Here is a 115,343-nt window from a genome sequence, read left to right on the forward strand (position 1 = left end):
GGAAACACTCGCTCCACACGTCTATAAGGGGCTGACCGGCGTGGTCGTCGACACGACCGCGGTCTCCAAGGTCAACCCGGAGACCAACTCGCTGCTCTACCGTGGCTACCCGGTGCAGGAACTCGCGGCGAAGAAGAGCTTCGAGGAGGTCGCCTACCTGCTCTGGCACGGTGAACTGCCCACAGACCAGCAGCTCGCGGACTTCGAGGCCCTCGAGCGTTCGCTGCGCCACCTCAACCCGGTCGTCAAGCGCATCATCGACGAGCTGCCGTTGACCGCGCACCCGATGGATGTCGTGCGCACCGCGGTGAGCGTTATCGGAGCGAGCGATCCGGAAGCCGAGAACCCGTCGCCGGAATCCGACCTGGCCAAGTCGATTCGGCTGTTCGCCCAGCTGCCCGCGATCGTGTCGTACGACCAGCGGCGTCGGCATGGGCTCGACCTGGTCGAGCCGCGCGACGACCTCGGCTACTCGGCGAACTTTTTGCACATGGCCTTCGGGGAGGTGCCTGAGCTCGTCGTCGTCAACGCTTTCGACGTGTCGATGATTCTCTACGCCGAGCACTCCTTCAACGCATCGACGTTCACCGCGCGGGTGATCACCTCGACCCTGTCCGACCTCTATTCGGCCGTGACCGGCGCGGTCGGGGCGCTCAAGGGAGCATTGCACGGCGGCGCGAACGAAGCCGTCATGCATACCTTCACCGAGATCGGCCTCGGCGCCGGCTCGGCCGCCCGGGCCGAGCCCTGGCTCGCGCAGGCGCTCGCCGAGAAGCGCAAGATCATGGGCTTCGGGCACCGCGTCTACAAGAGCGGCGACTCGCGCGTACCGACCATGCGGGCGGCGCTCGTCACCCTGGCCCTGCACTACGAGAAGCCGGAGCTGCTCGAACTCTACGAAGCCCTCGAGACGGCGATGACGACGCGCAAGGCGATCCTGCCCAACCTCGACTACCCCTCGGGCCCGGCCTACCACCTGATGGGGTTTGACACCCTCACCTTCACGCCGCTGTTCGTTGCGGCGCGCATCACCGGGTGGACCGCGCACATCATGGAGCAAAAGACCAGCAACGCACTGATTCGCCCGCTGTCGGCCTACAACGGGCTCGACCAGCGCCAGGTTCCGTAGCGCTTCTTCTTCGCGCCGGATATACCGCAACGAGCGGATGCCGTGCTGCCGGTCGGCAGCGCGGCATCCGCTTTATTGTGCCTGCGGTCACGGCGCTTGCGTCTTTCGTTAGCATTGTCGAATGACACTTGACGCGCCTCTTTCGAGCAACGACACAGCCACGACCGAAACGAAGGTCACCGCGTGAGCGTGCACCTGGTCGGCGGCGGAGGAGACCCGGCCCACAATGCCCAGGTGTTCGGAACGTTCCTGTCCGAGGTTGTGGCTCACGCCGCACTGGCTGGCCGTGACGAACCGATCGTGGCGATCATCACCGTCGGCCCGGGCAGCGCCCACGCCGAGGAACTGGCTGCCTCGCTCGGCGACAGTGTGCAGACCCGCCGCACCGTGCTCGCGCCCGGCGATACCGGCGACCTCACCGCTCTGGGCGCCGTCGACGGCATTCTCATCGGCGGCGGCGTGACCCCCGATTACCTGGCCGCACTGCTTCCAATCGCCGGCGAGATTCGCCGCCAGGTATCGGCCGGCGTGCCCTACCTCGGCTTCTCGGCCGGTGCCATGATCGCCGCCGAACGAGCCCTGATCGGCGGCTGGCGCATCGGCGGCGTCGAGGTGACGCCCGAAGACGTCTCCGAGGGCCTTGACGAAATCACCCAGGCCCAGGGCATCGGACTGCTCGACGTCACGGTCGACGTGCACGCCGCCCAGTCCGGCAGCCTGTCCCGGTTGATCGCGGCGACCGAGGCCGGCCTGATCGACGGCGGCCTCGCCATCGACGAGAACACCGTGCTCGTGGTCGGCGAGGGCGCACTTCGCGTGCTCGGCGCCGGCAGCGTCTGGAACGTCAGCCAGGCCGACGGCGGCGTGCTCGTGAGCACCATCGGCGCCTGACCCGCGCATGACAGCCTGCACAACGGATGCCGCAACACGCGTACCGAGTCAGCTCACGGCGGTCGCCACCCCATCAGGTACCTGCCCGGTTGATCGGGCGCGCCCGGTCGGCCGGGTGAGATCGTGAACCTCGACGCCCTCGCGGCAAGCGGCGACATCGATCCGGGCTGGGCGCTCGCCCTCGCACCCGTGGCCGATGACCTGGCCAGGATCGGCGAGTTCCTGACGCGTGAACGAGCCGCCGGCCGCGCCGTGCTGCCCGCTGCGGAGCACGTGCTGCGCGCGTTCCGCCAGCCGTTCGACGCCGTGCGGGTGCTCATCGTCGGGCAGGATCCGTATCCGACTCCGGGCCATTCGATCGGCCTCGCCTTCGCCGTCAAGGCCGACGTGCGCCCGCTTCCGCGCAGCCTCGGCAATATCTACACTGAATGTGAAGCCGATCTCGGCCTGCCGCGACCCGAGCACGGCGACCTCTCGGCCTGGACCGATCAGGGCGTGCTGCTGCTGAACCGGGTGCTCAGCGTCGGTGCGGGAGTGGCCGGTTCGCACCGCCGCCAGGGCTGGGAAGCGGTGACCGACCAGGCCATTCGCGCACTGGTCGGGCGGGGACATCCGCTGGTCGCGATTTTGTGGGGAAAGGATGCCGGCGCGCTCAAGCCACTGCTCGGCGACACGCCCGTGCACGAGTCGGTGCACCCGAGTCCACTATCGGCCTGGCGTGGTTTTTTCGGTTCGAAGCCATTCAGCAACGCCAACCGGCTGTTGACCGGGCAGGGGGCTGCATCGGTGAACTGGGAGCTTCCGGTAATCTGGAATCAACCAGAAAGGGGAGTGCCCGGTGCTTGAGGAAGAATACGAGCCTCGTCGTCGGTTGCCCCGCCACCTGCGGCCGGAAACCGCCGTCGAGACGCCGTTCGAATACACGATGCGTGAGGTGCGGGCGACCGACCTGCCGCACATTCGCGAAATTTACAATTATTACGTCGCCAACAGCACCGTCACTTTTGACGAAGATGCCATGACGCTCCCCGAGTGGCGCGACAAGTTCTACTACCTGAACAAGCAGGGCATGCCGTTCATCGTTGCCGTCTCACCGGCCGGCCAGATTCTCGGTTATGCCCTGGTCGCCCCGTGGAAACAGAAGAAGGCCTACCGGTTCACGGTCGAAAACTCGATCTACCTCGGCGCCGCGTCCACCGGAAAGGGACTCGGGCGCGAGCTGCTCGGCGAACTGATCAAGCGGTCGAAGGCGGCCGGCCTGAAGGAGATCATCGCCGTGATCGCGGATCAGGGAGCGGATGCCTCGATCAAGCTGCACCGCGACTTCGGTTTCGAGGAGATCGGCCGCATGGGCAAGGTCGGTTTCAAGTTCGAGCGCTGGCTCGGCACTATTTTGCTGCAGAAGAGTCTGAAGTAGCCCCGTCGGCCCGGCTCATGGGGCCGACGTTGGCAGGTCGCGGGGCATAGGGACCGAACTTGCCGTCTCGTGGCGCCACTCTGTGGCTTATTCAGGAAATTCGGGCGTCAGTACCGATCACCAGGCGGAAATACGGGGCTCCAAATTGGCCCCGTGGCGGATTTCCTGAATGAGCCACACACTCAGTGCAGATGGGGCGTGCCCGGGCTCAGCGCATGCCGCGCGGCGTGTTCAGGCGTCCGACGGCGTTGAGTACCGCACGTCGCGGAGAGATGCTCGCGACCCGGGCGAGCAGGGCGTTGCGGGCGCCGACCAGCACGACCGAGGGCGTGACCGAGCGGTCGAGCGCCGAGAACGAGGCGCGCATAACCTCGTCGACCGTGAGCGGTGTGCCCTTCTTGCCGCCGCCGGTCTTGGCGACCTCGAAGAACTCGGTGTCGGCGGGACCTGGGCAGATCGCCGTGACCTTGAGGCCGCTCGCCCGCGTTTCGTAACTGATCGCCTCGGTGTAGCTGAGTACGTAGGCCTTGGTCGCGCCGTACACCGCCATGCGCGGCACCGGCTGGAATGCGGCCGTGCTGGCCAGGTTCACCAGCGCCGCAGTGTGCGGATGCAGCGAGGCGGTCTCGACCAGATCGGGCAGGAAGGCGTGGGTCAGCGCGGTCAGCGCGTGCACGTTGAGCGCCACCTGCTCGCGTTCGCGGGCCTCGTCCGAGCCGAGCACGGTGCCGAAAGTGGCGAATCCGGCGTTGTTCACGAGGGTCCCGATGGTGATTGCCCGCTCGCGCAGGTCGCGCACCAGCTCGGGGACGGCATCCGCTTCGGTGAGATCGAGCGGAATTACGGTGGAAACGGTGCCGTATTTCTCGGCCAGATCGACCGCGAGGGATTCGAGCCGGGCCTGGCGACGGGCGACGAGTACCAGATCCGCGCCGCGCTGGGCGAGCGCGTGGGCGTACCCGAGGCCGAGTCCGCTCGACGCTCCGGTGATGAGCGCGGTGGTGCCGATGGGGTTGTACAAAGCGCTGGCCATGGATTGAGGCTAGCCTCGTTGTGCCGCCACGGCCAGTGCTGCCTGATTGGCGACCGTCGCCGAACTAGGCTCGGGTCATGGCTGATCCACACGAACTGACCGCCCTTGAGCAATGGCAGGCCCTGCAGAACCGCGAAATCAGCCCGGGCGAGCTCGCCGAGCACTACCTCGCCCGCATCGAGAAGTACAATCCGGCACTCGGTGCGTTTGTGACGGTGACGGCAGACGCGGCCAGGGCCAGGGCCCGTTACGTCGAAGAGCGGATGCCGCGCACCGCGCCGCTCTGGGGCCTCCCGTTCGCCGACAAGGACCTGTACCTGCGTGCCGGGGTGCCAGCCAGGTTCGGCTCCCGCCTCTTCGCCGACTATGTGCCCGACGAGTCGGACGAGCTCGTGCAGGCCCTCGACGACGCCGGGGGAGTCAGCCTCGGCAAGACCAACACGCCGGAATTCGGCCTCGCCTCCTACACCGAAAGCCTCGCCGCACCGCCGGCTCGCACGCCGTGGAACCTTGCGCTCGGCGCCGGCGGATCCAGCGGCGGCGCCGCCGTCGCGGTCGCTGCCCGCCTGCTGCCGTTCGCGCCGGGCTCCGATGGCGGCGGGTCCATCCGCATCCCAGCGGCCGCCTGCGGGCTGGTCGGCGTCAAGCCGAGCCGCGGACGGGTGCCGTCCGCTTCCGGAATCGACAAGCTCGGCGGGCTCGCCGTCGGCGGCCCGCTCGCCCGCACGGTAGCGGATGCCGCCCTGCTGCTCGATGCCATGATCGCGCCGCGAGATGGTCACCCCGACCACCACTATGCGCTGCGTGCTCCGGGAGACGAAGCTCCGCTCCTGGCCGCGGCGGTGCGCGGCGATGGGCGGTTTCAGCTCGGCGTCATGACCACTTCGGCCTGGGACAACGACTACTCCATTTCGATTGCGCCCGAAGCTCAGGCCGCGCTCGATCTCGCCGTGGCCGGTTTCGCCGCGCTGCAGCACGGCCTCGAGGAGACGGCACTCGTGCCCGACGCGAGCTATGTGCCGGCGTTCCGCACAATTTGGCAAGCGGGCGCGGCGACCATCCCGGCCGAAACCGACGCAGACGTCGCCCTGCTTGAACCGCTGACCCAGTGGCTGCTCGCCCGAGGTCGTGCCCTCGGTGCCCGGGAACTCGCCGAGGCGCTGGCCGCACTGTCCGCGTTCGAGCGTTCGTTCATTCGCCAGCTGTCGAAATTCGATGCCGTGCTGACCCCGGCGATGGCGCTGACGCCGCGGCCGGTGGGCTGGTACGACTCGCACGACGGCGAGGCGAACTTCGCCCAGCAGGTGCAGTACACGCCGTTCACCTCGATGATCAACGTGAGCGGGCTGCCGGCGATCGTGTTGCCGGTGCACCAGACCGACGACGGCCTGCCGATGGGCGTGCAGCTCATCGGGCGACCCGGCGGCGAAGCGACGCTGCTGGCGCTCGGCGCGCAGCTGGAGCGGCGCATCCGCTGGCAGGATCGCGTGCCGCCCGACCCGGCGTAGGTTACCGGCGAATCGCGACCGGCCGCGACGGCCACCAGAACCGGTCGTCCACCAGAAAGACCAGGGCCGGAACGAGCACGGTACGCACGACGAGGGTGTCGAGCAGCACGCCGATGCAGACGATCACGCCGATCTGGGTGAGCGCCACGACCGGCAGGACGCCGAGCACGGCGAACACCGCCGCGATCAGAATCCCGGCGCTCGTGATCACCGCGCCGGTCGACGAGAGCGCCCGGACCATGCCTTCTCGGGTGCCGTAGCGCCGGGCTTCTTCCCGTGCTCGCGTGGTCAGGAAGATGTTGTAGTCCACGCCGAGGGCGACCAGGAAGAGAAAGGAGAACAGCACGACGCTGGTGTCGAACGCGGTGAAGCCGAGCAGGTTCTGAAAGATAAGGTTCGAAGCTCCCAGGCTGGCGAAGAACGTGCCGAGCACGGTGGCGATGAGCAACACCGGCGCCACGAGGGAGCGCAGCAGCAGCGCCAGGATCAGAAAGACGATGCCCAGAATCAGCGGCAGAATCAGGGCCTGGTCCCGTTCGGCGCTGATTTTCGTGTCGAGGGCCGTGGCATCGCTGCCACCGACCAGCGACTGCGAGACCGCGGGAGGAGCATCCGCTAAATCGCTGCGCAGTTGGCTGAGGGTCACAAAAGTCGTGTCGCTGCCGGGTTCGCTGTCGAGGGTGACGTCGATGCGGGTCAGGTCGCCGGCGTTCTCGCCGGCGACAGCCGCGGAGACCCCTGGGGTCTGCAGGGCCACTGCCACGGTGTCAGCGGATGCCGCATCCGGCGTCAGTACGACCGTCTGGCTGGTCAGCCCCGCCGAAAAGGACGCGTCCACGATGTCCTGGGCAACAACCGACTCCGGGTTGCCGAGCAGCTGGTCCGCTTGGGATAGCCCGACCGCGGCTCCGTTCAGCCCGAAGGTCAGACTGCCGATCGCGAGCACCGAGACGACCGTGATGATCACCGGGTGCCTGGACACGCCGCTCCCGAGCCTGGTCCAGAAGCCGGTGCGCGGGGCGGCGGCCTGCGCCTGCACGCGCGGTATGAACGGCCAGAACAGGCCGCGCCCGCAGACCACGAGGGCGGCCGGCAGCACCAGCAGGGCGAACAGAATGGCGATGAGTACACCGATGGCGCAGGCGATACCGAGCGCGCGGTTGCCGGCCAGTTCGGCGAAGACCAGGGTGGCGAGGCTCAGCGCCACGGTGCCGCCGCTCGCCGCGATGGCCGGGCCGGCGCTCGTCACGGCGGTGCGCATGGCGACGTTGCGACTTTCGGTGTGCAGCAATTCTTCGCGATAGCGGGCCACGAGCAGCAGGGCATAATTGGTGCCGGCGCCGAACACGAGCACCGAGAGGATGCCCGAGATCGAGGCGTCCAGGGCGAAACCGAGCGGTTCGGCCAGCGCGCCGGCGACCTTGCCGGCCAGGCCGTCGGCGAGCCCGACCACGACGAGCGGCACGATCCAGAGCACCGGGCTGCGATAGGTCACGATCAGCAGCACCGCGACCACGATGACGGTCACCAGGAGCAGGCGAAAGTCTGCTCCGGCGAAGGCGTTGGTGATGTCGGCCTGAAAGCCGACCGGCCCGGTGACATAGGCGGTCAGCCCGCTCGGCAGTGCGGTCGACGCCGTCGAACGGATGTCGGTGGCCGTCTGGCCGATATCGGCCGTCGCGCTCGCAGCCTCCAGCGGCACCACGCTCAGCGCCGCCTGGCCGTCGTCGCTGAACTGTGGTGTGGCCGCGCGCGGGGCGATCGACGCGGCGCCGAGCCGCTCGGCTGCGGCGGTGATCGCGGTTTGGTCGGCCGCCGTGAGCGCGGCGCCGTCCCGGCTCCAGACCACGATCGCCGCGGTTTGGTCTGCCGAGGGAAAGTCGGAAAGCAGCTCGGTGACCTGGGCCGCCTGGCTGCTCTCCGGCAGGCCGGCCGCCGGAAAATCCTCGGACTCATTGGCCGGGAGCAGCGCAAACAGCAGACCGACGGCCACGAGTGTTCCGAGCAATACCGCCCAGGCGGTGCGTTTGCCGGTGATGAAGCGCGTGATCGCGAGCACAGTTCCTCCAGAACCTCGATAATCGCTATCCTAGCTAGCTATACCAGTGCCCGAATTGTTTTGAATTAATCAAAACAAATGCTAGGGTCGGAGCATGATGACGACCGAACCGAGCGAAGAGACCGCGGGCCTGCGCCTGGCTGCGGCCGACGCCGGGTTGCTGGCCGACAGCATCCGTTCGGCTGGTCTCAAGGTGACAGGGCCGCGCCTCGCGGTGCTGCGCGCCCTCACCGATATGCCGCATTCCAACGCCGACGCCCTGTTCACAGCGGTGCACACCGACCTGCCCGGCACCTCGCTGCAGGCGGTCTACGGGGTGCTCGCCTCGTTCGGCACTGCCGGACTCGTGCGCAAGATCGAACCGGCCGGTTCGCCCGCCCTGTTCGAGCGCCGGGTCGGCGACAACCACCACCACATCGTCTGCACCCGCTGCACTGTGGTGCACGACGTGGATTGCGCCATCGGTCACGCACCCTGCCTCGAGCCGGCGGATGCGCTCGGTTTCGACGTGCGCGCCGCCGAGGTCATCTACTGGGGCCTGTGCGCCCAGTGCCAGCTCGACACCGCACACCCCTAACTTTCTTCCGCCAACCTCGCGTTGCTGATCCACACCAAGGAGCACCATGACTATCAAGCCCACTACCGACCAGACGGGAACGCCCGTCGCCAGCGACGCGCACTCCCTCACCGTCGGCGCCGACGGCGTCACCGCGCTGCACGACCGCTACCTGGTCGAGAAGCTCGCCCAGTTCAACCGCGAGCGCATTCCGGAGCGCATCGTGCACGCCAAGGGCGGCGGAGCGCACGGCGAGTTCGTCGTGACCGGCGACGTCTCGAAGTACACCCGCGCGGCCGTGTTTCAGCCCGGCACCGTCACCCCCACCCTGCAGCGCTTCTCCAGCGTGGCCGGCGAGCAGGGCAGCCCAGACACCTGGCGCGACGTGCGCGGCTTCTCGGTCAAGTTCTACACGACCGAGGGCAATTATGACATCGTCGGCAACAACACCCCGGTGTTCTTCATCCGCGACGGCATCAAGTTCCCCGACTTCATCCACTCGCAGAAGCGCCTGCCGGGCACCGGCCTGCGCGACGCCACCATGCAGTGGGACTTCTGGACCCTCTCCCCGGAGTCCGCCCACCAGGTCACCTACCTCATGGGCGACCGCGGCTTACCGCGCTCCTGGCGTGAAATGCCCGGCTTCGGCTCGCACACCTACCAGTGGATCAACGCCGCCGGCGAACGTTTCTGGGTGAAGTACCACTTCGAATCCAACCAGGGCAACGTCGAGATGGAAGGCTCAGAAGCTGAGCTCATCGCCGGAGCGGATGCTGACTACTACCGTCGCGACCTGTCCGACGCCATTGCCGCCGGCAACTTCCCGTCCTGGAACGTCTCCGTGCAGGTCATGCCGTACGAGCAGGGCAACACCTACCGATTCAACCCGTTCGACGTGACCAAAGTCTGGCCGCACGCCGACTTCCCGCTCATTCCGGTCGGAACCCACACACTCAACCGCAACCCGGAGAACTTCTTCGCCGAGATCGAGCAGGCCGCGTTCTCGCCCGCCAACCTCGTTCCCGGAATTGCCGCGAGCCCCGACAAGATGCTCATGGCCCGCATCTTCTCCTACCCCGACGCGCAGCGTTACCGCGTGGGCACCAACTACAACCAGCTACCGATCAACGCTCCGGTCAGCCCGGTGAACAACTACTCACAGGACGGCGCGCAGCGTCACCACTTCAACGCCCCGAGCCAGCCGAACTATGCGCCGAACTCCCTCGGCGGCCCCGTCGCCGACCCGGCCGCGGCCGGCGAGGGCGCCTGGGAAGGCGACGGAACGCTGCTGCGTGCCGCCGCGACCCTGCGCAGCGAGGACAGCGACTTCGGCCAGGCCGGAACGCTGTACCGCGAGGTCTACGACGACGCCGCCAAGGCGCGCTTCCTCGACACCATCACCGGTGCCATCAGCGGCGTGACCCGCCCCGAGGTCACCGAGCGTGCCATTTGGTACTGGACCAGCGTTGACGCCGACCTCGGCGCCAAGCTGCGTGCGAACCTCGCTGTGTTCGCCGCGGCTGCCGCCATCGACGCTGAGTACGTCGCCGCGCAGTAGCGTTTCTGCACGACAAAACCGCCCGGCCTGTTCCCCGCCCGGGCGGTTTTGTGTGTGCTGCAGCCGCTCACCGGAATGGACGGCGGTGTCACGAGCCACGTTGGCTGAACTAGCGGATGTAGCCGCCCTTTTTCAGGCCGGCCTCGATCTCGAAGCGGTTCTGCAGCGGATTGCGCCCGCCGAGCGCGTATAGCAGCGGAAAGACCATGCCGAAGCGCTGCCACTGGCGTTTGTGCACGGCCTCATGCTCGAGCACGGCCGCGGTGACGTTCTGATTGGTGAGGTAGCAGCCGCCGACGCAGGATCCGCCGCGTCCGAACGTCCACGGCGGCATGCCGCGAAACACATACAGTCCGGCGCGTTTCTCGACCCGGCCGGTGCTCCAGATCGAGCCCCAGACCAGCCCGAACGCGGTCGCGTAGAGGTAGCCGGCGCGACTCACCGGTGAATCAAAGAGGAGTCGACGCATCCGCTATCGTGATTCTTCGTCGGTGTACCCGGGGCGTCCGTAGGCCTCGAGCAGGCGCAGCCAGACCTCGCTCAGCGTCGGGTAGCTCGGCACGGCATGCCACAGCCGGTTGATCGGCACTTCGCCGACAATGGCGACCGTGGCCGAATGCAGCAGCTCAGCGACATCCTGCCCGACGAAGGTGACGCCGAGCAGAACCTCGCGGTCGAGGTCGACGATCGCGCGCGCCTTGCCGACGTAGCCGACGGCGAGCACCGAAGCACCGCCCAGGTTGGCCAGGTCGTAATCCAGAATACGGATGCGATATCCCGCCTTCACAGCGGATGCTGCGGTTAACCCGACCGAGGCCACCTCCGGGTCGGTGAAGGTGACCTGGGGCACGGCGGAGTGGTCGGCGGTCGCGACGTGCACGCCCCACTGCGCCGTGTCGATCGGTCTGCCGGCCGCGCGGGTCACGATCGCGTCGCCAGCTGCTCGGGCCTGGTATTTGCCCTGGTGAGTGAGGAGCGCGCGATGGTTGACGTCGCCGGTGGCGTAGAGCCAATCACCGGCGAGCGCAGGGGAGTCACCCTGCACGAGCAGGGTGTCGTCGACGGCGAGCCAGTCGCCTTCGTCGAGCCCGACGGTTTCCAGGCCCAGATCCTGGGTGCGCGGGGTTCGGCCGATGGCCACGAGCACTTTCTCGGCACTCACGGTGCTGCCGTCGTCGAGGGTGAGCGTGACGGTGCCGTCTGCGTCGCGGTGGGCTTTGGTGGTGGACGGGCCGACGAGGACGGTGACGCCGCTGCGCCGCAGGGCGGCGGTGACGAGCTCACCGGCGAAGGGTTCCTGACCGCCGAGCAGTGGGCTGCGCGCGATGACGGTCACTGTCGAGCCGAGTGAGGCGTAGGCGGCGGCCATCTCGGCGGCGACGACGCCGCCGCCGATCACGGCCAGGCGGCGCGGAATCTCCTGGGCGCTGGTCGCGTCGCGGCTGGTCCACGGTTCGACCTCGTGGACGCCCGGAATGTCGGGCAACAGTGACGCCGAACCGGTGCTGACGACGACGGCGTGCGTGGCGGTGAGCACGGTCACGGTTCCGTCGGCGCCGGTCACGGTGACCTCTTTCGTGCCGGTGAGGCGGGCGTGGCCGCGCACCAGGTCGATGCCGGCCGACTCGAGCCACTTTGCCTGGCCGTCGTCCTTCCAATGGCTCGCGATGGAATCGCGTTGCTTGAGGGCGGCGCGCACGTCGACGGTTCCGGTGACGGCTTCGGCAGCGCCCGGCACTCGCTTGGCCGCAGCGAGGGCGGTGCCGCTGCGCAGTAGAGCCTTGGACGGCATGCAGGCCCAGTAGGAGCATTCGCCGCCGACCAGGTCGCTTTCGACGACGACCGTGCGCAGGCCGCCCTGCGCGGTGCGGTCGGCCGCGTTCTCGCCGACAGCGCCGCCGCCGATCACAATGACGTCGTAGTTCTGACTTGACATTGAATCTCCTTGACTTTGTGGCCCGACCGTTCAGAGCAGCCTATCCCGAGGTGCCCGTCCGGGGCCCACTCTGTGAACCCGGGCTTGGTTAATAAGCTGGGCCTGCGTTCCGGGCCCGGTCGCAGAAGAGGAGGGTGCGTGGCTAACGGCCCACGAAGACGGCGGGGGTCCGGGTCATGAAGGACTGCATGCCGATGCGGGAGTCCTCGGTTTGCACCAGGCGGGCGAGGGTCGGCTGCAGCTCTTGTTCAGCGGATGCCGCCCCCTCCCGCTGCGCCAGGCGCGCATTGGCGAGGGTGGCCTGGATCGCGAGGGGTGCCTGGGCGGCGATCTTCTCGGCGAGCTCGAGCGCCCGGTCGAACTGGGTGCCGTCGGGCACGACTTCCTGAACGAGGCCCAAACGATGCGCTTCGGCGGTATCGAACAGCTCGCCGGTGAGCAGCCAGCGCATGGCATTGCCCCAGCCGGCCGCGCGCGGAAACCGAATCGTCGCGCCGCCGAACGGCAAAATGCCGCGGGCTACCTCGATCTGCCCGAACCGGGTCGATTCGGCGGCGACCGCGATATCACTCGCGAGCATGAGCTCGATGCCGAGGGTGAGGCAGGTTCCCTGCACGGCGATGACGACCGGTTTACTGAGGGATTCGCCATCCACTTGCCACGGGTTGATGCCGCCCTCGGGCACCATCTCGAGCCCGGCGGGGCCCAGCCGGGGACCGATGTCAGCGAGGTCGAGCCCGGCCGTGAAGTGCTCGCCGACGGCGTAGACCAGGCCGACGCGCAGCTCGGGGTCGCGGTCGAGCTCACCGTAGGCGAGGGCGAGCTGCCGCAGCAGGGCGAAGTCGGCGGCATTGCGCTTCTCGGGCCGATTGAACCCGATCAGCAGAATGTGGCCGCGGCGCTCGGTGAGGATGCGGGGCTGATGGTTCATGGGGCCTCCATTGGTCGGTGTGTGAATTCGTGCGGTGCTCGCCGGGCCTATCGCCCCGAGTCCATAACTCCTGCAATTCGTTGGCGGTCCCGCAAAGTTGCCCGGAATGACGCCGGTGTGTCCCTGGCCAGCCAGAAATTGCAGGAGTTATGCGCATTCCCACTCACCCAGTCCGGTCACCTGCGCGATCAGTGCCTAGCGGGTGAGTGCCCCGATGATGCGCAGGATGCTCGGCAGATCATCGGTCGCCGCCTCGGGGGAGGCCGGCGCGAACCCGGTGATCGTCGCTCCGGCGAGGGTGAACTCAGCGCGCAGGGCGGTGATCGCTCCACCGAGTTCGGCCACGCTCAACCCGAACGGAATCAGGTCATTCAAGCCGCCAAGAGCTGACGGATCGAGCACATCCAGGTCGATGTGCACGAAGACGTGCTTGGCGCCGATGGCAGCGACGGCCGCGACCAGGTCGGCCGGGTCGGTCAACTCGGAGCAGGACACGCTCACTAGGCCGCGCTCCTGCAGTAGAACGTCTTCGGCATCGTCGACATCGCGGATTCCGGCGAGCACGACGCGGTCGAGTGACACGCTGCTCGTGGCGGCGAGTTCCAGCTCGGCTGGCCCTTCGCCGCTGATTGCGCGCAGCACCATACCGCAGAATCCGCCGGACGGTGAGGTCTCTGGCGTGTGCAGGTCGGGGTGGGCGTCGAACCAGACGACGGCCAGGTCGCCCGGATGCGTACGCGCCGCGTGCTCGACAGCGGTGAGGGCAATGCCGCAGTCGCCGCCGATGGAGAGCGCCCAATCGGCCGTGTCCTTCAAAACAGCGGTGTGGCGTTCCCGCACCTGCTGGATCGCGGAGAACCGGTGCACCCCGGTATCGAGCGCGTCACCGGCCTCGACCGGCACGTCGACCAGACGCGTGGCCGCAAAGGGCAGGTCGCCTTGAATGGCCGCCGCCCCGTCGACCAGGCGCATTGCGCGCGGAGAAATCGAACCCTGCCACTGCGGTACTACAACGAAGGTGGGAGCCATACCTCAGTATGGCGCAGCGGCCGGGGCCAACAGCATCCGCTTCGCCGAGAGCGAATTTCTCGCCGGGCTCGCCGGCCAGGTCCTGAGTGGACAACTTTGGTGGGTGCCACCGGGGTGTCACCCACCAAAGTTGTCCACTGAACGCTTAGCGCTCGAGGGCGGCGGTGTTTCCGGCTTTCAGGGCCGCGAGGCGGGCATCCACTTCGGTGAGCTCGCCGAGGTCGTCGAGGCTTTCGAACTGGGCGTCAAGGCTCGACGCGGCGAGCTCCTGCGCGCCGCGAACCCGGGCTTCTTCGCGACGGATCTTGTCCTCGAAGCGGTTGACCTCGCTCGTCGGATCCATCATGTCGATGCTCTTGACGGCATCCATCACCTGCGCCTGCGCCTGGGCGGTCTTGGAGCGCGCGACGAGCTCTGCACGCTTGTTGGTGAGTTGCACCAACTTCTCTTTCATGGCGTTCAGGCCGGTCTTGAGCTGGTTGACGACGGCGGTCTGGGCCTGAATCTGCGGCTCAGCGGTCTTCGCTTCCTTCTCCGAGGTGAGCTGGCGACCCAGCGCGACCTTGGCGAGGTTATCGAACTTGTCGGCGTCGGCAGCGTTGCCGACCAGGCGCAGCTCGTCGGCCTTGCGGCTCGCGGCCAGGGCCTTGTCGCCCCACTCCACGGCGGCTTCCTGGTCTTCGCGGTAGTCGTCTTCGAGCAGCCGCAGGTTGCCGATGGTCTCGGCGATCGCGCTCTCGGCGTCGGAGATGCTGCTCGAGAAGTCGCGCACCATCTGGTCGAGCATCTTGGCGGGGTCTTCCGCCGAGTCGAGGATGGCGTTGATGTTCGCCTTCGCGAGCTGGGAAATACGGCCGAAGATGGACTGCTTGGTCATTCGGGTGTCCCTTCCAAAGGAGTCGTCCTGGTCGAGCTGACCCGCCAGGAAAGTGCGTGCATGACCAAAGTTTAGGGTGACCGGCAGAGGCGAGTCTGGGAACCTCAGGAAATCCGTGCGATTGCGATGTTGCCCTGTGTTACAGGGCTACTCGCGTGCTACGGGTCCGCCGCCCACAATGGAATCAGGACAGCAATGCGACAGGACGGGAGCCCGGCATGAACCAAGAATTCACGAACCGGATGCTCGTCGTCGTCGAGGTTACCGGAGCGCGCCCAGACCGCCCCGCCTATCACGCCAAGGTGCAGGTGCTCAATTCGCGCGTCGCCGCCGATGCCGAAACTGCCGGCTGGGCAGTCACCCGGGTCGCCGCTGCCGACGTCACACCGGTCGAACTGCTGCGCATCACAGCGGATGCCGACGCCCTCATCATCGTCGGCGGCGAAGACGTCACGCCCCACTTTTACGGCGGCGCTACCGGCTACGAGGGTGAGACGGCGCACTTCGCGGTCGCCGACGAGGGCCAGATCGCCCTGGTGCAGCGCGCCCTCCTGCTCGGCACCCCGTTGCTGGGCATCTGCCGCGGCCTGCAGATCATCAACGTCGCCCTCGGCGGCAATCTGGTGCAGCACATTGACGACGGCATTCACAAAAACATCGACGTGCCGATCGACCAGATTCTCTCCACCCACGACGTCGTCCTGGCCGAAGGCAGCACCCTAGCCGCGAGCCTCGGCGGCATCGATATCTCGGTGCAGAGCGCCCACCACCAGATCGTCGACCGCCTCGGTGCCGGGCTCGCCGCCGCCGCCCACGCCTCCGATGGCCTGATCGAAGCCCTCGAGCACGAGACTGCTCCGATCACCGGTGTGCAGTGGCACCCCGAAGCGCCCGACTCCCCGGTCGATCAGCTCGACCTGCTTCTGGCCGGTCTGGCCGCGCAGCATGAGGCGCGCTCGCTGCGCGTCGATGCCCCCGCGCTGGCAGCGTAACCGGCCTGGGTCAGCATCCGCTGAACGACCCGCGCTGGTCTCGGGATCGCCACCAATCCGTTGGCCGAGCCTGCCGAGACCGCCAGGGCACGGCCCTCGCGGCGCCGCGGAACCGAAAAAGCCCCGGCACTTCTCGCCTGGGGGGAGGTGAGAAATATGCCGGGGCTTTACGTGGAGTGGGGGAACTCCGTGTGTAACCGTACGGGGCATGGCCTGAGAAGAGGCTGATAAAAAACAAAAAGAGTCTACCCCCGCGCCAGAATGAGATCTCCCGGTCGGCCGGTTTGTTACGCATCCGTTGCAACGCGTCGAGCGCACAGCGGTCGGCCGACTGAACTGAACCGAGGCCGCCGTTCCACAAAACGAGGCGGTGCCGACCCGGGTAGGGAGTCGACACCGCCTCGGATGCTCGAGTCGGCTGGTGTCAGGCGGCCTGGTGCTTGGTGGGGTGGTGTTTGGCGGCCTGGTGTTCGGTGGCACTGACAGCGCTCGTAGAGTGGCTCCAGGCGAGGAGTTCGGCCTGCGCCCGCTTACGGCTCGCAGCGGTCTGTTTGGGGGGAACCGGAACGATCATTCGGGAGCCCGGGCAATCCTTGGAGGAATTGGCCAGGGAATGGTAGGTCGCGAAGCGGGTATCCGACGTGATCCACACCATTTGTTGGCATTCGGGGCACTCTGTCTGCAACATTTTCACGATTGTCCGTTCCATCGCCGACTCCGGGTAATCGGTTCGATAATTCCAACCTAGCGGGGATAGACAGCGTGATGTCCTCCCCTGTGATGGGGACAGCAAGAAACGCCAAATGGTGGTATTTTACTCCGGCAAGTGCTTCCGCTCATTCTGATTTCCCCGCCCGCAAGAGCCGATGAAGTGGAGATACGCCATGAACATTGATTGGGAATTCAACGGACTGCCGCTTCACGTGCTGATCGTGCACGCGGTCGTGATCGTGGTGCCACTCGCCGCTCTGTGCGCGCTGCTCACCGCGTTCTGGCCGGCCGCTCGGCGGCGATTGGGCATCGTGACGCCCCTGGTGGCCCTGGCAGCGCTCGTGCTGGTTCCGCTCGCCGTGCAGGCGGGGGAGTGGCTGCAGTCCCGGCTGGTCAACGTGACCCCGTTGCTCGGCACGCACACCTCGCTCGGCAGGACGCTGCTGCCGTGGGTGATCGCCCTGTTCCTCGTGGCGGCACTGCAGTGGTTTTGGTACCGCTACGTGACCGCCGAGGGCGCCCGTTTCGCATCCGCTCTGCCACACCTCACCGGACGCCTCGCGGCCACCATGGTTCTTGATCTTGTGGTTCTGGTCAGCGCGCTTGGATCGGTCGTCACGGTTGCGCTCATCGGGGAATCGGGTTCTCGAGCGGTCTGGACCGACCTGTTCACCTCGTGAGGGTGCCGCATCGAACGTGCGACACCCTCACGCGCCCCTCAGACCCGCGGCCTGGGCGGCTGCGGCTTCTGAAATGCCAGCTCCCCGCCAACGCGCCCGCCAAACGGCCGGCCGTGGTCGGCGAATTCCTCCCGAAAGTAGCCCATGCGCCACGGGCCCATTTCGAGCCGCGACCCGGTGCGCAGAATCTGGCTGTTCCCGGTGCCTCCCTCGGTCGGCCGAGAGCTGCTCGCGACGTCACCCATCGCAAACAGAACGTACTCATCGTCGTCATCGTGGCGAATTTCGGCGTGCAGCGGTTTCAATCCGGGCAATTGCAGGTCGGCATCCACGGACGATCCGATCGTCGTCACGCCCGGCAGTAGGTTGAATTCCCGGGGCATCTGCCCGTTCCAGTTCTCCGAGCCCACGACGAAGATGAGGCGGGGTCGCCCGCTTCCCGGCGTGTAGTGCGTTGTGGTGATCTTTCGCCGGCGGTGTCGATCAAAGGTCGGTGCGAGCGGAAACACCGTCGATGGCGGCAGCGGAATGGCAACCGGCATGCGTGCACGCCCGCGCATTCGTGCCTGCACGAGCGGCCCGAGGGCGTTTCGGGACCCGAGCACGATGTGCGGTGAGCGTGTCAACAGCCGTTGCGAAACGGATGCCTGCACGTCGCCGAGACGCGCAATCAGCCCGATCGGGCCCGTGATGGAGACGGTCAGACCGCGGGAGGCCAATTCGGCAGCCAGCGCGCGCAGCGGTTCCAGATTGAGCGCACGCCCCTGCACGAACATTTCCGGGTTGCTCGTGAAGACGGTGATCTCCGTGCCGTTGGCGGTCACCGTGCCCTGCATGGCATCCGCTGACCCAAAGGAATCGCCGAACTCTGCTCCGGTCGAATCCGCACCGGAGGAAGCTTTCGACGCACCGACCGCACCCGTCGGTTCGACCAGGGAAAAGGCGAGATCGATGTGCAGACTCACCGGGGAGCCAGCCAGTGTTGAGCTCGCCGAGGAGCTCACGATCAGCCCCGAAACGGATCGGAGCCGAGCGACTTCTCGTCGCTCGTGGTGACCCGCAGGGTGCCGTTGAGCTTCCAGATGGCCCGCGGAGCATCGGGGCCGATGTCACGGGGAACTTCGACGACCATATCGATGAAACTGTAATTGATGGCCGCACCCTTACCGGTGAGGTACGACCACATTTCCTGGCCGAGATCCGCCCAGTCCTTGATGGTGTGCTCCTCGGATTCAGGGGTGCTCTCAACGTTGCCCAGGTACGTCTGTCGTTCAGTCACGGTAGGTTCCTTTTCGCTCGCACAGATGGTGGTGCAGGTACCGGCAGGTGCGCCGGTATCGCGCGGGCACAGCGCCCGCGAGATTTATCTAGCGTAGTTACCTAGTTGCGTGCGGTAAAGGATTGTCCCCAAACGGGGAACGGGTATTATTCGGCGTCGAGATCCGTCTCCAGAATCTTGACCAGGGAGTCGAGAGCCTCGTCGGCGCCTTCGCCGTCGGCACGCAGCACGACGGTATCGCCGTTGGAGGCGCCGAGACTCATAATGGAGAGGATGCTCGACGCGTCCATGGCATCCTCGGCCGGCTCGCCGGCCATGGCGATGGTGACCTCGAGGGGCAGCTCACCGACCGCGGCGACAAAGATTCCGGCGGGGCGGGCGTGCAGGCCTACGCGGCTTGCGATGACAGCGGTTCGTTCAGACAGGGGGTCCTCCAGAGTAAGCAGTGTTGACAAAGAGTGAGGGCAGATTACAAACCCAGCGTATTAAGTATGGGGAGTTTCTCGCGAACGATTCGACGGGCATCCGCTGCTGAATGTGATTTGAGGGCCAGGGCGGCCAGTTGCTGCGCCTCGGGCAGCGTCACGCTCGCGAGCACGGCGGCGACGGCGGCGAGGGCCCGTGCGGTCATGGACAGCGTCGAGACGCCGAGTCCGACCAGCACCACCGCGAGTGCGGGGTCGGCGGCAGCTTCACCGCAGACCCCAACCGGCTTGTCGTTGCCCTCGTCGCGCGAACCGGCCACGGTCAGTCGGATCAATTGCAGCACTGCTGGCTGCCACGGCGTGTTGAGGGCCGCGAGTGGGCCGAGCTGGCGGTCGGCGGCCATGGCGTACTGGGTCAGGTCGTTGGTGCCGAGGCTGACGAAGTCGACGTGTTCGAGAATGCTCGCGGCGGTGAGCGCGGCCGAGGGGACCTCGACCATGACGCCGGGTGTCGTGAGCCCCGCCGCGGCGCAGAGGCCGGCGAAATGTTCGGCTTCCTCGGCGGTGGAGATCATCGGCGCCATCACCCAGACCTGCGCCTCGGTGCCGTCGGATGCCTGCGCGATGGCCTGGAGCTGACGCTCGAGCACTCCGGGGGAGGTGAAATCGGTGCGGTAGCCGCGCACGCCGAGGGCGGGATTCGGCTCGGAAGCATCGGTCAGAAACGGCAGCGGTTTGTCGGCACCGGCGTCGAGGGTGCGCACGACGACCTTCTTGCCGGGGAACGCGTCGAACACGCCGCGGTAGGCCTCGACCTGTTCGGCGATGGTGGGCTCGGTGTCACGTTCCAAGAAGCAGAATTCGGTGCGCAGCAGGCCGACGCCCTGGGCACCGGCGGCTGCGGCTTTGACCGCATCCTTGGCGCCGCCGACGTTGGAGAGCAGCGGAACCAGGTAGCCGTCTTTCAGGCGCCCGGTGCCGTCGAACACGGCCAGGGCGGCGGTGGTGGTCGCCCAGGCCTGGGCCAGGTCGATCTCGTCGGCGCCGGGGTCGACCAGAATCGTTCCGGCCGCGCCGTCCACGAAGACGATGGTGCCGTCGGTCAGGCCTTCGACGCCGACAGCGGCGACCACGGCCGGCAGCCCAAGGGCGCGGGCGATGATGGCCGTGTGCGACTGGGGTCCGCCGCTCGAGGTGACGAGGGCGAGAACCTTCGCCGGGTCGAGAGTGGCGGTGTCGGCCGGCGCAAGATCCTCGCCGACCAGAATGAACGGCGTGTCCGAGTACGGGATTCCGGGGGCCGGAACGCCGCGCAGTTCGGCCACGATCCGGCCGCGCACATCGAGCACGTCGGTCGCCCGCTCGGCCATGTAACCGCCGAGGTTGTGCAGCATTTCGGCCACCGAGGCGGCCGCATCCCAGATCGCCCGTTCCGGTGAGGAACCGTTGGTGATGAGCTTGACGGCCGCCTTAACCAGCATCGGGTCGTTCGCCATCAGCGCCGTCGCCTCCAGCACCTCCCGGCCGGCGCCCGAAGCGCCGACCGAGCGAGCTGTGAGACTGGTTTGCACGGCTTTTGCTGCGACCCGCAGGGTAGCGGATGCCTCTTCCGGCGCGGTCCCCTCGGCCAGGCGTTCGCCCGCAGCGGGTTCCCGCACGGGGTGGGGCATCAACAGGATGGAGCCGACGATACGGCCGGGGCTGACGCCGACTCCGGTGAAGGTGCGGCCGGTTTCGGCCTGGTCGGTACTGGCCTTGCCTGAAAGCGTCTGCACGATCGTCCTCAATTCCTTGAACCCCAGCCTGCGGCTGGCGTCACTGTACTGCGTGGCATTCTTCGCGGGTAGTTCCCGCACGGGGTACTTTCCGGGTCAGGCGTTGACCGGGGCGGCGTCCACGACTGCGGGCTTGCGCACCGCGTAACGCTTGAGCCCGACCACGGCGAATGCTGATACCACAGTACCGATCGCAATGGCGAGCACGAACAGCAGGAAGTTGTCGATGGCGAAGAAGACGAACATTCCACCGTGCGGCGCCTTGCTCGTGATATTCCAGGCCATGGACAGCCCGCCGGTGACCGCTGCGCCGAGCATGGCGGCCGGAATAACCCGGAACACGTCGGCGGCGGCGAACGGAATGGCGCCTTCGGAGATGAACGAGGCACCCAGCAGCCAGGCCGCCTTGCCGTTCTCACGCTCAGACAGGCTGAACAGCTTCTTGTCGATCACGGTGGCGAGGGCCATTGCGAGCGGCGGAACCATGCCGGCGGCCATGACCGCGGCCATGATCTGCCACGGTGCCTGGTTGGCGAGGCTCGCCGCGCCGAGGCCGGCGACGGCGAACGAGTAGGCGACCTTGTTGACCGGACCGCCAAGGTCGAATGCCATCATGAGACCGAGAATGACACCGAGAATCACAGCGGATGCCCCGGTCATGCCGTTCAGCCAATTGCCGAGTCCCACGGTGAGCAGCGCAATTGGACCGCCGAGCACGAGGAACATCAACCCGGACGCGACGATCGATGCGATCAGCGGAATGATCACGACCGGCATCAGGCTGCGCAGCCAGCGCGGAACGCTGATCCTGGCAATACTCATGGCGACGACACCAGCGAGCAGTCCGCCGACTATACCTCCGAGGAAGCCGGCGCCCATGAAGCCGGCGACGGCGCCCGCGACGAAGCCGGGCGCGATACCGGGACGGTCGGCGATGGCGAAGGCGATGTAGCCGGCCAGTGCGGGAACGAGGAAGCCCATCGACAGGGCGCCGATCTTGAAGAAGACCGCCCCGAGATAGACACCGAACCCCCCGAGCAGGTTCGCCCCGCCGTCCGGCAGATTGAAGAGACTGTTGTTCAGCACCACGTCGTCGGCGATGTCCGTGATCGCGTAGCCGCCGAACAGAAAGCCGAGGGCGATCAGCAGGCCTCCGCCGGCGACGAACGGAATCATGTAGCTGACACCGGTGAGCAGCGCACGCTTGAGCTTCTGGCCGAGGTGCTCGCTCTTCTCGTCCGATGTGCCGCCGAGGTCGACGGTGCCGCTGACGCGACGGGCGTTCGGGTTGAGTGCGGCCGCGAGGGCTTCCTCGATCAGTCGGCCAGGCTCGTCGATGCCGCGCTTGACCGGAGCGTTGATGACGGGCTTGCCGGCGAAGCGTTCGCGGCCGCGCACGTCGACGTCGACGGCGAAGATCACGGCGTCGGCGGCAGCGATGACCGCCGGGTCGAGCGGGGTGACGCCAGCCGAACCCTGGGTTTCCACCTGCAGGTCAACGCCGACGGCCTTGGCAGCGGCCACGAGCGAGTCGGCGGCCATGTAGGTGTGCGCGATGCCGGTCGGGCAGGCGGTGACGGCGACGATGCGCCCCCTGCTGGTTGACTCGGCGCCGGTCTGAGCCGGACCGGTACCGGCGTTTGCATTCTCGGCGGCACCGGCAGCGTGGGCGCCAGCGGCAACCGGAAGCGGGGCGACGACGTTGCCCACAAGCTCGACGATCTGCTGCGCGGTCGACGCGTCCCGCAGGGCGGCGGTGAAGTCCTTCTTCATGAGCGACCGGGCGAGCTTGGCCAGAATCTTCAGGTGTTCCTGGTCGGCGCCTTCCGGGGCCGCGATGAGAAAGACCAGGTCGGCGGGGCCGTCCTTCGACCCGAAATCGACCGGGGTCGACAGGCGGGCCAACGCGAGGGTGGGTTCCAACACGGCCGACGAACGGCAGTGCGGAATGGCGAGGCCACCCGGAATGCCGGTGGCGGTCTTCGCTTCGCGAGCGAGGGCATCCGCGTACAACGCCTCGATCTCGGTGGCGCGACCTGACTCGACGACGAGCTCGGCCAGGCGCCGAATGACGTCCTTCGGCTCGCTGCCGAGATGGGTGTCCAGAGCAACGAGCTCCGGGGTAATCAGTGCACTCACTGGTCATCTTCCTTTGGATGTGCGGCCAGGACCGGCCGGGGGACCGATTCTGGGGCAAGGTCCGTCACGGTGACGGCGCTGGGGTTGGTTTGGTGCAGGGCGGGAACAGTGGAACCGGGTAGGGAGGCTGCGGCGGCGCCGTGGGCGGCGGCCTGGCGCAGGCGGTCGGGGGCGCTCGCGCCGAGGTTGCATTGCAGCAGGTAACCGGCCAGGGCCGAGTCGCCGGCACCGACGGTGCTCACGGCGATCATCGGCGGCGTGGTCGCGAGCCAGCTGCCCTCGGCAGTGACGAGCACGGCGCCCTTCGCTCCGAGGGTGGCCAGCACGGCACCGACACCGCCTGCGATGAGCACGCGCGCCGCGTCGACGACAAGGTCGGGGTTTGCCTCGAGCGTGTCGCCGTCGAACAGGCCGCTCAACTCCGCGAGTTCCTCACCGTTGGGTTTGAGCAGATCGGGGTGGGCCAGCGCCGCTTTCGCCAGTGGGCCACCCGACGAATCCACGGCCACTTTCGGTGCCGCCGAGCCGAGGCGTTCGCGCAGCTCGCGGATGATGCGGGCGTAGAAATCGTCGGGCACGCCGGGCGGCACAGACCCGGCCAGCACGAGCCAGCTGGCGCCGGCCGACTGCTCGAGCACCAGGTCGACGAGTGCGTTTTGCTGGGCCGGGCTCAGTTCCGGTCCGGGTTCGTTGAGCTTGGTGGTCGTGCCGTCGGGTTCGGTGATCGCCACGTTGCTGCGCAGCGGTTTGCCGATGTGCAGGCCGAGGTGCGGAATGCCGTGGCTGGTCAGAGCGAGCAGCACCGGGTCGTCGGCGTCGCCGGGGAGGATGGCGAGGCTCGAGATGCCGCTCGCTTCGAGGGCGCGGCAGATGTTGACGCCCTTGCCGCCGGGTTCGCCGTGGGCGGCGACGGCGCGTTGCACTTCGCCGCGGACGAGCGGGCTGGCCAGTTCGATGGTGCGGTCGAGGCTCGGGTTGGGGGTCAGCGTGACGATCATGCGATCACCACATCGACGTCGGCTGCGGCCAGTGCGGCGGCAAGGTCGGCGGATGGCGCGGCATCCGTTATCAAGGTGTCGATCGCTGCCAGGGCGGCGAAGGAGACCAGGGTCTCCTGGTCGAGCTTGCTGGAATCGGCGAGAACGACGACGCGCCGGGCTGCCCGGACGATCGCGGACTTGACCGCTGCTTCGACCGAGTCCGGGGTGCTGAGGCCGAAGGTCGCGCTGATGCCGTTGGTGCCGATGAAGGCGATGTCGGGGCGCAGCGCGGCGAGCTGGGCGACGGTGCCGGCACCGACGATCGCGCTGGTCAGCCCGCGCACCCGACCGCCGAGAATGTGCAGGTTGATGGCGTCGTTGCGGGAGAGTTTGGCGGCGATCGGAACGGCGTTGGTGATCACGAGCAGCTGGTCGCCGGCGACGGCGGGCGTCCAAGCGGCGAGGCGCTCGGCGAGGCGTTCGGTGGTGCTGCCGGAATCGAGCAAGATCGAGCCGGTTCGACTCGCGGGAATAATGCGCAGGGCGGCATCGGCAATGCGGGACTTCTCGTCGAGGCGTTGGGTCTGACGCTCGTCGAGGCTCGGCTCTGACAGGCTCAGGCGATCGATCGCGACGGCACCGCCGTGCACTCGGCGCAACTGGCGGGCGGCCTCGAGGGTGTCGAGGTCACGGCGCACGGTTTCGGCGGTGATGGTGAAACGCGCGGCGAGGTCGGTTACGGTGACCCGTCCCTCGGTTGCCACGAGTGCGGCGATCAAGAGTTGACGTTCTTCGGCGAACACGAATTGCCTCCTCGACGATGAGTGACACAGGTCACAAGAAGTTGGTTTCATTGACTTTAGCTGTGTTTATTTTTGTTTGTCAAGAAAAAACAAGATAAACAAAGAAATTGCCTCATTCGGGTGGAACGGATGCTGTCGGTCGGCCGTGTCGGTAGCCGACGGTAACGTGAATGTTATGAAGATTCTGCACACCTCGGACTGGCACATCGGGCGCACCTTCCACACCCATTCGACCCTCGAACACCTGGCGGTCGTGCTCGACGCCGTCGTTGCGGTGGTGCGCGAGCGAGGCGTCGACGTGGTCGTCGTGGCGGGCGACGTGTTTGATTCCGCCATGCCCTCGAAAGAGAGCTACGCGCTACTGACACGCGTCTTGCGGCGTCTGAAGGAGGCCGGGGCATCCGTCGTCATGACCAGCGGAAACCACGATTCGGCCACCCGGCTCGGGTTTCAGGCGGAGTGGGCGGCGCTGGCGGGCATTCACGTGGTCACCCGGCCCGAGCAGTACCTCGAACCGATCACCATCAATGATGAGCACGGGCCGGTGCACTTCTACGGCATTCCGTTTCTGGAGCCCGTACTCATTCGACACCTGCACCCCGGCGAGCTGCTGAAAACGCACGAGCAGGTCCTGGATTTCGCCATGACGCAGATTCGGGCCGACCGGTCACTGCGCCGCTTCACTGCGGGCGGTGGGCGCAGCGTGGTGCTCTCGCACTGTTTCGCCGCCGGAGTGACCCCGGCCACGACGGCGAGCGATGTGGAGCGCGACATCACCGCCGGCGGCCTCGACGTCGTTCCGCTGAGCGTCTTCGATGGCTGTGACTACGTCGCGTTGGGGCACATCCACGGCCGGGCCACCCTCACCGACCGCGTGCGCTATTCCGGGGCGCCACTGCACTATTCCTTCTCCGAGGTGGGCAAACCGCGGGGAGCCTGGCTGGTCGAACTCGATGCCTCCGGCCTCGGGCGGGTCGAGTGGGTCGACCTGCCGGTGCCGCGCCGACTGGCCGTGCTCACCGGCGAGCTCGCCGATCTGCTCGAAAATTCCAGCTACGCCGACAACGAGGGCGACTGGGTGAAGGTCATCCTCACTGATCAGGTGCGCCCGCTCGACGCCATGCGTGCGCTGCAAGCTCGGTTTGCACACGCGGTGGCGCTCGAGCATCGCCCGGCGATTCGGGTCGACCCCGGCGATAACAGCTACGCCGAGCGCATTCGCGCGGCGACGAGTGACCCCGAGATCGTGGCCGGCTTCCTCTCCTTCGTGCGCAACGGCGTCGGACCGACCGAATTTGAGAGTGCGCTCGTCGCCGACCTGCTCACCGAGCAGTCCACCCGGGCGGTGAACTCGTGAAGATACTGCGGTTGCGGCTCGCCGGGTTCGGCCCGTATAAAGACGAGCAGCTCGTGAACTTCGAGCGCTTCGACAGTGACGGCATCTTTCTGATCTCCGGCAAGACCGGGGCCGGCAAGTCGAGCATTCTCGACGCCATTTGTTTCGCCCTCTACAACCAAGTGCCGCGCTTCGATGGCAGCGAACTCAAGCTGCGCAGCGACCACTGCGAGGCCGGCGACCCGACCTTCGTCGAACTCGACTTCAGCGTCAACCAGTCCCGATATCGGCTGCGCCGCAGCCCGGCGTACGAACGGCCAAAGAAGAACCAAGCCGGGGTCACCACGGCCGCGCCGACCGCCGTGCTGCAGGTTCTGGACGACGCCGACGGTTCCGATAGTGGCGGCTGGCGCGGCATAGCAGCCAAGCCCGGTGCCGTCGGGCACGAGCTTGACACCATTCTGCCGCTGAAGGTCGACCAGTTTCTGCAGGTGATCCTGCTCGCGCAGAATCGATTCCAACGATTCCTGCTCGCCAAGACCGAGGAGCGCCGCGCTGTCCTGCGCACCCTGTTCAACACCGGCCGCTTCGAACAGCTCGAGGCCGCGCTGATTCTGCGCCGCAAGGGATTGGATGAGCAGCTGGCGACGAGCCAGCGCGACCTCGAACAAGATCAGACCGCTGCCGCGCAGCTGCTCCGCGACGAGGGGCCGCTCGCCGCACCAACCGCGGGGTGGTTTGCCGCCGCCCAACACGACCTCGCCGGGCAACTTGATGCTGCGACCATTGAGCAGGCGCGCACCATGGCCGAACTGACCGCCGCGACCGACCGGCACCAGTCCCTGCTGCAGACCGAGCAGCGTCAGCTGCGTCGATCCGTTGCCGCCAGTGCTCTGGCCGCACTCGACTCCCGGCAGGACGACATCGTGCGGGAGCGCTCCGATCTGCAAATCGCCGCGCGTGCGGCCCGAGTCTGGCCGCAGGTTCGGGCGCGCCAGGAGGCCGCCAGTGCACTCGCGGCGGCCGAGAGCGCCCTGGCCGCCGCACAGGCGCAGCGCGCGGGCGATCGCCCGGCCGAGACTTCGGGTGCTGGTGCTGATGCTGGTGCTGGTGCTGCAGGTCGTTCTCGATCGGATGTGGCATCCCCGGAAACGCTCGAGCAGCTTCAGCTGGTCATTGACGGGCTGCTCGGCCGCCTCGGTGCGCTCGAAGATGCCCTCGCCGACGAGCTCGCCCTTCCCGAGCTCGACAACGAGATCGCCGAGCTACTGATCGAACAGCGGGAAGGCACTCGCGCGCTCGATGCTGCCCGTGCCCAGGCCGATGCTTTGCCCGAACAAATCGAGGCAATCACCGCTGAGCACTCCGCGGCACAGCTCGCGGCTGCTCGTCAGCCCGACACGATGATTGCCCTCGACCGCGCCACCCTTACCCTGGCGGCCGCGCGGACTGTCACGCGGCTCGGTAGCGTCCTGCTCACCGCGCAGCAGGCCGAGTTGACCGCGAGCGGCGACAACGCCGACGCGGCCGCGCACTACGAGAGCGTGCTCGCTCGTCGCTTCTCGGGATTCGCCGCTGAGCTCGCCACCCGGCTGGTCACCGGGGACGCCTGCGCGGTGTGCGGGTCAACGGCACACCCCCAGCCAGCCCTCGGCCACGATGATCCGGTCACCACGCACGATCTGAACACCGCGCGCAGCACGGTCACCGACCGGCAGGGTCAGCTCCTCGTGGCCCAGAACGTGGTGCAATCGGTCGATCTCCGTCTGGCTGAAGCCCGCGCCCTCACCAGCGGCCGCGACGCGGCCACGATCACTGCCGAGCACGACGCAGCAACCGCGGCGCACCGGCTGGCCGATCGGGCCACCGCGACTCTGCCCGATTTGCAAGCCCGGCTCGCTCAGCTGCAATCCACGATGACCCGGGCGGCCACGAGCGTCGACCAACTACGCGGCCAACGCGATCAGGCCAGCACCGCTCATGCGTTCAAGGTCAGCCAGAGGGAGGCCATTTTCGGCCGGATCGCCGCGCAACGCGGCGAGTTCGACAGTGTGCGCGGCCAGGCCACTCACCTGCACGACGAACTGACCCAGGCCCGCACCCTCGCCACCGCACTGAGTGTGGTCGATGAGTGCGGCGCAGCCGAAGACTCCGCGCAGAGCCGCCTCGCCGCGCAATTGGCTGAGGAAGCCTTTACCGATGAAGCAGCAGCGCTCGCCGCGCGGCTCGACCAGCCCGAGATTGAGCGACGCACGAGAGCTCTGCGGGTGCATGACGACGGGCTGGCGGCAGCCCGCGCGACCCTGGCCCAGCCCGACCTCGCCGATCTACCCACCGAGCCCGTCGACGTATTACCGGCCGCGGCCGCCGCTGCCGCTGCGAGCACGGCCCGTGATGCCGCGTTGACCTGGCAGAGTTCGCTGGTCGATCGCACCGGGACCCTCTCGGCGATCGTGCGCCGGGTTGGAGCGCTGTTCGCGGCATCCGCTCAGCTGCACGAGATGCAGCAGCAGGTGCGTCAGCTGGCCGACGTCGTGCACGGCGACGAACCCAACACCAAACGCATGCGACTGGAGAATTACGTGCTGGCCGCGCAGCTCGAGGAGATCGTGGCGGCCGCCAACATTCGGCTGCGCACCATGACGAGCGGCCGCTACACCCTTGAACACGATGACTCCCTGGCTTTCGGCGGGGCACGGTCGGGCCTGGGGCTCGCCATCCGCGACGAATACACCGGACGGGCCCGTCCAACGCACTCACTGTCGGGCGGTGAGACATTTCTCGCCTCTCTGGCCCTCGCTCTCGGGCTCGCCGAGGTCGTGACCGGGCAGGCCGGCGGCGTCACCCTCGACACCCTCTTCGTCGATGAGGGCTTCGGCTCCCTCGACGGTGAAACCCTCGAGACGGCCATGAGTACGCTCGATTCCCTGCGTGCCGGGGGCCGCACCATCGGGCTGATCAGTCACGTCGATTCCATGAAGGAGCAGATCCCCGCAACTCTTCGCATCGTGGTGACCGATCGGGGCTCTAGCGAAATTGAGGGCGGTGACGCCACGGGGTGACCGGCGCCGCTGGGCGTGCCAATCGTTCGGGGTTGTCTTCAGGTATTGCCGATCTGGGGTGGCCCTGTCACCATCGGAGCGTTGCCGCAATGATGCGAGCCGCATTAGGGAGCCCGAATGAAAAAGATCCTCTATATCGACCTCGACAACACACTCGTCAACGTGCAATCGGGAATCGACCGCCTGACCAACGCGGAATACAGCCGCTACGAAAAAAGACTCGATGAGGTGCCGGGCGTTTTCGCCCGGATGGAACCGATCAGCGGCGCGATAGAGGCCTTTCGTACCCTGGCGAAATCCTTTGACACCTATATTTTGTCGATGGCGCCGTGGGGCAACGCGAGTGCCTGGCAGCACAAGCTGGAGTGGGTACAGGAACATTTAGGAGCGGATGCGACCGGTCCGGCCTACAAACGGCTGATCCTCTCGCACCACAAGCATTTGAATCGCGGAGACTTTCTGGTCGACGATGGCATGGCCGTCGGCGCTGACCGGTTCGAGGGGGAGCTGATCAAGTTTCTGACACCGAAGTTTCCGGACTGGCACACGGTCACGCGCTATCTGCTGGAGCGGGCCGAAACGCCGCTCCGTTCGGAGCCGCGCGCCAAGCGGGAATCCCGGTCGCTGCGCTCGAGTGATCTGCAGACCGTGGTGTCCTCGGCTCGGTGATTTTTCCCGGCGGAACAGTCACGCACTAGGTGTTTTGGTGCTTGAGCAGGTGCCCTCGGCGTTGTATATTAATGCTGTCTAGATCAGTCCGATCGCCCTACCGGCCGGACTGATCTTTCTGTGTGCGGTGGGATTTCACGGTGCGATCTGTCTGCGACCAGCGCCTGAATTCACCGTCACCAACCCTGAGAGAACTCTGTGGGTGCAGAGTATACATCTTCTGAAAGTCCTGACTAGGGGTTTACCCACATGTAAATCTGGGGTAATCTCATTTTTCAGACGGGCAATGTTCTGCCAGGGTGTTTCACCCTCGCGAGTCAATGCCACCAGATGATTGGGTGACGACATGGTGGACCTGAAGTCGGATTTCGTTCCGATGGGCGAAGTGAGCGCCGATGAGCGCTCCAGAATGGCTTTTGGCAAGGCCGGCGTGCACCGTGATGATCGGTATGCCGTTGCGGTGAATGCCGAGGGTGAAATTCTTCTGACGCCGCTCGTGTCCATTCCCCGGCGGGAACTTCTGGTCTGGGATGACGAGGGCATTCGTGCCGCTCTGGTGCGTGGCCTCGAGCACAGTTCCAAGGACGAAACGAGTGAGGGCGGTGACTTCACGCGGTACGCCGAGGAAGACCACCCGCTCGAGGACGAGAACGCCTCCGCCGAGCCCCGGTCATGAGCTTTACGCTCCTGCTCACTCGGGAAGCGGCATCCGGACTCTCCATTCTGGAAGCGAAACCGCAACTGGTCGGCCGACTCAAGCGCGTGCGAACCGCGCTCGGTCGGCTACAGCTGAACCCCGAAGATCCGGCCCTGCGCTCGCACAAATATGTGTCGCTCGCGGGCAAGAAGGGCGAGGCCGTCTGGGACTCCTACATTGAGCACCGCACTCCCACGGCCGGTCGCATCTACTGGCATTACGGACCAGGGCTCGACCGCATCACCGTCGTGATCATCACGCCGCACCCGTAGCGCCCGCCCGCGCCCTGCGGTAACGAACCGGCGTAGCGGCTACCCGTTTCGGTCGCGGTCGTACGGGTAGCGGATGCCGCGGCAGCTGCTCGGGCCGTTCGGACCCCGGTGACGCCGCGCTTTGCTCAGTGCCTGCTGCTCGGTCGGCGGCTCAGTGCCCGCAGCCTAGAACGGGTTGAGCAGTCGGTGCAGAAACTGGCGGGTGCGTTCATGTTGCGGGTGCCGCAGCAGCTGTTTCGGGTCGCCGTGCTCGACGATCGTTCCGCCGTCGACGAACGCAATCTCGTGGGCGACCTCTCGGGCGAATTCAAGTTCGTGGGTGACGATCACCATGGTCCAGCCCTCGTCGGCGAGTTCCTTGATCAGGCGCAGCACGTCGCCGACCAGCTCAGGATCGAGAGCGGATGTCGGCTCGTCGAACAACAGCACCTGCGGCCGCAGGGCGAGTGCCCGAACGATTCCGACCCGCTGTTGTTGGCCGCCGGAGAGCTCGAACGGGTAACTGTCTTGTTTGTCAGTCAGGCCGACCCGATCGAGGAGGGCGAGTGCTTCGGCGGTCACCTCGGCGGCCGGGCGTCGCTGCACGACCACCGGTCCCTCGATCACGTTCTGCAGCACCGTTTTGTGCGGGAACAGGTTGTAGTGCTGGAAGACCATCGCCGACCGGTCGCGCAGGCTGGCCAACTCTTTCGGTGAGGTTTTCGCCGCAAAATCGATGGTCAACGGTGCGGCCGAGCGCTCGCCCCGGCCGGCAGCTGAACCGCCCGGACCCCGGTCACTCGCGCTGGCGACGGCGACGTCGATCGTGCCGCCGTCGGGTAGTTCCAACCCGTTCAAGCAGCGCAGGATCGTGGTCTTGCCTGAGCCGGACGGGCCGATCAGCGCGAGTACCCGGCCACGGCCCACGGTGAGGTCCACCGATTCCAGTACCCGGTTGCTGCCAAAACTTTTCTGCAGGCCGCGCACGCGGAGCAGGGGAGCGGCATCCGTTTCGCCGGCGGCAAAGCCGGGAGACAGATCAGCGGGCGACATAGCGGTCCAATCGCTTTTCGAGAAAACCCTGGCCGGTGGAAAGCACCAGGCAGATGACCCAGTAGATCAATGCTGCTTCGAGGTAGATCAGCATGAATTCCTGGCTGAAAGCCGCGATCTGCTGCGCCTCACGAAACAGCTCGGTGACCAGAATCGTGGAGGCCAGCGAGGTGTCCTTCACCAGGCTGATGAAGGTGTTCGACAGCGGCGGCACCGAGACTCGGGCTGCCTGCGGCAGGATGATGCGGGTGAGAGCCCGACGGTGCGACATGCCGATCATGTAGGCCGCTTCCCACTGGCCCTTGGGTACCGAGAGAATCGCGGCCCGAATGACCTCGGCCGCGTAGCCACCCACATTGATCGAGAAGGCGACCACAGCGCTCGGCCACGGATCGATCGTCACGCCGATCGACGGCAGCCCGTAGAAGATCACAAACAGTTGCACCAGCAGCGGAGTGCCGCGCACGATCGAGATGTAGCCGCGTGCGATTCCGGACAGCCATCGGCGGGTCGACAACCGCATCAATGCCAGTGCAATCGCGAGCACGAGCCCGATCGCGAACGACATCAGGGCGAGCGGAATCGTGCCGCGCACCGCGCCGTCGAACATTGGCCACAGCGAGCTGAGGAACAAATCCCAATCAGGTTGGATCATCGACGTGTCGGTTTACTGGCTGACGTCGGCGCCGAAGTACTTGTCCGAAAGCTCGGCCAGCGTGCCGTCGGCGCTGAGGGTGGCGAGCGCTTCGCTCACGGCGTCGGCCAGGGCCGTGCCGTCTTTGGCGAAGGCGAACGCGCTCTCCGAGCGCTCCTCGGTCTCGGCGGCGATCTTCAGGTTGTCGGCGCCGTTGGTCTTCTGGTAATCGAGGAAGGTCAGCTTGTCGTTGACCGTGGCATCCACTCGGCCCTGTTCGACCAGGGCGACCGACTGGGCCCAGCCCTCGACGCCCTCAACGGTGGCGCCACTCTGTGTAGCGAGGGTGTTCCAGTTGCTGGTCAGCGACTGCGCGGTGGTCTTGCCGTCGAGGCTCGCGAACGAGGTGATCGAGGTGTTGTCGGACGGAACCACGATGACGCCGGTGGAGTAGGTATACGGCGTGGAGAACTCGTAGGCGTCCAGGCGTTCCGGCGTGATGGACACCTGGTTGGCGATGGTGTCCCAGCGGCCGGCGGTGAGGCCGGCGAAGATGGCGTCCCACTGCGTTTCTTCGAACTTGGCATCAACGCCGAGCTCGGCGGCGACGGCGCGAGCGACCTCGACGTCATAACCGGTCAGTTCGCCGGAGCCGTCTTCGTGGAACGAGAACGGCCGGTAGGTTCCCTCGGTGCCGATCACGAGGGTGCCGGCGTCGAGCACACTGCTGAGCGAATCGTCGGTGCCGGTCGTGCTGTCCGCTGCGTTGTCGGCGCTGGAGGCCGAGCAGCCGGTCAGGGTGAGGGCGACGATGGAAAGCAAAGCGGCCGGAATGAATCTGAGCTTCATGAAAAACGCCTAACGAACTCGTGGGGGGTGAGCGCGGGTCGTGCGGGTGCTGCCCCAGAATGTGCGGAGGCCGCGGGTAGCGGCGTCCCCAGCGTAACAAGGCGCTGGCGGGCTCGAATATTCCGGTTACGCCCGATGGCAGCGCTGGTTGGCTAGGAAAGCAGCACTTGTCGGCCACGACGCAACGTCCAGCGGCTAAGAACGCAGGGCCAGGGTGAAGGGCAGCACGGCCGAGGCGCCGTGCTGGCGCAGCACGCGGGCCGCCACGGTCACGGTCCAGCGGCTGTCGGCAAGGTCGTCGATGAGCAGAATAGGGCGCCCGGCGAACGGTGCGAGCGCCTCGGCGAGATTGGGCCCCACCGCGAATCGGTCCCAAACGCTGGACAGCCGGTAGGCGCTGTTGCCGCCGGGTTCACCGGTGGGGCCGCCGTTCGCCCAGTTCAGGGCACCCAGCCAGGGCAATTGGCCGACCTCGGACAACGACCGGGCCACCGAATCGATCAGAAGCGGATGCTGCCGCGACGGCATCGAGACAATAGCCGCCGGTCGATCGGCCCAGCCCCACTCGGCGAGCACGCGCACACAGGCGGCCAGCATGGCCGGCGGGGCTGCAGCATCGGCTGCACCGGTGGCGAAGAGATCTCGCAGGGGGCCGCCCCAGCCGAGGTCGGTCAGCCGGGCCAGCGCGCGGCCGGGGTCGGCGCGTTCGGTGAGGGGGATCTTGCCGGTGGCCGCGACGCCGAGGCTGCTCATGCCGGTGGGCCATTGGGCGCGCACGTCGATCGCGACGCCCACCCGGTCGAGCGCCTGCGCGGCCGTGGTGGCTGCTCCCTCGGCCAGGTCGACCGGATACCAGGAGCCCTGGCAGTTGTCGCAGCGGCCGCAGGGCACGGCGGTATCGTCGTCGAGGGCGCGCTGCAGAAATTCCATGCGGCAGCCGGTGGTGCTCTCGAATTCGAGCATCGCCCGCTGTTCGCCCAGCCGCGCGGCGGCGATGCGTTCGTAGCGTTCAGAGTCGTAGACCCAGGGCTGCCCGGTGGACTGCCAGCCGCCCTTGACCCGGTGCACGGCGCCGTCGACGTCGAGCACCTTGAGCAGCAGTTCGAGCGGGGTTCGCCGAAGGTCGACCCTGGCCTCGAGCGCCGGCGTCGACAGGGGTGCACCGGCGGCTTCGAGCGCGCCGATCACGGCGAGGGCCTTGGCCTGATTGGGCATCGAAGCGGTCGCGAAATAGTGCCAGATCGCCTCGTCCTCGGTGCCGGGCAACAGCAGCACGTCGGCCGAGGCGGTGGCACGACCGGCGCGTCCCACCTGCTGGTAGTACGCGACGGGGGAGGAAGGCGCCCCCAGATGAAGCACGAAACCGAGGTCGGGTTTGTCGAATCCCATGCCGAGGGCACTCGTGGCGATGAGCGCCTTGACCTGGTTGGTCTTGAGCAGCCCTTCGGACTCTTCGCGCTCAGCCGTGTCGGTTTGCCCGGTGTAGGCGCGCACCGCGTGGCCGGCCTCACGCAGCAGCCGGGCGGTGTCTTCGGCCGCCGCCACGGTGAGTGTGTAGATGATGCCGCTACCGGGCAGATCGCCGAGGTGGCTGAGCAGCCAGGCCAGTCGAGCACGCGAGTCGGGCAGGCGCAGCACGCCGAGGCGCAGCGAAGAACGGGCGAGCGGGCCGCGAATCGTGACGACCTCTGCCGTGCCAGTGCCGGCACCAAAACCAGCGGCGACCATACCCACCTGCTCCGCGACATCCTGCACGACCCGGCTGTTGGCGGTCGCCGTAGTGGCGAGCACCGGCACCCCCGTCGGCATCTGGGCGATCAGGTCGCGCAGGCGACGGTAGTCCGGACGAAAGTCGTGGCCCCAGTCCGAGATACAGTGTGCTTCATCGACCACGAGCAGGCCGACGCGGGCGATCAAAGCGGGCAGCTGCTCATCGCGGAAAGACGGATTGTTCAGCCGTTCGGGCGACACCAGCAGCACGTCAACCTCGTCGGCATCGAGCTGACGCAGCACGTCGGCCCACTCGTGCGCGTTCGACGAGTTGATCGACACCGCTCGTACCCCGGCTCGCGCCGCCGCGGCAACCTGGTCGCGCATCAGTGCGAGCAGCGGCGAGACCAGAATGGTCGGGCCGGCGCCCTGGCGTCGCAGCAGCAGGGTCGCCACAAAATACACGGCCGATTTGCCCCACCCGGTGCGCTGCACGACGAGTGCGCGGCGGCGCTGGTCGACCAGGGTTTCGATCGCCTCGTACTGGCCGTCGTGCCAGGAGGCGTCGTCCCGACCCACCAGGGTGCGCAGAATGGCCAGAGCGGATGCGCGGGTGTCGGTCATCCTTCAAGGGTGCCAGATACCACCGACAGTCTCGCCCGCCCTCGGGTTTGCGGGCGCGGAATGCTGCTCGACGCACTGAAAATCGCCGGGAGAGCCCATTCCGGTCGGGCGTCCGTGCGCGTACTGTTCTGTCATCGCTAGACCGCGACCGGCTCGCACACTTGCCAGCGCGCAATCTGCCCAGGAGGAGTGCCATGCTTGCACCCAGCGAAGACAACAGCACGACCGCACCGTCGAAGGCAGCGGCCGGGTACCCCAATCGAACAGCTCTGCGTGCCGGTGGTCTGGCGTTTATCGTCGCCGGGCTTGCCGGCATCGCAATGTTTGCACTGGAGATCATGGGGCCGGTGCTCGGTTTCGATGACACCGACAACCCCGCAGTGAGCCTTGCTTACCTGCGCCAGTATCCGCAGTTTTACGCTTTGTCGGCGGTCGCACTATTCACCATGGCACTCGCTAATATCGTGGCGAGCTTCGCTATCTCCGATGTGCTTGCGCCACGTACCAGCAGTATCACTCGCCGAAGTTTGAGCGCGCTCGGACTTTTTGCGGCCGCGTTCTTGTTCATGCACGGGGTCTTGCGCGACTCGGTGGGGCCATTATTTTACATCGACTCGATCAAGAGCGAATGGGGCGAGTCCGCCTACCTCACCATTCAGATGTTGGGAACCCATGGTTTTCTCGGGGCGAGCCTGATTGCGCTCGGTGTCTGGTCGGTGGGTATCTGTGTGGCGGGGGCACGCTCCCGCGCCCTTCCGATCTGGTTATGTGTCCTGGGATTAGTCGCCGGCCTCCGGCTCGTGATGCTCATAGCTGGTCCATTCCTGACGGCAGCACGTATCGACTTCCCCGGGTTTCTTTGGCTTGCCTCCCTGGCACTGATCCCGCTGGGAATGCTGTGGTGGCTGGGGCTCGGCGTTGTGCTGCTGGTCAAGTCCCACCACGGCGGATAGGGGCCGGTCGATCCGGCAGCACCACAACGATTCGCTGACCAAGCAGCCGCAAAACTCGCGCGTCAGATTCTCAAACGGCGGGCCAGCGTGCGTGTCGCGGGGCATCCGTCGCCGTCGAGTGGAATCGCTCAGTAGGCTCGGTGGGTGAACGTGATTCAGGAGATCGAGACGCGGCTGCCGGAACAGGCGGTCGTCGGTTTTCGCCGACTCATCGGCCAGGCCCGTGTGGGCGACCCGATCCTGCTGCAGGAACGGGCCATGGCACGCATGGTCGCGCAAGCGCAGTGGATTTTGAACCGGGTCGGCACCGACGGCATCCGTTTGACTCAGGCCGGACACCTGCCGCCGGCCGTCGTCGTGGAGGCAGCCGCCGCGCTCGACTGGGGCTGGCCGATCAGCGTCAACCGCGAAGTCCACCTGAGCCCGCTGCAGGAGCTGCGCGGGCACCTGCGCGATGTCGGGTTGCTGCGCATCAGCAAGGGGATGCTGCTGCTCACCAAGAAGGGTCGCGCCCTTGCCGGGAATCCGCGCGAACTGTGGTGGCACCTCGCCCGCACCATTCATCACAGTCGGACTGCCGCCGTGAGCGATGCCACCCGACTGCTGCTGCTGTTCGTCGCGACCCGCGGCCTCACCCGACGCGAGGACTATCTAGTGACCCTCGCGCGCGCGCTCGGCTCACTCGGCTGGGTGCAGTCCGACGGTCAGGAACCGACGACGGACTCGGTCTGGCACCTCGTCGACACCAAGTGGCGCCTGCTCAACCGGCTCAGCGTTTTCGAGCAGACCGATGCCTGGCACGGCGACCGCAGCGCTGTCACCGTTGGCGGCGCGGCTTTCGCCCGAGCGGCCCTGCAATCCGAGGCGCCGGTCGCCGGGTAGACCACGCCCACGGCATCCGCTGCCCGGCCCGAGTGGTTGGATGGAGGAATGGATGCAACGCCCGACTACATCACCGATTTCACTGCTTTTCTGCAAGCCTCACCGTCGTCGTACCACGCCGCAGCCGAGGTGGCCCGGCGCCTCGACGCGGCCGGTTTCACCCGGCTGAGCGAGTCAGGCAACTGGATCGATGCTGCAGAGCGTTGCTACGTCGTGCGCGACGGCGCCGTGATCGCCTGGTCCCAGCCGGCCAATGCCGGGCCCACCACGCCGTTCCGCATCCTCGGCGCGCACACCGACTCCCCGGGGTTCAAGCTCAAGCCCAAACCCACGATCGGCGCACACGGCTGGCTGCAGGCCGGCGTCGAGGTCTACGGCGGGCCGCTGCAAAACTCCTGGCTCGACCGCGAGCTCGAGCTCGCCGGCCGGCTGGTCACCCGCGATGGCGTTGAGCATCTGGTGCGCACCGGACCGTTCCTGCGTATCCCGCAGCTCGCCGTGCACCTCGACCGTGAGGTCAACAACGGCCTGACCCTCGACAAGCAACGCCACCTCACGCCGGTCTTCGGCGTCGGTGATGCCGCCGAGGCCGACCTGCTGGCTCATCTGGCCAGTCTGGCCGGTCTTCGGGCAGCGGATGTCGCCGGTTACGACATTCTCAGCAACGACACCCAGCCGCCCGCGACGTTCGGTCTCGGCCAGGAGCTGTTCGCCGGCGGGCGCCTCGACAACCTCACCTCGGTGTACGCCGGGCTGCGCGCCCTGATCCTGACGAGCGAGCACACCACCGGCCCGATCAGCGTACTGGCCGCCTTCGACCACGAAGAGCTCGGCTCGCAGTCCCGCTCCGGCGCGAGCGGGCCGCTGCTCGATGACATTCTCACCCGGATCGGCGCCGGTCTCGGCGCATCCGTTTCGGAGCGGCTGCAGGCCTACGCCGAGTCCTGGTGCCTCTCCGCCGACGCCGGACATGCCGTGCACCCGAACTACCCCGAGCGCCACGACCCGGCAAACGCGCCCATTCTCGGCGGCGGCCCGCTGCTTAAAATCAATGCCAACCAGCGTTACGCAACGGATGCCCATGGCGCGGCCCTGTGGGCGCGCACCTGCGCGCAGGCGGGCGTCGAGTACCAGGAATTCGTCTCCAACAACACGGTTCCCTGCGGGTCGACCATCGGACCGCTGACCGCGACCCGGCTCGGCATCCGCGTCGTCGACGTCGGCGTGCCGTTGTTGTCGATGCACTCAGCGCGGGAACTCTGCCACGTCGACGATCCCCAGGCGCTCAGCGCGGCCACGGCTGCGTTCTTCGTGCCCGAGGCGTAACCGGACCCGGTCCGGACGGCACCCATCCGAGGGCTGGGTCAGGAGCGGGTGCTGATAGGGCGAGGGCTGGGGTGCCGGTGTATCCGCTGTCGCCCGCCCCGACGACGTCATGGCTTCACTCACCACCGAGCGTACCAACCGGGCATTCGGCGACATTCACGTGCGCGGCGAGTACCCGGGCTGCTACCTGCGCAGCCTGCGCGACCAGGGCGTCGACTTGGTGATCACCGACGAGGACCGCGAGATTCTCAAGGAGAACACCGTCGACTTCGTCTCCTTCAGCTACCACGTGAGCGTGGCGGCGCCAAGGACGAGCTCGTCGAGATCGACGGCCGCAGGACGGTCATCGACCAGCTCGGATTTCCACGTGATCACCGGCACCGTCCCACACATAGGCACGGGCAGCGGCGAGGGGACCCTCGGCGGGATGAACAAGGGCAGCACGATCCTGCAACTCCTCGAGCACCTGGGCATCCAGGCGGAATCCGCGATCGGCATCGGGGACAGCACCAATGACATTGAAATGTTGCAGGTCTGCGGAGTCGGCATCGCCAGGGGCAACGCCACCGACGACGTCAAGCTGCACGCCGATGAAGTCGCTACCGCAGTTCTCGGTGACGGTGTGTGGAATGCCTTCCGGCGCCACGGCCTGATCTGACCGAGTAACAGTCGATCGCGGCCCGAGCGGAGGCTACGTCTCGGGAGCGAGCTGGTCGGTGCGTGTGATGCGCGCCAGACGTGCGCGGGCAGCATCCTCTGAGGTCGACGAAGGGCCGAGCAGGGTGCGCACGACGCCCAGAACGAGGCGGGTGGCCCAGAGGGAGGGCAGTCGGGAGCGTTTCAGACCGAGCATGTCGCGATAGTCGCGGGGGATCGAGGCGACGGCCCCGGCGAACATGATGCGGTAAAAGGGCAGCATGCCACGGCTGAGCGGCGGGTAGCGGATGAATCGCACCGCCTCGGCCACGCGGGCGTCGCTTTTCAGGGTTCCGGCGCTGCGAAAGGCCTCCAGCTGGGCGGCGAGTTCACTGGCCGAATGTGGAGCATTTTGCACGCCGATCAGCTCGCCGGCCGTGGCCCATTCGTTGACGTAGCCGTCGGCACCGCCGGGAATGGCGTCGCCCCAAAGCAGGTGGGCCTGCAGGAAGGCGTCGGTGAAGACCACGTGCACCCACGAGAGAAGCTCGGGGTCACCCGCGGTGTACGGCCGTTCCTTGCCCCGCGCATCGAGGTAGGTCCCGGCGACGCGTTCGTGAAAGTGAGCCACCCGGCCCGATTCGCGCTGAGCCACCACCGTGTCCGCGAAGGTCACGGTGACGAGCCACTGAATCGTTCCCGACAGGCGGCCGAGCGGGTCTTCGTGATAGCGGGACCAGTCGTGCACCCCGGCCATCGCGCCCGGGTGCAGCGTCTGCATGAGCAGGGCTCGAATTCCGGCGACCATGGTCGCCATTCCGCCGTGTACCGCCCAGGCCGCGCTTCCCGGGCCGAAGTACCCGGCGTCGTCGCCCGTCGCGATCTGGCCGACCCATTGCGGCCGGCCTTCGCTGTTGCCCGACAGCGTCACCAGAAGGTGCGAGCGCCAGCTGTCCAAAAATTTGCCCATCTTCGGATGGTAGCCCTGCCCTGCTGGATGCGCGCCGCGAGTGCGGCAGCGCTGGCGTTGCGTATCGCGAGTTCTCCGGAGTTTACGTTGAGTTTGTCGTGCTGTCGCGGTAGAAGTTGCAGGCTCTGTCGAATCCGTCCTTGGTAGTGGTGGTGGCGACGATTGGCCATTAGCCACCGCAGCGAGGTCAACCGTCGCAATGAAAGTAGGTTCAAGCTCCGTGAGAAAGCCGATGCGGAGGGCGCGGAGCTGGGTGATGTGGCTGATGGTCATGATGAGTCTCCTCGCTTAGGCGTTGCTGTCGGCATAGCGGGTAACAGTGCACGTTTCGTCGGGCTGGGTGTCGATGCGGCCCTCGCCGGCCAGCCCGAAGACTGGCCGACCCTGGCTCCTACAGTTCAGCGGCGTCGGTCGCGTCGGTGATGATCCGCGCCCCGAATTCTTTGATGAGGCGGTGGCATCCGGCACTGCTGGTGGGTGAGGTGGCCGGGCCGGGGACGGCGCCGAACGGGTTCCCAGCGCGGTCTCGAGGCGCTCGAGCAGGTCGGTGACGATCTGCTCTAATCAGCTGCGCTGAGCCGGATCGAGCCTGACCTTCAGAGCAGAACTCTCGGGTCACCACGCCGTCACAACCCACGCAGACCGGTCGATTGAGGATTAGGTGGGGATTAGACTGATCGCATCGATCCAGGGCGTGGTCGCGCAAGGAGGTCGCGGGTGCCGATTACGCGGACCGTGCTGGAAGTCGCCGAGCAGTATCCGGACCAGCTGGCGATTGTTGCAGCTGATGTTCGACTGACGTATGCGCAACTCGTTGAGGATTCCCGGTACATGTTCGCCGCCGTGGAGGGGCTTCACCGGAGGCAGCACACGCCGCCGGTACCCGCCGCTGAAACCGGCGGCATCCCGATCACGGCCGTGAGCATCGCATCAGCGTTCCATACGGCACGCATCATTTCGGGGCTCGCGGGGTTCCGCGCTGTGTCGGCGACTATCGACCCACGGTGGCCGCTGGAGCACAGGGTCGGCGTCATTCTTGCCACGGGAATCGGTGTGGTGATCAGTGATGCTACCGACCTTGCGGATGCCCTCGCCGCGCGCGGCTGGACCGGTACGATCCACCCGCTGGCCGACTTCATGCAGCGCGAGGCATCTGCCACGGCGGCGGCAGCACCGACGGTGCGGAACGGCAACGAGCCTTTCCTCCTCTTGTTCTCATCGGGCACGACGAGCAACCCCAAGGCATTCCTGAAGACGCGGCACCAGTACCGCGAGAACTTCGCGATCTCCAGTGCGCACCTGGAACCATGGCCCGGCGTCGCAACGCTCGCGCCCGGCCCAGTGTCGTACAGCCTCACCCTCTACGCGCTGATCGAGTGCCTCGCCTCCGGAGGCAGCGCGCACATGGCGGACGTGTTCAATCCGCTGGAAATGGCCGCGCGCATTCCCGACGAAAAGATCACCCGCGTCGTTACGGTCCCTGCCGTCGTGCAGGCACTGGTGAATGCTGCCCGTCGTGACCCCGCCCGCTTCACCACGCTCGAACTGATCGTCACTGGCGGCGCGAATCTTCCCGCCGTTCTTCGTGCGGGTCTGGCCGACGTGCTGCCCGATGTGCGGCTGATCAGTTATTACGGTGCAGCTGAGATTGGGTTCATAGGTGACAGCCGTGACGGTGACGGCACAACTATCAACATCTACGATGGTGTCAAGGCGAGTATTCGCGACAAGGATGGCGCCGAGCTGCCCGACAGCGAGCCCGGCACGCTGTGGATCCGGGCCGCCGCTTGCTCCGACGGCTACATCGCCGGTACGACGGACACCGTGCTGAAAGGCTCCGACGGCTGGTCAACTGTACATGACCACGGCCGACTGGTCGATGGTGCGTTGGTTCTGGTGGGCCGCGCCGGAGACATCGCCGTCACCGGCGGACACAAGGTGGCGTTACCGGAGGTGGAACGCGCATTCGAGGGGATGCCGCGCCTAGGCGCGATTTGCGCCGTGGCGCTTCCTCACGAACGGCTGGGCACTGTCATCGCACTCGTCATCGAGGGTGAAACGCCAAACAAGGGCCAGCTGCTCACCCACGCGCGGCACAACCTGGCCCCGCAATTCGTACCACGCCGTTGGTACTGGGTCGAGCGGCTGCCGCGCACAATCGGCGGAAAGATTCGCCGCGCCGCCACCGCGCAGCTCGTCGCGCGGGGAGAGGCCGTGCGGCTGTGAGCGATCGGCGCCGCGTGGTCATCACCGGACTCGGGGCGATCACCCCGAGCGGCTTGGATGTGCCGACGATGTGGGATGCCGTCCGCCACGGCCGCAGCGCCGTTACGACACTTGATGATCCCGAATTCGCCGACCTGGCCGTGCGCATCGGCGGACAAGTGCACGGGTTCGAGGTATCCAGTGTCCTCGCACCGAGCCTTGCCCGTCGGCTGAGCCGCAGCCAACACTGGGCCGTCGCGGCCGCTGACCAAGCACTGGCGCAGGCAGGCTGGACGCCCGGAACCGGCGAGATGCCGTGGGACCCACACCGATTCGCGGTGATCGCCGCCACGGGCTCTGGACCGGTCACCGCGATGCAGCACGCCACTCGCGCCCTCGACGAGCGCGGCCCCCGAGCAGTGCCACTGACCCTCGCGATCTACGGTGCACCCGACGCAGCGGCGGCCCTACTTAGCCAGCGCTACCAGGCATTCGGGCCGGCACAGAGCGTATCGGCGACGTGCGCGAGCGGCGCGATCGGTCTCGGGGAGGCGCTGCGTCGCATCCGCCACGGCTACGCCGACGCAGTCCTCGTCGTCGGTGTCGAGGACTGCCTGAACCCGGTAAATCTCGCATCGAACGCGAACATACACGCCCTGGCATCTGGGTACGAGCATGATCCCGCCGCCGCATCCCGCCCCTTCGATCGGGCACGCTCCGGCTTCGTAATGTCGGCCGGAGCCGCCGCCATCCTTCTCGAGTCCGAGGAGGGCGCGCGCACCCGCCGGGCTACCGTATTAGCCCAGCTGGCCGGTTTCGGGGCGGCCAGCGATGCGTACCACCCGACCGCACCGCATCCACAAGGTCGGGGAGCGGCGCAAGCTGTGCGAGTCTGCCTTGCCGACGCCGGCGTCACGCCAGATGCCGTCGACCACATCAACGCACACGGCACCGGAACACCGACCGGTGATGCCGCCGAACTGAACGCGATGGATGCCGCGCTCGGTGATCGAGCTCGCAGCATCCCGATCAGCGCAACCAAGTCCAGCACAGGCCACCTCCTCGGCGCGTCTGGGGTGGTGGAGGCAATCATCGCCGTGCAGTCGTTGCGTGACGAGATACTACCGCCCACTCGCAACCTCGACGACCTCGAGTTCGCAGGCTGGGATATCGTGGCGGGCGAAGCCCGCCGACAGAGTATTGACACGGTGCTGTCGAACTCGTTCGGGTTCGGCGGCCACAACGGCGCGGTACTGATCAGACGCGCCAATACATGACGAAGGAGCAGACATGTCAGATCGGGAAACCCGACACGCAGAGCTGGCCTCGACGTACCTGCCCGACGACCTGTTGGGCCGTTTCCGCGCGCGGGCCGACATCTACGATCGGGAAAACCGCTTCTTCGATGAGGACCTCGCCGAGCTCACAGCGCAAGGCTATCTCACCCTGTTTGTGCCGGAGGAGTTCGGCGGCGCTGGTCTGAGCCTCAACGAAGTATCTCGGCTGCAGCAGCGTCTGGCCACGGCAGCGCCCGCGACGGCCCTCGCCGTAAACATGCACCTGATGTGCGTCGGGGTTGTACGTGCGATGTTCGAGCGCGGCGACCGGTCGCTGACGTACGTGTTCGACGAGGTGATGGCCGGTGAGATCTTCGCGTTCGGGGTGAGCGAGCCAGCCAACGACTGGGTACTGCAGGGGTCGAACACCGTTGCTCAGCCGCAGGAGGACGGCGGTTATCTGCTGACCGGGGTGAAGGTTTTCACCTCACTGTCGCCGGTATGGACGCGCCTGATCACCCACGGGCTGGACAGCACCGATGCCGACAACCCGAGGCTCGTGTACGGGTTCATCGAGCGGAGCGCGGAGGGCATCAGCGTGTCGGACCAGTGGGACGTGCTCGGTATGCGCGCGTCGCAGAGCCGTGCGACGATCCTGAAGAATGTGCGGATGCGGCCGGAGAAGGTCGCTCGCAGAATTCCGACGGGGCGATACCCCGATCTGTTGACGTTCGCGATCACGAGCAACTTTCAACTGCTGATCGGGGCTGTGTACACGGGTGTCGCGCGCCGTGCGCTGGATCTGGGCGCCGCGGGGCTGAAGAGCCGGAAGTCGGCCAAGAACGGCACTACCTACGCCCAGGTGCCGGAGTTCCGGGCGCGCCTGGCCGACGCCCTCATGGCGTACATGGCGGTGCCCGCGCAGTTGGACGCTTACACTCGCGACTTCGACGACCTCATCGACCACGGCGCAGGCTGGCCGCTGCGTTTGGTCAGCGCGCGCATCAACGCATCGAACGTGGCCCGGCACGCGACCGAGACCGCGCTAATGTGCGCAAGTGGCAGCGGATACAACAACAGCACCGAGCTTAACCGCCTGTTCCGGGATGCTACGGCCGGGCTGTTCCATCCGCCCAGTGCCGACGCCGCCCGACCGATGTACGCGGCCGCATTACTCGACGAGCCCACCGTTGACTGACGGGCTTCGTCCGCCAAAGCTGATCCCTATTCGCTGATTATTCCATTGTCCTGCCAAGTCGATTGAGGCTGTGTGCAATCTCCCCCGGCAGATCAAACCGGACGAGATCGTGGCATTCTCGGCACGAACAGGGCGGGGAAAATCACGATCATCACGATGGCCGCGACTCTTCTGCAGCCAACCCACGGGAGAACGTGAACTTCATTGCCGACCTCCGGGGACACCAACAGCAAACGTAGAAGTCGGCTCAACTCGGACTGGAACTGGAACTGGAAGGAGTGAATTTTAGACGATTAGTCATGAAACAGATTCTTCTTATCTCTGTCTCAATTCACCATACGAGCGCAAGTCTCTGGAGACCGTCACCCGCGTGCTCCACGGCGTCATCATCGACTATTGCGGAACGAACTCTTTAGGAATAGTAGAGGTAACATGACTGACAATTTCTACTCCAACCCGGCCGCCAGGCGGTGGCGAACGGATGCTGTGGACGACTCGATCCTGCAATTCCACCGCAGCCTGCCCGACTACCGGCCGAGCCCGCTCACAGAGATTTCCGCCCTGGCCGACGAGTTGAGGGTCGGCCGTGCGTTCGTGAAAGACGAATCGTTCCGATTCGGTCTCCCGGCATTCAAGATGATGGGCGCGTCGTACGCGGTGTCCCGCGTGCTGTCGGCTCGGGTAGGGTCGCCGGATGCGGCGCTTCCGCTGGATGAGTTGCGCCACCGGCTGACCGCGCAGGCACCGTTCACCCTGGTCGCCGCGACCGACGGCAACCACGGACGCGCGGTCGCCCATTTGGCGCGGCTGCTCGGCCTGCCCGCGCGCATCTTCGTCTCGAACTACCTGTCGAAGCTCCCCTGGGCGGCGATCGAATCGGAGGGTGCGGGGGTATTTGGAGTGGACGCACCGTACGACGGCGTGGTGGCTGCCGCCCGCGCCTATGTCGAGTCGGCGGGGGAGAGTGCACTCCACATCCAGGACACCGCTTGGCCCGGCTATGAGCAAGTACCGCAGCTCATCGTCGACGGCTACTCGACCATCTTCAGTGAGGCTGACGCGCAGCTGGGGGAATTGGGGCTTCTCGCCGACCTGGTGACGGTTCCCGTCGGTGTCGGGTCCCTGGCTGAGGCGGCCATCCGCCACTATCGCTCGCGACCGGATGGAGTCGCCGCAGCTCCGACAGTGCTGAGCGTCGAACCCGAGAACGCACCATCCGTCATCGTCTCGCTGCAAGCCGGTACGCTCACCTCAGTGCCGACCTCACACACGATCATGGCCGGCCTCAACTGCGGCACGCCGTCGAGCAACTCCTGGCCATATTTGATCGACGGCCTGGATGCCGCAGTCACCGTCTCGGAGGAGGACACGCGCCGCGCTGTGCACGACCTCGAGCAGCTCGGGGTGGACGCCGGCCCGTGCGGCGCGTCGTCCCTGGCGGCGATGCGCGCAATCGCAGGCGATCCGGGCAGACGCACCGCAGCGTCGCTGACTTCCGATGCCGTGGTCGTGCTGCTGAGTACAGAAAGCCGCTCGGCAAATCCGATCTGAGCCGAGGGATCCGCGTCAGGCCAGCTGGATGCCCGTCACAGGTGGCTCAGCACGTCCAGTCGAAGCTGCGCGGCGACGGCGACTACGATGCAGCTGGCGACGGTGACGGTGATGGTCGGCACCCAGCCGTGGACCGAGCCGAGTGTCCGAGCCATCCGCTCGTCGAAACGGTCCTGGTTGGTATTGTGCAGGGTCACGGCCCAGAACAGCGGGACTTTCCGATCGTCTTTGAACTCCTGGGTGAAACGCCTACGTGCTGCGGTCATGCTGATCTCTACTTTCAGTAGACCCTCATTTTAAGAGGGCCCACTGTCCGAGATATCCGCAGCAGCTCACGTTGGGATTTAGTGCTCGAATGCTATTCAGACCCGGAAGGAGGTCATCATCGAGTAGACGGCTTAGGTAACGCGTATGACGGTTGTCTCGGCCCGGGCATCATCTGTTATCTGGGGTTAGATCAGATCGGCGTGGTGGGCCGCAGCCACGTTGGGGTGGGCGCGCAAGCGGTAGCGCAGGGCGTTGTCACCGTAGGTCGTCTCGAGAATGGGACTGTTGGTCGGGTCGGCAGAGAGCCCGCGGGCCTCGCGAGACAGGCTCTCGTCGAGCTGCAGCCGCGGCATCACGGTGTCGAGTGCAGGGTTGAAGAAGAACGGCACGGAGATGCGGTCGGACCCGTCTTCAGGGGAGAAAACGCGGTGCAGGGTCGCCTTGAGGTAGCCATCCGTTGCCAGCTCGAGCATTTCGCCGATGTTCACGACGAAGGCGCCGTCGAGCGGGGGAGCGTCGATCCACTCGCCATCGTGCTCGACTTGCAGGCCGTCTTTGCCTGGTTCGACAAGCAGCAGCGTGAGAACTCCACCGTCGCGGTGCTCGCCCACACCCTGAGCACGTACCGGCTGGCCGGGATAGCGCACGATCTTGGTCAAGAGGAACGGGTTCTCGGCGAAAGCGGCGTCGAAGACGCTCTCGGGGCTGCCGAGGGCGAGTGCCCAGGCGCGCAGCAGGCGAAGCGCGATGCGGCTCAGCTCCTCATTCCAGCGCAGGGCGACGGTCTTCAGCTCGGGCAAGGACTCCGGCCAGAGGTTCGGGCCCTCGAGGCGCCAATAGTCTGGAGTTCCGACGGCGAGGGGCACGGGCTCGCGGTCTACTCCGATATCGATTTGCTCACGCCAGTCAACGGCGTTGGCGGTGAGCTCCCCGCCAACGCGGGTATAACCGCGAAACTGGGGACTGTGGATGTTTTCCAGCTTGAGTTTCTGGTCGGCCGGCAGATCAAAGAATTTGCGGGAGACGGCGAGGAGCTCTTTCGTCAGCTGCGGGTCGACGCCGTGGCCGGTCAGGTAGAAGAACCCGACCTCGTGGGTGACGCGCAGCAGTTCGGCGCGGAATACCGCAGCTTCGGCTTCGCCAGCGTCGAGTTGAGAGAAATCGAGGATCGGCAGTGAGAACACCATGGTCCAAGTCTGGCACCGAGCAGGCCACGCCGCGAATCGTAACGCCTCCGAAGCCTTAAACAGGGTTATAAGTGTCGGCTGACATTCGCCTGGATGTGCGGGGTCTAGCACCTCTAAGTTCTGCGTGCCATATTTTCATCCAAGTTATTTCTCAGGAAGGCTATCCGGAAACTCTGGGTCACGCCATATTTGGGCTTGCGCGTGATTGGAGTCTTCGCGTTGCGAAACTTTTGGCGCTGCGCTGCTGCGTCACCGGCGTCCACGTGTCGGTCGTGTGCACTGGCGGATGTTCGAGCAGAAGTCGTCTCGGTACGGTCGCCCGAGACGACGATGGCGTGCAGGTACGCCTCGTCCAGGGCCGTTAAACGTGGAGTTGCGCTGAGCCTCGTGACGACAAAGTCGACCAGCGGGGAGTTGATGAGTTCAGGTTCGGGATGGAAATTCGCCGGTACCAGGCGGTTGCGTATACTCGTTTCCAGCGACACGGGGTGCCGACTGTATGACGGTCGGCTGAGATGACACCCGTTGAACCTGATCTAGTTCGAACTAGCGAAGGGATGTCACGGAGAATTACGTGCACCGCATTGGTGCCGGATCTCGTCCTTTCGCCTTACCCAAGGTGAAGAAAATCATGCAAATAGCAGAACAGATTGTCCTGGTCACTGGCGGTGCACGCGGCTTGGGCACAAGCATCGTGCACGCTTTTGCGACTCAGGGCGCCCGGGTGGTCATTAACTATCGCCACAGCGCCGCAGCGGCGGAAACCCTGGCCGCCGTCTATGGGCCTGAACACGCTTTTGCCGTACAGGCCGACGTCACCGACCCGGCCCAGGTCGCGGCACTACTCACGCAGGCTCAAGCACATTTTGGCTCCGCCGTGACTACGGTGGTCAATAACGCGTTGGCCGATTTCAGTTTCAACGGCGATGCCCGCTCCGGCGCGGCCGATATCAGTTGGGACGAGTTCGAGGCACAGTTCTCCGGCAGCGTCCGTGGCGCCCTGAACACGACCCAGCAGGCGCTGGCAGGCATGCGCGAGGCCGGGTTCGGCCGCATCATCAACATCGGCACCAACCTGTTTCAGAACCCGGTGGTGCCCTACCACGACTACACCGCAGCCAAGGCCGCCCTGCTCTCCCTGACCCGCACCCTTGCCTCAGACCTCGGCCAGCACAACATTGCTGTGAACATGGTCTCCGGCGGGCTACTGCGCACCACGGATGCCAGCGCGGCCACCCCCGAGGACGTGTTCGACTTCATTGCCGCCTCCACCCCACTACGCAGGGTGACCACCCCGGCCGAATTTGCGGACGCGGTACTTTTTTTTGCTTCCCCCTGGTCGCGGTCGGTCACCGGTCAGAACCTGGTGGTCGACGGCGGCCTGGTGATGAACTAGGGCCGCGCCGGTCATGTCGGCCCCGCGCCAGCTCCACTTCAATGCGTTCCTCATGGGTTGTGGCCACCACGGCGCCGCCTGGCGACGGCCGCAGTCGCCCATCGAGCAGTTGGGAGACATCAGTTACTACGAACGGCTCGCCCAAAGCGCCGAACGTGGCCTCTTTGACGCCGTGTTCTTCGCCGACGGGCACGCCGTCAATGATGTGAGCACCGGCCCGCGGTGGTTTCTTGAACCGTTGACGGCGATGGCCTCGATGGCGCGGGCGACGAGCCGGATCGGGCTGGTCAGCACCGTCTCGGCGACCTTTTTTACGCCTTTTCACGCTGCGCGCATGCTTGCATCGTTGGATCACATTAGTAAGGGGCGCATTGGCTGGAACGTGGTCACTTCCATGTTTGACGCCGAAGCCCGCAATTATGGAATGGACGTGCTGCCCTCCCATGACCAGCGCTATAGGCGGGCGGCCGAGTTCATCGAGGTGGCACTGAAATTGTGGGATTCGTGGGAGGACGATGCTCTGGTCCTGAACCGCGGAGGTCTCTATGCTGACCCGGCCCGGGTGCGAGCGATCGGCCACTCCGGCGAACACTTCCGGGTGGACGGCCCACTGACGGTGCCACGCCCGCCGCAAGGTCGACCCGTGCTATTCCAGGCCGGTGCCTCCGGCCCCGGCCGGGACCTGGCGGCCCGTTATGCCGAAGGAATCTATGCCGTCGCCTATGACCTAGCCAGCGCGCAGGAGTATTACCAGGATGTGAAGCGGCGAATTGCCGCGGCCGGACGTGATCCGAAAGCGGTATCGATCATGCCCGGTCTCGTCACCTATGTGGGCTCCACACAGGCGCAGGCGCGAGCGAAGCAGGCGGAGGTCGACGCCCTCCTGCCGACCGAACAGTCGCTCGCGCAGCTGGGAACGTTTGTGCAACAGGATTGCAGCAACTGGGATTTGGATGCGCCGGTGCCGGCGCTGCCGCCGCTGGCCGGCTTCACCGGGCCGCAGGGTCGGTATGCGACGATCCTGCGAATTATTCAGGCTGAGCAGCCCACGGTCAGGCAGTTGCTGGGCCGGCTCGCCGCCGGCGGTGGGCATTGCACCATGGTTGGAACGCCGGAACAGATCGCCGATCAAATCGAGTTGTGGTTTCGTTCCGGTGCCGCGGACGGCTTCAATGTGATGCCGCCGCTGCTGCCGGAATCGTTGGACGAGTTCGTGGACCGCGTGATCCCTGTGCTGCAACAGCGCGGCCTGTTCCGCACCCGCTATACCGCCGATACCTTGCGTGGGCACCTGGGGCTGGAACGCCCCACGGTCGGCGCTGCGGCTGAGGGGTGAAAATAGTCGGCATAGGAAATGAAATTGATGCGTTACCCCCGCGCCAGCACTGCTGCCTCCGCTCAACGGCCGTCGTCGGCGCCGCCAGGCATGCGCCGCGCCATACGGGGCGGGAGCTTCGGCAACTATGTGGACCACATTCGACATCTTCCTGCCCGTCATCGCCCTGACGCCGGCAGCGGCGCACCTCTTCGGGTCGGAAAACCTGGTCGGCAACGCCGGGCTGATATTTGTCGCGACGCTGCTCGGACGGCCGATAGGAGCGGCGATCTTCGGTCCGATCTCCGACCGCATCGGCCGCACGGCGACGACCAAGATCGCACTCACCGGTGTGGCGCTAACGACACTGCTCATCGCACTAGTTCCCAGCCATGCCATGTTCGGTGCTGGATCGCTCCTGGTGATCCTGGCGCTGCGTTTTCTCGGCGGAATTTTTCTCGTCGGTGAATACACCTCCGCTGTCCCGCTGGCGATGGAACGGTCCGAGCCTGAACGGCGAGGGCTTGTCAGCGCCGCGAGGACTGCGGTGATGGAATATATCGAATCTTGGTACAATCGGCGGCGCCCTCATTCACACAACGGAGGGCTCTAACCCGCGGTCGCGTTGGCCGCTCACCGCGACGCCCGCCAAACGGCAGCGGCGTAGAAGAAAAATCAATCAGATTGTCTCAATAACTTGACGGGCGCACATCGGCGATGCGGAATTGGCGCGGTGCTGGTGCGCGGGGCGGTGGAGCAGACGCGGACGCTGGGGCTATTTGTGATTGGGAATCGTTTATTGTTTCGACATCAAAAAGTTGGCACCAACCGACTTCGGCGGAGCGTTACGAGCGATTATCACTCTCCTGAAGATAGAAGCAAGGTGCACGACCTTCAGTTGCGTAAATGCCGTCTCGAACAGTTGCGTAAATGCCGTCTCGAATATTTCTGAGTTTCTCTCGTTTTTGTGTTCGATTTGGGGTAGAATCATGGGAAGGAGGCAATGGCGCCCATGTTCATGGAAAACCCGAGTGAGTCCAGTTTGAACCCCACTATTGTGGCGGTGGAGCAGGCGCGGGATGCGTTGTTGGCGGCGTTGGGTGGGGTGTCGTTCGGGCTGCTCGGTGATGAAGAATCTTTGAGCATGTTGCTCGCGCTGGAGAGTGTGGGCCGGGTTGTTGATGGGGCCCGGGTGCTGTCGACGACGGATGTGCTGCGTCGTTCCGAGTACTTTGATGCGTCCGTGGCGAAGAAGGCCGCCGCGAAAACGGCCCAGCAGACTGAGATTGAAGCGGCGGGCGCGGTGTCTCTGACGCGTCGGCTGGGCTGCCGTAGCGGCCTCGTGTTGGTCTCGACCCTGGCCCGGTTGTCGCGCAGTGAGGTGCGGCAGCGTGCGTCGCTGGGTAAGACTGCGCGTGAGCGGATGCTGCTCGGTCGGCCCCTGACACCGACCTATCCCGTTGTCGGCGAAGCTTTGCAGGGCGGGGCGCTTGGAGTGGAGCAGGCCCGGGTGATCGTGAAGGTTCTCGACGGCCTACGTTCCTCGGTTCTGGTTGATGACCTCGACCGGGTCGAACGCTCTCTCGTGGCGAGTGGGTCCGGTGCGATCACGCCCGAAACCGAGGGGCTTCCGGGTGCGGNTGCGATCACGCCCGAAACCGAGGGGCTTCCGGGCGCGGCGCCGGCTGGATCGACGGCATCAACGGACCCCTCACCGTCGAACAAGTCGACGACCTCGTCTGCGCCGGCGGGTATCAGCCCGTCCTGTTCGGCCACCAGGGTCAGGTTTTGCACCTCGGCACCAGCAACCGGTTTTTCACCAACAGTCAACGCCGAGCATTAGCCGCCCGTGATGGTGGCTGTGTCATCCCCGGCTGCACCGTGCCGCCGCACCTGACGCAGGCTCACCACGTTATTCCCTGGAGTGAGGGCGGTCTGACAAATATCGATAACGCCGTTCTCATCTGTAATGCCGGGCATGCCAGCATCGAAACGTCCGGATGGGACATCGACATGCGAGACGGACGCCCCTGGGTGCGCGGCCCCCTCATCTTCGACCCCACCCAAACCTGGCGCCCCGCCGGTCAAAACCGTGCCGCCACCCCAGCGGAGAAACCCCACTGGGAGAAGTGAGCGCCACCGCGATGCGCGACGCCGCTACCGGGTCGGATGGGTCTGTGACAGTCTCGCTCGCGTCCTGCGCAGCGCGGTCTCGACCAGCTCGACCAGAGGAACGCGGACATCGGCGAAGGCTGAGGGCAGGACGTCAGAAACGAGTGGCACCCGAAGTAGGCTAGTCAGGTTGCACAATCGATGCACCAGACGCGCGCGCACAGTGCGGGTCACCTGACCCAGGGGGCGGAACTTGACCGACAGCACGACATCCACGACCGACCGTGGCATCCCGAGCACGAACCGAAAGGTCATCGCGCTGGCCATCGCCGGTGCCCTCGGCGGGTTTCTGTTCGGCTTCGACTCCTCGGTCATCAACGGGGCCGTCAACGCGGTGCAGCAGGAATTCGGGCTGAACGCCACCCTGACCGGGTTCGCCGTGGCCTGCGCGCTGCTCGGCGCCGCGGCCGGAGCGTTCTTCGGCGGGCGCTTCGCCGACCGTTACGGCCGCATACCCATGATGGTGCTCGGCGGCGTGGTGTTCCTGGTCAGCTCGATCGGCTCCGGCTTCGCCTTCGGCGTCGTCGACCTGATCATCTGGCGGGTGGTCGGCGGACTCGGAATCGGTCTCGCATCCGTTGTCGCACCGGCCTATATTGCCGAGATCTCACCGCGGCAGATGCGCGGGCGCCTGGGCTCGCTGCAGCAGCTCGCGATCACCCTCGGAATCTTCACCGCCCTGCTCTCCGATGCCCTGTTCGCCGAGAGCGCCGGCGGCGCCGGCAGCGAGTTCTGGTTCGGCCTCGAAGCCTGGCGCTGGATGTTCCTGGCCGGCGCGGTTCCGGCCATCGTCTACGGCGGAATCGCGTTCATCCTGCCGGAATCCCCGCGTTTTCTCATTCTGAAAGATAAAGAAGCGGATGCCCGCGCCGTCTTCACCCGGCTCTGGCCGAGCGGCGACGTCGATCGCGAGATTCGCGACATGCGCCGGTCGATCGAGGTCGACGCGCGATCCCAGAAATCGGGCTCGCTGCGGGGGAGTACCTTCGGGCTGAAGCCGATCGTCTGGGTCGGTATCATACTGTCGGTGTTCCAGCAGTTCGTCGGCATCAACGTGATTTTCTACTATTCGACCACCCTGTGGGAGGCCGTCGGGTTCGAAGAATCCAACTCGCTGACCATCTCGGTGATCACCTCGGTGACCAACATCCTGGTTACCCTGGTCGCGATCGCCCTGGTCGACCGGATCGGACGGCGACCGATTCTGCTCACCGGTTCCATCGGCATGACGGTGTCGCTCGCCACCATGGCTATCGCGTTCAGCCAGTCGGTGACGGTGGGCGGCGAGCTGAGCCTGCCGGGGGCGTGGGCGCCGATCGCGCTCGTTGCGGCCAACCTGTTCGTGATCTCGTTCGGCGCGTCCTGGGGTCCCGTGGTCTGGGTGTTGCTCGGGGAGATGTTCCCGAACTCGATTCGGGCCAAGGCTCTCGGGCTCGCCGCGGCGGCCCAGTGGATCGCGAACTTCCTGATCACAGTCAGCTTCCCCCCGATGGCGGATGCCTCACTGCCGATTACCTACGGCCTCTACGCCCTGTTCGCCGGGTTGTCGTTCTGGTTCGTGCTGCGCAAGGTTCCCGAGACGAACGGTATGTCCCTCGAAGAGGCCGATACCCTGCTGCCGCCGAAGAACTCGGCGAAGAAGGCGACCGCCGCCGCCCCGGCACGCTAGCCCGGGCGCCGTTGCCCAGCCCGTTGTCGTGGCTGCAAATTTGTGATTGCGCGCCCGAAAGCTGCTTGCACGCCTGGCCTGCCGGAACCGTGAGCAGCGTCCGCTCGCGCCTGCAGCGTTCAGCCTCGGCCGTACTGGGTTAGACCCAACGCGTGAGCAGTTTTTGGCGACACGACGAGACCCACTGCGCATAAATCAGTGGTTCAGGCGACGCGTCAAGCCCCCGAAGGGGAAGTCGCACAGCCGGCGGTTTGTCGATAACTTCACAACACAAGATTGTGGAGTGTGACCATGCCCGAACGTGGATACGCCGTTATAAGTTTGAAAAGCACTGGACTGTTCCCTTACCAACGGGACCGGGTCGTCGAGGTCGCCGTGGTGCACCTCGACGAGGGTGGTCACATTACTGCGCGGTGGGAGACTGTCGTCAACCCGGAAAGCAACGTGGGGGGCGCGACGAACCATGGCGTCAGCACGGCCGAGCTGCTGCGCGCACCGACGTTTGCCCAGATCGCTTCGCGCCTGGTCGATCTGCTCAGCGGACGAGTGCTGGTCACCCACAATGCCCAGTTCGTCACCGGCTTTCTGATGAGCGAGTTCGACCAGATCGGCTACGCCCCCGGTCGCGGACTCGAAGCTGTCTGCACCATGCAACTGGCCCGCAGCTACCTGCCGGGTGCCGGACGACTGCTGGTGGATTGCTGCGCGGCCTACGACATTGAGATCGAGCCCGGCCCTGGAGCACTCGTGCAGGCCGTCGCCGGTGCGAGCCTGCTGGCGGCCTATCTGCACGGTTCGCCGAGCGCTGCCCCGTGGACCGACGCCCTCGACCGGGCCGAGCTGAATGTCTGGCCGGCCCTCCCGCGCGCAACCACGGGCACTGCGCCGGCCTGGGTGCACCGCGACCCGACACCCACGGATGTCCTGGCGACGCCGAGTTTTCTCGCCCGGGTGACCGTGAAGCTGCCCGACTACACCGGCCCGGAGGAGCACCTCGACTATCTCGCCCTGCTCGATCTGTGTCTGCTCGATCGCGTGTTTCTGCCTCGTGACACGCGTGAGTTGCGCATACAGGCGGAAGTCAGCGGGATCAGCCCGACCGACTGCACAGCCCTGCACCGCAGCTACTTCGAAGACCTCGTGCGCGTCGCGTGGTCGAGCGGCGCGCTGAGCATTGCCGATTCGGTCGAGCTGATCGCCGTCGCCCGCATGCTCGATGTTGCCCCTGAGGTCGTCGCGACCGCGCTGGCTACGCCCGCCTTGGCGCCGCGTCAACCGGTCACCTCCATCGACGAAGTACTGCTGGAACGCGGCGATATCGTCGTGTTGACCGGGGACATGGCCCGCGCCCGCGCCGACTGGGGCAAAGAATTGGTTGCCCGCGGACTGGCTCTGGGCACGGCGGTCACGATGCGCACCCGGCTGTTGGTCGCCGCCAACCCGGAGTCGTTCACCGGAAAGACCGGCAAGGCCCGCGACTACGGCATCCCCATCGTCTCCGAGTTCGGGCTGCGCTCGCTGATCGGCGTGCGCTGACGCGGCATCTGCTGCTGCACAACTCCCGCGTAGCGTGAAAGTGGGTGCAGCTAGCGTCGGCGCGGAGCGGCCGTCTCGGCGCAGGCGATGCAGAGGTCGGCGGCGGGCTTGATCTGCAGCCGGCCCTCTGGGATGATCTCGCCGCCGCGCACGCACCGGCCGTAGCTGCCATCGACGATGCGCTGCAGGGCCCGGTCGATGGCCGCGAGCTCTTCGACGGCCTCGCCCTGAAATCCCGACATGCGTGACCATTCGGTGCGCAGCGCGGAAGCCTCAACGTCGTGGGTGCCATCGGCCGAGCCGTCACTACGGGAGCTTTGCACGCCGGCGAAGGTGTCGGCGAGACGCTGGGACTTCTCGGTCAGTTCGAGGCGGCGTTCGCCGAGTGCGGTCTCGAAAACGTGCAATTGCGTGGGATTAAAGGGTGAAACGGTCATGTTCCATGGTCTCACGCCCTAGATCAGACCGCGTAGGTACTCCTCGACGGTCACGTTGCGGGCAGCGGCCCGCTGCACCAGGCGTTGGTGCTCCTCGGCGCTGAGCGACAGGGTCACCCGGTGCAACTCGCCCGCGCTGCGCACCGCGCTCGTGCCGTGTGGGTCGGTCAGGTCGCGAAAATCCTCGCCGATGTCGTGACCGAGATCGTCGAAAGAGAACAGCTCATCGTGTGCGTAGGCCGAAGCCTGCTCCGTCACCCGGTCCGCGGTCAACGTCGGCGAGCGCTGACCGACGGATGCCGCAGCCGTCGCAGCGCGCCCTCCGCTAACACCAGGCTCGGCCGCCGCTCCGCCCGCGCGAAAACCCGGCCCGGCCGGTGCCGGACGGCCGCGCTGAAACGCCTCGGCCGCGCCGCGCGCACGCACGTCGGCGGCCTCGTTGAGCGGATGCCCGACGTGCCCCTTGACCCACTCGAACCGGTAGCGACGCCCGGCGATGGCCTCGTCGATCTCCTTGAGCAAATCCAGATTCATGACCGGTTTGCCGTCGCCCTTGCGCCAGCCCTTCGCCTTCCAGCCCTTCATCCACTTGGTGACGGAGTTGATCACGTACTGGCTGTCGCAGAGCACGAGCAGATCGTCGTCGATGTGTGCGGTCGCCCGAAACAGTTCGAGCACGGCCTTGAGCTCACCCTGGTTGTTGGTCGCGTGCTTCCAGCCGCCAGCCGCCCAGGAGGAATCGTCGACGTACCAGGCCCAACCGGCTGGTCCGGGGTTTCCGAGGGCAGAACCGTCGGCGGCAGCGGTGATCGTCATTAGGTGGCCTTTCAAACAGCGGAGCGCAGGTTGACTAAGTCTGCCACCCTCGGCATCCGTTGCCCGTATTGTGTCCGTCATGTAACAGCGCCCCATCACGTCCCCCGAGCTGGTGTGATCATCTCGTGATCGAAAGGTAACCGGTGCCACGGTTGCCGGAAACACGCGCTGGCTAACGTCGAAGTCATGGCCAGCCGCTCGGGCTGCCTGACGTTTCATCCCGAGGGGACTTCGATGACATCCAGCACCGTTGAATCAGCACCGAACGTGATCGATACCGACACCGCGGTGCTCGTGCGCCGTCCGGGCCGGTGGATCGACAATTGGAACCCGGAGAACAAGAAGCAGTGGGAACAGGGCGGCAAGCTCATCGCCGCCCGCAACCTCAAATGGTCGATCTTTGCCGAGTTCCTCGGCTTTGTGGTCTGGCAGCTGTGGAGCATCGTCGTCGTGTCGTTGCCGGCCGCCGGTTTCACCTTCTCCACCACCGAGGTGTTCTGGCTCATCTCGATGCCGAGCCTCGTCGGCGCGACCCTGCGCTTTCCGTACACGTTCATGGTGCCCAAGTTCGGCGGTCGCAACTGGACCATCATCTCGGCCGGCCTGCTGCTGATACCCTCGACCGCCCTCGGATTCTGCGTCGGCAACCCGGACACACCGTTCGGCGTCATGCTGTTCGTCGCCGCGCTCGCCGGCTTCGGTGGCGGCAATTTCGCCAGCTCGATGTCGAACATCACCTACTTCTACCCGCAGAGCCAGAAGGGCTACGCGCTCGGCCTCAATGCCGCAGGTGGCAACCTCGGCGCCTCGATGGCCCAGCTCATCGTGCCGATCGTGATCACCCTCGGCGCCGTCGGCACCCTGAACATCAGCTTCGCCGGCTGGTTCTGGATTCCGCTCATCCTCGTCGCCATGTGGGGCGCCTGGAAGTACATGGACAATCTCACCAACGCCAAGGCCGACTTCGCCGGTTCGATCGCCGCGGTCAAGGAACCGCACTTCTGGATTCTCGCCGTGCTCTACATCGGCACCTTCGGCTCCTTCATCGGCTTCGCGAGCGTCTTTCCCAAGCTCATCGCCGACCAGTTTCCGGCCTCCTCCACCTTCCAGGTCGCATCCGCCTCCCTGTCGCTCGCTTTCATCGGCGCTCTCGTCGGTTCGCTGGCCCGCCCGGCCGGCGGACGCCTGGCCGACCGCTTTGGCGGGGCATCCGTCACCGTCGCCGCCTTCGGCGTGATGGCCGTCGGAGCTCTCGTGGTCGTCGCGGTGCTGCCGCTCGGTAACTTTTGGGCCTTCCTCGGCAGTTTCCTGCTCATCTTCGTCGCCACCGGAATCGGCAACGGCTCGACCTACCGCATGATTCCGAGCGTGTTCTCGGCCCGCAGTGGTGTGAAAGACGCCCACCAGAACTCGGGCGACGTCAACACCCAGCGTAAAACGGCCGCGGCCCTCGGCCTCATCTCCGCGGTCGGCGCCTACGGCGGGTTCATCATTCCGCAGGTGCTCGGCTATTCCAGGACCACCACCGGGGACTATTCCAGCGCGATCTACGCCTTCGCCATCGCCTATGTTGTGATGATGTGCGTTACCGCGTTCGTCTACCTCCGCCGCGGTTCCTCCGTCGCCGGCCAGAAGATCTAGGACCCTATGCCCGCGACCGCCACCCACTGCCCGTACTGCGCTTTGCAGTGCGCGATGACACTGAGCTCCGCTGCTGCGACTGGGAGAGAAGCGGATGCTGACGGCTCCGCTTCGCTGGCCGCCGCGGTAACGGTCGCGGGCCGGGACTTTCCGACCAACCGTGGCGGCCTGTGTAAGAAGGGCTGGACCTCGGCCGAACTGCTCGTCTCGCCGGACCGGATTCTCGAACCCCTGCTGCGCCAGGCCGACGGAACCTTCGAGCCGGCCGCCTGGAGCGACGCGCTCGACCTCGTCGCCGCGAAGCTGCGCGAGACCCGTGCGGAGTTCGGGGCCGACGCGGTCGGCGTGTTCGGCGGCGGCGGCCTGACCAACGAGAAGGCCTACCAGCTCGGCAAGTTCACTCGGGTGGCCCTTCGCTCCAGCCGCATCGACTACAACGGCAGGTTCTGCATGTCGAGCGCCGCCGCGGCCGGCAACCGTGCCTTCGGCCTCGACCGCGGGCTGCCGTTTCGGGTGGACGAGCTCGATGCGGCCGACACCATCCTCATTCTCGGCTCCAACGTGGCACAGACCATGCCTCCGTTCATTGGCCACCTCGACGGAGCCCGCGCCGTGGGCGGCCTCGTGGTCGTCGACCCACGGCGTACCGCGACCGCCCGGCTCACCGCGGACGGCGCCGGCATGCACGTGCAGCCGACCCCGGGCAGCGACCTCGTGCTGCTGCTCGGGCTGACCCACATCGTCATCGCCGAGAAACTCGCCGACCAGGACTACCTCGCAGCCCGCACCACCGGGTTCGACGCCCTGCGCCGCAGCGTGAGCCAGTGGTGGCCGACCCGCGTGCAGGAACAGACCGGCGTTCCGGTCTGGCAGCTGCGCGACCTCGCCCGCCGCCTCGCCGCCGGGGCTGCCCGCGGAGCAGCGACCGGCGCCGGCACCTATATCCTCACCGGGCGCGGCGTTGAGCAGCACGCCGACGGCACCGACACAGCCACCGCGGCCATCAACCTCAGCCTCGTGCTCGGCCTCGTCGGCACGAGCCATTCCGGCTACGGCACCCTCACCGGCCAGGGCAACGGGCAGGGCGGTCGCGAGCACGGGCAGAAGTGCGACCAGCTACCGGGCTACCGCAAGATCACCGACCCTGCCGCCCGGGCCCACGTCGCCGGGGTCTGGGGCGTCGACCCCGACAGCTTGCCCGGTGTGGGCCTGCCCGCGGTCGAGCTGCTGAGCGCACTCGGCGAGCCGGGCGGCATCCGCTGTCTGCTCGTGCACGGCTCCAACGTCGTCGTCTCCGCGCCGAACGCTGACCGAGTGCGGGCCGCCCTCAAAACGCTCGACTTTCTGGTCGTGGCCGACTTTTTCTTCTCCGAAACCGCGGTGCTGGCGGACGTGGTGCTGCCGGTGACCCAGTGGGCCGAGGAAGAGGGGACCATGACGTCGCTCGAGGGCCGCGTCATTCGTCGTCGCCAGGCCGTCGAGGCTCCGGGGGGAGTGCGCAGCGAACTGTGGATCTGGCAGGAACTCGCCAGACGGCTGAATTCCCCGGGAACCTTCAGTGCCGAGGCGGCTGCGGTGTTCGACGAACTCTGCCAGGCCTCCGCGGGCGGGCTGGCCGACTACTCCGGCCTGAGCTATGCCCTGCTCGACTCCGAGGAACCGGCCTTCTGGCCCTACCCGGTCGGGTCCACCGGAACGCCGCGGCTCTTTCTGGATCGCTTCGCCCACCCCGACGGCCGCGCGCACCTCGTCGCCGTCACGGCGCGGCGCCTCGGCGCTCCGGCCCAGGTCGGCGGCACCCTGACTCTGATCACCGGTCGCCTGCTCGAGCACTATCAGAGCGGAACCCAGACCCGGCGGGTGAAAGAACTGGCCGATGCCCAGCCGGAGGCCCGCCTGCAGCTGCACCCGGCCACCGCCGGGCAGCTTGGGATCGAGGACGAGGGCTGGGTCGAAGTCAGCAACGACCGCGGAACGGTGCGCTGCCGCGCCCAGGTGAGCACCGACATCCGCTTCGACACGGTGTTTCTACCGTTTCACTTTGCCGGCGACCAGCGCGCCAACCTGCTGACCGATGACGAGACCGACCCCATCAGCGGCATGCCCGAATTCAAGAAGACGACCGTTCGAGTGAAAGCACTCGTGGAAGCAGGCGCCCATGTCTGAGCAACCCGAGCGCATCGTGCTGGTCGGCTACGGCCCGGTCGGTGCCCGTTTCGTTGAAGAGCTGCTGCCGCTCGTGCGCCAGGGCGCGGCCACCCTGACCGTGGTCGGGGCCGAGAGCGCCGACGCCTACAACCGGGTGCTGATCGCCGAATATGCCGTCGGCAACGCCGACCGGGAGAGCCTGGATATCACCGACACGCCCGCCGCCCGGGAGGCCGGCGTGCACCTGCGCCGCGGTGTGAGTGTCACGGCCATTTTGCGCAGCCGCCGGGCGGTGTCCCTCAGCGATGGCACCCTGCTGCCCTACGATCGGCTCGTGCTCGCGACCGGCGCCCGCGCCAACATCCCCACGCTCGACGGCGTCACCCGGGTGCGCCGAGACCGCCAGATACCTCCAGCGGATGCCGCCACCCTCGACACAAGCGGCGCTCCGCTCCCGCGCGGGGTCACCGTGTTGCGCGACCTGGACGACGCTGAGCGGGTACTCGCAGCAGTGACGGCCGGCAAACGCATCGTCGTGCTCGGCGCCGGCGTGCTCGGCATGGAGATCGCGCTCGCCGCTGCCGCCGCCGGGGGAGAGGCCTGCGTCGTCTACCACGGAGAGATTCCGATGGCGCGCAACCTCGACCGGGGCGGCGGCAGCGTGCTCGCCCAGAGCGCCCGGCGGGCCGGCGTCACCATGGTCAACCACTCCCGCGCCGAAAGCCTGCTGTTTCACCAGGACGACGACGGCGTCGACCGCTTCGACGCCCTGATCTGCGCCGATGGCAAACAGATTCATGGCGACCTGCTGCTGCTCTCCTGCGGGGTCGGCGCCCGCACTGAACTGGCCCAGCTGGCCGGATTGCCGGTCTCGACCGGGATCCTGGTCGATGAGAATCTGCAGAGCTGGACCGACGCGCGCATCTACGCGATCGGCGACTGTGCCCACGTGGCAGCCGCGCCCCGCGCCGGCGATTCGACGGCGCTGCCGGCCGGCGGGCCGAGCGGCCTGATCGGTCCGGGCTGGCGCCAGGCCGACTGGCTCGCCGCACGATTCACCGCCGAGGTGCTGGACCGGCCCGACACGGCGGCGCTCGCGGCATCCGCTTCGGCCGTCGTCATGCTCAAAGCCGAGGGAATCGACGTCGTCTCGGTCGGCAACACCTCCGCCGACCCCTGGGACCTTTCAGTCGACGACCACGCTGCGGGGTGTGCATCCGCTCCGCTGCACGTGTCGCAGTGGGCCGACCCTGAGCACGGCCGCTATGTGAAAATGGTCACCCGCGACGGCATTCTCGACGGCTTCGTCTGCGTCGGGATGCCGCGCACGGCCGCCGAGCTGATCCTGCTGTTCGAGCGCGGCAGTGAGCTGCCGGCGGACCGCTCTGTACTGCTGCGCTACGACGGACCGGACTACGAGCCCGAGGCTGGCAGCGCGTTCGCGCGGGACGCGACCGTGTGCTGGTGCAACGGCGTCACCGTCGGCGCCATTGCCGACTCTGCCGAAGCCGGCAACACCACCATCGCCTGCATCGGTGCGGCCACTCGCGCCGGCACCGGATGTGGCGGCTGCAAAGCGCGGATCGGGGATGTTCTCGAGCGCTTCGCCGCGGCGACGGCCGAGTCAGCCAGCTGACGATAACCGGCTTGCAGAAACCTTACGGCCGCAGGAAATACTGAGCTTTTCCCGGATTTTTCGGTGCTGCGGCGGTTACACTGCTGCACGACCGACTTGATTCGAAGGAGAATTCATATGCTGGGCAACCTGACCGGATGGCATTTTCTGATCATTCTCGTTGTGATCCTGTTGTTGTTCGGCGCTCCGAAGCTGCCGGGGCTCGCCCGCAGTCTCGGCCAGTCGATGAAGATCTTCAAGAGCGAGATCACGTCGGACCGTACCGACGAAAGCCGGCCAGACGACCACACCGACGGCAGCACGAGCGCCCAGGGCAGCCCCAGTACAGACTCGCGCGGTGTATCACACCCGAAAGCCTGATGGTGGTTCAGGGGGTGCGCAGCACTCCCGAGAAGAGAAAAATGTCGCTCGGGCAGCATCTGCTGGAATTGCGCAAGCGCCTTTTTCTCGCCGCTGCCGGAATCCTGGTTGGTGCGATTGCGGGCTGGCTGCTGTCCGGATTCGTCTGGGACGGGCTGCGCGAGCCGATCTATGCGATCGTGCGCGCGCAGAACCGCAACGCTCAGATCAACTACCCCGACATCACGAGTGCCTTCGACCTGAAACTGCGCATCTCGTTCTACGTCGGATTGATCGTCTCGAGCCCGATGTGGCTCTACCAGATCTTCGCCTTTCTGGTACCCGGGCTGACCCGCCGCGAGAAGCAATACACCTTCGGATTCTTCTTCTCGGCCGTTCCGCTATTTCTGATCGGCTGCGCGGCTGGCTGGTACGTGCTGCCGCACGTGGTCGAGCTCATGACGAGTTTCGCGCCGCAGCAGGACGCAGCGCTCATCAACGCCCAGAACTATTTCGATTTCGTGCTCAAACTCATGATCGCCATCGGCATCGCGTTCGTGCTGCCGGTGTTCATCGTGCTGCTGAACTTCGCCGGGGTGATCAGCGCCCGTTCGGTCATCAAATCCTGGCGGGTGGCCATCCTCGTGATCATTCTGTTCACCGCCATCGCGACGCCGGCCGCCGACGTCGTATCGATGTTCCTGCTCGCGGTGCCCATGGTCGCGCTCTACTTTGCCGCCTACGGCATCGCCGTGCTGCACGACCGCCGGGCCGCCCGGCGCCTGGCTTCCGTCGGAGCGGACGGGCTGCTGCTCTGATCGTGGATCAGCATCCGCTTAAAGCGCACGTAGTTCTTATCGTTTGCTTACGTCCGTGTCCAGCCGTTGGGGCGATCTGTTTTGCGCGGGTAGGTTGACGAGGTCTGTTCAGACACGCTCGGCACATTCATACAACGTCAGGAGAACAAGGATGTTCGATCAGGGTTTCATTACGAATGCAATCAACCGCAGTGCAGAGAATTCCACGGACCGCCGCAACTTTCTGCGGGCTGCCGGTGTGGCCGGCTTCGGCGTGGGAGCGGCGGTACTCGCCACCGGCGGTCCGGCGCTCGCGGCGGAAGCTGCCGTGGCACCAGCAGCCGCACCCAGTGACGCCTCCATTTTGAACTTCGCACTCAACCTTGAATACCTCGAGGCTGAGTTCTACCTGCGCGCCACGACCGGCAGCGGGCTGCCCGACGGCCTGACCACAGGAACCGGAACCCGCGGCGGGGTGACCGGCGGTCGCATGGTGCACTTCAAGACGGCCATTATCAAGAAGTACGCCGACGAGATCGCCGCCGACGAGAAGGCGCACGTGGCCTTCCTGCGGTCAGCGCTCGGCAGCGTCGCCGTGTCCCGCCCCAAGATCAACCTCGATGCGAGCTTCACGGCTGCCGCCCAGGCGGCCGGGCTGGTCAAGCCGGGGCAAAAGTTCGACGTCTACGCCAACGAGGCGAACTTTCTGTTCGGTGCCTTCATTTTCGAAGACGTCGGAGTGACCGCCTACAAGGGCGCAGCGCCTCTGATCTCGAACAAGACGTTCCTGGAGGCGGCGGCTGGCCTGCTCGCGGTCGAGGCGTACCACGCCGGTGTCATTCGCAGCACGCTCTACGCGCTCGGTATTGCCCTGCCGTCGGTCTACACGACCGCCCAGGCGATCTCCGATGTGCGCGACGCCGTCGATGGTTCGTCCGACCTCGACCAGGGCATTGGCAACGCGTCGAAGGCGAACCTCGTGCCGACCGATGCCAACGGTCTGGCTTTCAGCCGCAGCGCCGCCCAGGTGCTTAACATCACGTATCTCAACGCGGCCCCGGTGCGTTCGGGCGGGTTCTTCCCTGCCGGCGTCAACGGCGTGATCAACACGAGCGGGGCCAACGGCTAGCTCATCCTCGCAGCCCCGCGAACCCCTGATCGAAGCCGACCAGGGGTTCGCGGGGTTCTGCGCGCCGGGCCTGCCGGCATCCGCTCGATCGGTATTTTACATGGTGCCATGGATGCTGCTACCCAGTCGATGATTGACAATCTCCCCCCAAAACAGCGGCCGAAGCCTCACCGACTGGTTCACAGTGCTGGAGGCCGCCGGTCTCGACAAACACACGGATCTGATGAAGCATCTGAAGACCGAGCACGGGCTCAGCCACGGCTTCGCGAACGGTATCGTGCTGCAGTTTTGGGCGCGCGGTGTCTCGCAGACCGACGAGGCGCTCGTCGACGCTCAGTACATCGGCCCGAAGTCTGTGCTGCGGCCGATCTAAGTCGAGCTGATCGCTGCAGTCGCCGGTTTTGGTTCCAATGTGGAGATTGCGCCGAAGAAGTCCAGCGTCTCGCTGCGCCGCCACAAGCAATTCGCCCTGATCGAAGCGGCCAGCGCCAAACGACTGCAGCTTGGCATCAATTTGGCGGGTGCCCCCGCGACCGAACGCCTGCTGCTGGCAGGCGGCATGAGCACCCATAAGGTGTCGGTGGCCAGTCTCGCCGAGGTCGACGCCGAACTCCTGGGCTGGCTGCGGGCCGCCTACGTGGGCAACTGACGTGGGCCTGACGGCCGGGCTGCGGCGCACGCTGATGCGGATGCCGGTGCTGCTGTACCGACGCAGCCGGGGGCGCATCGGCGGGAGCATCCGTGGGGTGTCGGTGCTCTTGCTCACGGTCGTAGGCCGCAAGACGGGCCTGCCGCACACCTCTGCAAACAGAGTCGGGTTGGGACGTGCAGCAAACTGCCGACGGCATCATGCACTGGACCAGCCCCGCCGGCAAACACTATGCAACGCATCCCACCACACGGCTCGGCCCCAACTCCGCTGCAGCAGCGAGCGAACGCGGCCCAGCAGAAAACACCACCAAGCGACCCGTCGACATCTGGGCCGACCTCACCGTCCCCAACCACGACCGGGCCAGCACACCCTCCACACCCACACCGTTCTAACCACACGGTTCCAACTCGTACGGTCTTTTCCCGTACGGTTTTGCCCCGTACGGTCGGCCTTCGTCAGGCCGAGACAGACACCGTGACTTCGTGCAGTCCGGTGGCGCCGTCGGGGGCGACGTCGGCTGTGGCCGACGTTTGCACGAAGCCGGCGGCATCCGTTGCCCGCACCCTTACGGTGTGTTCGCCGGCGATGGCGTCGGTCCAGGTGTACGCCCACTGCCGCCAGGTGTCGACTGAGATCGCGTCGGCGAGCGTAGCGTCCTGCCAGGGGCCGTCGTCGATCTGCACCGCGACGGCGCTCACGCCCACGTGCTGGGACCAGGCGACACCGGCAATGACGACCGACCCGGCCGTAGCCGACGTTCCGGCGCGCGGTACGTCGATGCGCGAGGATACTTTGACCGGCCCGAGGGCGGACCAACCGCGCGGCGTCCAGTAACCCTGCTCATCGGCGAAGCGCGTGAGCTTGAGTTCCACCACCCACTTTGTCGCTGACACGTAGCCATACAGGCCGGGTACCACCATGCGCACCGGGTAGCCGTGTTCGAGCGGCAGCGGTTCGCCGTTCATGCCGACCGCCAGAATGGCGTTGCGCCCGTCGGTCAGCGCCTCGATCGGGGTGCCGGCGGTGAAACCGTCCTGGCTTCGGGAGAGCACCATGTCGGCGCCGGTCTGCGGTTTCGCCCGGGCCAGCAACTCGCGAATCGGATAGCCGAGCCAGGTGGCATTGCCGATCAGGTCGCCGCCGACATAGTTGGAGACGCAGGCGAGCGTCGTTGTGCTCTCTTCGAGCGGCAGGGCGAGCAGTTCGGCGAAGTCGATCTCGACCTCGTTCTCGACCATTCCGGTGATCTTCAGCCGCCAGTCGCGCGGGTCGATGCGCGGCACGCTGAGGGCGGTATCGATGCGGTAAAAGTCGGCGTTCGGGGTGATCAGCGGGGTGATGCCCGCCACGTCAAGGCTCGCCCCGGCCGGTATGGCGGCTTGTCGAACGGATGCCGGTGGCAGCGTGAACAGCGCGCGCGCGGCATCCGCTGCCCGGGTCGCTGCCGCGCTGATCTGGCCGCCGGCCAGGGCGAGCAGCCCGATGCCGGCGATCACGCCGGTGTAGACGAGAAACCGACGACGGTCAGGGCCGTTCAGGTCGCGGGGTGCGCCGGCCGGTTCCGCTGCGGATCGCGGCAACCGGGTCGTGAGAAGGGTCAGCGCGATCGCGGCGACCCCCATGGCGACGACGGCGGGCACCGCGTCGAGGGTAGAGGCGCTCGAGCGGGACAGCGCCGCGAACAGGGCGATTCCGCCGATGAGTACGACGAGCAGTCGGCCGAACGGCGGGCGTCGGCTCTCCAGGATTCCGGCGAGGGTGGCGAGTACCAGCAGCACGAGCACGATGGTGACGATCAGCACGATCTTGTCGGCCGTGCCGAACAGGCCGATCACCAGGTCTTTGACGCCGGCAGGAACGATGTCGATGACGAGCGCGCCGACCGTGAGCACCGGGCTCGAGCCGGGGGCGATCCACGCGGCAGTCAGCTCGGCCAGCCCGAGGCCAGCCAGCGCCGCGGCGAGCCCGGCAGCCGCCGGGCGCCAGAGTGACCGGGCACGACTTGGCGTGGCAACAGCAGCGGTGTCCGGGGTGACATAGACCATGTCGCCAGCCTAGAACGGGCTGCTGTGATTACCACCCAGCGGGGGCGCAGGATCAGTTTCGTCAGACATCCGTCACATCTTGTGCGCGCGGTAGTGCAGTCTTGAGGGACTATGTCTGTGCTTGAGCGCCTCGAAAACGAAACCGACCCCGACGTTCTCTTCGAGGCGTTCGAAAGCTGGGCGGCCGAGCAGGGCCTCACCCTGTACCCGGCGCAGGAGGAAGCGGTCATCGAAATCGTCTCCGGTGCCAACCTCATTTTGAGCACACCGACCGGAACCGGCAAGTCACTCGTGGCAGTCGGGGCCCACTTCGCCGCGCTCTCGGCCGGCAAGCGCAGCTTCTACACCGCGCCGATCAAGGCCCTGGTGAGCGAAAAGTTCTTCTCCCTGGTGGAGACCTTCGGAGCGGAGAACGTCGGCATGATGACCGGCGATTCGAGCGTCAACGCCGACGCTCCGATCATCTGCTGCACGGCGGAGATCCTCGCCAACCTGGCGTTGCGCAACGGTGAGGATACCGAGGTCGACCTCGTCGTGATGGACGAATTTCACTTCTACGGTGACCCGGAGCGCGGCTGGGCCTGGCAGGTGCCGCTGCTGTTACTGCCGCGGGTGCAGTTCATCCTCATGTCGGCCACGCTCGGTGACGTGAAGTTCATCAGCGACGACCTGACCCGGCGTACCGGACGGGACACGGCCGTCGTCACCGGGGTGGAACGCCCGGTCCCACTCAGCTACTACTACGAGCAGACGCCCGTGCACGAAACCGTCGAAGAATTGCTGCACACTGACAAGGCCCCGGTGTATATCGTGCACTTTTCCCAGGCGGCCGCCCTGGAGCGTGCGCAGGCCCTCGCGAGCGCCAAGGTCGCCTCCCGCGAGCAGCGTGATGTGATCGCCGAACTGATCGGCGAGTTTCGGTTCACCACGAGTTTCGGCAAGACCCTGTCGCGGCTCATTCGCATGGGAATCGGCGTGCACCACGCCGGCATGCTGCCCAAATACCGTCGGCTGGTCGAGCAGCTCGCCCAGCGCGGCTACCTGCGCGTGATCTGCGGCACCGACACCCTCGGCGTCGGCATCAACGTGCCCATTCGCACCGTGCTGTTCACCGCGCTCACCAAGTACGACGGTGTGAAAATGCGCCAGGTCAACGTGCGCGAGTTCCATCAGATCGCCGGGCGGGCCGGGCGGGCCGGCTACGACACCGCCGGCACGGTCGTGATCCAGGCGCCGGAGCACGAGAGCGACAACCTCAAGGCCATCGAAAAGGCCGGCGACGACCCGAAGAAGAAGCGCAAGATCGTGCGCAAGAAGGCACCCGACGGTTTCGTGTCCTGGGGCGAACCGAGTTTTCGCCGACTGGTCGACGCCGAACCCGAGACCCTGTCGTCGAGCATGCAGATGACCGCGGCGATGCTGATCAACGTGATCGGGCGCGGAGGCGACGCCTTCGCTCACGTACATTCGCTGGTCTTCGACAACCACGAACCGTGGCGGCGACAGCTGGTGCTGGCCCGGCGCGCGCTGGGCATCTACAAGACCCTGCGCGAAGCCGGAATTGTGGAGCAGAGCGCGAGCGGCAGCATCCGTTTGACCGTCGACCTGCAGGCCAACTTTGCGCTCAACCAGCCGCTCTCGCCGTTCGCGCTGGCAGCGTTCGAGCTGCTCGACCCCGAAGCGCCCACCTACTCGCTCGACATGATCTCGATTCTGGAATCTACCCTGGACGACCCGCGGCCGGTGCTCATGGGGCAGCAGTTCGCCGCCCGCGGTGAAGCCGTGAATGCGATGAAGCGGGAAGGCATCGAATACGACGAGCGGATGGCGCTGCTCGAAGAGATCACCTACCCCAAGCCCCTCGAGGAGCTGCTGAACTACACCTTCGAGACCTACAAGGCCTCCCAGCCGTGGATCGCCGACTTCGAGCTGCGACCGAAGACCGTCGTGCGCGACATGTATGAGCGGGCCATGTCGTTCGGGGAATTCATCGCGTTCTACAAGCTCGCCCGCAGCGAGGGCGTCGTGCTGCGCTACCTGTCTGACGCCTACCGGGCGGCCCGGCAGACCATTCCCGACGAGGCTAAGAACGAAGACCTGCTCGACCTGATCGAATGGCTCGGCGAGCTCGTGCGCCAGGTCGACTCGAGCCTGCTCGACGAGTGGGAGGAGCTGCTGCACCCCGACCTCGCCGCGCACGACGCCGAATCGCACGCGATTCTGCCGCCGCCGCCGCGCCGCCTCACCACCAACACGCGGGCCTTTCGCATTCTGGTGCGGAACGAACTGTTCCGCCGGGTGCAGTTGGCCGCGCTCGAGCACTACGACCAGCTCGGCGAACTGGACCGCGAGCACGGCTATTCCAGTGACGTCTGGGCCGAGGCGATGGACGGCTACTTCGCCGAGCACGAGGAGCTGCTCACCGGCGGCAACGCGCGCAGCTCCGACTTGCTCATGATCGAGGAGGGCGCCGAGGAGTGGACCGTGCGCCAGATTCTCGACGACCCGGCCGGGGACCACGACTGGGGCATCAGCGCGAGCGTGAACCTCGCCGACTCCGACGAGCTCGGCGAAGCCGTCGTGCGCGTCACCGGGGTCAACCGGCTGTAGCGCGCCCGCGCCCTTAACCGCGCCCGCGCCCTTAACCGCGCACAGGGCCTTGACCGCGCCCACGCCCGCGCCCACGCCCAAGACTGGTAGCCGCTATGATAACGGGCGTAGCGGCTACCCAGATCGGGCGCGCTCGTGCGGTGTCGGCGTGCTGCGCCGCTACGCGCCGGGAGCGCTCAGTGGCGCGGCCGCGTCGGCCGTCCACTCGTTGAGCGACCCGTCATAGATCGAGACGTGCTCGTTGCCGGCGCGGATGAGCGCGAGAGCGCTGGCCGCCGCGGCGATCCCGCCGCCGCAGTAGGTCACGAGGTGAGCGCTCGAGGTCACGGTGGGCGCGAGGGTCGCCTTGAGCGCGTCACCACGGAGGAACGCGTTCGTGACGGGGTCGACGAGCTTCGCGGCTGGCAGGCTGATGCTGCCTGGAATGTGGCCGGCGCGCGGGCGGGTTCCGGCCGTACCGGCGAACTCCGCCGGCGGTAGCGAGCAGACGAGGGCGGCATCCGCTTGGCCGGCGACGATCGACTCGACAAAGCTCTTGTCGACCCACAGCTCGGGCCGCGGCGTTGCTACAAAGCTGCCGGCGAATCTTGGGTGCGTGCCGCCGGCGACCCGCGGGCGGGCGCCACCGGTGGCGTACGGGCGCGTTTCGGCGTGCCACTTGGTCAGGCCACCGTCGAGCACGGCGACATCGTCGTAGCCGAAGGATCGGAACAGCCACCAGATGCGCGCCGCCCATTGACCGACGACGGCGTCGTAGACGACCACCGTGGTCTCATTGTCAATGCCGACGGACGCTGCGGCCGCTTCAAACAGTTCGGCGTTCGGCCGCGAGAAGTCGAATTCGCCGGTCGGGTCGGAGAAAACGTCGAACAGGTCGGCGAACACGGCACCGGGGATGTGTCCCTTGGTGAGGTAGTCCTCGCGCCCACTGAGGTAACGCGGCCCATCTGGGGTGACGGGTGCCAGGGCAAACACGGTGGCGTCGAGAATGACCAGATTGTCGGAACCGAGATGGTCGGCCAGCCATTGCGTGGACACAATGGGGCTGGACACGACGAGCGAGGACGGCACGGGTGAAGTCATAATTCAAGGCTAGCGGTGGCCGCCGACACCGGTCGGAACCGGAGTCGGTTCAGGTCATTCAGAGACACACAGCTACAGCGTCGTGGTCCAATCGAGGTTGATTTTCTGTTTGATGTAGATGTTCTCGCCGAGTCCGGGCACGGAGGGATTCATGGTGAGCAATAGCTGCACCGGGATATTGAATCGCTGGGCGATATCGAAGAATGCGTCACCTTCGATGACCGTGTAAGTGAGCAGCGCGCCGGCACCATCGGACATCGTGGTGCCGCGCGCCCCGGGTGTGCTGCCGAGGTCGACGGCCGGCCCCTGGGGCAGCGGCACGGGTTCCGCGTTCGGCACGAGATCGGGAACTTCCGGGTTGGGAATCAGTGCCGCTTCCTCCGTGGGTGTCGGAGTGGGCGTTGGCATCGGGGTTGGCGTGGGCGAAGGCGTCGGTGCGACGCTCGGCGTGATGGTCACCGTCACCGCGGGTGCTGGTTCACCGGCGCAGCCGACCAGCGCAACGAGCAGGAGGGCAGCGACGGCGATGCCCCGGGGGCGGCGTGCGAAAACGGTGCGAATGGTGGAACCCTTCAAAGCAAGACGGTGCGGCCCGGCCGACCCACGCGTTTAGCCAGCTTAGGGGGAGACCGGTCCGGTTAGACAGGCATCACTACCCCCATGTGGGGATCAGATCAGCACTCGATCACGTTGACCTCGAGGCCACCTCGCTGGTTTCCTTGTACTTCGTCATCATGTCGAGTCCGGTTTGGCGCATGGTTTCGATCACCGTATCGAGGGAGACCAGGTGGGTCCCGTCGCCGTGCAGCGCCAGCCGGGCTCCAAACGCGGACAGGGTCAGCGCGTTCGGATGCCCGGGGAGCCGGGTGTGCGGTTCGAACTGCACATCGCTCTGTTGGATCGGGATCGTGTGCCCGCCGAGCGGTGTGATGGTCGCGCCGGTGTCGAGGGCGGACCAGGCCGCGCGCACGTCGCTCGGATCGCAGGTCTCGGGGCGCAGTCCCGGAGGCCGGCCAGAACGGCGTCGCGGGTTAAATACTCGAGCCCCCCTTGCGGTACAAGAGGACTCAATAGCTAGGGGCGAACCGTTCGTTAGGCGATCGTGAAGGTGATGGTCGCGATGTACGGGGTGACGGTGTTGCCATAAACGCCGGCCAAGTTGGAGCGGAAAGGGTTGGCCGGAACGGTGATTTCCCCAGCGTCGAGGGCGACCCAGGCGCCCACTCCCACGCTCGTGTCTGCCTGCGCCGCCAGGGCGAAGGCGCCCTGGCGCGAGAGCAATGTGAACGAAGTCAGACTCGAGTGGGGACGGATGCCCAGGGTTCCGTCATCGATGGCCTGGGCCGACTGTGGAATGGCCAGGGCTAGACCAACCGGCGCGAGCAGGGCGGCGGCCAGCAGCAAGCTCTGACACTGAACAATACCCATTTGACACATTCTCAGAAATTGTCCAGCTGCGATGCACGAAGGCCGCCTCCGGAGAGACGGCCTTCGTATTCGGTGCTGTGGAACTAGTGCGTGCGGAACCGTGCGGTCATCGGGCAGTCGAACGGGTCACGAGCGGCCAGGCCGACCTTGTTGAGGTAAGCGATGACGATGCCGTAGCTTTCGAAGACGCCGGTCTCGGTGTACTTCACGTCGTGCGACTGGCAGTATTCCTTGGCGATTTCCTGCGCCTTGCGCAGGTGCGGCCGGGCCATGTTCGGAAACAGGTGGTGCTCAATCTGGTAATTGAGCCCGCCCATATAGGTGTCGATGAAGGTGCCACCGCGAATATTGCGGCTGGTCAGCACCTGGCGGCGCAGAAAGTCGACCTTGCTTTCGGCCGGAAGCTGCGGCATCCCCTTGTGGTTGGGGGCAAAGGATGCACCCATGTAGACGCCGAACACGGCCATCTGCACGCCGACGAAGGCGAAGGCCATGCCGAGCGGCAGAAAGAAGAAGATGACGGCGAGGTAGAGCGAGATGCGGGTGACGAGCATCGTGATCTCGATCCAGCGCTGGTCGACCTTGTGCTTGCCGAAGACCGTCTTGAAGCCCTGAATGTGCAGGTTGATGCCTTCGAACATCAATAGCGGAAAGAAGAAGTAGCCCTGCTTGCGGGTGACGAGCGCGCCGAGGCGGCTGACCTTCTTGGCGTCTTCCTCGCGGAACACAATGAAGTCGGGCTCGATGTCGGGGTCCTTGCCAATGACGTTCGGGTTGGCGTGGTGCCGGCTGTGCTTGGTCATCCACCAGGCGTAGCTGATGCCGACGAACAGGTTGGCCAGGATGCGACCGGCTCGGTCGTTGGCTTTGCCGGAGGTGAACACGGCACGGTGGGAAGCTTCGTGCGCCAAGAAAGCGAACTGGGTAAAGATAAGGCCGAGGGCTGCGGCGATGATCAGCTGATACCAGGTGTCACCGAGCAGAACGAAGCCGGCAATAGCGCCGCCCGTGGCGACGACGAGGATGGAGAACACCATCCAATAGAAACCGGTGCGCCGGCCGAGCAGGCCCAGATTGCGCACGGTGTGCAGGAGTGCGGAGTATTCGGTTGTGGGGTTCTTGGTGTCTCCACCCGGGCGGGTCCTGATGATACGGACCGAGGGTGCGGCTAGTGCTTCCGACATGAGGCCTTAGTGGATCGGGACTTCTCAGTCGGGACGTGAGCGATTACTCGTCGTGCAGATAGCCGTCAGTCTACGGTCGTCCGACCGCGATTCGTGCCTTATTCACACAGCATTCCCAGTCATTATATGCCAAAAATGGAATGTATTCGACCGTTCTATCGCCAACTTGGCATCCATACATGCAGTTGCCAAAACAAGAATGATGTCTGCATTCCGGTCCATACCGGGAAGAAAAACGCCGTGAGCAGCAGGGCGACGCCGAGGCCGACAATGACCGCCCGAAGAGCCCCAGGCTGCGGTTGGGGGTCGTATTCCGGTACCTGCGAATGTGCTGAATGCCTGCCTTTGGGCCGCGCCTGGTCGGGAATTTGCTTCAGTACCAGGCCAATGACGAAGGTGAGTCCGAGCAGCAGATACGGTTCGAAGGCGATCGTATAAAACTGAAAAACCGTGCGGTTGAGGTACATCAACCACGGTAGGTAGCCGGCGACCATGCCCATCAATATGAAACCGACCCGCCATTCCCGATACCGAGCCAGCCGGTAGACGAGGTAGAACAGCGCTGCCGTCGCCGCCCACCAGATGAGAGGGTTACCGACCGACGTGATGGCCTCAGCGCAGCTCTGCAGCTGGCAGCCGAGTTCACCCGAGCTGGAACCGCGGTAGTACATGCTGGTCGGTCGGGTCATGAACAGCCAGGTCAACGGGTTTGCCTGGTACGGATGCGGTGTGGCGAGCCCCACGTGATACGTGTACGCAGCTGCCTGGTAGTGCCAGAAGCTCTGCAGGGTATGCGGAACCCAGGCGAGCGGACCGGTCCAGGCGGCCCCCGCCCCGTCGGCCCCGGTCGAATCGGCCCATTGGCGGTAGTACCCACCGCGCGTGACAAACCAGCCGGTCCAGGAAACCAGGAACGTCATGACGGCAATCGGAACCAGCAGCAGAAACGTGACCGGGGCCTGTTTGAGGATGGCGGCGCTGAGCCAGAATGACACGCCATTACGGCGCCGGGCCAGCGCATCCACGACGACGAGGTAGATGCCGAACGCGGCGAGAAAATAGACGCCGGACCATTTCACCGAGCTGGCCAGACCGAAGGCGAGGCCGGCGGCGAGCAGCCAGGGCCGCCACCAGAGCGCCGGACCCCAGCCCTGTTCGCGGAGCCCGGCCAGCCGGCTGGCCAGTCGAGTCGCGTGCCACTCGCGGTCCAGCAGGATCGCCCCGAAACCGAGCAAGGCGAAGAACATCACGAAGTTGTCGAGCAGCGCCACCCGGCTCATGACGATGGCGTGACCGTCGATCGCGAGCAGAAAACCGGCGATCAGGGCGAGCAAGCGGGACTGAAACAGCTTCTGCGCCACGAGCATGATGAGCACGACCGCGAGCACCCCCACCACGACCGTCGCCAGCCGCCAACCCCACGGGTTGCCGGGGCCGAGCAGATTCATGCCGAGTGCGATCAGCCATTTTCCGAGCGGCGGATGCACGACAAAGGACGGGTCGGTCGTGAAGATGTCGGTGCGGCCCGCCTCGAACTGAACGTTGGCGTCTGCCGGCCAGGTGGACTCGTAGCCGTTATTGAACAGGCTCCAGGCGTCCTTTACATAGAACGTCTCGTCGAAGACGAGCGCGTGCGGTACTCCGAGGTTCCACAGCCGTAGCACCGCGGCCAGGAGGACCACTGCGAGGGGAGCGCCCCAGCGAACCCATCGACTAGTAGCGAACACCTGACCATCGTACAGAGCGACCGAAGAACGGATGCTCGGCTGGTGCTGCGAGAATTGCAGCATGATCATTCTTGCTGCCACCCCGATCGGAAACCTCGGCGACGCCTCTCGGCGCCTGATCGAGACCCTGAGCACCATCACCATCGTGGCGGCCGAAGACACCCGCGTCACCGTGCACCTGCTCAAGGCCCTCGGCATCGAGAATCGGCCCAGACTCATTGCCCTGCACGATCACAACGAACGCGGCAAGGCCGCCGAACTGGTCGAACTGGCCCGCGACACGGATATTCTCGTGCTGAGCGACGCCGGAATGCCCACCGTTTCCGATCCCGGCTTTCATTTGGTGGATGCCGCGGTGGCGGCAGGCGTGCAGGTCACCGCCCTGCCAGGCCCGTCAGCCGTGCTGACCGCCCTCGCCGTCTCCGGACTGCCGACCGACCGGTTCACGTTCGAGGGGTTCCTGCCGCGCAAGCACGGCGAGCGGGTCAAGCTGCTGCGTGATCTCAGTGCCGAGCGTCGCACAATGGTATTTTTCGAATCGCCCAACCGCCTCGCGGATTCACTGCTCGACCTTGCGGCAACGCTCGGCGCCGACCGCCGCGTCGTGGTCTGCCGGGAACTGACCAAATTTTTTGAGGAGGTCAAGCGTGGTACAGCTGCAGAGCTGGCCGAATGGGCGGCTTTGGGGGTGCGCGGCGAAATCTGTATCGTCGTTGCGGGTGCCGACGTGCGGGTGCTGGACCTGGCCATGGGCGTGGCCGAGGTGCTGGATTTGGTGGCTGGCGGCATCCGCTTGAAAGAAGCCACGGCCGACGTGTCCGCGGCCAGCGGACTTGGCAAGCGTGAACTGTACGAGCACGCGCTGCAGGCCAAGGCCGGCCCGGGAAAACCTGCCGTAAAAAAACCGGAATACCCCAGTCCTCTTCAGCGTTAAGTTCGGTAAGTGTGAGTCGCATGGTCGCGACCAACCTCGGGAGGTACTTATGTGGCGCTCGGTGCAATTCTCCCGCTATGGGGGGCCGGAAGTTCTCGATCTGGTCGAGATGACCGCGCCGGTTCCTGGTGTCGGTGAGGTGGTCGTTGAGGTCATGGCGGCAGGCCTGAACCCTGGCGAATCCAGTATTCGGGAAGGGCGACTCGACAACGAATGGCCTGCGCACTTCCCGTCAGGACAGGGCAGCGACTTCGCCGGCTTTATCGCGGGCGCCGGAGCGGGCGTCACCGGGTGGAAAATCGGCGACGCGGTGCTCGGTCACACGGTGCGCGGTTCCCAGGCGAATTTTGTCACAGTCCCGGTAGGGAACGTCATTCACAAGCCCGAGCGGTTGCCGTGGGAGATCGCCGGCAGCCTTTACGTTGCTGCAGCGACCGCGTGGCAGGCGGTCTCCGGCGCGAGCCCCGGCCCGGGTCGCACGGTGCTCGTGCACGCCGCACACGGTGGTGTGGGCGTGATCGCGGCACAGTTGGCCAAACGACGCGGAGCCCGAGTTATCGGCACCGCCAGCCCGAACAGTTTTGACTACCTGCGCCAAATCGGCGTGATACCGGTGGAATACGGTCCAGGATTCGACGAGCGGTTGCGGCGGATTGCGCCCGATGGTGTTGATGCCGAGCTGAATCGCCTGGGCGACAACGGACTGATGAATGTTGACTCGACCGACACCGTCGTGCTTGAGAAGATTGCGAGCCTGATCGCCGACCATCAGATCGTGATTCCGGTTGCCGCCATTTACCCATTCGAACGGGTGCGGGACGCCTATCGGGAGCTGGAAGCTGGGCATGCCCACGGCAAGATCGTGCTGTGCATGATGCCAGTCGAGTATGCGCACCAGAAGGTACGTGGCATCGACGTGCGCGAGAGCGAGGTAACGAAGGATGTCCCGAACCGCCCGCCGGTTCCGCCCAACCACGAGGCGCTCCCGCCGGTCTTCGGCCACCGACACCACCTGGCAGCCGCCGGCCCAGCGGCGGAGAGCTCCCACAGCGAGTAACAAAACGTCAGGGCCGCACGCTGCGCATAAGATGAACGCATGTCCGCAGGCTCTTTTTACATCACCACGCCCATTTTCTACGTGAATGATGTGCCGCACATCGGGCACGCTTACACCGAGGTCGCCGCCGATGTGCTCGCGCGCTGGCACCGGCAGTCGGGCGATGACGCCTGGCTGCTCACCGGCACCGACGAACACGGCCAGAAGATTCTGCGCACCGCCACCGCCAACGGCGTCACGCCGAAGGAATGGGCCGACAGGCTGGTCGAGACCGCGTGGAAGCCGCTGCTGGAGACCGTCAATATTGCCAACGACGACTTCATCCGCACCACCGACGAACGCCACGAGGTGAACGCGCAGAAGTTTCTGCAGCACCTGCACGACGAGGGCCACATCTACACCGGCGAGTATGAGGGCTACTACTGCGTCGGCTGCGAGGAATACAAGCAGACCACCGACCTCGTCGACGGCACCGGCGAATACGCCGGCCAACCGGTCTGCGCGATCCACTCCAAGCCGGTCGAACTGCTGCACGAGAAGAACTACTTCTTCAAGATGAGCGCCTTCGCCGACCGTCTGCTCGCGCTCTACGAAGAGAACCCTGACTTCGTGCAGCCGGAAGCGGCCCGCAACGAGGTCATGTCCTTCGTCAAGCGCGGCCTGAGTGACCTGTCGATCTCCCGCTCAAGCTTCGACTGGGGCATCAAGGTGCCGTGGGACGAATCGCACGTGGTCTACGTCTGGTTCGATGCGCTGCTCAACTACATCACCGCGGCCGGCTACGGCCAGAACGACGAGGAATTCGCGAGCCGCTGGCCCGCGACCCACATCGTCGGCAAGGATATTCTGCGTTTTCACGCCGTCATCTGGCCGGCCATGCTCATGGCCGCCGGCATCGAGGTACCCAAGCAGGTCTTCGGCCACGGCTGGCTGCTGGTCGGCGGCGAGAAGATGAGCAAGTCCAAGCTCACCGGCATCGCCCCGAGCCAGATCACCGACACTTTCGGCTCCGATGCCTTTCGTTACTACTTCATGCGTGCCATCAGCTTCGGCCAGGACGGTTCGTTCAGCTGGGAAGACCTCTCGGCCCGCTACCAGTCCGAACTCGCCAACGGCTTCGGCAACCTCGCCTCCCGCGTGATCGCCATGGTCGTGCGCTACTGCGACGGCGTTGTGCCGGCCGCCGGCGAGCTCACGGCCGACGACCTCGCGATTGCTGCCACCGAACAGCGGGTGACGGATGCCGCGGCGAAAGCCATCGAGACCCTCGCCATCCACGACGCCCTCACCAGCGTGTGGGAACTCGTCGACGAACTCAACGGCTACATCACCCTGCAGGAACCGTGGGCCCTGGCCAAGAACCCGGAAACCCGGGCGCGCCTGGAGACCGTGCTGCACACGGCCGTGCGCGGCCTCGGCACCCTCACCGTGCTGCTCTCTCCGGTCATTCCCATTGCCACCGCCAAGCTGTGGACCGCCCTCGGCGGCGACGGCGCCCTCACCGACCAGCGCGTCGACCGGGCCTGGGAGTGGACCGGCGGCGCCCAGGTCAGCCCGCTCGAACCGCTGTTCCCGCGCATCGAATCGATCGTGGAGCCAGCCGATGCCTAATGACGCGGTGCCTAATGACGTGCCTGGTCCTGACGGCATCGACGGCTACGGCAGTGCCATTCGCCGCCGCGACAATACCGCGGGCCGCGACCTGAGCTACCCACCGCTGCCGGAGCCACTCACGGTTCCCGTCTACGACAACCACACCCATCTCGAAATCGCCGATGGGGAGCATCCGCTCAGCTATCGGGAACAGCTCGACCGCGCCTCGAGCGTTGGCGTGCGTGGTGTGATCCAGGTCGGCGGAGACGTCGAAACCTCACGTTGGTCGGCTGCTGCTGCCCGGATCGAGCCGCGCATGCTGGCCGCCGTCGCGATCCATCCCAACGAGGCACCCGATCTCGAGGAAGCCGGAACCCTCGACGACGCCCTCGCCGTGATCAACGAACTCGCCGCCCAGCCGCGCGTGGTCGCGGTCGGCGAGACCGGCCTCGACTTCTTTCGTACGGGTCACGACGGTCGCGCCGCCCAGTTCCGCTCCTTTGAAGCGCATATCCGCATCGCCAAGGAGCACAACCTCGCGCTTCAGATTCACGACCGCGACGCCCACGAGGCCGTGATCGAAACTCTGCTTCGGGTTGGCGCCCCCGAACGTACGGTCTTTCACTGCTTCTCCGGCGACGCCGACATGGCCCGGCTGTGCGCCGAACACGGCTGGTATATGTCCTTCGCCGGCAATGTCACGTTCAAGAACGCCGGCAACCTGCGGGAAGCCCTGTTCGCCGCCCCGCGCAACCTGCTGCTGGTCGAGACGGATGCCCCCTTTCTCACGCCGCTGCCCTACCGTGGCCGGCCCAATGCGCCGTACCTGCTGCCCAACACGCTGCGCGGCATGGCCGCCCACCTCGAAACGGATGTCTCCCTGCTCTCCGCGCAAATCACCGCCAACACCGAGCTGGTCTACGGACGCTGGGACGCCGAGCCCGTCACCGCTGCCTTCGCCGCCCCAAACGACGAGCAAAATCCCGATCAGGCCCCACTCGGCGGCCTCGCATGACCGGCCGCCACTCCCCGGAGCACGTCCCCGCTGACCCCGCCATCGCGGCCAAGCCCACCAAGACGCTCCTTGGCCCCGCCGAGATTCGCGACCTCGCCGAGATGCTCGGAGTCAACCCCACCAAGAAGCTCGGCCAGAACTTCGTCATCGACGGCAACACCGTGCGGCGCATCGTCAAGGTCGCCCGCGTCGCCCCGGGTGACACCGTTGTCGAGGTCGGCCCGGGCCTTGGCTCACTCACCCTCGGCATGCTCGAAATCGGCGCGGCCGTTATCGCCGTCGAGATCGACGACCGCCTCGCCGAGCAGCTTCCGCTGACGGTCGATCTCATGCAGCCGGGTGCTGCGCTCATGGTCATCCGCGCCGACGCCCTCAAGATCACCGAACTGCCCGGCGACCCGACCCGGCTCGTCGCCAACCTGCCCTACAACGTGTCCGTTCCGGTGCTGCTCTACCTGCTCGAGCACTTCGATTCGATTCGCGCCGGTGTTGTCATGGTGCAGGCCGAGGTCGGCGAGCGTCTCGCCGCTCCTCCCGGCAACAAGATCTACGGCAGCCCAAGCGTCAAAGCCGCCTGGTACGGCGATTTTCGCACCGCCGGCAAGGTCAGCCGCCAGGTGTTCTGGCCGGTTCCCAACGTCGATTCGATCCTGATCGCCTTCGATCGTCGCGCCACCCCGCTGGAATCCGAGGAACTGCGGCTCAAGACCTTCGCGCTCGTCGACGCGGCGTTTCAACAGCGCCGCAAGATGCTGCGCCAGTCACTGTCGGTGGTCCTCGGGGACTCGGCGGCGGCATCCGCTCTCATGTCGGAGGCCGGAATCGACCCGACCACCCGCGGCGAACAGCTGACCGTGCACGACTTTCTCGCCATCGCCCGAGTCTGGATGCCGGCCTAGCACGAGCGTGCTGTCCGTGCGGGTAGACAGGCTGGGCTAAGTTAAAAGCATGATGACGACCGCCGGCAGCCCCGTTGTGCACGCGCGGGCTCCCGGCAAAATCAACGTCTTTCTCAAGGTCGGCGCCGTCATGGAAGACGGCTACCACGACCTCGCGACCGCCTACCAGGCCGTTTCCCTGTTCGAAGAAGTGCGCGCCACGCCCGCTACCGACTTCTCCGTCGAATTCAGCGGCAGCATCGACACCTCCGGACTCGCGACTGGCGGCACCAACCTCGCCATCAAGGCCGCTCGGGCCCTGGCCCGCAAGGCGGGCTATCGCGGCGGCGTGCACCTCGAGATCGAAAAGAACGTACCCATTGCCGGTGGAATGGGCGGCGGCTCCGCGGACGCCGCAGCCACCCTTCTGGCCTGCGACGCGCTCTGGGGCACCAACGCCACCAAGGATGAGTTGCTCGGGATCGCCGCCAAGCTCGGCGCCGACGTGCCGTTCTCCTTCACCGGCGGCACAGCGATCGGCACCGGCCGCGGCGACCAGCTCAGCCCGGCTCTGGCCAAGGGCAAATTTCAATGGGTGCTCGCCCTCGCCGACTTCGGAATGTCGACACCCGGTGTTTATCAGGAACTCGATCGGCACCGCGACCGCCACGCCCAGGACATTTTTCCGGCCCAGCACCAGCCCTCCGTCGACGCAAACGTGCTGCAGGCGTTGCGGGCCGGCGACCCGCACATGCTCGCCGACGTGCTGCACAACGACCTGCAGGCCCCCGCTCTGCACCTCGCGCCCGGCCTCGGCAAGGTGCTGCAGCTCGGCGAAGAAAACGGAGCCCTCGCCGGTATCCTCTCCGGCTCCGGCCCGACCGTGGCCTTTTTAGTAGCGGATGCCGACAGCGCGCTCGAATTGCAGGTCGCGCTCTCCGCCTCCCGCCTGCGCGTCGTGCGCGCCACCGGCCCGGTGCACGGCGCCCGCCTGATCAACGACTAGCCCGGAATCGTACGCCCCGGCGTGCCGTAAACTGGGAGGCTATGGCACATCTTCTCGGGGCTGAGTCCCTGCACCTCGAATTTCCTACCCGCGTCATCTTTGACAGCGTCACCGCCGGCCTCAACGAAGGCGACCGCATCGGCGTCGTCGGCAAGAACGGCGACGGCAAGTCCACCCTGATGCGTCTGCTCGCCGGCCGAATGGAACCCGACGAAGGCCGGGTCACCCGTCGCCGCGGCGTCACGATCGGCATGCTCGACCAGTCCGACGACCTCGCCAGCGGCCAGACCGTTGGCCACACCATCGTCGGCGGCATCGAAGAACACGTCTGGGCTGGCGACGCCAAGGTGCGCGACGTCATCGGCGGTCTCGTGCGAGACATCCCCTGGGACGCCCTCGTCGACGACCTCTCCGGTGGCCAGCGCCGCCGCGTGGCCCTCGCCGCCGTGCTCATCGGCGATTACGACTGCATCTTCCTCGATGAGCCCACCAACCACCTCGACGTGGAAGGCATATCCTGGCTCGCCGGTCACCTCAAGACCCGCTGGGCAGCCCAGTCGGGCGGACTCGTGGTCGTCACCCACGACCGGTGGTTCCTCGACGAGGTCTGCAATATCACCTGGGAGGTGCACGACCGCCTGATCGAACCGTTCGAGGGTGGCTACGCCGCCTACATTCTGCAGCGCGTCGAGCGCGACCGCATGAGTTCCGTCGTTGAATCCAAGCGCCAGAATCTCATGAAGAAAGAACTGGCCTGGCTGCGCCGCGGCGCCCCGGCCCGCACCGCCAAGCCCAAGTTCCGCATCGATGCCGCCAACGTGCTGATCGAGAATGAGCCGCCGCCCCGCGACACCGTCACGATGCAGTCGATGGCGATGCAGCGCCTCGGCAAGGACGTCGTCGACCTCATCGACATCGGCGTGAAGTTCGGCGACAAGACCGTGCTGAACGACATCACCTGGCGCATCGCGCCGGGGGAGCGCACCGGCATCATGGGCGTCAACGGCGCCGGCAAGTCCACCCTGCTGAACCTCGTCGCCGGCACCCTGCAGCCCACGAGCGGGCACGTGAAGCGCGGCAAGACCATCAAGGTCGCCGTACTTACCCAGCAGCTGTTCGAACTCGACGAGATTCGCAACGACCGGGTCAGCGACGTCATCGGCCGCCAGAAAACCAGCTACATGGCCGGCGGCAAAGAGATCACGCCCGGCCAGATGCTCGAACGCATGGGCTTCTTGAGCGCACAGCTCACCACCCAGGTCAAGGACCTCTCCGGTGGCCAGAAGCGCCGTCTGCAACTGCTGCTCATCGTGCTGAGCGAGCCGAACGTGCTCATCCTCGACGAGCCCACCAACGACCTCGACACGGACATGCTCGCCGCCATGGAAGACCTGCTCGACTCCTTTCCCGGCACCCTGCTCGTCGTGTCGCACGACCGCTACCTGATCGAGCGCGTCACCGACAACCAGTACGCGGTCATGGACGGCGGCTTTCGCCACCTGCCCGGCGGCGTCGACCAGTACCTCGAGGTACGCCGCAAGGCGGTCGCCGGCCCGGCAGCCGGTTCTCCAACGGATGCCGCTGGCAAGACCAAAAAGATCCCCAGCCTGGGCGGCGCTGAACTGCGCAACGCCCAGAAGGAGCTCGGCTCCATCGACCGCAAGGTGGTCAAGCTGCAGGAGCGTATTGCGCAGAAGCACGAGAAGCTCGCCGCCCACGACCAGTCCGATTTTGCCGGTCTCGGAGCGCTCGGCGTGAAGCTGACCGAACTCGAAGAGACCATCGCCACGCTGGAAACCCGCTGGGTCGAACTTACTGAGCTGATCGAGGGGTAGTTTCGCAGAAGCTGTGACGCAGTGTGTCGGTGCAGGCCACGCGTCGCAGCTTCGGCACGTATCGTTGTTGAGTGCCTCGCAGAGCTGCGGCACAGACCCCCACCCCCAACACCCGGGGTTGATCTGTGCCCAAAAAATCGCTGTGCCCATAATCGCCATCGGTGCTCTCGGGGAATTCACACAGCGAAAGAGACCCTCCATGAAAAAGCCACGTTCCTTCAAGAAGTCCGTACTGGCCGCACTCGCGATTCTGCCGCTTGCGGCACTGCTGGCCGGGTGCGCAGGCGCTGCTGGTGGCGACGACGTCGTGAAGATCGGGGTCGTCGACGAGAGCGAACCGTACTGGGATGTCTTCACACAAGCCGCAGCCGACGCAGGGATTACGGTCGACCTGATCAACTTCGCCACCTACGAGCAGCCGAACCCTGCCCTGACCGCCGGCGAAATCGACCTCAATCAATTTCAGACCATCGTCTACCTCGCAAACTACAACGTGGCGAGCAGCCAGGACCTCTCGGCAATCGGCGCCACCGCAATCTACCCGCTGGGTCTCTATTCCACGCAGTACACCAGCGTCGATGAGATTCAGAAGGGCGACACGGTCGCCGTACCCAATGACCAGAGCAACATGGCCCGCGCCCTCGTCGTACTCCAGTCAGCCGGCCTGATCGAGCTCACCGACGGCGGCACGATTTCGTCGTCACTCGACGACATCGACACCGCCGCCTCGCGGGTGAAAGTGACGGCTCTCGACGCGTCGCTCACGACGACCTCGCTGCCCGACGTCGCCGCCGCGATCGTCAACAACGAGTTTGTTGGAAAGGCCGGGCTCAGTTTCTCGGATGCCATCGCCCAGGACGATCCGGCCGACTCCAAGTCCGTGCCCTATGCGAACGTCTTTGCAGCGCGCGCCGAGGACAAAGACAACGCGACATACCAGAAGCTCGTCGAGATCTACCAGACCACGAAGGCCGTTCAGGATGGCGTTCGCGAAGCGTCCGGCGACACGGCAGTGCTGTTGACCACCCCGGTTGCCGAGCTTGAAGAGTCGCGCGTCGCGGTCGAGGCCGACACTAAGGCTCAGAAGTAAGCATCAGCGTTACCGCGTGAGCAGTTTCGGTTCTTTCTAAGATTTACGCCCAATAGCCGAGACTGCTCGTTCGCGTTCCCGGCGCGACATCACGATAGACCAGCAACAAGAAGGTTTTTGAGGAACACGGATGGCTCTAGTAAGCCTGAGGAATGTTAGTAAGGTGTACCCGCCCGCGAGCAAGGGTGCGCCGAGTGTCACGGCGATCGACTCGGTCAGTCTCGACGTGGAGGCCGGCGACATCTACGGGATCATCGGATACTCCGGTGCCGGTAAGAGCACACTTGTGCGACTCGTGAATGCTCTCGAACATTCAACGAGCGGCGAGATCATCGTCGACGGGCAGGATATCGCCGTGCTTTCGGAGCGCGAGCTGCGCAAGGTGCGCCTCGGCATCGGCATGATCTTTCAACAGTTCAACCTGCTCGGTTCACGCACGGTGGCGCGCAACGTGGCCTACCCCCTCGAAGTGGCGGGGCATCCCAAGGAGAAGCGCGCCGCCCGCGTGGCCGAACTGCTCGACTTCGTCGGCCTCTCTGATAAGGCCGGCGCCTTTCCCGACCAGCTCTCCGGTGGTCAGAAACAGCGGGTGGGCATTGCCCGCGCCCTCGCCACCCAGCCGAGCATCCTGCTGGCCGACGAGGCTACGAGCGCCCTCGACCCGGAAACCACCCACGAAGTGCTCGCGCTGCTCAAGCGCGTGAATGCCGAATTCGGGATCACGATCATAGTGATCACCCACGAAATGGACGTCATCCAGACCATTGCGACCAAGGTCGCCGTGATGGATCAGGGGCGAGTCATCGAACGCGGCCCCGTCTTCGACGTGTTCTCGAACCCGCAAGCCGCGGCATCCGCTCGATTTGTCTCGACCGTGGTCAAGGGCGTTCCGTCGCCCGCCGAACTCGCCGTGTTGCGTGAGCGGCACGCGGGCCGCATCGTGACGCTGGCCTTTCGCGACAGTGCGGTCGACCAGAAGGCCGTCTTCGGCGAGTTCTCGAGTGCCGGAGTGGCGTTCGAGGTCGTCTATGGCGGTATCAATGAGATACAGGGGCGCCCGTTCGGGCATCTCACCCTCGCGCTCACTGGCTCAGACCCGGTCATCGACCAGGTGCTCGCCCACATTCGAACGCTCACGACCGTCACGGAGGTGCGCTGACATGGATGCACTCATCGATTTGCTGCCGGAACTGTGGACGGCCACCCTCGAGACCCTGTACATCGTCGCGCTGACCCTGTTCTTCGGTGGCCTGGGCGGCCTGCTGGTCGGTCTCGGGCTCTACCTGACCCGTGCCGGCAGCATCCTCGAGAACAAGCCGTTGTTTTTCGTGCTGAATCTGCTGGTCAACTTCATTCGTCCGATTCCGTTCATCATCTTTCTGGCGGCGGCGCAACCACTGGCCCGGGCCGTCACCGGCAGCGGCATCGGCAATAACGCGATCATCTTCACGATCGCTCTCGCAGCCTCCTTCGCCATGGCTCGCATCGTGGAGCAGAACCTGCTGACCGTGACGCCCGGCGTGATCGACGCCGCTCGCAGTGTCGGTGCCGGGCCGATTCGTATCATCTTCACGGTATTGCTGCCCGAAGCGCTCGGGCCGCTGATTCTCGGCTACACGTTCATCTTCGTCGCGCTCGTGGACATGTCAGCCGTTGCCGGTTACGTCGGTGGCGGGGGCCTTGGTAATTTTGCGCTGCTCTATGGCTACCGTCAGTTCAACCCCATCGTGACCTGGGCGGCGGTGCTGCTGATCATCGTGCTGGTGCAGTTCGTGCAGTTCTTCGGCAACTACCTCGCGCGCAAGGCTCTTCGCCGCTAGTTCTCGTGGCGCTCAGTCGAAATCGAGGCTCAGCTTGCGCAGCAGGCCGGCCAGGCGCTCCTGGTCGCTCACCGAGAGGGTCGCGAGGAGAGCGGCCTCGGCCTCGACCAGCCGGGTGATGGCGGCATCCACTCGGCTAAGGCCGGCGGGCGTCATGCCCACCAGGATTCCGCGACCGTCGTTCGGTGCGGAGCGGCGCTTCACCAGCCCGCGTTCGACGAGCCCGTCGATGCGGTTCGTCATGGTGCCGCTTGAGACGAGCGTCTGCTGCAGCAGGGCCTTCGGGCTGAGCTCAAAGGGACTGCCGGCCCGGCGCAGGGCCGACAATACGTCGAATTCCCAGGATGCGAGCTCCGAACGGGAGAATGCGGTGCGGCGGGCACGGTCGAGATGCTTGGACAGCCGGGCGACGCGGCTGAGCACCTGCAGCGGGGCGAAGTCGAGATCGGGCCGTTCACGCAGCCACGAATCAACGATTCGATCGACTTCATCATGGCCAGGCATTGCTCCATTATCCCGCTTACCGGGGAGTTTCTTCGACTAGACGCCTCACAGGCCTGGTCATCGGCGTCGAGGGCCGTCGGAATCTGGCAGACTTGACTGGTTGCTGGCCCCGGTCAGCATGGTCCGCCATAGTGTAACGGCAGCACGGCAACCTTTGGAGTTGTTCGGTCCAGGTTCGAATCCTGGTGGCGGAGCCCTCATTTTCTTCACCAAATGCGTTAGGAATCCTGTGACAGACGCCCGCCTCGCCATCATCGTGTTGGCCGCCGGCCAGGGCACCCGCATGAAGTCCAGCCTGCCGAAGCTGCTGCATCCGCTCGCCGGGGTGCCCATCGTCAGCCACGTTCTCGCGACCGCGCGCGCACTGGACGCCGCCCACGTCATCACCGTCGTGCGGCACGAGCGCGACCTGCTCGCCGCTGTCGTGGCGCAGGACCTGCCGGAGAGCACCATCATCGACCAGGACGAGATTCCCGGCACCGGTCGTGCCGTCGAGCAGGCCGTCGCCGCGCTTCCTGCCGGCTGGGACGGTGACGTGCTCGTTATTAACGGTGACGTTCCGCTGCTGAACGCCGCCACGCTCGCCTCCTTCATCGCCTCGCACCGTACCGGTGCCGCCGCCGGCACCGTACTCTCCGCCTATCCCGACGATGCGACCGGCTACGGCCGCATCATCCGCTCGGTTGAGGGTGTTTTCGACCGCATCGTCGAGCAAAAAGATGCGACGGATGCCGAACTGGCCGTCACCGAGATCAACGCCGGTGTCTACCTGTTTGGCCTGGCCGCGCTGCGCGAACAGCTCGCCGAGCTCACCACCGCGAACGCGCAGGGTGAGAAGTACCTCACCGATGTGATCGAACTGCTGCGCCGGGCCGGCTCCGAGGTGAGCGCCGTTCCCGTCGCCGATGCCTGGATCGTCGCCGGCATCAACGACCGCGCCCAGCTCGGCGACACCGCGCAGAAGCTCAACGCCCTGATCGTGCGCGGCTGGCAGCTGGCCGGCGTGACCGTGCAAGACCCGGCCACGACCTGGATCGACCTGAAGGCCGTGCTCGCAGCCGACGTCACTCTGCTGCCGGGCACCCAGATTGAGGGAGCCACCGTCGTGGCCACCGGCGCCATCGTGGGCCCGGACACGACCTTGCGCGACTGCGAAATCGGCGAAGGCGCGCGCGTCAACCGTACAGACGCGACCCTCGCGGTGATCGAGGCCGGGGCATCCGTCGGCCCGTTCTCATACCTGCGCCCGAACACAGTGCTCGGCGCCGATGGCAAGATCGGTGCCTTCGTCGAGACCAAAAACGCCCAGATCGGCGCGGGCAGCAAGGTGCCGCACCTGAGCTACGTTGGCGATGCCACGGTCGGGGTCGGATCCAATATCGGCGCCGGAACAATATTCGCCAACTATGACGGAGTGGCCAAACACCACTCGGCGATCGGGTCGCACGTGCGCACCGGGTCGCACAACGTGTTCGTCGCCCCGATTACAATTGGAGACGGGGCGTATACGGGGGCTGGCACGGTCGTTCGCAAAAACGTTCCGGCCGGCGCTTTGGCCATTACCGTGGCCCCGCAACGCAATATGGACGGCTGGGTCGAGACCAACCGGGCCGGCACAGCTGCGGCGACAGCAGCCGCAGCGAGCAGCACCACAGAGACTGGAGAATAAGTGTCGGAAATCAAGACCAGCGGCGACAAACGACTAGTACTGGTTTCGGGGCGAGCACACCCGCAGCTCGCACTCGATATCGCCACGGAGCTTGGTTCTGAGCTGCTCCACACCGACGCACGTACTTTCGCCAACGGCGAACTGTACGCCCGGTTTGACGAGAGCGTGCGCGGCTCGGATGCCTTCGTCATCCAGTCGCACACCGCGCCGATCAACGAATGGCTGATGGAACAGCTCATCATGGTCGACGCGCTCAAGCGGGCCTCGGCCAAGCGCATCACGGTGGTCGCGCCGTTCTACCCCTATGCCCGCCAGGACAAAAAGGGCCGCGGCCGCGAGCCGATCTCGGCCCGCCTGGTCGCCGACCTGTTCAAGGTTGCCGGCGCCGACCGCATCATGTCGATCGACCTGCACGCGGCCCAGATTCAGGGCTTCTTCGACGGCCCCGTCGACCACCTGTTCGCGATGCCGGTGCTGCTCGAGCACTTCCGCGAGAAGCTCGACCCGGCCACCCTCACCGTAGTCTCGCCCGACATGGGTCGCGTACGCGTCGCTGACATCTGGAGCGACCGCCTCGGTGTGCCGCTCGCGATCATCCACAAGCGCCGCGACCCACTCGTGCCCAACCGCGTCTCGGTACACGAGATCGTCGGCCAGGTCAGCGGCCGCGTCTGCCTGCTCGTTGACGACATGATCGACACCGGACGCACGATCGCCCTGGCCGCCGAAGCCCTGCGCGATGCCGGCGCCATCGGCGTTGTCGTCGCCGCGACCCACGCCGTGTTCAGCGACCCGGCCGTCGACATGCTGCAGAACCCGGCCATCAGCGCCGTCGTCGTCACCGACACGCTGCCGATCCCGCCGGAGAAGCGCTTCCCCACCCTGACCGTGCTGCCGATCGCTCCGCTGCTCGCGCGCGCGATCCATGAGGTCTTCGACGAGGGTTCGGTCACTTCGATGTTCGACGGTGCCGCGTAGGTTTCACGCGCCTGACGGGCTGATCTCGGGAGGCGGTGGCTGCGGCCATTGCCTCCCGTTCTGTTAACGGCGTTAAGTGCGCCAACAACGGATGCTGCCTGCTGCGTTTCGCAGACATTCGCGCGTTTTCCGCGCCCCGCCTCGAGCATCGGGCAGTACATGGGGCCGAAGGTGGCATCTCGTGGCGGCTGCCTCGCCGAGCCGTGAATTTTGATCGCCGAGCCGCGAGTTCGCGCCCGTTTTGCGTCATTTTCGGGTCAGAACTCACGGCTCGGCAACCATGTTCCGACGGATGCTGCAGCAGGCATCCGTTTCACCCAGCGCGGGAGTTCCGCCGCTGCGCGGGAGGCCGAACTCCCGCGCACTGGCGCAAGTCCCGCGCAGCGCAGCTAGGTGCGGGTGGCGGGGGCCAGCTGGCGCGGCGCGGCGGGGATGATGCCGAGCGGCGTGACAAAGGTGTCGCGCTCGTTCTGATCGATCGCATAACACTGCCAGCCGAATCCGCCGGGTCCGGCGAGGTCAAAGCGGGCGTCGTAGTCGACGGCGAACGGGTAGTACCGGGCCACCGCGGCCACGCAGGCGTTGGCAGCGGTGTCCGAGGCGACCCGCATGGTCGTGAGCACGCCCGGCACCACCAGGGCAATGAGCCCGAGCACGACAGCGACCCGCAAAATTGCGGTGAAGTGTTTGCCGCGCAGGGGACGGTAGTTGTCGTTCGGCTCGTAGCCGGAGAGCTCGGGGTGGTTGTCAGTCATGGGGAGTCCCAGTATCCCAGACGTGGGTGTGAAGCGACCCGGGTAGACAAAACGGCCGGCAGCATCCGTTATATGAGTGGATGCTGCCGGCCGGCAGAACTGCGGGCCTAGTGAGTCGATGCTTCCGTGGCGATCTCGCTGCGGTCGCCCGACCACAGCGTGTGGAAGGTGCCGGGCATATCGACGCGGTGGTAGGTGTGCGCGCCGAAGAAGTCGCGCTGTCCCTGCACGAGCGCGGCCGGAAGGCGTTCGCTCGCGAGCGAGTCGAAGTAGCTCAGGCTCGAACCGAAACCGGGAACCGGGATGCCTGACAGTGCGGCGGTCGAGACGACGCGGCGCCACGCGGCTTCACCGGAGGCAATGGCCTCGGCGAAGTACGGGTCGACGAGCAGGCTCGGGATCGACGGGTCGTTGTTGTAGGCATCGACGATGCGGTTGAGGAACTGGGCCCGAATGATGCAGCCGCCGCGCCAGATGGTGGCGATGGCGCCCTTGTCGATGCTCCAGCCGTACTTCTTGGCTCCGGCGATGATCGCGTCGAAACCCTGCGCGTAGGCAACGATCTTCGAGGCGTAGAGCGCCTGGCGCACGTCTTCCTGGAAGGTGTGACCGACCACGGCGATCTCGGGGCGAGCCGTGAGGGTGGCGCGCACGGGGCCGCGCTGTTCCGGGTGGCTGGACACGGCGCGAGCGAAGACGGCTTCGGCTATTCCGCCGACGGGAACGCCGAGGTCGAGCGAGTTCTGCACGGTCCAGACGCCGGTTCCCTTCGAGCCGGCCTCGTCGAGAACGACGTTGATGAACGGAGCTCCGGTCTTGGCGTCAACCTGACGCAGAATCTCGGCGGTGATTTCGATGAGGTAGCTGTTGAGCTCCCCGTCGTTCCAGTCGGTGAAGACGTCGGCGATGGCTTCGGGGGAGTGCCCGCCGACCTTGCGGAGCAGGTCGTAGGCCTCGGCGATGAGCTGCATGTCGGCATATTCGATGCCGTTGTGGATCATCTTGACGAAGTGACCGGCACCGTCGGTGCCGATGTGGGTGACGCAGGGCACACCGTCGACGACGGCGGCAATGGATTCGAGGATCGGGCCGAGGGTTTTGTACGCCTCAACCGAACCGCCGGGCATGATGCTCGGGCCGTTGAGAGCGCCCTCTTCGCCACCGGAAATGCCGGCGCCGACGAAGTTGATGCCCTTGGCGCTCTGCTCCTTCTCGCGACGGATGGTGTCGGTGAATTCGGCGTTGCCGCCGTCGACAATGATGTCGCCGGGTTCGAACAGCTCGGAGAGCTGGGTAATGACGGCGTCGGTTCCCTTACCGGCCTGCACCATGATGATTGCGGTGCGCGGCTTGGTGAGCGAGGCGACGAAGTCGGCGATGTTCTCGGAGGCGACGAAGTTCGCTTCCGGGTGTTCGGTCGTGAGTAGGCGGGTTCGCTCAGGGGAGCGGTTGTACACGGCGACCGTGTTTCCCTCGCGGCCGGCGAGGTTACGGGCGAGGTTCGAGCCCATCACCGCCAGTCCGACGACACCAATATTTGCCTGCGCTGCACGGGACTCTGACACGTTTTCTCCTTTGGGACTGTATTGAACAGGCCATCTTCAACTTTAGTGCACGGGCCTGAGCGCCATGTCTGGCCCGGAAGCTGAATTTGATCGGGAACAGTGTGGTGTTAGCGTTGGTGATTAAAATCAGATTTATTGCGATGAAACCGCGAATTAATCCGATGTAATGAAGCAACGGCCGAGCATGCGGAGCACAATGTCAAAGACGAACAGCGCAGATACCAGCCAGACCGCCCCCGGGCTGCCCATCGTCGTCATGGGTGTGCAGGGGTGCGGCAAATCCACCGTCGGCCGCGGTATCGCCGATGCCCTCGGCATCCGCTTTGCAGACGGCGACGACCTGCACAGCGCTGCAGCCCGCGCGAAAATGGCGTCGGGGCATCCGCTGACCGACGAGGACCGCTTGCCGTGGCTGACCCACATCGCCCAGACCCTGGCGGCGGCCCTCGAGGGCGGTGAAGCGCTCACCGTGGCGTGTTCGGCGCTCAAGCGCAGCTACCGCGACCTGATGCGTGACCTCGTACCGTCCCTGGTCTTCGTCGAGCTCTACGGCGATCAGGCCCTGATCGCCGAACGGCTGACGCACCGCAATCACGAATATATGCCGGCCACGCTGCTCGATTCGCAGTTCGCCGCCCTCGAACCGCTCGCGGCCGACGAGGCCGGAATGCGGATCGAACTCACCAGAACTCCCGACGACATCGTCGGACTCGTACAGAACATGATTACAAAAATGAACCAGGAAGAACTCGCTCACTGATGACCGCACTTGACATGAACTGGGTGTTGTCCACCCCCGCGTTGCTCGGCGTTGCTGCCGGCTCCATTGCGCTGCTCCTCGTACTGATTATGAAGTTCAAGGTGCACGCCTTCCTCTCCCTGATCATCGTGAGCCTCCTGACAGCCGTTGCCACCGGAATTCCGACCGATCGGCTGGTGTCGACCCTGCTCAATGGATTCGGCGGAACCCTCGCCGGCGTCGCCCTGCTCGTCGGCCTCGGTGCGATGCTCGGCCGCATGCTCGAAACCAGCGGCGGCGCGCAGGTGCTGACGGATGCCCTGATCAAGAGATTCGGCGAGAAACGCGCGCCGTTGGCCCTCGGTGTCGCGTCTCTGATGCTGGGCTTCCCGATCTTCTTCGATGCCGGCCTGGTCGTCATGCTGCCGATCATCTTCGCGGTCGCCCGTCGCTTGGGCGGATCGTTCCTCGCCTACGGCTTCCCCGCGGCCGTGGCGTTCTCGGTCATGCACATTTTTGTTCCCCCGCACCCGGGGCCCGTCGCGGCGACCGGCCTGCTCGGCGCCGATGTCGGCCTGGTGCTGATCTTCGGCCTGGTCGTGGCGCTGCCCACCTGGTTCGTCGTTGGGCGCTTGTTCGGCGGGTACGTTGGCCGCAAGTACAACATTCCCGTGCCGTCTATTCTCAGCAGCAAGACCGACAACTTCAAGGAATTCGAGTCGGCCCCCAAGGTCGGCACCGTTCTGTCCCTGTTGTTGCTGCCGATCGGCCTGATCTTTCTCAATACCGGATTGAACATGGCAGCGACAGCCGGCCTGGTGTCGCTCGATGACGCCTGGGTGCAGGTACTGCGCGCCTTCGGCGAGACCCCGGTTGCCCTGCTCATCACCGTTCTCCTCGGCATGATCTTGCTCGGCTGGAAGAAGCGCAAGTCGTCGGGTCTGATCGAGGCCGTCGTGGACAGCGCGCTCGGCCCGGTTGCCGCCGTTATTTTGATCACGGGTGCTGGTGGAATGTTCGGTGGGGTGTTGCAGGCCAGTGGCATCGGCAATGCCATCGCCGAATCGCTCGACAGCATCGGGCTGCCGGTGATCGTCGCCGGATTCGTTATCGCCGCCGTGGTGCGGATCGCGCAGGGATCGGCCACCGTTGCGCTGACCACCTCCGCCGCCCTGCTGCAGCCGGTCGTCATGAGCAATTCGACCTATAACCCGGTCGAGCTGGCCGCGATCGTGCTGGCACTGGCTGCCGGGTCGGTTTTCGCCGGCCACGTGAACGACTCGGGATTCTGGCTGATCAGCCGGTTCTTCGAGATGGACACCAAGACTACTCTGAAGACCTGGACCGTCAGTCAGGCCCTGGTTGGTGTGGTCGGCTTCACCATCGCCCTGGCGATCTACCTCGTCGCCAGCCTGTTCTGACCCAACTATTCCGCGGCTGAGAAGAACAGCCGCGGGGTATCGTCCCAGGAGTCTTCCACCTCGGCGATGGTGCGCCGCATAATGAGCTCCATCGACTCCCGGGCCTGCACGGGGTGCCCGCCCTGCACGGCATCGGCCACGTCCACGTGCCACTGCAGCGCGGTCTCGTGCGGTTTCTCGGGCATCAGGCCGAGGCCGGTGCGCCCCGAGAGCACAGCGGCGATCACCTCGTCGAGCTTGGCAAACATTTCATTGCCGGAGCCGTGCAGGACCAGCCGGTGAAAATGGATGTCCAGGGTCAGAAATCGCTCCAGGTCGCCGGAGCGCCCTACCGTGCGCATCTGCGCGGCCACGGTCATCAGTTCGCCCGACATCGCCTGCGGGCAGTGTGCGGCAGCCAGCTCGGCCGCCATCGGCTCAACGGATGCTCGCAGCTCGGTCAGCGAGCGCAACTGTGCGCCGCGCTCCGGCCCGGCTAACCGCCACCGAATAAGCGTCGGATCGAAGGCATTCCACCCCGATTGCGGACGCACGCGGATGCCGACCCGTTTGATCGATTCGACCAATCCCATCGCGGCGAGCACGCGCACGGCCTCGCGCACGACCGATCGGCTGACGCCCTGGTCGAGGGCGATGTGATCGGCGAGCATGACCGTCCCGGCCGGCATCCGGCCGTCCACGATGGGGGTGCCGACCGCATCGACGACGCGGTTGTGCAGGCTGGAGGGCATGCTCTGACCCTAACGGCTGGGGTGGCACGGCTACAGCGGGCGACACGCCCGGACTGCGGGGGCGGCCCAAACTGTGTAAGGTTGAGAATCGAACTTCGGCGAGGGATATCGTCACCCGGGCAACCGGGCTGACGGCATCCGTGATCGACGCGGCGGACGAGACCTTGGGCTTTTCCTCACGCTGACATGCGTTCGAGTTGAATCAGTACCCCCATCTTCGGGCCTCGGCCCGAAGACCACGATCTGGGTCTTATACCCGCTAGGAGTAACACCATGGCTAAAAAAGAAGTAAATGCCGTCGTCGCTGAACTGCGCGAAAACTTTGGCAAGGGTGCGGCCCGCAAGCTGCGCGTGCTCGGCCTGATCCCGGCCGTCATCTACGGCCACGGCACCGAGCCGGTGCACGTGTCGCTGCCCTCGCACCGCATCGGTCTGCTGCTGCGTCGCAAGAACATGATTCTTGAGCTCGATCTCGCCGGCGAGAAGCAGCTTGTGCTGGTCAAGGACGTGCAGAAGGACCCGGTCAAGGCCATCATTGAGCACATTGACCTCATCGTCGTACGCAAGGGTGAAAAGGTCCAGGTTGAGGTCCCCGTACACACCACCGGCGAATCGTTCCCCGGCACCATGGCCGACTTCGACACCAAGTCGCTCCTGCTCGAGGTTGAAGCCACCGACATCCCCGAGAACCTCCAGTTGTCGATCGAGGGCCTCGAAGACGGCGCGCAGCTGCACGCCAAGGACGTCACCCTGCCCGCCGGCGCCGTGCTCGTATCCGACCCCGACACCCTGGTCATCTACGTCCACACGCCGCGTGGCGAGGACGAGTCCGAGGAGACCGAGGTCATCACTGCTGGCACCCCGGCCGCCACGCCGCCCGCCGCGTAACAATTATCTTCACTCGGTTCTCGCGGGGTTTTCCAACACTTAGGCGGAGGATTCCCCTGGATACGAACCTGTGGCTCGTAGTCGGGCTCGGTAACCCCGGGCCCGACTACGCTGGCAACCGCCACAACGTCGGGCAGATGGTCACAGGGCAACTCGCCAATCGTCTGCCCGCGAATTTCAAGCGTCACAAAACCGCCGCCCTGGTCGCCGAGGGGCGACTAGCTCCCGGCGCACCCAAGCTGGTGCTGGCCAAGCCCACCACATTTATGAACGTCTCCGGCAGCCCGGTCGCCGCGCTGCTGCGCTTCTACTCGCTGCCCATTTCCCGCCTCATCGTCGTGCACGATGACCTGGACCTGCCCTTCGACACCCTCAAGATCAAGGTTGGCGGCGGTCACGGCGGCCACAACGGCCTGCGCGACATTATCGCGGCCACCGGCAGCAACGAGTTCATTCGCATTCGCATGGGCATCGGCCGGCCGCCGGGCCGCCAGAACGCGGCCGACTTCGTCTTGCACGACTTCGCAGCCGCCGAGCGCAGCATTCTGCCCGTTTTAATAGCGGATGCCGCCGACGCGATCGAATTGATCGCCACCGACGGCGTCGTGGCGGCCCAACAGAAGTTCCACTCGCCCGCGTAGGTAGACTCGTTCAGTGATCCTTCAGGGCTTAATCGCAGCGCTCGCGCGCGCCTCCACGTTCGACAATGCCCTCGCTTATGCCAGCCGGGATGCTGATTTCAGTCTGACCGAGGGCCTGCGCGCCCCGCTGCTCGCCGCGCTGCTCGACCTGCGCCGCGATGATGCTCAGGCGCTGTTCGTCATCACCGCGACCGGCCGCGAGTCTGAGGCGCTGCGCGAGAACCTCGGCTGCTTCGCCACGAGCGCGGAGATCATCGACTTTCCAGCCTGGGAAACCCTCCCGCACGAACGCCTGAGCCCGAGCGCCGAGATCGTCGGCAAGCGCCTGCACGCCCTGCGGCGGATGCGCGAGTGGCAGGAGCAGGACGCGCGCGAGCGGCATCCGCTTATCGTCGTCGCCTCGGTGCGAGCCGCCCTGCAGCCGGTCGCCGACAACCTCACCGACTACGAACCGATCGAACTGACGGTCGGAGCCCGCGGGCACGACCTCTCGGCGATCGTGCTGCAGCTGGTCAATGTGGCCTACGCCCGCGTCGACATGGTCACCCGGCGCGGCGAGTTCGCCGTGCGCGGCGGTATTCTCGACGTCTTTCCGCCGGTCGCCTCGCACCCCTACCGGGTGGAATTCTTCGGCGACGAGGTCGAGCAGATTCGCCTGTTCAGCGTCGCCGACCAACGGTCCTTGCCCGAACCGGTCGCATCCGTCAGCCTGCCGCCGAGCCGGGAACTGCTGCTCAGCCCGGCCGTGCGGCAGCGCGCCCGGGAAATGCAGCACGAATTTCCGAGCCTGTCCGGTCTGCTCGCCAAGATCGCCGAGGGCATCCCGGTCGAGGGCATGGAAAGCCTCGCCCCCGCCCTGGTCGACCGGCTGGTGCCGGTCACGCACTACCTGCCGAGCAACGCTGCCGTCGCCGTGATCTCGCCGGAGCGGGTCGCAAGCCGCGCGATCAGCCTCGCCGAGACCAACCGTGAGTTTCTCGGTGCAGCCTGGAGCGCTGCCACGGCCGGTGCCGACGCGCCGATCGACCTCGAATCCGGCGATTTTCTCACGCTCGGCCGCCTGCGCGACAGCGTCAAATATTCGGCTCCCGGTGCACCGGCGTCCGGCCACCACTGGTGGACCCTGAGCACGTTCCAGGCCGCGCCCACCGACGAGGCGGTTCTGCCCGAACACCTCGAAATGGACGAACTGCTCACCATTCGCATCGAAGCGGATGCCGTCCCCACCTTCGCCGGCAGCGTCGACGGTGCAGTGGGTCATGTCGCCTCCCGGCTGCACGACGGCTGGGTCGTCGGTATCGTCGCCCAGGGGGCGGGGCTGGTCGAGCGGGCCGCGCAGGTTTTGGCCGAACGCGAACTTCCGGTGCGCGTCGTAGACGTGTGGCCGCTGGAACCGGAGGCCGGTATCGCTTACCTGCTGAAGGCATCCGTCGATCACGGTTTTGAGCTGCCGACCAGCAAACTGACGCTGATCAGCGAGAGCGAATTTTACGGGCGCACGGTCGGCTACTCGGCCAGGCAGATCAAGAAGCTCGCGAGCCGCCGCAAGAATGTCGTCGACCCGTTGCAGCTGGTCGCCGGTGACCACGTCGTGCACCAGACGCACGGCATCGGTCGTTTTCTCGAACTGACCCAGCGCGAGGTGTCGAGCGGTGGGCGCAACCCGGTCAAGACCACCCGCGAATACCTGGTGCTGGAATATGCGGCGTCCAAGCGCGGCCACGCCGGCGACCGGCTGTATGTGCCGACCGACCAGCTCGACCTGGTCACCCGCTATGTCGGCGGGGAGGCGCCGACCCTGAGCAAGATGGGCGGCAGCGACTGGTCGAGCGCCAAGACCAAGGCGCGCAAGGCGGTGCGCGACATTGCCGTCGAGCTGGTCAAGCTGTATTCGGCGCGGATGGCGAGCAAGGGTCACGCCTTCGGACCGGACACCCCCTGGCAGCGCGAGCTCGAAGAAGCCTTCCCATTCGTGGAGACCCCCGACCAGCTGACGACGATCGACGAGGTCAAAGCCGACATGGAACGGCCGATTCCGATGGACCGGCTGCTCAGTGGCGACGTCGGCTTCGGCAAAACCGAGGTGGCCATTCGTGCTGCATTCAAGGCCGTGCAGGACGGCAAGCAGGTGGCCATGCTCGTGCCGACCACCCTGCTGGTCAGCCAGCACATGGAAACGTTCAAGGAGCGCTTCGCCGGGTTCCCGATTCACCTGCGCGCCCTGTCCCGATTCCAGACCGACAAAGAGTCGCGCGAGACGATCGCCGGAATGCTCGAGGGCACCGTCGACGTCGTCATCGGCACGCACCGGCTACTGTCGCCGTCGATCCTCTTCAAGGATCTCGGCCTGGTCATTATCGACGAGGAACAGCGCTTTGGTGTCGAGCACAAGGACGCCCTGAAGAAGCTCAAGACCAACGTGGATATTCTCGCGATGAGCGCGACCCCCATTCCGCGGTCGCTGGAGATGGCGGTAACCGGAATTCGCGAAATGTCGACCCTGGCCACCCCGCCCGAGGACCGGCACCCCATCCTGACCTTTGTCGGACCGTACTCGCAACGGCAGGTGGCTGCGGCCATCCGTCGGGAACTGCTGCGCGAGGGCCAGATCTTCTTCGTGCACAACCGGGTCACGAGCATCAACCGCATCGCCTCGGAGCTCGCCGAACTGGTGCCGGAGGCGCGCATCGCGATCGCGCACGGGCAGCTGCCCGAGGCTCAGCTCGAGCAGGTGGTCGGCGACTTCTGGGAGCGCAAGTTCGACATTCTGGTCTGCACCACGATCATCGAAACCGGCCTCGACATCAATAACGCGAACACGATCATCATCGACCGGGCCGACAAGTTCGGCTTGAGCCAGCTGCACCAGCTGCGCGGCCGGGTCGGTCGTGGGCGTGAGCGGGCCTACGCCTACTTCCTCTACGACGAGAACAAGCCGCTGTCGGAGACCGCGCACGATCGGCTCGCCACGATCGCGGCGAACAACGAACTCGGTGCCGGTATGCAGGTGGCCCTAAAGGACCTGGAGATTCGCGGTGCCGGAAACCTGCTCGGCGGCGAACAGGCCGGGCACATCGCGGGCGTCGGCTTCGACCTGTACCTGCGGATGATCGGTGAGGCCGTGTCGACGTTCCGCGGCGACGTCGCCGAGGGGCAGACCGAGCTGCGGCTCGAGCTGCCGGTGGACGCGCACATTCCGCACGACTTCGTCGACAGCGAGCGGCTGCGTCTCGAGGCGTACCAGAAGCTGTCCAGCGCGAGCTCGCCGACGGCGGCCGACGACCAGATCGATTTCGTGGTCGAGGAACTCACCGACCGTTACGGCGAACCGCCGGTGCCGGTTCAGAACCTGGTGGCCGTGTCGCGGCTGCGCTGGCAGGCCCAGCAGGCGAACCTCAGCGAGGTCGTCGCCATGGGGTCGAACCTGCGGGTTGCTCCGGCCGATCTGGCCGACTCCATTCAAATCCGGTTGCAGCGGATGTATCCCGGCTCACGTTACGTGTCGGCCACTGGGGCGCTCAGCGTACCGATGCCACGGCCGAACGGTGAGCCGCTGGATGACAACGCCCTGATCGAGTGGACCAAGTCGCTGCTGACCGCGATCTTCCCGCCGGCCGTTCTGTCCGCCACCTAACCGTTAACGCAGACAGCACCGTCGTTGCAGGAACGACGGTGCTGTCTGAGTCAGCGGATGCTTAGCCCTTCGACGACTGTTCCGTCTGGTACACATCCGGGATGCCGTCGTTGTCGCTGTCGATGGCTTCCTTATCGGCAATGCGACCGTAGTGACGGTTGCGGGAGCGCAGGATCGCGGTGGCCAGCAGGGCGGCGAGCAGCGAACCGACCAGGATGGCGACCTTGGCGTGATCGTCGTGCGGGCTGCCCTGGCCGAAGGCGAGCTCGCTGATCAGCAGTGACACGGTGAAGCCGACGCCGGCCAGCAGGGACACGCCGATGACGTCGATCCAGGCCAGGTCGGGGTCGAGGGTTGCCTTGGTGGTCTTGGTCACGATGAAGGTTGCCAGCAACACCCCGATCGGCTTGCCGACCACGAGGGCGACGACGATGCCGACCGCTACCGGGTCGGTGAGGGCCTGGTACAGACCCTCGACACCGCCGAGGGTGACGCCGGCGGAGAAGAACGCGAACACCGGAATCGCGAAACCGCTCGAAAGCGGGCGAATGCGATGTTCCAGGGTTTCGGCCAGGCCGGGCCCGGCATCTGGCCCGCCGCCGCGCTTGCTGCGCAGCACGGGTACGGCGAAACCGAGGAGTACGCCAGCGACGGTCGCGTGTACGCCGGAACCGTGCACGAGCGCCCAGACGATGAAGCCGAGCGGCAGCAGCACCGTCCATGCCGCCCAGCCCCTGGTTCCAAAGAAGTAGGAGAATTTATGAGTCAACAGCCAGAACAGACTGAGCAGCACCAGGGCCAGAATGAGTGGCAGCACGGCGATGTCCGTGGTGTAGAAGAAAGCGATGATCGCAATGGCCAGTAAATCGTCGACCACGGCGAGGGTCAGCAGGAAAATGCGTAGTGCGGGCGGAAGCTTCGATCCGATGACGGCAAGAACGGCGACGGCAAACGCAATGTCGGTCGCGGTGGGAATTGCCCAGCCGCGAAGAGTTTCAGCGCCGGATTCGAGGTTGATCAGCGTGTAGATGACCGCCGGAACGATCACGCCACCAACCGCTGCGGCCACCGGTACGATGGCCCGGTTCATGCTGCGCAGGTCGCCGGCCACGAATTCACGTTTCAGCTCGAGGCCGGCCAGAAAGAAGAAGATTGCCAGCAGGCCGTCGGCGGCCCAGGCGCCGAGGCTCAGCTCGAGGTGCCAGGGGGCGTAGCCGATCTTGTAGTCGCGAAAGGCGTAGTAGGCGTCGGAGAAGCCGGAGTTGGCCATGATCAGCGCGGCCACGGTTGCGGCGAGCAGAATGGCGCCTCCGACGGTTTCCTTGCGCAGAATGCGCGAGATCCGCATGAATTCGTTGTGGCTGCCGCGGCGAAGCACGGTGGCGGTCGACGGGGTGGCCTTCGAAGCTGGTGCGTTGGACGATTCGGTCATATGAATTCCTCTGGTCTTTCGGGCGCGCACATCCATGTGCCGACCAGACTTCCCGGCTCACCGTTGTCGACAATACACGACGTGCCTGAACGATCATCGGTGGCCCACCTACGATGGAGAGACGATGGAACCGATCCAGGAGTGCCGACCATGACCAACCCCGTGTTTTCCTCCGGCTCCGTGTCCGGTGCCAACGCTACCCGACCGACTCCGCCGGCCGACAAAAATGACCGGGATGCGGCATCCGCTCGGCAGACAACGATGCAACCCAGCCCTCTGGACACCCTGATCGTCACCGTCGCGCGGCTGCGCGGGCCCGGCGGCTGCGCGTGGGACGCCGACCAGACCCACGCCTCGCTGGTGCGGCATCTGGTCGAAGAGACGCACGAACTGATCGAGGCGATCGAGGACGGCAGCCGCGACGACCTGCTCGAGGAACTCGGCGATGTGCTCTACCAGGTGCTGTTCCACGCCGACCTGGCCGCGCACACCCCGGAGGAGAACTTCGACATTCAGGATGTCGCTGCCCGCCTGACCGAGAAAATGGTCGGGCGACACCCGCACGTGTTCGGTGATGTTACCCTCGACACCGCGGCGGAGGTCTCGGCTGCCTGGGACGGTTTTAAAGCCGAGGAGAAGCCGGGCCGCACCAGCGTGCTCGACGGGATTCCGGGCGGTATGCCGGCCCTCGCCCTCGCCGACAAGGTGCTGGGTCGGGCCGAAAAGATCGGCCTGATCGAAGCGGATGCCGGCTTCCCGCTTCCGATCGAATCCGAAGCCGATCTGGGGCCGCTGCTGCTGGCGATCGTGGCCTCCGCGCGGGCCCAGGGCCTTGACGCCGAGCGCGCGCTGCGCGCCGCCGTGCGCGACCTGCAGGGCGAGATCCGCGGAGCCGAGGGAGTCCAGGCGCCCGGCGCTCCGCTGGACGAGTCCTTCGACGCCGGAATAATCGCCCTCCCCTCCTAACGCGGATCAGAACAGAGGGTTAGGCGATGCGGCTGCCGGCGGGGAGATGGGTCGCGGGGGTGCGCGTGCGGCGCCACGCCCAGAGCAGGGCGCCCGCGCCGAGCAGCAGGTGCATGGCGAGGCCGATGAACCAGCTCGGCACCGCGCCGTCGTAGGTCTGCTGTGCGGTCGGACCCCGGTCGAAGGCCTCACCGGAGAAGGCGCCGCTGTCGTTGCGGCTGCTCTGGGCGGCCTCGTCGCAGCCGTTGAACTCCGTGTACAACTCCGGCGGCGACTGGGCGCTGCGCACGCCGACGGCGATCTGGCCGAACAGGTCGGTCGGGTAGCCGGCGTCGTTGAAGCTGCCGGGGGCGGCATCCGCGACCACCACGTAGGGGTTCGCGGCGAGAATCCACCAGAAGTAGTCGAAGCGTGGCACGTTTTGGGTCGTCGTCTCGGCCGTGGAACAGACGATGTCCGACTGCTCGCCGGTGGCCTCGTCGAACGTCGACGACACCACGTAGTAGCTCACATTCGTCGCCTGCTGTTGGGTGGCGGTGCCGAGCAGCGCGAACGCGATGAGGGTGCCGAGGCTGAGCGCCGCGACGACCAGATAGGTCAGCACGATCGAAAACAGCGGCCGGGTCAGAATGCCGGAGAGTCCGACTCCGACGGCTGCAATGGCGCCGAGCTCGGTTGCGAGCACGAGCACCGACACGGCGATGGTGCCGAACGAGACTTCGCCGAGCACGACCGCGAAGATGAGAAACGGCAGCGCCGCCGCGAGAAAGGCGAGGGCCGTGATCCAGGCGGCAAGAAACTTGCCGAGCACGAGTTGCCCGGTGCTGATCAGCGTGACCTGCGTCGTGGCGAGGGTGCCGGCATCCCGATCGCCGTTGATGGCATTGCCCGACAGCGCCGGAGAGACCAGCGTGCCGAGCAGCAGCACGAAGAAGATGATGGTGGAGAACACGCCGCCGCCGCCGGCCAGCCAGGCCGAGGTCGCCAGCCAGAGCAGAAACGTGACCACGCCGACGAGCAGCATGAAGACGCCGAGCAACACGTACCACGAGGCTCCACGCACGCGCTGACGCAGTTCGAGGGTGACGATGAGCCAGAGCCCGGAGAAGTACACCCGTGAGTGGGTCATTTCGTCGCCTCCCCACCGGTCGACCGGGTGAGGTCCTGAAAGGTGTGTTCGAGGTTGCCGACGGCCGGCCCGAAATCGCAGACCGGAACCCCGCTCAGCACCAGATTGTGCAGCAGAGCAGCCGCCGACGCCTCGTTCTCCACCTGCACCAAAGTGCCGAGCTGGTCGACGCCGCGCACCGTGCCGAGCGCGCCGACCACTCCGGGAGTGGCGAGGGCGCGTTCCAGCGCCGCCTTATCCAGGGAACGGATGCGCCAGGATCTGGCACTCGCGCCCGCCGCGGCCACCTGCTCCGGGCTCGCCGTGCGTCCGGCGGCGAGGTACACCGCGGCATCCGCCATCTCGTCGAGTTCGGCGAGGACGTGACTCGACACCAAAATGGCGGTGCCGTCGCCGGCCAGGCGACGCAGCAGCTGGCGCAGTGACGCGCGCGCGGCCGGGTCGAGACCGGACGCCGGTTCGTCGAGCAGCAGCACGCCCGGAGAGTGCACGAGCGCCCGCGCCAGGCTCAGGCGTTGTTTCTGACCGCGGGACAGTACCCGCGAGGGTCGATCGGCAAAATCACCGAGGTCGGTCAGCGCGATCAGTTCGTCGGCGCGCACGGCGGCCTGCTCGCGGGTCATTCGGTACATGCGCCCGGTGGTCTGCAGGGCGGCACGGGCGGAGAGGCTCGGTCAGGAACCCAGGGCGTCCGGCATCCAGCCCGTGACGGCGCGCACCCGTTCGGGTTCGGTGACCGGGTCGTGCCCGTTGATGCGGATGCTGCCCGTCGACGGTGTGAGCAACGTGGCGAGCATGAGCAGCAGGGTCGTCTTGCCCGCGCCGTTCGGTCCGATCAACGCCGTCACCGACCCGGCCGGCACAACGAGCGACGCATTCACCACCGCCAGCACACTGCCAAATGACCGACTGACCCCGGTCACCGCGACGCCGCTCGACGTCACGTCCACTCCGCCGGAAACAGTCGCGACCGACATTCACACCCCCACTTGTTCCCCCGAGTCTAGGGCGCGGCCATTTTCAGGGGCGGGCGGTGAATCGCTTCCACGGCATGCTGAGAGAATTACTCCATGGCTATTGCAGTGACCCCGCCGCGCGGCATGCGCGATTTTCTCCCCGCCGACAAGGCCCTCCGCGAACGCTCGCTCGGCATTATTCGCGAGAGTTTTCGTGCGCATGGCTTCGACGAGATCGAAACCCCGGTCATGGAAGACTCCGCCCGCCTGCACTCCGGGCTCGGCGGCGACAACGAGAAACTCGCCTTCGCGGTGCTCAAGCGCGGGCTCAGCCCAGCGGATGTTGCGGCGGCGGCCGAGCAGGATGACCTTCTGTCGCTGGCCGACCTGGGCCTGCGGTTCGACCTGACGGTGCCGCTCGCCCGGTTTTACGCCACTCACCGTGCGAGCCTGCCGACCGTGTTCCGGTCGATTCAGATCGCACCGGTCTGGCGCGCGGAACGGCCGCAGAAGGGCCGCTACCGCCAGTTCATGCAGTGTGACATCGACATCATCGGTGAGGCCGGCGCGCTCGCCGAGATCGAACTGATCACCGCCACGGCCGCGACGCTCGATCTGCTCGGCCTCGAGGGCTGCTCCATTCGTATCAACGACCGCCGCATCCTCAGCGCCCTGCTCGCCCACTGGGGCGTCGCCGCCGAGCTGACCGAGCGGGCGCTGATCGTGATCGACAAGCTCGACAAGATCGGCGTCGACGGTGTCGCGGCCGAACTCGGTGCCCTCGGCATCGATGCGCCGGGCCTCGCCGCGCTGCTCACCGAGCTTGGCACCGGCGGCTGGGCCCTGGGCAACGGCTTGTTCGACGGCACTGTGCCGGCTTGGCTCGACCCGAAAGCCTTCGCCGACCTCGCCGCCCTGCGCGCCGCTCTCCCCGGCGTCGACCTGGTCTTCGACCCCACCCTGGTGCGCGGCATGGGCTATTACACCGGCACCATCTTCGAGATCTCGCACCCCTCCCTCGGCTATTCCCTCGGCGGCGGCGGCCGCTATGACGGCATGATCGGCCGGTTCCTCGGCACCGACGTGCCCGCCTGCGGATTCTCGATCGGCTTTGAACGCATCGTCGACCTGCTTGAAGCGGATGCCGCATCCGCTGATCTGGCGGTCGTGCTCGTGCACGACAAAGAGGCCGATCCGGCTCGACTGGTCGCTCTCAAGCGCGACCTGGTCGCCGACGGCCTGCGTGTCCGCCTCGAACGCCGCACCAAGAACCTCAAGGCGCTGCTCGACCGGGCCGGCGAGGCCGGCTACGGGAGGTTCGCGTTCGTGACCGCCGAAACTCAGACGGCCGGCGACCTCGACTTCAAACCGCTCGGCGCCTGACCAGGCCACCCGCGCCCGACCAGGCAACTCTGCGGCTTCGGCGAACGGCCGACGGGTTTGGTTAGACTGAATTCGCCTGGATCACCCGGCACACCCCTACCTTCATTCCGACCAGTACCCCGGCGCCCGACCAGGCGTCAATCCCGACAAAACAGGAGACAGTTGTGGCCCTAATTGAGGCAGTAGACGCACGCGAAATTCTCGACTCGCGAGGCAACCCGACCATCGAAGTCGAGGTTTTGCTCGGCGATGGAACGGTCAGCCGTGCCGCGGTGCCGTCCGGCGCGTCCACCGGCGTGTTCGAGGCTTATGAGCTGCGCGACGGCGACAAGGCCCGTTACCAGGGCAAGGGCGTGCTCAAGGCCGTCGAAGCCGTCATTGACGACCTCGGCCCCGCGGTCGAAGATATCGACGCGACCGACCAGCGCATTGTCGACCTCGTTCTGATCGAAGCCGACGGTACCGACAACAAGGAGCGCCTCGGCGCCAACGCCATCCTCGGCGTCAGCCTCGCCGTGGCCAAGGCCGCCGCGAGCTCGGCCGGACTGCCGTTGTTCCGCTACCTCGGCGGCCCGAACGCGCACACCCTCCCGGTGCCGCTCATGAACATCATCAACGGCGGATCGCACGCCGACAACGATGTGGACATCCAGGAATTCATGATCGTTCCGCTCGGTGCTGAGTCGTTCAGCGAGGCCCTACGCTGGGGCGTCGAGACCTACCACGCGCTCAAGGCCCTGCTGCAGTCCAAGGGTCTCTCCACCGGCCTCGGTGACGAGGGCGGCTTCGCCCCCAACCTGCCCAGCAACCGGGCAGCGCTCGACCTCATCGTCGAAGCGATCGAAAACGCCGGTTACGTTCCCGGCAAGGACATCGCCCTCGCCCTCGACGTCGCTGCGAGCGAATTCTTCAAGGACAGCAGCTACAACTTCGAGGGCAAGAAGCTTTCGGCCGAAGAGATGAGTGCCTACTACGCTGAGCTCGTTACCGACTACCCGCTCGTTTCGCTCGAAGACCCGCTCGAAGAAGACGATTGGGACGGCTACGTGCACCTCACGGCTGCGCTCGGCGACAAGGTGCAGATCGTCGGAGACGACCTGTTCGTGACCAACCCGGTGCGCCTGGCCAAGGGCCTTTCCCTCGCGGCTGCGAACTCCATTCTGGTCAAGGTCAACCAGATCGGCACCCTGACCGAGACAATGGATGCCGTCTCCCTGGCCCAGCGCGCCGGTTACACCGCGATCATCTCGCACCGCTCCGGCGAGACCGAGGACACCTTCATCGCCGACCTCGCCGTCGCAACGGATGCCGGCCAGATCAAGACCGGCGCCCCCGCCCGGAGCGAACGCGTCGCGAAGTACAACCAGCTGCTGCGCATCGAAGAGGAACTCGGCGAGGCCGCGGTCTACGCCGGTCGCACCGCGTTCCCCCGCTTCACCGCGTAGTAGGCACTCAGCAGCAATAGCACTATCGGGCCCTCGACCACCGATATTTCGGTTGGTCGGGGGCCCACAGCTTTCCCTTGGTACCATTTTTTACTGACAGACACGACCGACCAGTGAAAGGAGTTGTGATGGCGCCGAAGCGACCTCAGCAGACGCCGTCCCAGCCCCAGTCCCAGCCGGTGCAGTCCAAGCCGGGCAAGCGCCAGCAGGCCCAGCGGCAAACAGTACAGCGTGAACCAGCCCAGCGGCCACCCATGGTCTCGGAGACGGAAACGCCCGCCGGCGGCTGGCTGCGCGGCATCCGCTTTTCGGGATTCTCGTTGGTGATGATGGTGATTCTGGTGCTCGCCGTGGTGATTCTCGCGCCGAGCCTGCGTACCTACGCCGAGCAGCGGCAGCAGATCAGCAAGTTGAGCAGGGCCGTCGCCGATCAACAGGACGAGGTCGACCGCCTCACCAGCCAGCGTGAACGCTGGAACGACCGCACCTACGTCACAACGCAGGCGCGCGAGCGGTTGTTCTACGTACTGCCCGGCGACATCAGCTTTCTCGTCATCAACGATTTACCGGTCGTCGCCCCGCTTGAAGCGGATGCCGCGCCGGTGAGTACCAATATCCAAAGCACCAAGATTGATTGGCTGGGTTCCTTGTTCGCCTCCACCATGACCGCCGGCCTCGCCCCGCAAGCCGGAGCACCAGCGACATTAACACCCGCGACATCAACACCGGCGACACCGGAACCGGTGGCACCGTGACCCGGCCGCCGTTCGACCCGTTCACCGCGGCCGACATCGACCTCGTCTCGGCCCAGCTCGGACGACCGGCCCGCAACGTCGTCGGCATCGCCGCCCGCTGCGTCTGCGGCGCGCCGACCGTCGTGGCGACCGCACCGCGGCTCGCCGACGGCACCCCGTTCCCCACGTTGTATTACCTCTGCCACCCCGCGGCCACCGCAGCTATCTCCTCCCTCGAAGCCACCCAGGTCATGAACGAGTACAACGACCTGCTCGCCGACGATGCGGACGTGCGCGCGGCCTACCAGACTGCGCACGAGAGCTTTCTGTTCGACCGCGACCAGCTCGGAAGCGTGCCGGAAATCGCTGGCATCTCCTCCGGCGGCATGCCGAACCGGGTGAAATGCCTGCACGCCCTGGCCGCCCACTCGCTGGCGGCCGGACCCGGCGTCAATCCGGTCGGCGACCTCGCGCTGGAACGCGCCACCTGGTCGCCCACGGTCTGCGAGTGTCTGGACTACTCCGCGGCGCCGATCGACGAATCCGGGGCGGCCCTGGCGTGACCGCGACTACGCACCGGGTCAGCGCTCGTCGGGTCAGCGCGGGCGTCGCGCTCGCGCTGGCCACGGCGCTGTTCGGCGGTACCGTGGCCGGTTCCGTCGTGCTCGACGCGCCCGCCGCGCACGCCGATCAGATTCGCGACCTGCAGTATTGGCTCGCCGATTATGGCTTCACCGAAGCGTGGAACACCACGCGCGGCGCCGGCGTCACGGTCGCGGTCATCGACTCTGGAGTCAACGGCAACGTGGCCGAGCTGACCGGCGCGGTCGTCGGGGGAACGGATGTTTCCGGGCTCGGCTCCGCAAACGGTCAAACCCCGGTCGCCGGCGACGATGATGAGGGCGAGCACGGCACCCTGGTCGCCTCGCTTCTGGCCGGACGCGGCACTGGCGACGGTACCGGACTGATCGGCGTGGCGCCTGAGGCATCCATTTTGGCGGTGTCGGTCGGGTTTGGCAGCAGTCGTTCTGCCGTGAGCAACGACGACCAGATCGCGCAGGGCATCCGTTGGGCCGTCGACAATGGGGCGGACGTCATCAATATGTCCCTCACCCGCAATACGTTGTACTGGCCGGAGAGCTGGGATGACGCATTTCTCTATGCTTTCGAAAATGATGTCGTCGTTGTGGCCGCCGCCGGCAACCGGGGGAGCGGAACCACCGAAGTCGGGGCTCCCGCGACGATTCCCGGCGTACTGACGGTCGCCGGCGTTGACCGCGAAAAATCGGCGAGCTTCGATGCCTCCTCGCAAGGCATCACCATTGCCGTCGCTGCGCCCAGCGAGAAGCTCGTCGGGGTGACGCCCGATTCGACCTATGTACAGTGGGACGGCACGAGTGCCGCGACGCCGATCGTGTCCGGGCTCGTTGCCCTGGTGCGGGCGGCCTATCCGAAGCTCGACGCTGCGGGAGTCATGAACCGGGTCATCGCGACCGCGAACGCCAACGGGCAGAGCGTGCCGAGCCCCATCTATGGCAACGGCCTGATCGATGCCGCTGCCGCCGTCACCCGCTATGTCGCTCCGGCGACAGAGGCCACTCCGAGCGAGTTGCTCACGGAGTGGATCACGCTGCACCGGCGGGCTCAGATTGACGTGGTTCCGACCGAGACTCCCGTTGCGGAGGCTCCGGCTGCGGTCGATGAAGACCCGGCGCTGCCGGTGCAAAATGTGCTCACGGCGTGGCTCCCGAACCAGCTGACACTGACCTATATCAGTCTGCCGCTCGCTGTACTCGTAGGGTTTGGTATCCTAGTAACGCTGGTGGGCATTGGGGCCACTCGGTACATCAAGCGAATTCGGCGCAACCCCAAAGATTTCGCACAATCATAATCCTGTAGGAGGCCTTCTCATCGTGCCCAAAATTCTCATTGTTGGTGGCGGCTACGCCGGTTTTTACACGGCGTGGAAGCTCGAGAAGTGGCTACGATCCGGTGAAGCCGAGGTCACTATGGTCGACCCGCTGCCCTACATGACGTACCAGCCTTTCCTGCCGGAGGTCGCTGCCGGATCCATCGAACCGCGTCACGCGGTCGTGTCGCACCGTCGCCACCTCAAGAAGACTAACGTCATCTCCGCCAAGGTCACGCACGTGAACCACGCCGAGAAGACCGCCACGATCACCCCGCCGACCGGCGAGCCGTACGAGTTCAAGTACGACATCATCGTGGTCACCGCCGGTGCGGTGTCGCGCACGTTCCCGATTCCGGGCGTCGCCGACCAGGCCATCGGACTCAAGACCATCGAAGAAGCCGTCGCCATTCGCGACCGCGTTTTGACCAACTTCGACAAGGCGGCAGCCCTTCCGGCCGGCCCCGAGCGTGAGCGCCTGCTCACGTTCGTTGTGGTCGGTGGCGGTTTCGCCGGCATCGAGGTGTTTGCCGAGCTGCGCTCGTTCGCGACCTCGCTGCTCACCCTGTACCCCGAGATCAGCTTCGAGGACACCAACTTTCACCTCATCGAAGCCATGGGCCGCATCATGCCCGAGGTCTCGCTCAAGACAAGCCTCTGGGTCATCGACAACCTCGCCGGTCGCGGTGCCCAGATTCACCTCGACACCCAGTTGACCAGCGCGGTCGACGGAAAGATCGAGCTCTCCACTGGAGAGACCTTCGAAACCGACCTCATCATCTGGACCGCCGGCGTTATGGCGAACCCGACGATCGTGCGCCACACCGACCTTCCCATCGAAGAGCGCGGTCGCCTGCAGGTTCGTGCCGACCTGCGCGTCGGAACCGAAGACGACATCATCGCCGACGCCTGGGGCGCCGGCGATGTGAGCTGTGTCCCCGACCTGAGTGGTGGCGGCGTCGGCGGCAACTGCGTGCCGAACGCCCAGCACGCTGTGCGCCAGGGCAAGCTGCTCGCCAAGAACATCGTTGCCGTGCTGCGCGACGAGGCACCGGTGCAGTACTTCCACAAGAACATGGGCGCCGTTGCCGGCCTTGGCGTTGGAGTCGGTGTCTTCCAGAGCGGCAACCTGGCCATCACGGGCATGCCGGCCTGGTTCGCCCACCGTGGCTACCACGGCCTCGCCATGCCGAGCTGGGAGCGCAAGCTGCGCGTCGTCTGGGGCTGGGTCAACAACGTTTTCCTCGGCCGCGACGTGGTGTCGTTGATCGCCACCGAGAACCCGCGTGCCGTGTTCGAAGAGTTCGTTTCGCGTCCCAAGCCGCCGGCACCTGCTGCTGCGCCCGCTGCAGCCCCCGCGGCCAAGGCTCCGGCGGCCCCGCGTGCGCCCCGTGCGCCGCGCAAGCCCACGGTCAAGGCTGCTGCAGCCGAAGCTGCTTCGGCCACCACGGCACCCGCTGCGCAGAAGGCGGCCGCCGAGGCATCCGCTTCAAAGTAGCTGTTTCGATAGGTGCTGCCGGGCGATCGCATCGCTCGGCAGCACCTATGCTGGAATCGCCCGTTACCGGGCACGCCCCCATAGCCCAATTGGCAGAGGCAGACGACTTAAAATCGTCACAGTCTGGGTTCAAGTCCCAGTGGGGGCACCACGAATATATCCGTGCTGATCTGGGTTTTAACTTGGTGACGGGTGCCTCAGGTGCCCCGTTTGCCCACACTTGAAATCATCCGGGCCTGATCGAGGGCCACTGCGACGCTGTCCAGATCGTCGTCGAAGAGGTCCGCGTACACGTCGAGGGTCCTCGCGGCCGAGGCGTGGCCGAGCATCCGCTGTAGCGCTTTGACGTTCGCGCCGGCGGACACGGCCAGGCTCGCGGCGGTGTGCCGGAGGTCGTGGGGCGTGACGCGTGGGAAGGTCGGATCGACCTCCCGGGCACGTTTGAGGGCGTAGACCAGCCAGCCGTCCCGAGTCGACGGCGTGCGCTGGTGCGATAGCCCGTTGCTGAACAGGATCTGGTCGGGGTCTTATCGGCGCAGAGCAGCGCCAATCGCTCCGTCAGGAACGGGGGAAACGGAACCGTGCGTGCCTCGTGCGACTTGGGCGTGCCGAGCAAAATCTTACCGCCGACCCGCACGGCGTTCTCCCGTACCGCCAGACGCCTCCGGACGAGGTCCACGTCTCGCACTCGCAACCCGGTCACCTCACCCCAGCGCAAGCCGGTGTAGGCGAGGGTCAGTATGACTGTGCCGTGCGTCGTCGCCGAGGTTGCGAGCAGGTCGACCTGCTCGTGCGAGAGATACGTGTGCGGTTTCTTCTTCTTGCGGGGGAGAGTCACCCCGCGCGCGCTGTTGACCAGGATGCGGCGGTCCTTGACCTCCACGTCGAGAATCGCTGCGAGCACGCCGTAGGCGCGGATGATGTGGGTGGCGCTGCGTGCACCGGGCGAGGGATGCAGGGTTATCGCTGTGCCGGCACCGAGTTGTGACACCCAGGTCTGCACCTCGCTGTGCTGGATGCGGCCGATCTCCGCGGCGCCCCAGCGCGGGGCGACGTAGAGCCGCCAGGCGATTTCGATGGGCTCATAGGCTGAGGGCTTGAGATGCGTCTGAGAAGACAGCCATGTACGTCCCAAGGCGCCGATGGTGGCAAGGGCCGCCGATTCCTCGATGTACTCGCCGCGACTCTTGGACACCCCGGTGGAAGCGAGGAACAGCTGGGCGGAGCGCTTGGTCTTGAAGCCGCGCTTGTCGGTCTGGCTGTGATCTGGTTGGCGGTAACGCACACGGTATCTCTTTTCCGCGGCCGTCTCATACGCTGAAATCGTTCCCATGACCTCACCTCGTAGCGCTCGCCGTCGTTGATCGCGACGAGCCGGAATTGCTGGTCTTAGCGGTGGCGCTTTGTTCGATCTCAGCGGTACGCAGAACGGAGTTCTGGCTGCTGCGATCAAGCGATTGGTTGGAGGCCGACGTCATCGGCAGCGCGGGGCTCGCCCGCGACGATTGGACGCTGTCCTGGACCTCGTCGGCGGCAATTCGGCGCCGTGCACGAAGCGCACGGGTGCCTGCCTATTCGTTTGCCTAGTCACCGAGCGCGAATAGGTTAACGACGGGGAAAGAGAAGAGAAAAGTTGAAGAAGAAGAGAAGACAAGAGCAAGAACAAAACAAGGAACTGAGAAGAGAAATGAAGCAAGAAATCAGAGGCAAAGACGCGAGATAACCAGCGATGTAGAGCAAGAACCAGGAGACGGAGCCGAGCCGAGAATGCAACCGGGGCGGTCAATCGAGATAGTCAGTGCTCGCATAGGGCCGGTGTGCCAAGTACGCGATAACCAGCTGTGCGATCGATCGGTGTGTCGGCCCAAAGTAAGTGTCAGTGGTCAACTGCAGAATTATGGTGCAGATCACCGAACGTGATGAGGCGATGGTGCAATGGCTCGATGTTGTCCGGTTGGTCGACGTGGAAGCCGTGCGATGGGCGCTCGGCGCGTTCGCGGGAGCCGGCCAGCCGCTGAGTTTGCGGCGGGCCCAACTGTGGGTGGCGAGCATGTCCGCCATCGGCTGGCTGGACCGATCCGGGCCGACCTATCGGGACGGATCCATCGTCTGGTCGGCCCGCTTGGCGATCGGCAAGCCGCCGCCAAGCCTGTTTCGGCAGACCACCCGGCACGAGTAGCGTGTAGCGACTCGGGACGGCATCGTTGAGCTGGTTGAGGTGGAGCTGACGCCGAAGTCGTGGCAGCGGTACCAGAAGATCGTGACCAACCACGGCTACCGTCTCGTGCACGAGGGCGTCGACCGGGTCGTGTACTTCTGCACGGCCGACGCGCATCGTGCCATCACCCGCGAAGCGGACCGACGGCTCGTCCGCACCGAACGCCCACGGTTGGTCTCGTACCCGTGTCTCGACGCCCGCGGCATCTGGATCGGCCCCAATCTCGACGCTGGCGACCTCGCCGTTCAGCGCGGGGCCGCGACGCAACTCGACGGACCCGGTGAGTGGAACAGCTCTGCCGGAACCCGCACCTGACTTATCGGGGGAAGGACAGCCGACGTCAGGACCGGCCGAAGTGCCTCGAGCTACGCTTGGCCGTTGCCGATGGCCGTCATTCACTAGGTACGGATCGAAGTCCCGGGCAAGGAATTAGCAGCGATATTTCTGCCCCGGTTAGCCCCCCTTCACCGGGCATTTTCTCGGGCGGGGCTTACGGGAATGAAGATCCTAGCCTTCATATGGCCCTCCGCGGAACACGACCGCGGGTTGTTCCGTCCTGGTCGAGGTCCGTTATTCGGAGAGCCACGTCGGGTCGGAAAAGAGTGCCTGCAGCTCTTGAACAAGGCGAGCCGTATGGAAACCGTCAGCGGCCGCATGGTGCACCTGAATGGCGACAGGCATCACGGTTCGCCCCCCGGTCTCCCGGTACCGGCCCAGGGTGAATATCGGTAAAAGATGCTTCCAGCCGTCGCGTATCTGAAGACTGAACCCGGTGAACGACGTCCACGAGACGCTTGATATGTCAAAAACATTTGCGGGCATATCTGATTGCGGCTGGAACGACGCGGAGCTCCGCCACCATCTCTGTGACGTCGAGTTCAGCCGTGATGGCGTAGCTGCACTCGACGCGCGTGAGGTAGTGCTCGAAGTGCTCCCGCCGAGGCCACTTGTCCAGATCGATCGCGCTCGTTTCTGTCATGCCCTCGAGCCTAAGGCGGGCACCCAGCCCCATCAGCCAGCAGCAGTGAGCGTTCCCGAACGCCACTCCCTCGAGACTTCGGAACTTCAGCGAATTGCTGCCGACTCTGCGTCCGTCGAGGTCCGCTTTCCGGAGA

105 protein-coding genes, 2 tRNA genes, 5 pseudogenes and 1 riboswitch (1 of these 113 only partly in view) are annotated in these 115,343 nt (G+C 65.9%); of the genes and pseudogenes, 68 read left to right on the top strand and 44 right to left on the bottom strand.

The features are described from left to right. Nucleotides 1-1,129 carry the 3' portion of a bifunctional 2-methylcitrate synthase/citrate synthase gene (locus E3T31_RS02070; protein ID WP_134441732.1) on the top strand. 11 nt of this gene lie to the left of the window's left edge, so the window shows 1,129 of its 1,140 coding nt (coding positions 12-1,140); the start codon falls outside the window, past its left edge; its stop codon occupies nt 1,127-1,129. Here E3T31_RS02070 and E3T31_RS17620 read toward each other — a convergent pair. Next, entirely contained in the window at nt 1,096-1,257 is a 162-nt protein-coding gene (locus E3T31_RS17620) for a hypothetical protein (RefSeq protein ID WP_166788360.1), read from the bottom strand. The genes E3T31_RS02070 and E3T31_RS17620 overlap by 34 nt on opposite strands. A gap of 55 nt (nt 1,258-1,312) precedes the next feature. Between E3T31_RS17620 and E3T31_RS02075 the strand changes: the two genes are divergently transcribed. From E3T31_RS02075 to E3T31_RS02085, 3 genes are all read left to right on the top strand, one after another. After that, nucleotides 1,313-2,020, top strand: coding sequence for a Type 1 glutamine amidotransferase-like domain-containing protein (locus tag E3T31_RS02075; RefSeq protein WP_134467264.1), 708 nt, complete (start codon nt 1,313-1,315; stop codon nt 2,018-2,020). A gap of 123 nt (nt 2,021-2,143) precedes the next feature. After that, nucleotides 2,144-2,866: a uracil-DNA glycosylase gene (locus tag E3T31_RS02080; protein ID WP_241977509.1), complete on the top strand. Its 723-nt coding sequence runs from the start codon at nt 2,144-2,146 to the stop codon at nt 2,864-2,866. Further along, nucleotides 2,859-3,437: a GNAT family N-acetyltransferase gene (locus tag E3T31_RS02085; protein ID WP_170851577.1), complete on the top strand. Its 579-nt coding sequence runs from the start codon at nt 2,859-2,861 to the stop codon at nt 3,435-3,437. Before E3T31_RS02080 ends, E3T31_RS02085 begins: the two co-directional genes overlap by 8 nt. A gap of 208 nt (nt 3,438-3,645) precedes the next feature. On the opposite strand, the gene E3T31_RS02090 is transcribed toward E3T31_RS02085, so the two are convergent. Further along, complete coding sequence (locus E3T31_RS02090; protein WP_134467266.1) at nt 3,646-4,470, bottom strand: SDR family oxidoreductase; 825 nt, start codon at nt 4,468-4,470, stop codon at nt 3,646-3,648. Nucleotides 4,471-4,547: 77 nt separating this feature from the next. Between E3T31_RS02090 and E3T31_RS02095 the strand changes: the two genes are divergently transcribed. Then, entirely contained in the window at nt 4,548-5,978 is a 1,431-nt protein-coding gene (locus E3T31_RS02095) for an amidase (RefSeq protein WP_134467267.1), read from the top strand. Between the two features lies 1 nt (nt 5,979). Here E3T31_RS02095 and E3T31_RS02100 read toward each other — a convergent pair whose 3' ends face one another. Next, entirely contained in the window at nt 5,980-8,037 is a 2,058-nt protein-coding gene (locus E3T31_RS02100; RefSeq protein ID WP_134467268.1) for an MMPL family transporter, read from the bottom strand. Nucleotides 8,038-8,134: 97 nt separating this feature from the next. On the opposite strand from E3T31_RS02100, the gene E3T31_RS02105 reads away from it, so the two are divergent. Continuing rightward, entirely contained in the window at nt 8,135-8,614 is a 480-nt protein-coding gene (locus tag E3T31_RS02105; RefSeq protein ID WP_134467523.1) for a Fur family transcriptional regulator, read from the top strand. A 46-nt stretch (nt 8,615-8,660) separates the two neighbouring features. Continuing rightward, nucleotides 8,661-10,151 (top strand): catalase, encoded by a 1,491-nt coding sequence (locus E3T31_RS02110; RefSeq protein WP_134467269.1) that lies wholly within the window; start codon nt 8,661-8,663, stop codon nt 10,149-10,151. A gap of 109 nt (nt 10,152-10,260) precedes the next feature. Here the strand turns inward: E3T31_RS02110 and E3T31_RS02115 are convergent, their stop codons facing one another. From E3T31_RS02115 to E3T31_RS02135, 5 genes are all read right to left on the bottom strand, one after another. Continuing rightward, a complete protein-coding gene (locus E3T31_RS02115) occupies nt 10,261-10,620 on the bottom strand; it encodes a Fe-S oxidoreductase (RefSeq protein WP_134467270.1) in 360 nt (119 codons plus the stop codon). Nucleotides 10,621-10,623: 3 nt separating this feature from the next. Then, nucleotides 10,624-12,087, bottom strand: coding sequence for an NAD(P)/FAD-dependent oxidoreductase (locus E3T31_RS02120; RefSeq protein ID WP_134467271.1), 1,464 nt, complete (start codon nt 12,085-12,087; stop codon nt 10,624-10,626). Nucleotides 12,088-12,229: 142 nt separating this feature from the next. Beyond that, on the bottom strand, nt 12,230-13,018 hold the full coding sequence (locus E3T31_RS02125; RefSeq protein WP_134467272.1) for a crotonase/enoyl-CoA hydratase family protein: 789 nt from the start codon (nt 13,016-13,018) through the stop codon (nt 12,230-12,232). Nucleotides 13,019-13,213: 195 nt separating this feature from the next. Next, nucleotides 13,214-14,047 carry an arginase family protein gene (locus E3T31_RS02130; RefSeq protein ID WP_134467273.1) on the bottom strand — a complete coding sequence of 278 codons (834 nt, stop codon included), beginning with the start codon at nt 14,045-14,047 and terminating at the stop codon, nt 13,214-13,216. 145 nt (nt 14,048-14,192) lie between these two features. Beyond that, nucleotides 14,193-14,924: a PspA/IM30 family protein gene (locus E3T31_RS02135; RefSeq protein ID WP_134467274.1), complete on the bottom strand. Its 732-nt coding sequence runs from the start codon at nt 14,922-14,924 to the stop codon at nt 14,193-14,195. Between the two features lie 218 nt (nt 14,925-15,142). On the opposite strand from E3T31_RS02135, the gene E3T31_RS02140 reads away from it, so the two are divergent. Beyond that, a complete protein-coding gene (locus tag E3T31_RS02140; protein WP_134467275.1) occupies nt 15,143-15,916 on the top strand; it encodes a gamma-glutamyl-gamma-aminobutyrate hydrolase family protein in 774 nt (257 codons plus the stop codon). Nucleotides 15,917-16,340: 424 nt separating this feature from the next. Here E3T31_RS02140 and E3T31_RS02145 read toward each other — a convergent pair whose 3' ends face one another. Next, nucleotides 16,341-16,571: a hypothetical protein gene (locus tag E3T31_RS02145; RefSeq protein WP_134467276.1), complete on the bottom strand. Its 231-nt coding sequence runs from the start codon at nt 16,569-16,571 to the stop codon at nt 16,341-16,343. A 229-nt stretch (nt 16,572-16,800) separates the two neighbouring features. Here E3T31_RS02145 and E3T31_RS02150 point away from each other — a divergent pair, with 229 nt between their 5' ends. Beyond that, a complete protein-coding gene (locus E3T31_RS02150; protein ID WP_134467277.1) occupies nt 16,801-17,307 on the top strand; it encodes a hypothetical protein in 507 nt (168 codons plus the stop codon). A gap of 38 nt (nt 17,308-17,345) precedes the next feature. Here the strand turns inward: E3T31_RS02150 and E3T31_RS02155 are convergent, their stop codons facing one another. From E3T31_RS02155 to E3T31_RS02185, 7 genes are all read right to left on the bottom strand, one after another. Continuing rightward, complete coding sequence (locus E3T31_RS02155; RefSeq protein WP_241977511.1) at nt 17,346-18,311, bottom strand: FHA domain-containing protein; 966 nt, start codon at nt 18,309-18,311, stop codon at nt 17,346-17,348. Between the two features lie 2 nt (nt 18,312-18,313). Beyond that, a complete protein-coding gene (locus E3T31_RS02160; RefSeq protein WP_134467525.1) occupies nt 18,314-18,565 on the bottom strand; it encodes a hypothetical protein in 252 nt (83 codons plus the stop codon). Between the two features lie 167 nt (nt 18,566-18,732). Continuing rightward, complete coding sequence (locus tag E3T31_RS02165; protein WP_092451256.1) at nt 18,733-19,011, bottom strand: HPr family phosphocarrier protein; 279 nt, start codon at nt 19,009-19,011, stop codon at nt 18,733-18,735. A gap of 44 nt (nt 19,012-19,055) precedes the next feature. Continuing rightward, nucleotides 19,056-20,786 (bottom strand): phosphoenolpyruvate--protein phosphotransferase, encoded by a 1,731-nt coding sequence (gene ptsP / locus E3T31_RS02170; RefSeq protein WP_255453999.1) that lies wholly within the window; start codon nt 20,784-20,786, stop codon nt 19,056-19,058. 96 nt (nt 20,787-20,882) lie between these two features. After that, nucleotides 20,883-22,925, bottom strand: a complete 2,043-nt coding sequence (locus E3T31_RS02175) for a fructose-specific PTS transporter subunit EIIC (RefSeq protein WP_134467278.1) — start codon at nt 22,923-22,925, stop codon at nt 20,883-20,885. Further along, nucleotides 22,922-23,923 carry a 1-phosphofructokinase family hexose kinase gene (locus E3T31_RS02180; RefSeq protein ID WP_134467279.1) on the bottom strand — a complete coding sequence of 334 codons (1,002 nt, stop codon included), beginning with the start codon at nt 23,921-23,923 and terminating at the stop codon, nt 22,922-22,924. The genes E3T31_RS02175 and E3T31_RS02180 overlap by 4 nt, the downstream gene beginning before the upstream one ends. Then, a complete protein-coding gene (locus tag E3T31_RS02185; RefSeq protein WP_134467280.1) occupies nt 23,920-24,708 on the bottom strand; it encodes a DeoR/GlpR family DNA-binding transcription regulator in 789 nt (262 codons plus the stop codon). Before E3T31_RS02185 ends, E3T31_RS02180 begins: the two co-directional genes overlap by 4 nt. 175 nt (nt 24,709-24,883) lie before the next feature. On the opposite strand from E3T31_RS02185, the gene E3T31_RS02190 reads away from it, so the two are divergent. The 5 genes from E3T31_RS02190 (at nt 24,884) to E3T31_RS02210 (ending at nt 30,744) form a co-directional block, all read left to right on the top strand. Continuing rightward, entirely contained in the window at nt 24,884-26,065 is a 1,182-nt protein-coding gene (locus E3T31_RS02190) for an exonuclease SbcCD subunit D (protein ID WP_134467281.1), read from the top strand. Further along, on the top strand, nt 26,062-29,106 hold the full coding sequence (locus E3T31_RS02195; RefSeq protein WP_134467282.1) for an AAA family ATPase: 3,045 nt from the start codon (nt 26,062-26,064) through the stop codon (nt 29,104-29,106). The genes E3T31_RS02190 and E3T31_RS02195 overlap by 4 nt, the downstream gene beginning before the upstream one ends. Before the next feature lie 117 nt (nt 29,107-29,223). After that, entirely contained in the window at nt 29,224-29,775 is a 552-nt protein-coding gene (locus tag E3T31_RS02200) for a hypothetical protein (protein ID WP_134467283.1), read from the top strand. A gap of 346 nt (nt 29,776-30,121) precedes the next feature. Next, a complete protein-coding gene (locus E3T31_RS02205) occupies nt 30,122-30,451 on the top strand; it encodes a hypothetical protein (protein WP_134467284.1) in 330 nt (109 codons plus the stop codon). Next, nucleotides 30,448-30,744, top strand: coding sequence for a hypothetical protein (locus E3T31_RS02210; protein WP_092451240.1), 297 nt, complete (start codon nt 30,448-30,450; stop codon nt 30,742-30,744). Before E3T31_RS02205 ends, E3T31_RS02210 begins: the two co-directional genes overlap by 4 nt. 165 nt (nt 30,745-30,909) lie before the next feature. On the opposite strand, the gene E3T31_RS02215 is transcribed toward E3T31_RS02210, so the two are convergent. The 4 genes from E3T31_RS02215 to E3T31_RS02230 form a co-directional block, all read right to left on the bottom strand. Next, a complete protein-coding gene (locus E3T31_RS02215; RefSeq protein WP_134467285.1) occupies nt 30,910-31,776 on the bottom strand; it encodes an amino acid ABC transporter ATP-binding protein in 867 nt (288 codons plus the stop codon). Next, nucleotides 31,763-32,431 carry an amino acid ABC transporter permease gene (locus tag E3T31_RS02220; RefSeq protein WP_134467286.1) on the bottom strand — a complete coding sequence of 223 codons (669 nt, stop codon included), beginning with the start codon at nt 32,429-32,431 and terminating at the stop codon, nt 31,763-31,765. Before E3T31_RS02220 ends, E3T31_RS02215 begins: the two co-directional genes overlap by 14 nt. A 12-nt stretch (nt 32,432-32,443) precedes the next feature. Then, nucleotides 32,444-33,259 carry an amino acid ABC transporter substrate-binding protein gene (locus tag E3T31_RS02225; RefSeq protein WP_134467287.1) on the bottom strand — a complete coding sequence of 272 codons (816 nt, stop codon included), beginning with the start codon at nt 33,257-33,259 and terminating at the stop codon, nt 32,444-32,446. Between the two features lie 195 nt (nt 33,260-33,454). Further along, nucleotides 33,455-35,593, bottom strand: coding sequence for a RecQ family ATP-dependent DNA helicase (locus E3T31_RS02230; protein WP_134467288.1), 2,139 nt, complete (start codon nt 35,591-35,593; stop codon nt 33,455-33,457). A gap of 194 nt (nt 35,594-35,787) precedes the next feature. Between E3T31_RS02230 and E3T31_RS02235 the strand changes: the two genes are divergently transcribed. From E3T31_RS02235 to E3T31_RS18600, 4 genes are all read left to right on the top strand, one after another. After that, nucleotides 35,788-36,546, top strand: coding sequence for a hypothetical protein (locus tag E3T31_RS02235; protein ID WP_134467289.1), 759 nt, complete (start codon nt 35,788-35,790; stop codon nt 36,544-36,546). Between the two features lie 144 nt (nt 36,547-36,690). Next, the gene (locus tag E3T31_RS02240; protein WP_134467290.1) at nt 36,691-37,428 is read left to right on the top strand and encodes a hypothetical protein; all 738 of its coding nucleotides are present in this window, start codon (nt 36,691-36,693) and stop codon (nt 37,426-37,428) included. A 48-nt stretch (nt 37,429-37,476) separates the two neighbouring features. Further along, nucleotides 37,477-38,754 carry a M18 family aminopeptidase gene (locus E3T31_RS02245; RefSeq protein ID WP_134467291.1) on the top strand — a complete coding sequence of 426 codons (1,278 nt, stop codon included), beginning with the start codon at nt 37,477-37,479 and terminating at the stop codon, nt 38,752-38,754. Nucleotides 38,755-38,863: 109 nt separating this feature from the next. After that, nucleotides 38,864-39,412 (top strand): family 1 glycosylhydrolase, encoded by a 549-nt coding sequence (locus E3T31_RS18600; protein WP_134467292.1) that lies wholly within the window; start codon nt 38,864-38,866, stop codon nt 39,410-39,412. Nucleotides 39,413-39,445: 33 nt separating this feature from the next. On the opposite strand, the gene E3T31_RS02255 is transcribed toward E3T31_RS18600, so the two are convergent. After that, nucleotides 39,446-40,360 carry an oxygenase MpaB family protein gene (locus tag E3T31_RS02255; RefSeq protein WP_134467293.1) on the bottom strand — a complete coding sequence of 305 codons (915 nt, stop codon included), beginning with the start codon at nt 40,358-40,360 and terminating at the stop codon, nt 39,446-39,448. A gap of 735 nt (nt 40,361-41,095) precedes the next feature. Between E3T31_RS02255 and E3T31_RS02260 the strand changes: the two genes are divergently transcribed. From E3T31_RS02260 to E3T31_RS02275, 4 genes are all read left to right on the top strand, one after another. After that, entirely contained in the window at nt 41,096-42,586 is a 1,491-nt protein-coding gene (locus tag E3T31_RS02260; protein ID WP_370304197.1) for a class I adenylate-forming enzyme family protein, read from the top strand. Beyond that, the gene (locus tag E3T31_RS02265; protein ID WP_134467295.1) at nt 42,583-43,842 is read left to right on the top strand and encodes a beta-ketoacyl synthase; all 1,260 of its coding nucleotides are present in this window, start codon (nt 42,583-42,585) and stop codon (nt 43,840-43,842) included. The genes E3T31_RS02260 and E3T31_RS02265 overlap by 4 nt, the downstream gene beginning before the upstream one ends. A gap of 13 nt (nt 43,843-43,855) precedes the next feature. After that, entirely contained in the window at nt 43,856-45,040 is a 1,185-nt protein-coding gene (locus E3T31_RS02270; RefSeq protein WP_134467296.1) for an acyl-CoA dehydrogenase family protein, read from the top strand. A 432-nt stretch (nt 45,041-45,472) separates the two neighbouring features. Next, entirely contained in the window at nt 45,473-46,591 is a 1,119-nt protein-coding gene (locus E3T31_RS02275) for a pyridoxal-phosphate dependent enzyme (protein WP_134467297.1), read from the top strand. A gap of 35 nt (nt 46,592-46,626) precedes the next feature. On the opposite strand, the gene E3T31_RS02280 is transcribed toward E3T31_RS02275, so the two are convergent. The 3 genes from E3T31_RS02280 to E3T31_RS02290 form a co-directional block, all read right to left on the bottom strand. Then, entirely contained in the window at nt 46,627-46,857 is a 231-nt protein-coding gene (locus E3T31_RS02280; RefSeq protein WP_134467298.1) for a hypothetical protein, read from the bottom strand. Nucleotides 46,858-47,043: 186 nt separating this feature from the next. Beyond that, entirely contained in the window at nt 47,044-48,045 is a 1,002-nt protein-coding gene (locus tag E3T31_RS02285) for an isopenicillin N synthase family oxygenase (RefSeq protein ID WP_134467299.1), read from the bottom strand. A 113-nt stretch (nt 48,046-48,158) separates the two neighbouring features. Continuing rightward, entirely contained in the window at nt 48,159-48,530 is a 372-nt protein-coding gene (locus E3T31_RS02290; protein ID WP_134467300.1) for a hypothetical protein, read from the bottom strand. Beyond that, nucleotides 48,520-48,620: riboswitch (TPP riboswitch) on the top strand. Its footprint overlaps the gene before it by 11 nt. Before the next feature lie 56 nt (nt 48,621-48,676). Between E3T31_RS02290 and E3T31_RS02295 the strand changes: the two genes are divergently transcribed. The 7 genes and pseudogenes from E3T31_RS02295 to E3T31_RS02330 all read left to right on the top strand — a co-directional run bounded on the left by E3T31_RS02295 (nt 48,677) and on the right by E3T31_RS02330 (nt 56,133). Beyond that, nucleotides 48,677-49,441 (top strand): 3-oxoacyl-ACP reductase, encoded by a 765-nt coding sequence (locus tag E3T31_RS02295; protein WP_134467301.1) that lies wholly within the window; start codon nt 48,677-48,679, stop codon nt 49,439-49,441. Nucleotides 49,442-49,454: 13 nt separating this feature from the next. Next, nucleotides 49,455-50,777 (top strand): LLM class flavin-dependent oxidoreductase, encoded by a 1,323-nt coding sequence (locus E3T31_RS02300; protein WP_134467302.1) that lies wholly within the window; start codon nt 49,455-49,457, stop codon nt 50,775-50,777. Between the two features lie 127 nt (nt 50,778-50,904). Then, nucleotides 50,905-51,246, top strand: a pseudogene (locus E3T31_RS02305) (MFS transporter); the annotation flags it as partial. Nucleotides 51,247-51,759: 513 nt separating this feature from the next. Continuing rightward, entirely contained in the window at nt 51,760-52,599 is an 840-nt protein-coding gene (locus tag E3T31_RS02315; protein ID WP_134467303.1) for a DUF222 domain-containing protein, read from the top strand. Nucleotides 52,600-52,637: 38 nt separating this feature from the next. Next, complete coding sequence (locus tag E3T31_RS17625) at nt 52,638-52,889, top strand: HNH endonuclease (protein WP_166788363.1); 252 nt, start codon at nt 52,638-52,640, stop codon at nt 52,887-52,889. Nucleotides 52,890-53,121: 232 nt separating this feature from the next. Continuing rightward, complete coding sequence (locus E3T31_RS02325; RefSeq protein ID WP_134467305.1) at nt 53,122-54,597, top strand: sugar porter family MFS transporter; 1,476 nt, start codon at nt 53,122-53,124, stop codon at nt 54,595-54,597. Between the two features lie 291 nt (nt 54,598-54,888). Further along, a complete protein-coding gene (locus tag E3T31_RS02330) occupies nt 54,889-56,133 on the top strand; it encodes an exonuclease domain-containing protein (RefSeq protein ID WP_134467306.1) in 1,245 nt (414 codons plus the stop codon). Between the two features lie 50 nt (nt 56,134-56,183). Here the strand turns inward: E3T31_RS02330 and E3T31_RS02335 are convergent, their stop codons facing one another. Further along, complete coding sequence (locus tag E3T31_RS02335; RefSeq protein WP_134467307.1) at nt 56,184-56,570, bottom strand: TraR/DksA family transcriptional regulator; 387 nt, start codon at nt 56,568-56,570, stop codon at nt 56,184-56,186. An 18-nt stretch (nt 56,571-56,588) separates the two neighbouring features. Beyond that, on the bottom strand, nt 56,589-57,386 hold the full coding sequence (locus E3T31_RS02340) for an RNase H family protein (protein WP_134467308.1): 798 nt from the start codon (nt 57,384-57,386) through the stop codon (nt 56,589-56,591). Between the two features lie 234 nt (nt 57,387-57,620). Between E3T31_RS02340 and E3T31_RS02345 the strand changes: the two genes are divergently transcribed. From E3T31_RS02345 to E3T31_RS18150, 10 genes and pseudogenes are all read left to right on the top strand, one after another. Next, a complete protein-coding gene (locus tag E3T31_RS02345; RefSeq protein ID WP_134467309.1) occupies nt 57,621-59,027 on the top strand; it encodes an MFS transporter in 1,407 nt (468 codons plus the stop codon). Nucleotides 59,028-59,033: 6 nt separating this feature from the next. Next, nucleotides 59,034-61,193 (top strand): molybdopterin oxidoreductase family protein, encoded by a 2,160-nt coding sequence (locus E3T31_RS02350; protein WP_134467310.1) that lies wholly within the window; start codon nt 59,034-59,036, stop codon nt 61,191-61,193. Next, nucleotides 61,186-62,811: an FAD-dependent oxidoreductase gene (locus E3T31_RS02355; protein WP_134467311.1), complete on the top strand. Its 1,626-nt coding sequence runs from the start codon at nt 61,186-61,188 to the stop codon at nt 62,809-62,811. Before E3T31_RS02350 ends, E3T31_RS02355 begins: the two co-directional genes overlap by 8 nt. A 117-nt stretch (nt 62,812-62,928) precedes the next feature. Further along, nucleotides 62,929-63,171, top strand: a complete 243-nt coding sequence (gene tatA, locus E3T31_RS02360; RefSeq protein WP_134467312.1) for a Sec-independent protein translocase subunit TatA — start codon at nt 62,929-62,931, stop codon at nt 63,169-63,171. A 41-nt stretch (nt 63,172-63,212) separates the two neighbouring features. Then, nucleotides 63,213-63,968, top strand: coding sequence for a twin-arginine translocase subunit TatC (gene tatC, locus E3T31_RS02365; RefSeq protein WP_134467313.1), 756 nt, complete (start codon nt 63,213-63,215; stop codon nt 63,966-63,968). A 151-nt stretch (nt 63,969-64,119) separates the two neighbouring features. Then, nucleotides 64,120-65,076 carry a ferritin-like domain-containing protein gene (locus E3T31_RS02370; protein WP_092451571.1) on the top strand — a complete coding sequence of 319 codons (957 nt, stop codon included), beginning with the start codon at nt 64,120-64,122 and terminating at the stop codon, nt 65,074-65,076. A 133-nt stretch (nt 65,077-65,209) separates the two neighbouring features. Next, nucleotides 65,210-65,449, top strand: coding sequence for a DUF4287 domain-containing protein (locus E3T31_RS18475; RefSeq protein WP_134467314.1), 240 nt, complete (start codon nt 65,210-65,212; stop codon nt 65,447-65,449). 9 nt (nt 65,450-65,458) lie between these two features. Next, entirely contained in the window at nt 65,459-65,725 is a 267-nt protein-coding gene (locus tag E3T31_RS02380; protein WP_255454006.1) for a DUF5655 domain-containing protein, read from the top strand. A gap of 40 nt (nt 65,726-65,765) precedes the next feature. Further along, nucleotides 65,766-65,870, top strand: a pseudogene (locus tag E3T31_RS18605) (nitroreductase/quinone reductase family protein); the annotation flags it as partial. A gap of 31 nt (nt 65,871-65,901) precedes the next feature. Then, entirely contained in the window at nt 65,902-66,120 is a 219-nt protein-coding gene (locus E3T31_RS18150; RefSeq protein ID WP_241977516.1) for a hypothetical protein, read from the top strand. 63 nt (nt 66,121-66,183) lie between these two features. Here E3T31_RS18150 and E3T31_RS02390 read toward each other — a convergent pair whose 3' ends face one another. After that, a complete protein-coding gene (locus E3T31_RS02390; RefSeq protein WP_134467316.1) occupies nt 66,184-67,773 on the bottom strand; it encodes a molybdopterin-dependent oxidoreductase in 1,590 nt (529 codons plus the stop codon). Between the two features lie 111 nt (nt 67,774-67,884). On the opposite strand from E3T31_RS02390, the gene E3T31_RS02395 reads away from it, so the two are divergent. After that, nucleotides 67,885-70,383 (top strand): RNA helicase, encoded by a 2,499-nt coding sequence (locus E3T31_RS02395; RefSeq protein ID WP_134467317.1) that lies wholly within the window; start codon nt 67,885-67,887, stop codon nt 70,381-70,383. A 159-nt stretch (nt 70,384-70,542) separates the two neighbouring features. On the opposite strand, the gene E3T31_RS02400 is transcribed toward E3T31_RS02395, so the two are convergent. The 7 genes and pseudogenes from E3T31_RS02400 to E3T31_RS02425 form a co-directional block, all read right to left on the bottom strand. Further along, on the bottom strand, nt 70,543-71,466 hold the full coding sequence (locus E3T31_RS02400) for a sulfurtransferase (RefSeq protein WP_134467318.1): 924 nt from the start codon (nt 71,464-71,466) through the stop codon (nt 70,543-70,545). Nucleotides 71,467-71,538: 72 nt separating this feature from the next. After that, nucleotides 71,539-72,042 (bottom strand): LysM domain-containing protein, encoded by a 504-nt coding sequence (locus E3T31_RS02405; RefSeq protein ID WP_134467319.1) that lies wholly within the window; start codon nt 72,040-72,042, stop codon nt 71,539-71,541. A 98-nt stretch (nt 72,043-72,140) separates the two neighbouring features. Next, nucleotides 72,141-72,286 (bottom strand): annotated as a pseudogene (locus E3T31_RS02410) (L-serine ammonia-lyase, iron-sulfur-dependent, subunit alpha); the annotation flags it as partial. Nucleotides 72,287-72,340: 54 nt separating this feature from the next. Beyond that, nucleotides 72,341-72,436: pseudogene (locus E3T31_RS18155) on the bottom strand (hypothetical protein); the annotation flags it as partial. 122 nt (nt 72,437-72,558) lie between these two features. After that, on the bottom strand, nt 72,559-72,894 hold the full coding sequence (locus E3T31_RS18160; protein WP_241977518.1) for a hypothetical protein: 336 nt from the start codon (nt 72,892-72,894) through the stop codon (nt 72,559-72,561). Nucleotides 72,895-72,977: 83 nt separating this feature from the next. Then, a complete protein-coding gene (locus E3T31_RS02420; protein ID WP_134441641.1) occupies nt 72,978-74,078 on the bottom strand; it encodes an acyl-CoA desaturase in 1,101 nt (366 codons plus the stop codon). A 155-nt stretch (nt 74,079-74,233) separates the two neighbouring features. Next, the gene (locus E3T31_RS02425; protein ID WP_241977526.1) at nt 74,234-75,868 is read right to left on the bottom strand and encodes a dolichyl-phosphate-mannose--protein mannosyltransferase; all 1,635 of its coding nucleotides are present in this window, start codon (nt 75,866-75,868) and stop codon (nt 74,234-74,236) included. On the opposite strand from E3T31_RS02425, the gene rsmI reads away from it, so the two are divergent. From rsmI to E3T31_RS02475, 10 genes are all read left to right on the top strand, one after another. After that, on the top strand, nt 75,867-76,739 hold the full coding sequence (rsmI, locus tag E3T31_RS02430) for a 16S rRNA (cytidine(1402)-2'-O)-methyltransferase (RefSeq protein ID WP_134467321.1): 873 nt from the start codon (nt 75,867-75,869) through the stop codon (nt 76,737-76,739). The two genes, E3T31_RS02425 and rsmI, sit on opposite strands and share 2 nt — an antisense overlap. Before the next feature lie 49 nt (nt 76,740-76,788). Continuing rightward, nucleotides 76,789-77,796, top strand: a complete 1,008-nt coding sequence (locus E3T31_RS02435) for an NADP-dependent oxidoreductase (protein WP_134467322.1) — start codon at nt 76,789-76,791, stop codon at nt 77,794-77,796. A gap of 39 nt (nt 77,797-77,835) precedes the next feature. After that, nucleotides 77,836-79,407, top strand: a complete 1,572-nt coding sequence (gene metG / locus E3T31_RS02440) for a methionine--tRNA ligase (RefSeq protein ID WP_134467323.1) — start codon at nt 77,836-77,838, stop codon at nt 79,405-79,407. Continuing rightward, nucleotides 79,400-80,404 carry a TatD family hydrolase gene (locus tag E3T31_RS02445; protein ID WP_134467324.1) on the top strand — a complete coding sequence of 335 codons (1,005 nt, stop codon included), beginning with the start codon at nt 79,400-79,402 and terminating at the stop codon, nt 80,402-80,404. The genes metG and E3T31_RS02445 overlap by 8 nt, the downstream gene beginning before the upstream one ends. 101 nt (nt 80,405-80,505) lie before the next feature. After that, nucleotides 80,506-81,303 (top strand): 16S rRNA (adenine(1518)-N(6)/adenine(1519)-N(6))-dimethyltransferase RsmA, encoded by a 798-nt coding sequence (gene rsmA, locus E3T31_RS02450; protein ID WP_241977609.1) that lies wholly within the window; start codon nt 80,506-80,508, stop codon nt 81,301-81,303. 52 nt (nt 81,304-81,355) lie between these two features. Next, nucleotides 81,356-82,288: a 4-(cytidine 5'-diphospho)-2-C-methyl-D-erythritol kinase gene (locus E3T31_RS02455; RefSeq protein WP_134467528.1), complete on the top strand. Its 933-nt coding sequence runs from the start codon at nt 81,356-81,358 to the stop codon at nt 82,286-82,288. A gap of 41 nt (nt 82,289-82,329) precedes the next feature. Next, entirely contained in the window at nt 82,330-84,123 is a 1,794-nt protein-coding gene (locus E3T31_RS02460) for an ABC-F family ATP-binding cassette domain-containing protein (protein ID WP_134467326.1), read from the top strand. 199 nt (nt 84,124-84,322) lie between these two features. After that, on the top strand, nt 84,323-85,213 hold the full coding sequence (locus E3T31_RS02465; protein WP_134467327.1) for a MetQ/NlpA family ABC transporter substrate-binding protein: 891 nt from the start codon (nt 84,323-84,325) through the stop codon (nt 85,211-85,213). Nucleotides 85,214-85,343: 130 nt separating this feature from the next. Further along, nucleotides 85,344-86,372 (top strand): methionine ABC transporter ATP-binding protein, encoded by a 1,029-nt coding sequence (locus tag E3T31_RS02470; RefSeq protein ID WP_134467328.1) that lies wholly within the window; start codon nt 85,344-85,346, stop codon nt 86,370-86,372. A 1-nt stretch (nt 86,373) separates the two neighbouring features. Continuing rightward, nucleotides 86,374-87,033 carry a methionine ABC transporter permease gene (locus E3T31_RS02475; protein ID WP_134467329.1) on the top strand — a complete coding sequence of 220 codons (660 nt, stop codon included), beginning with the start codon at nt 86,374-86,376 and terminating at the stop codon, nt 87,031-87,033. 12 nt (nt 87,034-87,045) lie between these two features. On the opposite strand, the gene E3T31_RS02480 is transcribed toward E3T31_RS02475, so the two are convergent. After that, on the bottom strand, nt 87,046-87,537 hold the full coding sequence (locus E3T31_RS02480; RefSeq protein WP_092451627.1) for a MarR family winged helix-turn-helix transcriptional regulator: 492 nt from the start codon (nt 87,535-87,537) through the stop codon (nt 87,046-87,048). A gap of 122 nt (nt 87,538-87,659) precedes the next feature. On the opposite strand from E3T31_RS02480, the gene E3T31_RS02485 reads away from it, so the two are divergent. The 3 genes from E3T31_RS02485 (at nt 87,660) to E3T31_RS02495 (ending at nt 90,184) form a co-directional block, all read left to right on the top strand. After that, nucleotides 87,660-87,731, top strand: a tRNA-Gln gene (locus E3T31_RS02485). A 35-nt stretch (nt 87,732-87,766) separates the two neighbouring features. After that, nucleotides 87,767-89,206, top strand: a complete 1,440-nt coding sequence (gene glmU, locus E3T31_RS02490) for a bifunctional UDP-N-acetylglucosamine diphosphorylase/glucosamine-1-phosphate N-acetyltransferase GlmU (protein WP_134467330.1) — start codon at nt 87,767-87,769, stop codon at nt 89,204-89,206. Continuing rightward, nucleotides 89,207-90,184 (top strand): ribose-phosphate diphosphokinase, encoded by a 978-nt coding sequence (locus tag E3T31_RS02495; RefSeq protein ID WP_134467331.1) that lies wholly within the window; start codon nt 89,207-89,209, stop codon nt 90,182-90,184. 389 nt (nt 90,185-90,573) lie between these two features. Here E3T31_RS02495 and E3T31_RS02500 read toward each other — a convergent pair whose 3' ends face one another. Together E3T31_RS02500 and gndA are read right to left on the bottom strand one after the other, a co-directional pair. Further along, nucleotides 90,574-90,939, bottom strand: coding sequence for a hypothetical protein (locus E3T31_RS02500; protein ID WP_134467332.1), 366 nt, complete (start codon nt 90,937-90,939; stop codon nt 90,574-90,576). Between the two features lie 107 nt (nt 90,940-91,046). Next, the gene (gene gndA, locus E3T31_RS02505) at nt 91,047-92,504 is read right to left on the bottom strand and encodes an NADP-dependent phosphogluconate dehydrogenase (protein ID WP_134467333.1); all 1,458 of its coding nucleotides are present in this window, start codon (nt 92,502-92,504) and stop codon (nt 91,047-91,049) included. Between the two features lie 196 nt (nt 92,505-92,700). Between gndA and E3T31_RS02510 the strand changes: the two genes are divergently transcribed. Both E3T31_RS02510 and E3T31_RS02515 read left to right on the top strand, forming a co-directional pair. Beyond that, nucleotides 92,701-93,264 (top strand): gluconokinase, encoded by a 564-nt coding sequence (locus tag E3T31_RS02510; protein WP_241977528.1) that lies wholly within the window; start codon nt 92,701-92,703, stop codon nt 93,262-93,264. Continuing rightward, nucleotides 93,264-94,664: a GntP family permease gene (locus tag E3T31_RS02515; RefSeq protein WP_174844837.1), complete on the top strand. Its 1,401-nt coding sequence runs from the start codon at nt 93,264-93,266 to the stop codon at nt 94,662-94,664. The genes E3T31_RS02510 and E3T31_RS02515 overlap by 1 nt, the downstream gene beginning before the upstream one ends. A gap of 5 nt (nt 94,665-94,669) precedes the next feature. On the opposite strand, the gene E3T31_RS02520 is transcribed toward E3T31_RS02515, so the two are convergent. Further along, complete coding sequence (locus E3T31_RS02520) at nt 94,670-95,395, bottom strand: FadR/GntR family transcriptional regulator (RefSeq protein WP_134467335.1); 726 nt, start codon at nt 95,393-95,395, stop codon at nt 94,670-94,672. Between the two features lie 273 nt (nt 95,396-95,668). Here E3T31_RS02520 and E3T31_RS02525 point away from each other — a divergent pair, with 273 nt between their 5' ends. From E3T31_RS02525 to mfd, 3 genes are read left to right on the top strand one after another with little or no spacing between them, the layout of a single operon-like run. Next, entirely contained in the window at nt 95,669-96,283 is a 615-nt protein-coding gene (locus E3T31_RS02525; RefSeq protein WP_134467336.1) for a 50S ribosomal protein L25/general stress protein Ctc, read from the top strand. 56 nt (nt 96,284-96,339) lie between these two features. After that, nucleotides 96,340-96,924, top strand: a complete 585-nt coding sequence (gene pth / locus E3T31_RS02530) for an aminoacyl-tRNA hydrolase (protein ID WP_134467337.1) — start codon at nt 96,340-96,342, stop codon at nt 96,922-96,924. Between the two features lie 13 nt (nt 96,925-96,937). Next, entirely contained in the window at nt 96,938-100,558 is a 3,621-nt protein-coding gene (mfd, locus tag E3T31_RS02535; RefSeq protein ID WP_134467338.1) for a transcription-repair coupling factor, read from the top strand. 61 nt (nt 100,559-100,619) lie between these two features. Here the strand turns inward: mfd and nhaA are convergent, their stop codons facing one another. After that, complete coding sequence (nhaA, locus tag E3T31_RS02540; RefSeq protein WP_134467339.1) at nt 100,620-101,990, bottom strand: Na+/H+ antiporter NhaA; 1,371 nt, start codon at nt 101,988-101,990, stop codon at nt 100,620-100,622. Nucleotides 101,991-102,140: 150 nt separating this feature from the next. Here nhaA and E3T31_RS02545 point away from each other — a divergent pair, with 150 nt between their 5' ends. Next, the gene (locus E3T31_RS02545) at nt 102,141-102,956 is read left to right on the top strand and encodes a MazG family protein (RefSeq protein ID WP_370304204.1); all 816 of its coding nucleotides are present in this window, start codon (nt 102,141-102,143) and stop codon (nt 102,954-102,956) included. Nucleotides 102,957-102,975: 19 nt separating this feature from the next. Here E3T31_RS02545 and E3T31_RS02550 read toward each other — a convergent pair whose 3' ends face one another. Together E3T31_RS02550 and E3T31_RS18480 are read right to left on the bottom strand one after the other, a co-directional pair. Next, complete coding sequence (locus E3T31_RS02550; protein ID WP_241977529.1) at nt 102,976-104,085, bottom strand: ABC transporter permease; 1,110 nt, start codon at nt 104,083-104,085, stop codon at nt 102,976-102,978. After that, a pseudogene (locus E3T31_RS18480) lies at nt 104,082-105,062 on the bottom strand (ABC transporter ATP-binding protein). The gene E3T31_RS02550 and the pseudogene E3T31_RS18480 overlap by 4 nt, the downstream one beginning before the upstream one ends. A 93-nt stretch (nt 105,063-105,155) precedes the next feature. Here E3T31_RS18480 and hisS point away from each other — a divergent pair. The 7 genes from hisS to E3T31_RS02590 all read left to right on the top strand — a co-directional run bounded on the left by hisS (nt 105,156) and on the right by E3T31_RS02590 (nt 112,161). Beyond that, complete coding sequence (gene hisS / locus E3T31_RS02560; RefSeq protein ID WP_134467340.1) at nt 105,156-106,424, top strand: histidine--tRNA ligase; 1,269 nt, start codon at nt 105,156-105,158, stop codon at nt 106,422-106,424. A gap of 164 nt (nt 106,425-106,588) precedes the next feature. After that, nucleotides 106,589-107,869, top strand: a complete 1,281-nt coding sequence (gene eno / locus E3T31_RS02565; RefSeq protein WP_134467341.1) for a phosphopyruvate hydratase — start codon at nt 106,589-106,591, stop codon at nt 107,867-107,869. 128 nt (nt 107,870-107,997) lie between these two features. Then, nucleotides 107,998-108,624 carry a septum formation initiator family protein gene (locus E3T31_RS02570; protein ID WP_241977531.1) on the top strand — a complete coding sequence of 209 codons (627 nt, stop codon included), beginning with the start codon at nt 107,998-108,000 and terminating at the stop codon, nt 108,622-108,624. Further along, nucleotides 108,621-109,166, top strand: a complete 546-nt coding sequence (locus tag E3T31_RS02575; protein WP_134467342.1) for a DUF501 domain-containing protein — start codon at nt 108,621-108,623, stop codon at nt 109,164-109,166. The genes E3T31_RS02570 and E3T31_RS02575 overlap by 4 nt, the downstream gene beginning before the upstream one ends. After that, nucleotides 109,163-110,494 (top strand): S8 family serine peptidase, encoded by a 1,332-nt coding sequence (locus E3T31_RS02580; protein WP_134467343.1) that lies wholly within the window; start codon nt 109,163-109,165, stop codon nt 110,492-110,494. Before E3T31_RS02575 ends, E3T31_RS02580 begins: the two co-directional genes overlap by 4 nt. Before the next feature lie 22 nt (nt 110,495-110,516). After that, a complete protein-coding gene (locus E3T31_RS02585) occupies nt 110,517-112,010 on the top strand; it encodes an NAD(P)/FAD-dependent oxidoreductase (protein ID WP_134467344.1) in 1,494 nt (497 codons plus the stop codon). Between the two features lie 74 nt (nt 112,011-112,084). Continuing rightward, nucleotides 112,085-112,161, top strand: a tRNA-Leu gene (locus tag E3T31_RS02590). 46 nt (nt 112,162-112,207) lie between these two features. Here the strand turns inward: E3T31_RS02590 and E3T31_RS18610 are convergent. Then, nucleotides 112,208-112,525, bottom strand: a complete 318-nt coding sequence (locus E3T31_RS18610) for a tyrosine-type recombinase/integrase (protein WP_370304240.1) — start codon at nt 112,523-112,525, stop codon at nt 112,208-112,210. Between the two features lie 1,382 nt (nt 112,526-113,907). Here E3T31_RS18610 and E3T31_RS02600 point away from each other — a divergent pair. Together E3T31_RS02600 and E3T31_RS02605 are read left to right on the top strand one after the other, a co-directional pair. Continuing rightward, nucleotides 113,908-114,189, top strand: a complete 282-nt coding sequence (locus E3T31_RS02600; RefSeq protein ID WP_134467346.1) for a hypothetical protein — start codon at nt 113,908-113,910, stop codon at nt 114,187-114,189. A 39-nt stretch (nt 114,190-114,228) separates the two neighbouring features. Continuing rightward, nucleotides 114,229-114,543 carry a hypothetical protein gene (locus E3T31_RS02605; RefSeq protein ID WP_134467347.1) on the top strand — a complete coding sequence of 105 codons (315 nt, stop codon included), beginning with the start codon at nt 114,229-114,231 and terminating at the stop codon, nt 114,541-114,543. Nucleotides 114,544-114,798: 255 nt separating this feature from the next. Here the strand turns inward: E3T31_RS02605 and E3T31_RS18175 are convergent, their stop codons facing one another. Further along, nucleotides 114,799-115,050: a CatA-like O-acetyltransferase gene (locus E3T31_RS18175; RefSeq protein WP_241977533.1), complete on the bottom strand. Its 252-nt coding sequence runs from the start codon at nt 115,048-115,050 to the stop codon at nt 114,799-114,801. Then, complete coding sequence (locus E3T31_RS18180) at nt 115,031-115,207, bottom strand: CatA-like O-acetyltransferase (protein ID WP_241977535.1); 177 nt, start codon at nt 115,205-115,207, stop codon at nt 115,031-115,033. Before E3T31_RS18180 ends, E3T31_RS18175 begins: the two co-directional genes overlap by 20 nt. Nucleotides 115,208-115,343: the final 136 nt, after the last annotated feature.

The organism is Cryobacterium sp. TMS1-13-1 (assembly GCF_004403125.1).
Taxonomy (GTDB): domain Bacteria; phylum Actinomycetota; class Actinomycetes; order Actinomycetales; family Microbacteriaceae; genus Cryobacterium; species Cryobacterium levicorallinum.

Bases quoted from the DNA above. Each gene is read 5' to 3' on its own strand.
- E3T31_RS02470 (WP_134467328.1), top strand. From the start codon at position 85,344: ATGGCTCTAGTAAGCCTGAGGAATGTTAGTAAGGTGTACCCGCCCGCG.
- E3T31_RS02570 (WP_241977531.1), top strand. From the start codon at position 107,998: ATGGCGCCGAAGCGACCTCAGCAGACGCCGTCCCAGCCCCAGTCCCAG.
- E3T31_RS02295 (WP_134467301.1), top strand. From the start codon at position 48,677: ATGCAAATAGCAGAACAGATTGTCCTGGTCACTGGCGGTGCACGCGGC.
- E3T31_RS02515 (WP_174844837.1), top strand. From the start codon at position 93,264: ATGACCGCACTTGACATGAACTGGGTGTTGTCCACCCCCGCGTTGCTC.
- E3T31_RS02190 (WP_134467281.1), top strand. From the start codon at position 24,884: ATGAAGATTCTGCACACCTCGGACTGGCACATCGGGCGCACCTTCCAC.
- E3T31_RS02180 (WP_134467279.1), bottom strand. From the start codon at position 23,923: ATGATCGTCACGCTGACCCCCAACCCGAGCCTCGACCGCACCATCGAA.
- E3T31_RS02255 (WP_134467293.1), bottom strand. From the start codon at position 40,360: ATGGGCAAATTTTTGGACAGCTGGCGCTCGCACCTTCTGGTGACGCTG.
- E3T31_RS02340 (WP_134467308.1), bottom strand. From the start codon at position 57,386: ATGACGATCACCGCTGCCGCCGACGGTTCTGCCCTCGGAAACCCCGGA.
- E3T31_RS02105 (WP_134467523.1), top strand. From the start codon at position 8,135: ATGACGACCGAACCGAGCGAAGAGACCGCGGGCCTGCGCCTGGCTGCG.
- E3T31_RS02270 (WP_134467296.1), top strand. From the start codon at position 43,856: ATGTCAGATCGGGAAACCCGACACGCAGAGCTGGCCTCGACGTACCTG.
- E3T31_RS02350 (WP_134467310.1), top strand. From the start codon at position 59,034: ATGCCCGCGACCGCCACCCACTGCCCGTACTGCGCTTTGCAGTGCGCG.
- E3T31_RS02500 (WP_134467332.1), bottom strand. From the start codon at position 90,939: ATGACTGACAACCACCCCGAGCTCTCCGGCTACGAGCCGAACGACAAC.
- E3T31_RS18175 (WP_241977533.1), bottom strand. From the start codon at position 115,050: ATGCCCGCAAATGTTTTTGACATATCAAGCGTCTCGTGGACGTCGTTC.
- E3T31_RS02200 (WP_134467283.1), top strand. From the start codon at position 29,224: ATGAAAAAGATCCTCTATATCGACCTCGACAACACACTCGTCAACGTG.
- rsmI (WP_134467321.1), top strand. From the start codon at position 75,867: ATGATCATTCTTGCTGCCACCCCGATCGGAAACCTCGGCGACGCCTCT.
- E3T31_RS02550 (WP_241977529.1), bottom strand. From the start codon at position 104,085: ATGACCCACTCACGGGTGTACTTCTCCGGGCTCTGGCTCATCGTCACC.
- E3T31_RS02425 (WP_241977526.1), bottom strand. From the start codon at position 75,868: ATGCTGCAATTCTCGCAGCACCAGCCGAGCATCCGTTCTTCGGTCGCT.
- E3T31_RS02390 (WP_134467316.1), bottom strand. From the start codon at position 67,773: ATGGTCTATGTCACCCCGGACACCGCTGCTGTTGCCACGCCAAGTCGT.
- E3T31_RS18600 (WP_134467292.1), top strand. From the start codon at position 38,864: ATGGCTTCACTCACCACCGAGCGTACCAACCGGGCATTCGGCGACATT.
- E3T31_RS02230 (WP_134467288.1), bottom strand. From the start codon at position 35,593: ATGACCGACACCCGCGCATCCGCTCTGGCCATTCTGCGCACCCTGGTG.
- E3T31_RS18160 (WP_241977518.1), bottom strand. From the start codon at position 72,894: ATGGGTATTGTTCAGTGTCAGAGCTTGCTGCTGGCCGCCGCCCTGCTC.
- E3T31_RS02150 (WP_134467277.1), top strand. From the start codon at position 16,801: ATGAACATTGATTGGGAATTCAACGGACTGCCGCTTCACGTGCTGATC.
- E3T31_RS02400 (WP_134467318.1), bottom strand. From the start codon at position 71,466: ATGACTTCACCCGTGCCGTCCTCGCTCGTCGTGTCCAGCCCCATTGTG.
- E3T31_RS02120 (WP_134467271.1), bottom strand. From the start codon at position 12,087: ATGTCAAGTCAGAACTACGACGTCATTGTGATCGGCGGCGGCGCTGTC.
- E3T31_RS02110 (WP_134467269.1), top strand. From the start codon at position 8,661: ATGACTATCAAGCCCACTACCGACCAGACGGGAACGCCCGTCGCCAGC.
- E3T31_RS02280 (WP_134467298.1), bottom strand. From the start codon at position 46,857: ATGACCGCAGCACGTAGGCGTTTCACCCAGGAGTTCAAAGACGATCGG.
- E3T31_RS02435 (WP_134467322.1), top strand. From the start codon at position 76,789: ATGTGGCGCTCGGTGCAATTCTCCCGCTATGGGGGGCCGGAAGTTCTC.
- E3T31_RS02480 (WP_092451627.1), bottom strand. From the start codon at position 87,537: ATGCCTGGCCATGATGAAGTCGATCGAATCGTTGATTCGTGGCTGCGT.
- E3T31_RS02275 (WP_134467297.1), top strand. From the start codon at position 45,473: ATGACTGACAATTTCTACTCCAACCCGGCCGCCAGGCGGTGGCGAACG.
- E3T31_RS02520 (WP_134467335.1), bottom strand. From the start codon at position 95,395: ATGCCCTCCAGCCTGCACAACCGCGTCGTCGATGCGGTCGGCACCCCC.
- E3T31_RS02145 (WP_134467276.1), bottom strand. From the start codon at position 16,571: ATGGTGTGGATCACGTCGGATACCCGCTTCGCGACCTACCATTCCCTG.
- metG (WP_134467323.1), top strand. From the start codon at position 77,836: ATGTCCGCAGGCTCTTTTTACATCACCACGCCCATTTTCTACGTGAAT.
- nhaA (WP_134467339.1), bottom strand. From the start codon at position 101,990: ATGACCGAATCGTCCAACGCACCAGCTTCGAAGGCCACCCCGTCGACC.
- E3T31_RS02090 (WP_134467266.1), bottom strand. From the start codon at position 4,470: ATGGCCAGCGCTTTGTACAACCCCATCGGCACCACCGCGCTCATCACC.
- E3T31_RS02445 (WP_134467324.1), top strand. From the start codon at position 79,400: ATGCCTAATGACGCGGTGCCTAATGACGTGCCTGGTCCTGACGGCATC.
- E3T31_RS02465 (WP_134467327.1), top strand. From the start codon at position 84,323: ATGAAAAAGCCACGTTCCTTCAAGAAGTCCGTACTGGCCGCACTCGCG.
- E3T31_RS02125 (WP_134467272.1), bottom strand. From the start codon at position 13,018: ATGAACCATCAGCCCCGCATCCTCACCGAGCGCCGCGGCCACATTCTG.
- E3T31_RS02225 (WP_134467287.1), bottom strand. From the start codon at position 33,259: ATGAAGCTCAGATTCATTCCGGCCGCTTTGCTTTCCATCGTCGCCCTC.
- E3T31_RS02545 (WP_370304204.1), top strand. From the start codon at position 102,141: ATGACCAACCCCGTGTTTTCCTCCGGCTCCGTGTCCGGTGCCAACGCT.
- tatA (WP_134467312.1), top strand. From the start codon at position 62,929: ATGCTGGGCAACCTGACCGGATGGCATTTTCTGATCATTCTCGTTGTG.
- E3T31_RS02395 (WP_134467317.1), top strand. From the start codon at position 67,885: ATGTCTGTGCTTGAGCGCCTCGAAAACGAAACCGACCCCGACGTTCTC.
- E3T31_RS02370 (WP_092451571.1), top strand. From the start codon at position 64,120: ATGTTCGATCAGGGTTTCATTACGAATGCAATCAACCGCAGTGCAGAG.
- E3T31_RS02245 (WP_134467291.1), top strand. From the start codon at position 37,477: ATGGATGCAACGCCCGACTACATCACCGATTTCACTGCTTTTCTGCAA.
- E3T31_RS02285 (WP_134467299.1), bottom strand. From the start codon at position 48,045: ATGGTGTTCTCACTGCCGATCCTCGATTTCTCTCAACTCGACGCTGGC.
- E3T31_RS02420 (WP_134441641.1), bottom strand. From the start codon at position 74,078: ATGTCGGAAGCACTAGCCGCACCCTCGGTCCGTATCATCAGGACCCGC.
- E3T31_RS02140 (WP_134467275.1), top strand. From the start codon at position 15,143: ATGAACCAAGAATTCACGAACCGGATGCTCGTCGTCGTCGAGGTTACC.
- E3T31_RS02330 (WP_134467306.1), top strand. From the start codon at position 54,889: ATGCCCGAACGTGGATACGCCGTTATAAGTTTGAAAAGCACTGGACTG.
- E3T31_RS02345 (WP_134467309.1), top strand. From the start codon at position 57,621: ATGACATCCAGCACCGTTGAATCAGCACCGAACGTGATCGATACCGAC.
- E3T31_RS02130 (WP_134467273.1), bottom strand. From the start codon at position 14,047: ATGGCTCCCACCTTCGTTGTAGTACCGCAGTGGCAGGGTTCGATTTCT.
- E3T31_RS02475 (WP_134467329.1), top strand. From the start codon at position 86,374: ATGGATGCACTCATCGATTTGCTGCCGGAACTGTGGACGGCCACCCTC.
- E3T31_RS02455 (WP_134467528.1), top strand. From the start codon at position 81,356: ATGACGACCGCCGGCAGCCCCGTTGTGCACGCGCGGGCTCCCGGCAAA.
- E3T31_RS02215 (WP_134467285.1), bottom strand. From the start codon at position 31,776: ATGTCGCCCGCTGATCTGTCTCCCGGCTTTGCCGCCGGCGAAACGGAT.
- E3T31_RS02210 (WP_092451240.1), top strand. From the start codon at position 30,448: ATGAGCTTTACGCTCCTGCTCACTCGGGAAGCGGCATCCGGACTCTCC.
- rsmA (WP_241977609.1), top strand. From the start codon at position 80,506: ATGCTCGGAGTCAACCCCACCAAGAAGCTCGGCCAGAACTTCGTCATC.
- E3T31_RS02525 (WP_134467336.1), top strand. From the start codon at position 95,669: ATGGCTAAAAAAGAAGTAAATGCCGTCGTCGCTGAACTGCGCGAAAAC.
- E3T31_RS02205 (WP_134467284.1), top strand. From the start codon at position 30,122: ATGGTGGACCTGAAGTCGGATTTCGTTCCGATGGGCGAAGTGAGCGCC.
- E3T31_RS02335 (WP_134467307.1), bottom strand. From the start codon at position 56,570: ATGACCGTTTCACCCTTTAATCCCACGCAATTGCACGTTTTCGAGACC.
- E3T31_RS02600 (WP_134467346.1), top strand. From the start codon at position 113,908: ATGGTGCAGATCACCGAACGTGATGAGGCGATGGTGCAATGGCTCGAT.
- E3T31_RS18180 (WP_241977535.1), bottom strand. From the start codon at position 115,207: ATGACAGAAACGAGCGCGATCGATCTGGACAAGTGGCCTCGGCGGGAG.
- E3T31_RS02095 (WP_134467267.1), top strand. From the start codon at position 4,548: ATGGCTGATCCACACGAACTGACCGCCCTTGAGCAATGGCAGGCCCTG.
- E3T31_RS02135 (WP_134467274.1), bottom strand. From the start codon at position 14,924: ATGACCAAGCAGTCCATCTTCGGCCGTATTTCCCAGCTCGCGAAGGCG.
- E3T31_RS02115 (WP_134467270.1), bottom strand. From the start codon at position 10,620: ATGCGTCGACTCCTCTTTGATTCACCGGTGAGTCGCGCCGGCTACCTC.
- E3T31_RS02510 (WP_241977528.1), top strand. From the start codon at position 92,701: ATGTCAAAGACGAACAGCGCAGATACCAGCCAGACCGCCCCCGGGCTG.
- E3T31_RS02300 (WP_134467302.1), top strand. From the start codon at position 49,455: ATGTCGGCCCCGCGCCAGCTCCACTTCAATGCGTTCCTCATGGGTTGT.
- E3T31_RS02220 (WP_134467286.1), bottom strand. From the start codon at position 32,431: ATGATCCAACCTGATTGGGATTTGTTCCTCAGCTCGCTGTGGCCAATG.
- hisS (WP_134467340.1), top strand. From the start codon at position 105,156: ATGGCTATTGCAGTGACCCCGCCGCGCGGCATGCGCGATTTTCTCCCC.
- E3T31_RS02355 (WP_134467311.1), top strand. From the start codon at position 61,186: ATGTCTGAGCAACCCGAGCGCATCGTGCTGGTCGGCTACGGCCCGGTC.
- E3T31_RS02460 (WP_134467326.1), top strand. From the start codon at position 82,330: ATGGCACATCTTCTCGGGGCTGAGTCCCTGCACCTCGAATTTCCTACC.
- tatC (WP_134467313.1), top strand. From the start codon at position 63,213: ATGTCGCTCGGGCAGCATCTGCTGGAATTGCGCAAGCGCCTTTTTCTC.
- E3T31_RS02235 (WP_134467289.1), top strand. From the start codon at position 35,788: ATGCTTGCACCCAGCGAAGACAACAGCACGACCGCACCGTCGAAGGCA.